This window comes from Microbacterium sp. BG28, assembly GCF_034044005.1.
Classification (GTDB): Bacteria; Actinomycetota; Actinomycetes; order Actinomycetales; family Microbacteriaceae; genus Microbacterium.
Genome location: NZ_JAXCHA010000002.1, coordinates 281650 through 393500, shown reverse-complemented (window position 1 = coordinate 393500; position 111851 = coordinate 281650). Strand labels below are relative to the sequence as shown.

General features: G+C 69.1%; 110 protein-coding genes, 4 tRNA genes and 1 other RNA gene (2 of these 115 only partly in view). 37 read left to right on the top strand and 78 right to left on the bottom strand.

The features are described 5' to 3' along the window. From SK224_RS07540 to SK224_RS07525, 4 genes are all read left to right on the top strand, one after another. A protein-coding gene (locus tag SK224_RS07540; RefSeq protein ID WP_320434117.1) for an anti-sigma factor crosses the window boundary here: on the top strand, positions 1-452 show its 3' portion. 295 nt of this gene lie to the left of the window's left edge; 452 of the gene's 747 nt are visible here — the last part of the coding sequence; its start codon lies off the left edge, out of view; it ends in the stop codon at positions 450-452. Positions 453-540: 88 nt separating this feature from the next. Continuing rightward, positions 541-1068 carry a hypothetical protein gene (locus SK224_RS07535; protein WP_320434116.1) on the top strand — a complete coding sequence of 176 codons (528 nt, stop codon included), beginning with the start codon at positions 541-543 and terminating at the stop codon, positions 1066-1068. Positions 1069-1215: 147 nt separating this feature from the next. Then, a complete protein-coding gene (locus SK224_RS07530) occupies positions 1216-1623 on the top strand; it encodes a DUF4383 domain-containing protein (RefSeq protein WP_320434115.1) in 408 nt (135 codons plus the stop codon). After that, positions 1620-2156, top strand: coding sequence for a hypothetical protein (locus SK224_RS07525; RefSeq protein WP_320434114.1), 537 nt, complete (start codon positions 1620-1622; stop codon positions 2154-2156). The genes SK224_RS07530 and SK224_RS07525 overlap by 4 nt, the downstream gene beginning before the upstream one ends. A gap of 4 nt (positions 2157-2160) precedes the next feature. On the opposite strand, the gene SK224_RS07520 is transcribed toward SK224_RS07525, so the two are convergent. Beyond that, positions 2161-2640, bottom strand: coding sequence for a CinA family protein (locus SK224_RS07520; protein ID WP_320434113.1), 480 nt, complete (start codon positions 2638-2640; stop codon positions 2161-2163). Positions 2641-2807: 167 nt separating this feature from the next. Then, positions 2808-2883: transfer RNA gene (locus SK224_RS07515), tRNA-Glu, on the bottom strand. 109 nt (positions 2884-2992) lie between these two features. Between SK224_RS07515 and SK224_RS07510 the strand changes: the two genes are divergently transcribed. Then, positions 2993-3631 carry an MBL fold metallo-hydrolase gene (locus SK224_RS07510; protein WP_320434112.1) on the top strand — a complete coding sequence of 213 codons (639 nt, stop codon included), beginning with the start codon at positions 2993-2995 and terminating at the stop codon, positions 3629-3631. A gap of 69 nt (positions 3632-3700) precedes the next feature. On the opposite strand, the gene SK224_RS07505 is transcribed toward SK224_RS07510, so the two are convergent. The 5 genes from SK224_RS07505 to SK224_RS07485 all read right to left on the bottom strand — a co-directional run bounded on the left by SK224_RS07505 (position 3701) and on the right by SK224_RS07485 (position 8778). Further along, positions 3701-3970 carry an HPr family phosphocarrier protein gene (locus SK224_RS07505; protein WP_309731235.1) on the bottom strand — a complete coding sequence of 90 codons (270 nt, stop codon included), beginning with the start codon at positions 3968-3970 and terminating at the stop codon, positions 3701-3703. Positions 3971-4003: 33 nt separating this feature from the next. Beyond that, on the bottom strand, positions 4004-6064 hold the full coding sequence (locus tag SK224_RS07500; RefSeq protein ID WP_320434111.1) for a fructose-specific PTS transporter subunit EIIC: 2061 nt from the start codon (positions 6062-6064) through the stop codon (positions 4004-4006). Positions 6065-6088: 24 nt separating this feature from the next. Then, complete coding sequence (locus tag SK224_RS07495) at positions 6089-7033, bottom strand: 1-phosphofructokinase (protein ID WP_320434110.1); 945 nt, start codon at positions 7031-7033, stop codon at positions 6089-6091. Beyond that, positions 7030-7815: a DeoR/GlpR family DNA-binding transcription regulator gene (locus SK224_RS07490; RefSeq protein ID WP_320434109.1), complete on the bottom strand. Its 786-nt coding sequence runs from the start codon at positions 7813-7815 to the stop codon at positions 7030-7032. Before SK224_RS07490 ends, SK224_RS07495 begins: the two co-directional genes overlap by 4 nt. Positions 7816-8004: 189 nt before the next feature. After that, positions 8005-8778, bottom strand: coding sequence for a hypothetical protein (locus SK224_RS07485; protein ID WP_137417202.1), 774 nt, complete (start codon positions 8776-8778; stop codon positions 8005-8007). A gap of 162 nt (positions 8779-8940) precedes the next feature. Between SK224_RS07485 and SK224_RS07480 the strand changes: the two genes are divergently transcribed. Continuing rightward, positions 8941-10953 carry a DUF262 domain-containing protein gene (locus tag SK224_RS07480; RefSeq protein ID WP_320434108.1) on the top strand — a complete coding sequence of 671 codons (2013 nt, stop codon included), beginning with the start codon at positions 8941-8943 and terminating at the stop codon, positions 10951-10953. Positions 10954-11006: 53 nt separating this feature from the next. On the opposite strand, the gene SK224_RS07475 is transcribed toward SK224_RS07480, so the two are convergent. The 3 genes from SK224_RS07475 to SK224_RS07465 form a co-directional block, all read right to left on the bottom strand. Then, a complete protein-coding gene (locus SK224_RS07475) occupies positions 11007-11660 on the bottom strand; it encodes a formylglycine-generating enzyme family protein (protein ID WP_320434107.1) in 654 nt (217 codons plus the stop codon). Between the two features lie 124 nt (positions 11661-11784). Further along, a complete protein-coding gene (locus SK224_RS07470; RefSeq protein ID WP_320434106.1) occupies positions 11785-12012 on the bottom strand; it encodes a hypothetical protein in 228 nt (75 codons plus the stop codon). Further along, positions 12005-12862, bottom strand: coding sequence for a type II CAAX endopeptidase family protein (locus tag SK224_RS07465; protein ID WP_320434105.1), 858 nt, complete (start codon positions 12860-12862; stop codon positions 12005-12007). The genes SK224_RS07470 and SK224_RS07465 overlap by 8 nt, the downstream gene beginning before the upstream one ends. Positions 12863-13079: 217 nt before the next feature. Between SK224_RS07465 and SK224_RS07460 the strand changes: the two genes are divergently transcribed. Continuing rightward, complete coding sequence (locus SK224_RS07460; protein WP_320434104.1) at positions 13080-14579, top strand: amino acid permease; 1500 nt, start codon at positions 13080-13082, stop codon at positions 14577-14579. 13 nt (positions 14580-14592) lie between these two features. Here the strand turns inward: SK224_RS07460 and SK224_RS07455 are convergent, their stop codons facing one another. From SK224_RS07455 to SK224_RS07435, 5 genes are all read right to left on the bottom strand, one after another. Continuing rightward, positions 14593-16062, bottom strand: a complete 1470-nt coding sequence (locus SK224_RS07455; RefSeq protein ID WP_320434103.1) for a glycoside hydrolase family 28 protein — start codon at positions 16060-16062, stop codon at positions 14593-14595. Between the two features lie 62 nt (positions 16063-16124). Next, a complete protein-coding gene (locus tag SK224_RS07450; protein ID WP_320434102.1) occupies positions 16125-16343 on the bottom strand; it encodes a hypothetical protein in 219 nt (72 codons plus the stop codon). Positions 16344-16398: 55 nt separating this feature from the next. Beyond that, positions 16399-17184: an SseB family protein gene (locus SK224_RS07445; RefSeq protein WP_320434101.1), complete on the bottom strand. Its 786-nt coding sequence runs from the start codon at positions 17182-17184 to the stop codon at positions 16399-16401. Between the two features lie 276 nt (positions 17185-17460). Then, the gene (locus SK224_RS07440; protein ID WP_320434100.1) at positions 17461-18255 is read right to left on the bottom strand and encodes a hypothetical protein; all 795 of its coding nucleotides are present in this window, start codon (positions 18253-18255) and stop codon (positions 17461-17463) included. Between the two features lie 180 nt (positions 18256-18435). Next, positions 18436-18507: transfer RNA gene (locus SK224_RS07435), tRNA-Gln, on the bottom strand. Between the two features lie 133 nt (positions 18508-18640). Between SK224_RS07435 and SK224_RS07430 the strand changes: the two genes are divergently transcribed. Then, a complete protein-coding gene (locus SK224_RS07430; RefSeq protein ID WP_320434099.1) occupies positions 18641-20548 on the top strand; it encodes an ArnT family glycosyltransferase in 1908 nt (635 codons plus the stop codon). Positions 20549-20557: 9 nt separating this feature from the next. Here the strand turns inward: SK224_RS07430 and gltX are convergent, their stop codons facing one another. Continuing rightward, the gene (gene gltX, locus SK224_RS07425) at positions 20558-22072 is read right to left on the bottom strand and encodes a glutamate--tRNA ligase (RefSeq protein ID WP_320434098.1); all 1515 of its coding nucleotides are present in this window, start codon (positions 22070-22072) and stop codon (positions 20558-20560) included. 20 nt (positions 22073-22092) lie between these two features. Continuing rightward, positions 22093-23049: a LysR family transcriptional regulator gene (locus tag SK224_RS07420; protein ID WP_320434097.1), complete on the bottom strand. Its 957-nt coding sequence runs from the start codon at positions 23047-23049 to the stop codon at positions 22093-22095. 84 nt (positions 23050-23133) lie between these two features. Between SK224_RS07420 and SK224_RS07415 the strand changes: the two genes are divergently transcribed. Next, positions 23134-24186, top strand: a complete 1053-nt coding sequence (locus SK224_RS07415) for an aminotransferase class V-fold PLP-dependent enzyme (RefSeq protein ID WP_320434096.1) — start codon at positions 23134-23136, stop codon at positions 24184-24186. On the opposite strand, the gene SK224_RS07410 is transcribed toward SK224_RS07415, so the two are convergent. The 5 genes from SK224_RS07410 to SK224_RS07390 form a co-directional block, all read right to left on the bottom strand. Further along, complete coding sequence (locus SK224_RS07410) at positions 24183-25430, bottom strand: MFS transporter (RefSeq protein ID WP_320434095.1); 1248 nt, start codon at positions 25428-25430, stop codon at positions 24183-24185. The two genes, SK224_RS07415 and SK224_RS07410, sit on opposite strands and share 4 nt — an antisense overlap. Further along, positions 25423-26190, bottom strand: a complete 768-nt coding sequence (locus SK224_RS07405; protein ID WP_274285546.1) for a fumarylacetoacetate hydrolase family protein — start codon at positions 26188-26190, stop codon at positions 25423-25425. Before SK224_RS07405 ends, SK224_RS07410 begins: the two co-directional genes overlap by 8 nt. Before the next feature lie 34 nt (positions 26191-26224). Beyond that, a complete protein-coding gene (locus tag SK224_RS07400) occupies positions 26225-27331 on the bottom strand; it encodes a branched-chain amino acid aminotransferase (RefSeq protein WP_320434094.1) in 1107 nt (368 codons plus the stop codon). Between the two features lie 61 nt (positions 27332-27392). Then, positions 27393-28445: a 3-isopropylmalate dehydrogenase gene (locus tag SK224_RS07395; RefSeq protein WP_320434093.1), complete on the bottom strand. Its 1053-nt coding sequence runs from the start codon at positions 28443-28445 to the stop codon at positions 27393-27395. Between the two features lie 29 nt (positions 28446-28474). Next, the gene (locus SK224_RS07390; protein WP_320434092.1) at positions 28475-30022 is read right to left on the bottom strand and encodes an MFS transporter; all 1548 of its coding nucleotides are present in this window, start codon (positions 30020-30022) and stop codon (positions 28475-28477) included. A gap of 68 nt (positions 30023-30090) precedes the next feature. On the opposite strand from SK224_RS07390, the gene SK224_RS07385 reads away from it, so the two are divergent. Beyond that, positions 30091-30636: a helix-turn-helix domain-containing protein gene (locus SK224_RS07385; RefSeq protein ID WP_320434091.1), complete on the top strand. Its 546-nt coding sequence runs from the start codon at positions 30091-30093 to the stop codon at positions 30634-30636. A 135-nt stretch (positions 30637-30771) separates the two neighbouring features. Here SK224_RS07385 and serA read toward each other — a convergent pair whose 3' ends face one another. The 10 genes from serA to SK224_RS07335 form a co-directional block, all read right to left on the bottom strand. Beyond that, the gene (gene serA, locus SK224_RS07380) at positions 30772-32376 is read right to left on the bottom strand and encodes a phosphoglycerate dehydrogenase (protein WP_320434090.1); all 1605 of its coding nucleotides are present in this window, start codon (positions 32374-32376) and stop codon (positions 30772-30774) included. A 156-nt stretch (positions 32377-32532) separates the two neighbouring features. Further along, positions 32533-32877: a bacitracin resistance protein gene (locus SK224_RS07375; protein WP_320434089.1), complete on the bottom strand. Its 345-nt coding sequence runs from the start codon at positions 32875-32877 to the stop codon at positions 32533-32535. After that, on the bottom strand, positions 32874-33353 hold the full coding sequence (locus tag SK224_RS07370) for a DNA polymerase III subunit gamma/tau (RefSeq protein WP_320434088.1): 480 nt from the start codon (positions 33351-33353) through the stop codon (positions 32874-32876). The genes SK224_RS07375 and SK224_RS07370 overlap by 4 nt, the downstream gene beginning before the upstream one ends. A gap of 77 nt (positions 33354-33430) precedes the next feature. Then, entirely contained in the window at positions 33431-36121 is a 2691-nt protein-coding gene (gene adhE, locus SK224_RS07365; RefSeq protein ID WP_137417261.1) for a bifunctional acetaldehyde-CoA/alcohol dehydrogenase, read from the bottom strand. Positions 36122-36312: 191 nt separating this feature from the next. Further along, positions 36313-37338 carry a ketol-acid reductoisomerase gene (gene ilvC / locus SK224_RS07360; RefSeq protein ID WP_320434087.1) on the bottom strand — a complete coding sequence of 342 codons (1026 nt, stop codon included), beginning with the start codon at positions 37336-37338 and terminating at the stop codon, positions 36313-36315. Between the two features lie 87 nt (positions 37339-37425). Beyond that, on the bottom strand, positions 37426-37935 hold the full coding sequence (ilvN, locus tag SK224_RS07355; RefSeq protein ID WP_274285555.1) for an acetolactate synthase small subunit: 510 nt from the start codon (positions 37933-37935) through the stop codon (positions 37426-37428). A 1-nt stretch (position 37936) separates the two neighbouring features. Further along, positions 37937-39739, bottom strand: a complete 1803-nt coding sequence (locus tag SK224_RS07350; RefSeq protein ID WP_320434086.1) for an acetolactate synthase large subunit — start codon at positions 39737-39739, stop codon at positions 37937-37939. Between the two features lie 43 nt (positions 39740-39782). Next, positions 39783-41489 carry a dihydroxy-acid dehydratase gene (gene ilvD, locus SK224_RS07345; RefSeq protein WP_137417270.1) on the bottom strand — a complete coding sequence of 569 codons (1707 nt, stop codon included), beginning with the start codon at positions 41487-41489 and terminating at the stop codon, positions 39783-39785. A gap of 46 nt (positions 41490-41535) precedes the next feature. After that, positions 41536-42300 carry a trehalose-phosphatase gene (otsB, locus tag SK224_RS07340; RefSeq protein WP_320434085.1) on the bottom strand — a complete coding sequence of 255 codons (765 nt, stop codon included), beginning with the start codon at positions 42298-42300 and terminating at the stop codon, positions 41536-41538. After that, positions 42297-43703, bottom strand: coding sequence for a trehalose-6-phosphate synthase (locus SK224_RS07335; RefSeq protein ID WP_320434084.1), 1407 nt, complete (start codon positions 43701-43703; stop codon positions 42297-42299). The genes otsB and SK224_RS07335 overlap by 4 nt, the downstream gene beginning before the upstream one ends. A 114-nt stretch (positions 43704-43817) precedes the next feature. On the opposite strand from SK224_RS07335, the gene SK224_RS07330 reads away from it, so the two are divergent. Further along, positions 43818-44075: a hypothetical protein gene (locus SK224_RS07330; RefSeq protein ID WP_137417275.1), complete on the top strand. Its 258-nt coding sequence runs from the start codon at positions 43818-43820 to the stop codon at positions 44073-44075. 20 nt (positions 44076-44095) lie between these two features. Here the strand turns inward: SK224_RS07330 and SK224_RS07325 are convergent, their stop codons facing one another. Next, entirely contained in the window at positions 44096-45280 is a 1185-nt protein-coding gene (locus tag SK224_RS07325) for an acetyl-CoA C-acetyltransferase (protein ID WP_320434083.1), read from the bottom strand. A gap of 81 nt (positions 45281-45361) precedes the next feature. Between SK224_RS07325 and SK224_RS07320 the strand changes: the two genes are divergently transcribed. Together SK224_RS07320 and SK224_RS07315 are read left to right on the top strand one after the other, a co-directional pair. Next, positions 45362-45796, top strand: coding sequence for a MarR family winged helix-turn-helix transcriptional regulator (locus tag SK224_RS07320; protein WP_320434082.1), 435 nt, complete (start codon positions 45362-45364; stop codon positions 45794-45796). Further along, positions 45793-47016 carry an MFS transporter gene (locus tag SK224_RS07315; protein ID WP_320434081.1) on the top strand — a complete coding sequence of 408 codons (1224 nt, stop codon included), beginning with the start codon at positions 45793-45795 and terminating at the stop codon, positions 47014-47016. The genes SK224_RS07320 and SK224_RS07315 overlap by 4 nt, the downstream gene beginning before the upstream one ends. 62 nt (positions 47017-47078) lie before the next feature. Here SK224_RS07315 and SK224_RS07310 read toward each other — a convergent pair whose 3' ends face one another. Next, positions 47079-49526, bottom strand: coding sequence for an MMPL family transporter (locus SK224_RS07310; RefSeq protein ID WP_320434080.1), 2448 nt, complete (start codon positions 49524-49526; stop codon positions 47079-47081). Between the two features lie 133 nt (positions 49527-49659). Between SK224_RS07310 and SK224_RS07305 the strand changes: the two genes are divergently transcribed. After that, complete coding sequence (locus SK224_RS07305) at positions 49660-50226, top strand: TetR/AcrR family transcriptional regulator (RefSeq protein ID WP_320434079.1); 567 nt, start codon at positions 49660-49662, stop codon at positions 50224-50226. Positions 50227-50241: 15 nt separating this feature from the next. Here the strand turns inward: SK224_RS07305 and SK224_RS07300 are convergent, their stop codons facing one another. The 4 genes from SK224_RS07300 to SK224_RS07285 form a co-directional block, all read right to left on the bottom strand. Then, positions 50242-50508: a hypothetical protein gene (locus SK224_RS07300; RefSeq protein WP_320434078.1), complete on the bottom strand. Its 267-nt coding sequence runs from the start codon at positions 50506-50508 to the stop codon at positions 50242-50244. A 135-nt stretch (positions 50509-50643) separates the two neighbouring features. Beyond that, complete coding sequence (locus SK224_RS07295) at positions 50644-51234, bottom strand: hypothetical protein (protein ID WP_320434077.1); 591 nt, start codon at positions 51232-51234, stop codon at positions 50644-50646. Positions 51235-51271: 37 nt separating this feature from the next. Next, entirely contained in the window at positions 51272-51679 is a 408-nt protein-coding gene (locus tag SK224_RS07290; RefSeq protein ID WP_320434076.1) for a DUF1622 domain-containing protein, read from the bottom strand. 70 nt (positions 51680-51749) lie between these two features. Then, positions 51750-51822: transfer RNA gene (locus tag SK224_RS07285), tRNA-Lys, on the bottom strand. Between the two features lie 104 nt (positions 51823-51926). Here SK224_RS07285 and SK224_RS07280 point away from each other — a divergent pair. The 4 genes from SK224_RS07280 to SK224_RS07265 all read left to right on the top strand — a co-directional run bounded on the left by SK224_RS07280 (position 51927) and on the right by SK224_RS07265 (position 54774). Continuing rightward, a complete protein-coding gene (locus SK224_RS07280; RefSeq protein WP_320434075.1) occupies positions 51927-52760 on the top strand; it encodes an inositol monophosphatase family protein in 834 nt (277 codons plus the stop codon). After that, positions 52757-53326 (top strand): hypothetical protein, encoded by a 570-nt coding sequence (locus SK224_RS07275; RefSeq protein ID WP_320434074.1) that lies wholly within the window; start codon positions 52757-52759, stop codon positions 53324-53326. The genes SK224_RS07280 and SK224_RS07275 overlap by 4 nt, the downstream gene beginning before the upstream one ends. Positions 53327-53415: 89 nt before the next feature. Next, a complete protein-coding gene (locus SK224_RS07270) occupies positions 53416-53862 on the top strand; it encodes a Cpe/LpqF family protein (protein WP_320434073.1) in 447 nt (148 codons plus the stop codon). 66 nt (positions 53863-53928) lie between these two features. Then, positions 53929-54774: a serine hydrolase gene (locus SK224_RS07265; protein WP_320434072.1), complete on the top strand. Its 846-nt coding sequence runs from the start codon at positions 53929-53931 to the stop codon at positions 54772-54774. On the opposite strand, the gene SK224_RS07260 is transcribed toward SK224_RS07265, so the two are convergent. From SK224_RS07260 to SK224_RS07240, 5 genes are all read right to left on the bottom strand, one after another. Continuing rightward, entirely contained in the window at positions 54765-55025 is a 261-nt protein-coding gene (locus SK224_RS07260) for a hypothetical protein (protein ID WP_320434071.1), read from the bottom strand. The genes SK224_RS07265 and SK224_RS07260 overlap by 10 nt on opposite strands. Positions 55026-55084: 59 nt before the next feature. Then, positions 55085-55393 (bottom strand): hypothetical protein, encoded by a 309-nt coding sequence (locus SK224_RS07255; protein WP_320434070.1) that lies wholly within the window; start codon positions 55391-55393, stop codon positions 55085-55087. 143 nt (positions 55394-55536) lie between these two features. Continuing rightward, positions 55537-56418 carry an SDR family oxidoreductase gene (locus tag SK224_RS07250; RefSeq protein ID WP_320434069.1) on the bottom strand — a complete coding sequence of 294 codons (882 nt, stop codon included), beginning with the start codon at positions 56416-56418 and terminating at the stop codon, positions 55537-55539. Positions 56419-56602: 184 nt separating this feature from the next. Continuing rightward, entirely contained in the window at positions 56603-56953 is a 351-nt protein-coding gene (locus SK224_RS07245; protein ID WP_320434068.1) for a hypothetical protein, read from the bottom strand. A 26-nt stretch (positions 56954-56979) separates the two neighbouring features. Beyond that, positions 56980-57147 carry a hypothetical protein gene (locus SK224_RS07240; protein ID WP_320434067.1) on the bottom strand — a complete coding sequence of 56 codons (168 nt, stop codon included), beginning with the start codon at positions 57145-57147 and terminating at the stop codon, positions 56980-56982. Positions 57148-57352: 205 nt separating this feature from the next. Here SK224_RS07240 and SK224_RS07235 point away from each other — a divergent pair, with 205 nt between their 5' ends. After that, positions 57353-57796 (top strand): helix-turn-helix domain-containing protein, encoded by a 444-nt coding sequence (locus SK224_RS07235; protein ID WP_320434066.1) that lies wholly within the window; start codon positions 57353-57355, stop codon positions 57794-57796. 1 nt (position 57797) lies between these two features. Here SK224_RS07235 and SK224_RS07230 read toward each other — a convergent pair whose 3' ends face one another. Both SK224_RS07230 and SK224_RS07225 read right to left on the bottom strand, forming a co-directional pair. Then, positions 57798-58142 carry a hypothetical protein gene (locus tag SK224_RS07230; RefSeq protein ID WP_320434065.1) on the bottom strand — a complete coding sequence of 115 codons (345 nt, stop codon included), beginning with the start codon at positions 58140-58142 and terminating at the stop codon, positions 57798-57800. 145 nt (positions 58143-58287) lie between these two features. After that, on the bottom strand, positions 58288-58491 hold the full coding sequence (locus tag SK224_RS07225) for a cold-shock protein (protein WP_137417306.1): 204 nt from the start codon (positions 58489-58491) through the stop codon (positions 58288-58290). Between the two features lie 544 nt (positions 58492-59035). On the opposite strand from SK224_RS07225, the gene SK224_RS07220 reads away from it, so the two are divergent. Beyond that, the gene (locus SK224_RS07220) at positions 59036-60241 is read left to right on the top strand and encodes a fatty acid desaturase family protein (RefSeq protein WP_413816765.1); all 1206 of its coding nucleotides are present in this window, start codon (positions 59036-59038) and stop codon (positions 60239-60241) included. A 27-nt stretch (positions 60242-60268) separates the two neighbouring features. Here SK224_RS07220 and SK224_RS07215 read toward each other — a convergent pair whose 3' ends face one another. Then, the gene (locus SK224_RS07215) at positions 60269-61231 is read right to left on the bottom strand and encodes an LLM class flavin-dependent oxidoreductase (protein ID WP_320434064.1); all 963 of its coding nucleotides are present in this window, start codon (positions 61229-61231) and stop codon (positions 60269-60271) included. A 177-nt stretch (positions 61232-61408) separates the two neighbouring features. Then, positions 61409-61778: a transfer-messenger RNA gene (gene ssrA / locus SK224_RS07210) on the bottom strand. Positions 61779-61926: 148 nt separating this feature from the next. Between ssrA and SK224_RS07205 the strand changes: the two genes are divergently transcribed. Further along, entirely contained in the window at positions 61927-62742 is an 816-nt protein-coding gene (locus SK224_RS07205) for a siderophore-interacting protein (protein WP_320434063.1), read from the top strand. A 20-nt stretch (positions 62743-62762) separates the two neighbouring features. Next, a complete protein-coding gene (locus tag SK224_RS07200; RefSeq protein ID WP_320434062.1) occupies positions 62763-63410 on the top strand; it encodes an SIMPL domain-containing protein in 648 nt (215 codons plus the stop codon). A gap of 98 nt (positions 63411-63508) precedes the next feature. Here the strand turns inward: SK224_RS07200 and smpB are convergent, their stop codons facing one another. The 4 genes from smpB to prfB form a co-directional block, all read right to left on the bottom strand. Beyond that, positions 63509-63985 (bottom strand): SsrA-binding protein SmpB, encoded by a 477-nt coding sequence (gene smpB / locus SK224_RS07195; protein WP_243227580.1) that lies wholly within the window; start codon positions 63983-63985, stop codon positions 63509-63511. A gap of 69 nt (positions 63986-64054) precedes the next feature. Then, positions 64055-64969, bottom strand: a complete 915-nt coding sequence (gene ftsX, locus SK224_RS07190; RefSeq protein WP_309736526.1) for a permease-like cell division protein FtsX — start codon at positions 64967-64969, stop codon at positions 64055-64057. Beyond that, the gene (gene ftsE / locus SK224_RS07185) at positions 64966-65985 is read right to left on the bottom strand and encodes a cell division ATP-binding protein FtsE (protein ID WP_320434061.1); all 1020 of its coding nucleotides are present in this window, start codon (positions 65983-65985) and stop codon (positions 64966-64968) included. Before ftsE ends, ftsX begins: the two co-directional genes overlap by 4 nt. A 60-nt stretch (positions 65986-66045) precedes the next feature. Then, positions 66046-67155 (bottom strand): peptide chain release factor 2, encoded by a 1110-nt coding sequence (gene prfB, locus SK224_RS07180; protein ID WP_234075202.1) that lies wholly within the window; start codon positions 67153-67155, stop codon positions 66046-66048. Between the two features lie 20 nt (positions 67156-67175). On the opposite strand from prfB, the gene SK224_RS07175 reads away from it, so the two are divergent. From SK224_RS07175 to SK224_RS07165, 3 genes are all read left to right on the top strand, one after another. Continuing rightward, positions 67176-68447: an MFS transporter gene (locus tag SK224_RS07175; protein ID WP_320434060.1), complete on the top strand. Its 1272-nt coding sequence runs from the start codon at positions 67176-67178 to the stop codon at positions 68445-68447. Then, positions 68447-69688 carry an FAD-binding protein gene (locus tag SK224_RS07170; RefSeq protein WP_320434059.1) on the top strand — a complete coding sequence of 414 codons (1242 nt, stop codon included), beginning with the start codon at positions 68447-68449 and terminating at the stop codon, positions 69686-69688. The genes SK224_RS07175 and SK224_RS07170 overlap by 1 nt, the downstream gene beginning before the upstream one ends. Before the next feature lie 99 nt (positions 69689-69787). Next, the gene (locus tag SK224_RS07165; protein ID WP_320434058.1) at positions 69788-70612 is read left to right on the top strand and encodes a formate/nitrite transporter family protein; all 825 of its coding nucleotides are present in this window, start codon (positions 69788-69790) and stop codon (positions 70610-70612) included. 13 nt (positions 70613-70625) lie between these two features. Here the strand turns inward: SK224_RS07165 and SK224_RS07160 are convergent, their stop codons facing one another. Further along, complete coding sequence (locus SK224_RS07160) at positions 70626-71216, bottom strand: helix-turn-helix transcriptional regulator (protein ID WP_320434057.1); 591 nt, start codon at positions 71214-71216, stop codon at positions 70626-70628. 28 nt (positions 71217-71244) lie between these two features. On the opposite strand from SK224_RS07160, the gene SK224_RS07155 reads away from it, so the two are divergent. Then, the gene (locus SK224_RS07155; protein ID WP_320434056.1) at positions 71245-72774 is read left to right on the top strand and encodes a bifunctional NAD(P)/FAD-dependent oxidoreductase/class I SAM-dependent methyltransferase; all 1530 of its coding nucleotides are present in this window, start codon (positions 71245-71247) and stop codon (positions 72772-72774) included. 169 nt (positions 72775-72943) lie between these two features. Here SK224_RS07155 and SK224_RS07150 read toward each other — a convergent pair whose 3' ends face one another. The 4 genes from SK224_RS07150 to SK224_RS07135 all read right to left on the bottom strand — a co-directional run bounded on the left by SK224_RS07150 (position 72944) and on the right by SK224_RS07135 (position 76285). Then, positions 72944-73687, bottom strand: coding sequence for a MerR family transcriptional regulator (locus tag SK224_RS07150; RefSeq protein ID WP_320434055.1), 744 nt, complete (start codon positions 73685-73687; stop codon positions 72944-72946). A gap of 6 nt (positions 73688-73693) precedes the next feature. Continuing rightward, the gene (locus SK224_RS07145) at positions 73694-74911 is read right to left on the bottom strand and encodes an MFS transporter (RefSeq protein ID WP_320434054.1); all 1218 of its coding nucleotides are present in this window, start codon (positions 74909-74911) and stop codon (positions 73694-73696) included. A gap of 61 nt (positions 74912-74972) precedes the next feature. Further along, positions 74973-75941, bottom strand: coding sequence for a hypothetical protein (locus SK224_RS07140; RefSeq protein ID WP_320434053.1), 969 nt, complete (start codon positions 75939-75941; stop codon positions 74973-74975). After that, positions 75938-76285 (bottom strand): GntR family transcriptional regulator, encoded by a 348-nt coding sequence (locus tag SK224_RS07135; RefSeq protein WP_320434052.1) that lies wholly within the window; start codon positions 76283-76285, stop codon positions 75938-75940. Before SK224_RS07135 ends, SK224_RS07140 begins: the two co-directional genes overlap by 4 nt. Before the next feature lie 39 nt (positions 76286-76324). Between SK224_RS07135 and SK224_RS07130 the strand changes: the two genes are divergently transcribed. Both SK224_RS07130 and SK224_RS07125 read left to right on the top strand, forming a co-directional pair. Beyond that, on the top strand, positions 76325-76666 hold the full coding sequence (locus tag SK224_RS07130) for an SdpI family protein (protein WP_320434051.1): 342 nt from the start codon (positions 76325-76327) through the stop codon (positions 76664-76666). Further along, a complete protein-coding gene (locus SK224_RS07125; protein ID WP_320434050.1) occupies positions 76663-77184 on the top strand; it encodes a cupin domain-containing protein in 522 nt (173 codons plus the stop codon). The genes SK224_RS07130 and SK224_RS07125 overlap by 4 nt, the downstream gene beginning before the upstream one ends. Before the next feature lie 141 nt (positions 77185-77325). Here SK224_RS07125 and SK224_RS07120 read toward each other — a convergent pair whose 3' ends face one another. From SK224_RS07120 to SK224_RS07080, 9 genes are all read right to left on the bottom strand, one after another. Then, the gene (locus SK224_RS07120; RefSeq protein WP_320434049.1) at positions 77326-77568 is read right to left on the bottom strand and encodes a PLD nuclease N-terminal domain-containing protein; all 243 of its coding nucleotides are present in this window, start codon (positions 77566-77568) and stop codon (positions 77326-77328) included. A gap of 320 nt (positions 77569-77888) precedes the next feature. Beyond that, positions 77889-78302: a pilus assembly protein TadG-related protein gene (locus SK224_RS07115; protein ID WP_320434048.1), complete on the bottom strand. Its 414-nt coding sequence runs from the start codon at positions 78300-78302 to the stop codon at positions 77889-77891. Next, complete coding sequence (locus tag SK224_RS07110) at positions 78299-78775, bottom strand: TadE family protein (RefSeq protein WP_320434047.1); 477 nt, start codon at positions 78773-78775, stop codon at positions 78299-78301. The genes SK224_RS07115 and SK224_RS07110 overlap by 4 nt, the downstream gene beginning before the upstream one ends. Continuing rightward, positions 78750-79145 carry a TadE family protein gene (locus SK224_RS07105; protein ID WP_320434046.1) on the bottom strand — a complete coding sequence of 132 codons (396 nt, stop codon included), beginning with the start codon at positions 79143-79145 and terminating at the stop codon, positions 78750-78752. The genes SK224_RS07110 and SK224_RS07105 overlap by 26 nt, the downstream gene beginning before the upstream one ends. Positions 79146-79148: 3 nt before the next feature. Continuing rightward, positions 79149-79343, bottom strand: a complete 195-nt coding sequence (locus tag SK224_RS07100; protein WP_320434755.1) for a hypothetical protein — start codon at positions 79341-79343, stop codon at positions 79149-79151. A 41-nt stretch (positions 79344-79384) separates the two neighbouring features. Continuing rightward, the gene (locus SK224_RS07095; protein ID WP_320434045.1) at positions 79385-80302 is read right to left on the bottom strand and encodes a type II secretion system F family protein; all 918 of its coding nucleotides are present in this window, start codon (positions 80300-80302) and stop codon (positions 79385-79387) included. Next, positions 80299-81159 carry a type II secretion system F family protein gene (locus tag SK224_RS07090; RefSeq protein WP_320434044.1) on the bottom strand — a complete coding sequence of 287 codons (861 nt, stop codon included), beginning with the start codon at positions 81157-81159 and terminating at the stop codon, positions 80299-80301. The genes SK224_RS07095 and SK224_RS07090 overlap by 4 nt, the downstream gene beginning before the upstream one ends. Beyond that, a complete protein-coding gene (locus SK224_RS07085; protein ID WP_320434043.1) occupies positions 81156-82319 on the bottom strand; it encodes a CpaF family protein in 1164 nt (387 codons plus the stop codon). The genes SK224_RS07090 and SK224_RS07085 overlap by 4 nt, the downstream gene beginning before the upstream one ends. Before the next feature lie 149 nt (positions 82320-82468). Beyond that, positions 82469-86839: a family 43 glycosylhydrolase gene (locus SK224_RS07080; protein ID WP_320434042.1), complete on the bottom strand. Its 4371-nt coding sequence runs from the start codon at positions 86837-86839 to the stop codon at positions 82469-82471. A 233-nt stretch (positions 86840-87072) separates the two neighbouring features. On the opposite strand from SK224_RS07080, the gene SK224_RS07075 reads away from it, so the two are divergent. The 3 genes from SK224_RS07075 (at position 87073) to SK224_RS07065 (ending at position 88704) form a co-directional block, all read left to right on the top strand. Next, complete coding sequence (locus tag SK224_RS07075; RefSeq protein WP_320434041.1) at positions 87073-87795, top strand: alpha/beta hydrolase; 723 nt, start codon at positions 87073-87075, stop codon at positions 87793-87795. A gap of 75 nt (positions 87796-87870) precedes the next feature. Beyond that, positions 87871-87952: transfer RNA gene (locus SK224_RS07070), tRNA-Leu, on the top strand. A 59-nt stretch (positions 87953-88011) separates the two neighbouring features. Beyond that, positions 88012-88704 carry a DedA family protein gene (locus SK224_RS07065; protein ID WP_320434040.1) on the top strand — a complete coding sequence of 231 codons (693 nt, stop codon included), beginning with the start codon at positions 88012-88014 and terminating at the stop codon, positions 88702-88704. A 16-nt stretch (positions 88705-88720) separates the two neighbouring features. On the opposite strand, the gene SK224_RS07060 is transcribed toward SK224_RS07065, so the two are convergent. Then, positions 88721-89581 carry a Ku protein gene (locus SK224_RS07060; protein ID WP_320434039.1) on the bottom strand — a complete coding sequence of 287 codons (861 nt, stop codon included), beginning with the start codon at positions 89579-89581 and terminating at the stop codon, positions 88721-88723. Positions 89582-89696: 115 nt separating this feature from the next. Between SK224_RS07060 and SK224_RS07055 the strand changes: the two genes are divergently transcribed. Further along, a complete protein-coding gene (locus tag SK224_RS07055) occupies positions 89697-92075 on the top strand; it encodes an ATP-dependent DNA ligase (protein ID WP_320434038.1) in 2379 nt (792 codons plus the stop codon). Here the strand turns inward: SK224_RS07055 and SK224_RS07050 are convergent, their stop codons facing one another. Then, positions 92076-92990, bottom strand: a complete 915-nt coding sequence (locus SK224_RS07050; RefSeq protein WP_320434037.1) for a cation diffusion facilitator family transporter — start codon at positions 92988-92990, stop codon at positions 92076-92078. Between the two features lie 402 nt (positions 92991-93392). After that, entirely contained in the window at positions 93393-95267 is a 1875-nt protein-coding gene (locus tag SK224_RS07045) for a hypothetical protein (RefSeq protein WP_320434036.1), read from the bottom strand. A 391-nt stretch (positions 95268-95658) separates the two neighbouring features. Here SK224_RS07045 and SK224_RS07040 point away from each other — a divergent pair, with 391 nt between their 5' ends. Then, entirely contained in the window at positions 95659-96693 is a 1035-nt protein-coding gene (locus SK224_RS07040) for a hypothetical protein (RefSeq protein WP_320434035.1), read from the top strand. Positions 96694-96955: 262 nt separating this feature from the next. Here the strand turns inward: SK224_RS07040 and rdgB are convergent, their stop codons facing one another. Genes rdgB through murI form a run of 3 tightly spaced genes read right to left on the bottom strand, consistent with a single transcriptional unit; the run spans position 96956 to position 99171 of the window. After that, positions 96956-97552 (bottom strand): RdgB/HAM1 family non-canonical purine NTP pyrophosphatase, encoded by a 597-nt coding sequence (gene rdgB / locus SK224_RS07035; protein WP_320434034.1) that lies wholly within the window; start codon positions 97550-97552, stop codon positions 96956-96958. Further along, positions 97549-98295, bottom strand: a complete 747-nt coding sequence (gene rph, locus SK224_RS07030) for a ribonuclease PH (protein ID WP_309736447.1) — start codon at positions 98293-98295, stop codon at positions 97549-97551. The genes rdgB and rph overlap by 4 nt, the downstream gene beginning before the upstream one ends. 45 nt (positions 98296-98340) lie before the next feature. Beyond that, positions 98341-99171 (bottom strand): glutamate racemase, encoded by an 831-nt coding sequence (gene murI, locus SK224_RS07025; protein WP_320434730.1) that lies wholly within the window; start codon positions 99169-99171, stop codon positions 98341-98343. 41 nt (positions 99172-99212) lie between these two features. Between murI and SK224_RS07020 the strand changes: the two genes are divergently transcribed. Then, complete coding sequence (locus SK224_RS07020) at positions 99213-100517, top strand: nicotinate phosphoribosyltransferase (protein ID WP_320434033.1); 1305 nt, start codon at positions 99213-99215, stop codon at positions 100515-100517. Positions 100518-100527: 10 nt separating this feature from the next. Here SK224_RS07020 and SK224_RS07015 read toward each other — a convergent pair whose 3' ends face one another. The 3 genes from SK224_RS07015 to SK224_RS07005 are packed head-to-tail and all read right to left on the bottom strand — an operon-like array spanning position 100528 to position 104094. Next, complete coding sequence (locus tag SK224_RS07015; protein ID WP_137417359.1) at positions 100528-100794, bottom strand: DUF3039 domain-containing protein; 267 nt, start codon at positions 100792-100794, stop codon at positions 100528-100530. 40 nt (positions 100795-100834) lie between these two features. After that, positions 100835-102406, bottom strand: a complete 1572-nt coding sequence (locus SK224_RS07010) for a hypothetical protein (RefSeq protein WP_320434032.1) — start codon at positions 102404-102406, stop codon at positions 100835-100837. Next, complete coding sequence (locus SK224_RS07005; RefSeq protein ID WP_320434031.1) at positions 102382-104094, bottom strand: ABC transporter ATP-binding protein; 1713 nt, start codon at positions 104092-104094, stop codon at positions 102382-102384. The genes SK224_RS07010 and SK224_RS07005 overlap by 25 nt, the downstream gene beginning before the upstream one ends. A 192-nt stretch (positions 104095-104286) precedes the next feature. On the opposite strand from SK224_RS07005, the gene SK224_RS07000 reads away from it, so the two are divergent. After that, complete coding sequence (locus SK224_RS07000; protein ID WP_320434030.1) at positions 104287-104979, top strand: NTP transferase domain-containing protein; 693 nt, start codon at positions 104287-104289, stop codon at positions 104977-104979. 47 nt (positions 104980-105026) lie between these two features. Further along, a complete protein-coding gene (locus SK224_RS06995) occupies positions 105027-105980 on the top strand; it encodes a hypothetical protein (protein ID WP_320434029.1) in 954 nt (317 codons plus the stop codon). Positions 105981-105993: 13 nt separating this feature from the next. Here SK224_RS06995 and SK224_RS06990 read toward each other — a convergent pair whose 3' ends face one another. Continuing rightward, on the bottom strand, positions 105994-107277 hold the full coding sequence (locus tag SK224_RS06990; protein ID WP_320434028.1) for a CDP-glycerol glycerophosphotransferase family protein: 1284 nt from the start codon (positions 107275-107277) through the stop codon (positions 105994-105996). 40 nt (positions 107278-107317) lie between these two features. Here SK224_RS06990 and SK224_RS06985 point away from each other — a divergent pair, with 40 nt between their 5' ends. Beyond that, entirely contained in the window at positions 107318-108412 is a 1095-nt protein-coding gene (locus tag SK224_RS06985) for a glycosyltransferase family 2 protein (protein WP_320434027.1), read from the top strand. A gap of 1 nt (position 108413) precedes the next feature. Here SK224_RS06985 and SK224_RS06980 read toward each other — a convergent pair whose 3' ends face one another. The 3 genes in view from SK224_RS06980 to SK224_RS06970 are tightly spaced (at most 48 nt apart) and all read right to left on the bottom strand, a layout consistent with a single transcriptional unit that may run on beyond the window. Continuing rightward, positions 108414-109862 carry a CDP-glycerol glycerophosphotransferase family protein gene (locus tag SK224_RS06980; RefSeq protein WP_320434026.1) on the bottom strand — a complete coding sequence of 483 codons (1449 nt, stop codon included), beginning with the start codon at positions 109860-109862 and terminating at the stop codon, positions 108414-108416. Next, complete coding sequence (locus tag SK224_RS06975; protein WP_320434025.1) at positions 109859-111115, bottom strand: CDP-glycerol glycerophosphotransferase family protein; 1257 nt, start codon at positions 111113-111115, stop codon at positions 109859-109861. The genes SK224_RS06980 and SK224_RS06975 overlap by 4 nt, the downstream gene beginning before the upstream one ends. Positions 111116-111163: 48 nt before the next feature. Further along, positions 111164-111851, bottom strand: the 3' portion of a protein-coding gene (locus SK224_RS06970; RefSeq protein WP_320434024.1) for a S1C family serine protease. It continues 812 nt past the right edge of the window; only the last 688 of its 1500 coding nucleotides appear in the window; the start codon falls outside the window, past its right edge; its stop codon occupies positions 111164-111166.

Here is a 111851-nt window from a genome sequence, read left to right as displayed (position 1 = left end):
GCGCCCGATCGCGGATGTGGTTCGCACTCGCCGCCTCGCTCGCCTTCATCCTCGCGCTCGGCATCGGCGGCCTGTCGCTCGGGCGCCTGCTGAACCCGGTAGACGGTGCTCAGGTCGCGCTGGAGCAGATCCAGGACGCCCCTGACGCGCAGTCCGCGAGCGTGACGCTCGATGACGGCGCCTCCGCGACGGCGCACTGGTCCGCATCCACGGGGCGGGCGGTGCTCGTCACGGACGGCATGCCGACGCTCGAGAGCGACAAGACGTTCGAGATGTGGTTCATCCGCGACGGCGCCCCTCTTCCAGCCGGCACCTTCTCGGCCGACGACGCCGTCTCCGAGCTCGACGGCACGTTCCAGCCGGGCGACGTGATCGCTGTCACCGTGGAGGCCGCGGGCGGCTCCCCCAGCGGCCTGCCCACGACCGACGCGATGTTCGCCATCACGACCTGAGATCTTTCCTCCCATCCGATCGAGCACCGGCTTCGGATGACCTGTGTGCGGCCGAAAGGTCGCAGACGGAAAACAAGGAGAGATATCGATGCGTACGAACACGAAGAACCGTCTGGCAATCATCACCGCTGCGGGAGCGGGCGCTGCAGCAATCGCTGTCGCCGGATTCGCACTGCCGGCCTCGGCAGACGAACCCCGCGGAGGCGACTGGTCGACCTTCACCACGACGCTCAGCGCCCCTGTCGAAGCCGCGCAGACCTGGCTGACGAGCGCGATCGAGGCCGGCAGTGCCTCCGTGTCCCCCGAGACGTCCGTGGCCCCCGACACCTCCGTCGGCGACGTGAGCGTGATCCAGGGCCCCATCGTGGGCGACGTTCTCTCGGGCAACCAGGCACCGGTGGCCTCGGGTAACGACGTGCAGGCACCGGTCGCCTCCGGCAACGATGTGCAGGCTCCTGTCGAGGCACCGGTCGGCTCCGGCAACGACACGGGCATCGAGACGCCTGTCTCCCCCGAGACGTCGGTCGACGGATCCGTCGGCGACATCGGCGCGCAGGTGGGCGACCTCGTGGACGGCCTCACGTCGAACCTGAGCCTGGGTGGTCTCCTCAACTGACCTCCGTTCGTATGGGGCGTCGTTCCTTCGGGAGCGGCGCCCCGTTCCTGTGAGCAGCCTGAAAACTCTCCCATCCGTTCTCGAGCCCGCCACGAACAAGTGATGGATGCGGCACACCGCCGCATCCTCCCTACACCGGAGGTCATCATGAGCTCGTCCCCGAACCGCATCGTCGCGACCGTCTTCGGCGCCGTCTATCTCCTCGTCGGTCTCCTCGGCTTCGCCGTGACCGGCGGCGTCGGCTTCCTCGCCACCGAGGGCGGGCTTCTTCTCGGCATCTTCGCCGTGAACCCGCTGCACAACGTCGCCCACCTGCTCATCGGTGCGGCACTTCTGGTCGCGGGCCTGGCGAACGTCCGTGCAGCCAAGACGGTGAACACCGTCGTCGGCGCCGCCTACCTGCTGCTCGGCGTTGCGGGGTTCTTCCTCGTGGGAACCGCCGCCAACATCCTCGCGCTGAACGTCCCCGACCACTTCCTGCACCTCGGCAGCGCGGTCGTGCTGCTGGCCATCGGCGTCGGCGCCGACCGCGACGCCCGCGTCGCCGCAGCATGAGCACGCCGCACCCGAATGCAGCCACGGGCCGCCGGGCAGTACTGCTCGCCGGCCCGTGGACTGCTGCCCTCGCCTGGGGCGCCGCACTCGTGCTCGCAGCGCTCGGTGCGGGCGCTGTCGTCCTCCCGGACGCGACGTCGGCGAACCGGATCCTCGGAATCGGTGCGGCGGCGCTCGGGATCGCCGGACTCGGATGGGGCGTCGCGGCACTCCGCGCCGGCCGCCTCCTCGCTCCTCGCTCCGTCACCGCGGGAGCCCTCCTCGCGGTGATCGTCGCGACGTGGCTGCTGGCGAGCGAACCTGCACACACGAGCATCGTGGGCGTCGCGGTGTGCCTCGCCCTCAGCGTGGCCCTCGGCGTCTGTGCAGCAGCCGCCGCGCGCCGCAAGGTTCCTGCGCAGCATCTGCGGGTCGGTCAGTTGCTCGCCGCTGCCGCGCTCATCGCGGTGTTGGTGACGCCGACCCTCGGTGCGGTGCAGGACGGGATCCTGCTGCGCGATGATGGCACCGTTCCGGTGGTGCCGCACCACTGACGCGTCAGCGGTCCTCGTCCTCCGACGCGCCCGAGAGGATCTCGGCGAGCATCTCGAGTGCCGCCCGCGTGGTCGCCTCGACGATCTGCTCCGGGTCGTCCCCATCGAAGGAGAACTCGCGCACGCCGACGTGCCGCCCCCGCGCCCAGCCGATGAAGACGGTCCCGGGCGCATGGCCGTCTTGCGGATCGGGCCCGCCGACACCTGTCGTGGCGACGGCCGCATCCACTTCCAGCGCGTCGCGCACCCCCACCGCCATCGTCCGCGCACACTCGGCGGAACAGGGGTCGATGTCCAGGGGAACCCCGAGCACGAGGTTCTTCGTCTCGATCGTGTACGCGACGACTCCCCCGGCGAACCAGTCGGATGCGCCCGACGTCGCGCCGAGAGCCGTGCACACCTGTCCGCCGGTCAGCGACTCCGCCGCCGCGACGCGGATGCCCGCCTCCGTCGCCAGCTCACCGATCTGCTCTGTCACGTCCACGTCCCGCTCCCTTCGTTCGTGTCGAACGTCGGCACCGTACGCTGCGACCGAACGCGACCCGAGGGGATTGCCCCGGCGTGGCGCGCGCACTACAGGCGAGCGGATTCTGCCGAAGCGCACGCCATGAGGGAACAAGAAAACCCCCGGATTGACCGGGGGTTTTCTGTTGGTGACCCCAGCGGGATTCGAACCCGCGTTACCGCCGTGAGAGGGCGGCGTACTAGGCCGCTATACGATGGGGCCGCTGCCGTGGCAACCGTTCAAGTATGCCATGCGGTCTTGCGTTGCGCCAAATCGGGGCCGGGATCCGTGTCGGGTTGCCTCGACGACCCCCGAAGAGTTGACTCGCGTCATGCGAATCACCAAGCACGAGCATGCCGCCCTCACCCTCGAGAAGCAGGGCCGCAAGCTCATCATCGACCCCGGTTCGTTCACGACTCCCCTGCCCGACACGTCGAACGTCGCAGCCCTCGTGATCACCCACGAGCATCCCGACCACTGGACGGCCGATCACATCGACCGACTCGTCGCAGCCAATCCCCGGCTGCCCATCTACGCACCCGAGGGCGTCAAGAACGCCGCGCCGGGGTATGACATCACCGTCGTCGCCCCGGGAGACACGGTCGAGGTGGAGCCGTTCCGGCTCCGCTTCTTCGGCGGCCACCATGCCGTCATCCACGAGAGCATCCCGGTGATCGACAACGTGGGTGTCCTGGTCGACGACACGCTCTACTACCCCGGCGACTCGTACGCGCTGCCCAAGGGCCACGATGTGACGGTGCTCGCCGCGCCCGTGGGTGCACCGTGGCTGAAGATCGGCGACGCCATGGACTTCGTCCTCGCCGTGAAGCCGCGCCAGGTGTTCGGAACGCACGACATGACGCTTTCTGTCGCCGGTAAGGAGATGGGCCGCGCCCGTCTGAAATGGGCCGCAGAGCAGCACGGCGGAGAGCTCGTCGTGCTCGAGCCGGGCGACACGCTCGAACTCTGAGCACGAACGACGAAGGCGGATGCGGCACCCGGAGGTGGCCGCATCCGCCTTCGTCGTCTGAAGGATGCCTTACTCGGCGTCGAGGTCCGTCTCGAGCAGTGCGACGAGCTCGTCGAGAGCCTGCTCGGCCCCCTCGCCCTCCGCTTTCAGGGTCACGACGCTGCCGTGCGAGGCGCCGAGACCGATGATCGACAGGATGCTCCCCGCGTTCAGGTCGGGGCCGCCCTCGAGGGCGATCGTGACGGGGAGCTTCTTCTCCTGCACCGCCTGCACGAAGAGCTTGGCGGGGCGCGCGTGAAGGCCCGAGCTGCTGGCGATTTTCGCCTGACGTTCTGCCATGGGTGATTCCTCTCGTCTTACCCTTCTATGCTCTCAGGCCGCGACGGGTGCTGCAGCCGCCTGCGCCTGAACGAGTTCCTTGCGTCCGACCCACTTCTTCAGCGCGACGACGGCCAGCGCGGTCACCAGCGTTCCCGCCACGAGCGCGATCAGGAAGCCCCAGATGGGATCGATCGCGAAGAACACGAAGATGCCTCCGTGGGGCGCCAGCGACGAGACACCGAGCGCCATGCTCAGCCCGCCGGTGACGGCGCCGCCGATGAGGTTGGCGGGGATGACGCGCAACGGGTCGGCCGCCGCGAACGGAATGGCGCCCTCGCTGATGAAGGCGGCACCCAGCAGCCAGGCCGCCTTGCCGTTCTCCTTCTCGACCGGGGTGAACAGGCCGCGAGCGAGGACGGTGGACGCCAGCGCCATCGCCAGCGGCGGGACCATGCCCGCGGCCATGACCGCCGCCATGATCAGGAACGGCACGGCGTGGATGTCGGCGGTCGATGCACTGGCGAGACCGGCGGTGGCGAAGGCGTAGGCCACCTTGTTGACCGGACCGCCGAGGTCGAAGCACATCATGAGGCCGAGGATGATGCCGACGACGACGATCGCGCCGGTGCCGGCGAGGTCGGTCAGGCCGACGTTGAGCGCGTCCATGAGAGCCGCGATCGGGCGACCCAGGAAGAGGATCATCAGACCCGAGGCGATGATCGAGCCGACCAACGGGATGATCACGACCGGCATCAGGCCCCGCAGCCAGCGCGGCGGGTTCAGGCGGCCGAGCCACCAGGCGATGAAACCGGCGAGCAGACCGCCGATGATGCCGCCGATGAAGCCGGCGTTCATGAGCACAGCCACGGCGCCCGCGACGAAACCGGGCGCGATGCCGGGCCGATCCGCGATCGCGAACGCGATGTAACCCGCCAGCGCCGACACGAGGAAGCCCATCGACGTCGCGCCGATCATGAACGCGACGGAGCCCAGGTACTGGCCGATCGGCCCCAGCGGCGACGTGATGTTCTCCGTCGGCAGGTTCCACAACGAGTTGTCGATGATGACCTTGCCGGCGTCGGCAGTCACCTGGTAGCCGCCCAGCAGGAAGCCCAGGGCGATGAGCAGACCACCGCCGGCGACGAACGGGATCATGTAGCTCACACCCGTGAGGAGGATCCGCTGGATCTTGGCGCCCCACCGCTCGTTCTGCGCGGGAGCGCTGCTCGCAGCGGAGGCGCCGCCGGATGCGGCCGGCACGCGTGCGCCGCTCGGATCCTTCGCCGCCGCGAGGGCCTCGGTGATGAGGGCGACGGGCTGCTCGATGCCGCGCTTCACGCCGGAGCGCACGACAGGCTTGCCGGCGAACCGCTGCGGCTCGCGCACATCCACGTCGACGGCGAAGATCACCGCGTCGGCGTCATCGATCACGCTCTGCGGAAGCGCCTTGTAGCCACTGGAGCCCTGGGGCTCCACGATGAGGTCGATGCCCTGCTCCTTGCCGGCCGCGGTCAGCGCGTCGGCCGCCATGAACGTGTGCGCGATACCGGTCGCACAGGCGGTGACGGCGACGATGCGCGCGGGGCGGCCGTCGACCTCGAGCGCGGGCGAGGCGGATGCGGCGGGCGCGGCCGGAGTCGCCGCGGGCGCTGCGACCTGCTCCTCGCCGATCGCCTGACGCACCGTGGACACCACGACCGCCGCATCGGGGGCCTGACGGAGCTCGCTCGTGAACGACTCCTGCATGAGGCTCCGCGCGAGGCGGGACAGCACGGCCAGGTGCTCCTCGGCGGCATCCGCGGGGGCCGCGATCAGGAAGACGAGATCCGCGGGGCCGTCGGCGGCGCCGAAGGCGACCGCGGGCTTCAGCCTGGCGAAGGCGAGAGACGCCTGCGAGACGGCGGGACTCTTCGCGTGCGGGATCGCGATGCCGCCGGGCAGGCCGGTCTCATCCTTCTCCTCGCGCGCCCAGGCGTCGGCGAACAGCGCCTCGGCATCCGTGGCCCGACCCGCGGCGACCACGCGCGCGGCAAGGGCCCGGATGACGGCTGCCTTGTCGGCGCCGAGATCCTCGTCGAGGACGACGAGCTCCGGTGTGATGGTGTCGGACACGATGACCTCCAGTGGTCGGGTTCGTCAGCGGATGATCCGCTGCACGGGAATCTCGGCGGTCACAAGATCCGCCGGGGTCGGGGGTTGGGTTCCTGGCAGGGATGCGGCGGCTGCGCCGTATCGCATCCCCATGCGCAGACGCTCGGCGGGTTCGGCGCCGGCAACGTCCGCCAGCAGGTACCCGGCGAGGGAGCTGTCGCCCGCACCCACCGTGCTGACCGCAGTGATGCGCGGCGCCGTTCCCACCCAGACGCCGTCCTCGGTGACCAGCAGGGCACCGGCGGCGCCGAGCGTCACCAGCGCGGCGCCGACGCGAGGTCCGACGAGATCCTGCGCGAGCGCGATGATGCCGTCGATGTCGCGGGTGTCGGCGGCTGCGCCGGTCAGTTCGGCGAGTTCATGCTCGTTGGGTTTGATGAGGTCGGGGCGGGCCCCCGCCACAGCGGCCGCGAGGGCGGCACCCGAGGTGTCGAGGGCGATGCGAGGCGTGGCGTCGCCGTGCGCGGCACGGACGGCGAGGATCGCGCGCACGTAGAAGTCGTCGCCCGCGCCCGGCGGGAGGGATCCCGCGAGGACCAGCCAGTCCGCGCCCGCGGTGGCCGCGACGATCGTGTCGATGAGCGCATCCGCATCCGCGGGGTCGAGCTCAGCACCGGGCAGGTTGATCTTCGTCGTCGCTCCCTGCGGATCGGCGAGCGTGAGATTCGCGCGGGCGTGGCCGCGGACGGGCACGGCTCTGACGGGGATGCCGGTCTGCGCGAGCGCCGCCGCGTACGGGTCCTGGTCGGCCAGCGGGAGAACTGCCAGTGTCGCGGTTCCCGCGGCGGCGACGACACGGGAGACGTTCACGCCCTTCCCGCCGGCGTCCTCGCGGACGCCGAGGGCGCTCTGCACCTCGCCGACCTCCAGCGGGGCGGCGAGCGAGACCGCCCTGTCGAGGGACGGGTTCGCGGTGACGGTGACGATCATGACTGCACCACCTCGATGTCGGCGCGCTCCAGTGCTTCCGCCAGCGCGGCGGGCGGAGTCGCATCCGTCACGAGCACGTCGAGCGCCGAGAGCGGAGCGAACGAGACGAGGAGCTCGAGGTCGAACTTCTGCGCGTCGCAGAGCACGACGACGCGCCGCGCGGCCGCGACCGCTGCACGCTTGACCGCGGCCTCCTCAGGGTCGGGGGTGCTGAGACCGAACGCGGCGGAGAGTCCGTTGGTGCCGAGGAAGGCGATGTCGGGGCGCAGGCCGTTGATGGCGGCGACGGTGGTCGCCCCGACGGCAGCGCCCGTCACGCGACGCACCCGTCCGCCCACGAGGGTGAGGTCGATCCCGTCCTGTTCGGCGAGCAGAGGGGCGTGGGCGAAGGAGTGGGTGACCACATCCGCTCGCCCTCCGCGCGTCGCCAGGTGCGATGGCAGCTCCTGCGCCAGTGCGCCGACCGTGGATCCGGCGTCGAGCAGCACGGATCCGTTGAAGCGGTCGCCGAGGAGATTCAACGCAGCACGGGCGATCCGCCCCTTCGCGTCGCTGCGCTCGTGGATGCGTTCGCTGATGGACGTCTCGCGGGTGCTGGAGCGGCCCTGAGCCACGGCGCCGCCGTGCACACGCTGCAGAACGCCGCGCTGCTCCAGAGCCGCGAGATCGCGTCGCACGGTCTCGGTCGTGACGTCGAAACGATCTGCGAGGTCGACGACGACCAGTCGTCCCTCGGCGTCCAAGATTCGCTCGATCGCCGCCTGGCGCTCCGTTGCGTACATGATCCTCCTCGAAGGATCAACACATTACAACACAAAGCCACACAAAGAAACGGTTGCGCCGGGTAAAACCAACACAGTGTTCACACGACGGCCTGCGCCCGAGCCTGTGCATCGCGACGCGCAGCGCCGGCACGCAGAACGGTGGCCCGATCCGCACTGCGGACCGGGCCACCGTCGTCGTCAGCAGTCTCAGGCCTCGCTCATGGCCTGGACGGCCGCCTGACCCTTCGCCGCGTAGTAGGCGGCGCGCGCCGCATCCTTGCGCGCCTGCTCGGCGTAGCCGTGCTCGAGCACGTCCTGCGGCACCTCAACGCTCTCGACGTGGTTCACACCGTGGTACTTCTCGATGTAGGCGTCGAGCTCCGGACCCGACGTCCACGAGGTGATGAGGCAGTAGCGCGGGTCGGTGCCGTTGTGCGTGGCCGCGTGCCAGAGGCGCTGCGTGTCGATGATCAGCTGCGCGCCGGCGGGAAGCGCGATGCGTACCTCACCGCGGGGGTCCGTGCGGTTCTCACGCAGGACGAAGTAGCTGTCCTTGTCATCCGTCAGGTTGAAGAACCCGCGCACCACCCAGCCGGTCCCGTCCGGGTTCAGGCGGTTGTTGTCGTCCTGGTGCAGGTTGTAGAGGCAGTCGCCGTAGGGCGTGGGCTGCAGTTCGATGACACGGCAGCGGCCGACGTTCGCGCCGGGCTCCTGCGCGCGGCGCACGAGGTTCGGGGCCTTGGCGACCTGCGAGTCGATCCAGACGCCGTCCTTGTCGGTGCGCGGTGGCTTGTGGTTCCAGAACCCGTTGCACTCGATCTCACCGAAGGCGCTGGCCAGAGGAGCGAACCGGGTGTCGCCCGAGGACTTCCAGTCGTTGTACTCGATGTCGAGCCACTCTTTGGGATCGAGCTCCTGGTTGTAGCTGTCGAGGACGACGTAGCCGGTCTCCTCGAGAGCGGCGGACTTGATGTAACCCATGACGAATCATGCCTTTCGGTGGGGGGTCAGCGCGTTTTTACTGGCCCAGGTAAGGTCAGCCTACTCGGGCTCCTCGGCAATACCCAGGAGGCCCGAGGCCCCGGCCTAGAGTGGTCTGGTCGCCCTGCGCGACCCGCTTCGCCCGCAACGAGATCGAGGATCATGGCCACCGCCACCAACGTCGATGCGACCGCCGTCAACACGATCGCCTGGCTCAGCGATCCCGACCTCGCCATCGTCGTGCCCGTCTATCAGCGGCAGTACCGCTGGGACATCGGCGGGTGCGAGCAGCTGTTGGCCGACGTCCGCCAGGTGGCCGATCTCCCGGAGGGGCACACGCACTTCCTGGCCTCCATCCTGTCGTCGCGCGGCGGAGACTCCGACGACGCCGAACTCGTGCTGATCGACGGCCAGCAGCGCATCACGACCCTCATGCTGCTGGTCGCCGCTCTCGAGCACACCGTGCGCGACTCCGACCCCGCACTGGCAGGGCGCCTGCACGACGTGCTCGTACGCGGCGGCGAGACCCACCGGACGAAGCTGCGCCCCCACCGGGCGTGGGCGGATGTCTTCGAGAGCGTGGTGCTCGACCGACGGGAGGCCGACGCCGCAGATCGCACATCGCGCTTCGACGACAACTATGCGTTCTTCCGCAGCCAGATCCGCCCGGAAGAGGCGTCGCGGATCTGGCGAGGGCTGCAGCGCCTCGAGCACGTCGCCATCGCACTCGGCGCCGATGCCAATGCGCAGCAGATCTTCGAGAGCCTGAACTCGACCGGTGAACCCCTGCGGGATCACGAACTCATCCACAACTACATCCTCATGGGTCTCACTCACGCGGAGCAGACCGCGATCGAGGAGCGCTTCTGGCTGCCGATCGAGCAGAACACGGGTGAGGCGATCGCGGACTTCTGGCGGCACTACCTGGTGATGCGCACCGGACGCGAACTCACGGGCGGCACGACGCGCGCCGTCTACGACGCGTTCCGCGGCGAGTTCCCGGTGCTCGAAGCCGAGACCCTGGAGCGGGATGCGGCCGAGTGGAAGGCGTACTCGGAGATCTACCGCGTGCTCCTCGAACCCGCGCATGCTCCCGACGAAGGTGTCGCCGCGCAGCTTCGCTTCCTCAGCACGTTCGGGCGCGGCACCTTCCCCCTGGTGATGGCCGCCTACCGCGACCACGAGCGGGGCGTCATCGACCGCGACGCACTGCTCGAGACACTGGAGGATCTGCAGGCACTTCTCCTGCGCCGGCTCGTCGCCGGTCTCACCAATGACCGGCTCGTCGCCCGTCTGTGTCGTGCACGAGCCGAAGGTCCCGAGGCGCTGAGCCACGCGTTCGGGCGCATCACGCCCTCCGACGAGCGGATGCGGATCGCCCTCAAATTCACTGCGCTGCCGCATCCTGCCTACGTGCTGGCACGCCTCGCCGGACGCGACTCCGCAGCTGATCTCGACGTCGAGCACATCGTTCCGCTCGCACCGGGCGACGGCTGGAGCGGCGACGGCGTTCGCACCTGGAGCGAGTTCTCGGAGGACGAGCAGAACAGCCACCGCGCGCTGGCGGCGACACTGGGCAACCTCGCGCTGCTCGAGGAGCCGCTCGCGGAGCGCGCGCTCGACCGTTCGTTCCCGGACAAGCGCGACCTGTACCGCCGCAGCGCCGTCGAGCTGACCGCATCCGTCGCCGACCTCGAGGCGTGGAACACGGCGGCGATCTCCCGGCGCACGGTCGAGCTCATCGAACGATTCCTCACGGTGTGGCGCCGCAGAGCCGATGTGCTCATCGACGACGACGATCTGACGCCCATCCTCGATGCGAAGAAGCGCCGCGGCTTCCCGCCGGGCTGGCAGCAGGAGTGGTCGTACGTGGAGTACCGCGGCGAGCACTGGGAGATCTACGACATCGCGTCCCTGTTCAACCGCATCTTCAAGCGGCTGTGGGCCGATGCCCGTGAGGACCTCCTGTCGTTCAGCGCGCGGCGCGGCGGGCCGGTGTACGAGACCCGGGCGTGGAACGGCCAGTGGGACGAGCTCGGCGACGGCGCCTTCCTCTACATGGGCTGGGACTCGCGTTACATGCTCGCTGCCGTGCAGGGCGTGCTCGAGGAGGCGGGGATCGCCGCGGAGGTCTTCGTGAAGTACTCCTACATCGGCAACGCGATGCGCGACTGAGCCGCGGGGCTCGCCGCTCATCGGACCCGACGCAAGGGGGCGCGGGAGGCGCGTTATGCCTCGTGCGGACCGCGGGCCAGGCGCATCCCGATGTCGTCTCCGCCCGCATCCGGGAGCGCGCCACGACGCGTGGATGCTCGGGCACTGAACGCGTCACTTGCGAAGCTTCCCCCACGGAACACCCGACGATCGTCATCTCCGGCGGGGTCCAGCAGATCCCAGCACCACTCCCACACGTTGCCGAGCGTGTCGAAGAGCCCGTTGAGATTCGGCATCTTCCCGCCCACGGGTTGCGCACGAGCCACGCCGTCCGCCGCCGTCCACGCGACCTCGGTCAGCGGACCATAGTGCGCGACAGTGGAACCGGCTCGGCAGGCGTATTCCCACTCCGCCTCGGTCGGAAGGCGGTAGCCGTCGGCGTCTCGATGCCAGGTGACCTCCGCGCCGTCGAATCCGTAGGCGGGATCGAATCCCTCCCACTCGGATGCGGCGTTGCACAAGCGAACCGCGCGCAGCCAGCTCAAGTGTGTGGCGGGCACGCGCGGGTGGCGCACCTCGATGCCGAGAAGCTCCGCCAGAACCTCTTCCGTCACGGGGTACACCCCGATCTCGAAGGCCTCGACCTCGACGGTCCGCCGGGATCGTCCGCGCGCGTCTGAGAGGTTCACCGTCCCGGCATCGAGCGCCCGCATCTCGATATCGACCATCCCGCCACTCTATGTCGCGCCCGGGCTGGTGCCTCCTCCGCGAGAACGCATCTCCCGCACGAGATCACGGGTAATGACAGTGATCTCGTGCGGGAGATGCAGTCTCGCGGTCAAGCAAGGTGGTTCAGACGATGCCGCCGATCATCGCGTCGCGGCGGAGCTGGTCGTGAGTCGCGTGGAAGGTGCCGTCCGGCGTCCACCATGCCTCGTGCCCCGCGGCATCCGGATGCTGCTCGACGACCGCGGGCCAATGCTCCTTGATGTTCTTCAGGTAGTAGCGGAGCTCCCCGCCTACCGTGCGCTTCTCGACCTTGTCGGATGCTTCGAGCTGTTCCTGCGTTGGCTCAGTCATGGGCTGAGCATAGGGCGGGCACTCGCCGGGCGCGAGCATCTCGCCACAGCAGCCACGCGCACACCAAGCCCTGCGCCATGACGACCGCGCTGATCGTAGACGCGATGACGCCGGCGGACTGATCGGCGGCCGTCAGCAGATCGAACCCGGCGTGCCAGATGAGCACCGGAACGATGCTCCAACCTGCCCCCTGCGCCATCCACGACAGGAGGAACGAGCCCGTCACGAGCGCGAGCATCCAGCCGATGATCCCCGCCCCCATGGCGGTGTAGGTGGGATTGAAGAGGAACGCGGGCGCATGCCACGCGATCCACACCGCGGCGACGATGAGCGTCGCCCAGAAGACCGGCATGCGGCGCGTCAGGGCGGGCAGGAGCCACCCGCGCCAGCCCGACTCCTCCCCCAGCCCGAACGTGACGACCCACACGAGAGCCACCAGCGGCCACGCCAGGCCGGGGAGCTTCCCGGTCGCGCCGAATCCGGCGGCATCCGGCCACGATCCGGAGACCGCGGCCGCGGCCCCATACCCGATGACGACGTAGGCCACAGGCATCCCGATCGCGGCGATCCACCACCGGGCGCGGAAGCGCACCGAGAACGCCCGCCGCGCCCACCGCGCCAGCTCCGCGGGTCCACCTTCCCAGAGGGATGCGGCCACGGCTCCGCAGGCAGGTCCGAGAGAGCCGAGGAAGAACGTCCACGGCACCGTGGCGAGCGCGCCCTCCTGCGCCTGGACGACCAACGGCGCCCACACGATCCACGTCACACCGAACGACACGCACAGGAACACCGCAACACCACCGCCGCCGCGGCGCACGGCTGCTTCCGGGATGCGGCCCGAACCGGTCATGTTTCCAGTGAACACCCGATCGCTTCGCCCCGCTTCGGCCACGAGCCGGAAAAATCCGCCGACCTGCAAGAGGGATGCGGCGCGCGCCCGCCCGTGGGATACCACTCCCGAGCGAGGTTGTACACACGGCGCGAGAGACGGTGCACACGCTCTCGACGGCGGCTATCCTCCCTGAGTGGCTCCGGACGCCACGGAATCCGTCGAAAGCGAGCACCACGTGAGTCTTCTCCGCACCAAGTCGGTCGAGCAGTCCATCGCCGACACCGAGGAACCGGAGTTCCGCCTCAAGAAATCGCTCAGCGCGCTCGATCTCACCGTGTTCGGCGTGGGAGTCGTGATCGGCGCCGGAATCTTCACGCTCACGGGGCGCGCCGCGCACGAGGTCGCCGGCCCGGCCATCGTCATCAGCTTCGTGATCGCCGCGATCGCCTGCGCCCTGGCGGCCATGTGTTACGCCGAGTTCGCCTCGACCGTGCCGGTGTCGGGTTCGGCGTACACGTTCTCCTACGCGTCGCTCGGCGAGTTCTTCGCGTGGATCATCGGATGGGACCTCATCCTCGAGATGTTCCTCGGCGCGAGCGTGGTCGCGCAGGGATGGAGCGCGTACCTCGGCGCCTTCCTCGAACAGCTCGGCATCGTGCTTCCGGAGCAGCTCTCGCACGGCGGCGTGGTGGACGTGCCGGCCATCCTGCTCGTCCTGGTCCTCGGCACCCTGATGACGATCGGCATTAAGGAGTCGCTACGCGTCAATCTCGTCCTGGTCGCGGTGAAGCTCTTCATCGTGCTCTTCGTCATCGTCGCGGGGCTCATGTTCGTCAATCCGGCCAACTACACGCCGTTCGTGCCTGCGGCCGAGAGCACCGCATCCACTTCCGGCCTCACGCAGCCGCTCCTGCAGTTCCTCTCCGGCATCGAGCCGGCCACGTTCGGCGTCGGCGGCATCCTCGCCGGCGCAGCGCTCGTGTTCTTCGCCTACATCGGGTTCGATGTCGTCGCGACCACGGCGGAGGAGACGCGGCGCCCGCAGCGCGACATGCCGATCGGCATCATCGCCTCGCTCATCATCTGCACGATCCTGTACTGCGCCGTGGCGCTCGTGGTCACCGGCATGGTCTCGTACCGCGACCTCGACCCGGACGCCGCCCTCGCCAACGCGTTCGCCTACCACGGCCAGTCGTGGATGGCGACGGTGATCTCGGCCGGCGCGGTCGCCGGTCTCACCACGGTCGTGCTGACGCTGCTGATCGGTGCGACGCGCATCATCTTCGCGATGTCGCGCGACGGCCTGCTCCCGCAGAAGCTGGCGCGCGTGCACCCACGCTGGCGCACCCCCTGGATCATCTCGATCGTGGTGACGATCATCGTCGCCGTCGTCGCGGGAGTCACCCCCGTGGGCGTGCTCGAGCAGATGGTCAACATCGGCACGCTCTCGGCGTTCGTACTGGTCTCGGTGGGGGTCGTGGTCCTTCGTCGCACGCGGCCCGATCTGAAGCGCGGTTTCCGTGTGCCGTGGAGTCCCGTGCTGCCCATGCTGTCGGCGCTGATCTGCACTTATCTCACGCTGAACCTCTCGGTCGAGACGTGGCTGCGCTTCCTCATCTGGCTCGCCCTGGGCGTCGCGATCTACTTCGCCTACTCCCGGCGGCACGCGCGGGTCGGCGCCGGAGACGTGCTGAATCCCGCGACGCCACGGGTCGTCGCGCCGCCCGAACAGTAGGTTCGTGCTCGCGTCACAGCGCGGGATAGGGGGGGAAGACACACGATGCCGCCTCCGTGGGGCTCGGCGCATCCACATCCGATACGTGCGCGTCGGACCCGTCCGAGTCCAGCGCCGCTCCCCCGAACGCCACGCCGGATGCGGTGATGTTCACGTTGGAGGTCTGCACGGCGGGTGCGTCCACATCGACGTTCTCGAGTCGCACGCGCAGCGGATGCGCGGCGTCCACCCCCTTCAGCACCGAGGTCGCGCCGTGCGGGGAGTTCGTCGCGCGCAGGTCCGACACGACGATGTCCTGGAACCGCGGGACGTTCGGACCGTTCGAGCCGCCGTAGAACGGATCGATGTCGATCGGCGACTTGACGGCATCGACGCAGATCCGGCGATAGGTCACCTGCCGCACGATGCCGCCCGCCTTGGGCGAGCTCTTGATCCGGATGCCGGTCGATGCCGCGCTGGCGTTGCCGTGCGCGTCGGTGCCGCTGACGGTGTCGTCGTCGACGAGCACGTCGCTGACGCCCGCCGTGGTCTCGCTGCCGATCGAGATGCCGTGGGTTCCGAAGAGATGATTCCCGATGATCGAGACATGTGTCGACGGTTGCGAGCCGGCCTTGATGGCGATGCCGTCATCGCCGTCCATGATCCATGAGTCGGCGATGGTGACATCGGTGGCACCGGCCGGGTCGATCCCATCGGTGTTCCGCGCCGTCGCGGGTGTCTGGATGCGCACACCCCAGATCGTGAGTCCGTCCGCGTTCTGAAAGGAGACGTGGATGCCGGCGGCATCGACGAGGTCGATGTCATGCAGCGTGACGTCATCCGCCTTCGTCGCCTGCACGAGCCGCGGGACGTTCTGAACCCCGTGGCCCTTCGCCGCCTGCGCGAGGTCCCACCAGCTCTGGGATGCGCCGAGCATTGTCTGTCCCCCGCGGCCGTCGATGCGCCCTTGGCGGCCTGCCGCGTCCGGTGTCGACGCCACCCCGGTGTGCGCGCCGGAGAGCGTCAGCAGCGGCGCGCACCCGCCGCCGCTCCTGCCCACCGTGCCGCAGCTCTCCCGACCCGCGACCTGGTAGTCGGCGGGGTTGCGCGAGGCGTAGAGCGTCACGGAGGAGTCGAGAACGAGCACCTCGCCCTGCCGAAGCGTGAGAGGTGCCGTGACGAAATCCGTCAGTGGTCCGGATGCGGCCAGGCGCACCGCCACGACGGAGTCCGCGGTTTGGGCACAACCGTCCAGCGCATGCTGGATGCGCGCCGTGTCGGGCGGGGCCGCCTCGTCGGCATCGTCAGCAGTGCCGTCGGTCAGGGCGAACTGGGCTGTGACGGTGGCGCACGTCTGAGCGGGAGCCGCGGGCTCTGAGACCGAGCGCCGGTCGCCCGACGCGAGCGCCGTCGACTCCTGCGTCGAGGTACCCCGCAGAGCGGCGCAACCACTGAGAAACACCAGGAGAAGCAGCGCGACCGAGACCACAGATCGAACCCGCACCGCGGGATGCTCGCAGCGCGATCTATGCGCGCACCGTAGATCTTCGATGCGACGGCTGGGCTTCAGCTGTCGCGGAAGTCCTCGTGCAGCCTCGCCTCGGTGAGCCGGTCTCCGGGATGCGGGGCGCGGAAGTCACTTGGCGTGTTCGGCTCGACCGCATCCGTCGACGGGTCGCCGTCTGCCAGGTCGATCACGTCGACGTCGTGATCGAGATCGACATCGCGTGGGTCGTCGGAGGGGTGGGGTTCGTGGGCGGGCATGAACGGCTCACTCATGGACACGGCACGATTCTGCCGTCCCGCCGGCGGGAGGGGAAGGGCCAGGAGGCCCCGTCGATCACCGCAGACCGTCTCCGATCCACTCCGGCGTCAACGCGAACGACGACGGATGCTGCGGGTCGAGCACCAGCACGTCGAACGCGGCGCCGATGAGTCGCAGAATCTCGCGACCGGAGCGCGGGACCGCGGTGATCTCCTTGCCCGCGTAGATCGCGTCGACCCGTCCCGAGTCGGTGAAGGCCAGGAGGATCCGCTCGCCGCGACCGTTGACGATGCTGGCGGGAGTGGAGCCGTCGCCTGCCGGATCCAAGACGACGAACAACTCGGAATTCGCGATCTCTCGGACAACCGCGGCGTAGGTCTCGTCGTCCTGCGCCGCCGTGTACGTGTCGGCGGCAGCCTGCACGCGGGGTGCGATGACGACGGCATCCGGCGAATCACGTTCCGCCGGAATCCATTGCCGGAAGAAGCGCAGGTTCGACAGCGACGTCCATGGTCCTGGCGAGTCCAGAACGATCCCGGCCACACCGTTCTGCGCGAAGGAGGCGAGCCAGTCGATCGCCTGCGGCAGCGGAACGGCCAGCAGCGTGGCCTCCACGCCCCCCACTTCCGCCGCGCGTTCCGCGGTGCTGTACACCCCGATGAGCGTGCCGATACCGTCGAACTGGAATCCGCCGGGCATGGGCTCTTCCGGCGTCCCGCGATTGACGATGAACCAGTCGGGGAGCTTCGCCGCCGCCTCCCAGACCGCTATCTCGGCCTCGGTGTTGCCCGACGCGGCCGGGAACGCCTCCTTACGGAGGTCGAGCTCGCGGACAAGGGCGTCACGTGTGTTCTCGCTCACCGTTCCATCCTGACCGGCGGCCCGCATCGGCTCACGCACCTTGCCTCGGTGCTCAGCGTTCGGGTAAGCGGTCGGCTATGGCGCGACAGACGCCATACCCGATGACCGCGTGGCGGGTCGCCCGACCGTCTACGCGTGGGGGCGCTCTAGGCCCGAACCACGGCACGTCCCGCCAGGGTCGCGGCGATGACCCGGATGTTGTCGGGCCCGACCGGAGCCGGATGGGCGACCGTGAACGGGGCTCGGGTGAAGAGCACCGTTACTCGCGGGCCGCCACTATGGGGCTTGCTTCCACCCATGGCCGTCATAGCCTTCGAGCCTCGGGATTCCTTCGATGCCGGCCACTTCGTAGCCGGCGCCGTCGTTGTCGAGTCGTGTCGTGCCCACTTCGACGCCGGATTGCCAATGCAGAACGACATCGAACGTCGAGTACAGCTTGTGGCCGCGATACTCCAGCAGCAGGTTCAGAGGATCGGACTTGGTGGCACTCAGACGAGGAACGACGCTGCGGACAGATTCGAAGGACTGCGGGACGCCATTCGGATAGGTGATGACGCTCTGAACGGGACTGCTGGACTCAACGTCGGAAAGGACCTGCATCATCGTGGATCCGCCGCCAGTTCCGAATGGACTGTAAGAGGCACTGCCGCTATTCGGCCTCGTCTCGCGAACGTCGATGGTCACGTCGGTGAGAACTACTGAATCGTCCCCCGTGGGCTCCACGATCACTTCGAGCACCAGCCTGTCGTGCACGCCGCGGACCCCTTCGATGGCGCTCTCGCATTTCGATTGCTCGCCTCCGGGTGCAGGAAGATCGCTCGTCTGTAGAGCGAGCTGGCTGGGATCCACCAGTCCGATACTCTCGACCGGCACGACGAAGTCGCAGCCCGTGTCACTCGAGAGCTGGACCGTGTAGTCGAGCTGAGAACCGAGCCGCTTGGTCCATTGCGACACCCACGGAGTGAGCGCGATGACCACCAAAGGTGCGACGACGAGGGTGACGACCGCCCCCAGAACAACGCGGCCCCAGCGACGTGCCGCGCGGTCGTCCTCGTCTTTCTTGCTGAACATGAAGGGCCCCCGGGTCCGACTTCAGGCTAGAGCGAAGGTATCGCTCGTTGTGTGTATATCGTGCCGCGCTCATCGGCGGCAAACTGATGAACTGCGTCGCATCGACGTGCGACCAGGCGCGGCACAAAGCAAAACCCCGGTGGTCCGCTCTGACGCGGATTTCCGGGGCTATCTGTTTTGCTGGGGTACCTGGACTCGAACCAAGAACAACTGAACCAGAATCAGCCGTGTTGCCAATTACACCATACCCCACCGGCTTCTACCGAAGTAGCGCCAAGAGAAGAGCTTAGCCCACGCCCGCGGCAATCCCAAACCGGCGCACGCTCACGGCGACGCCATCGACGGCTCATCCAGAATCCCTCACCGGGACTCGTACGGTCCTGCCATGACCGCCGTGTCCACTCCCTCCCCCGGCTCGTGGCGGGCCCGTGCCGCCTGGCCCGTGGGACTCGTCCTGATCGTGATCGCTGCCGCCGTCTTGACCGGATGGCAGGTGTCCGCCTCGATGAGCGACTACTACGGCGCCGTCGCGATGTCGATGAGCAAGAGCTGGTCGAACCTCTTCTTCGGCGCCTTCGATCCCGCCGGCACCGTCTCTCTCGACAAGATCCCCGGCTCCTTCTGGATCCCCGCCCTGGCCGTGCGCCTGTTCGGCTTCTCACCGGCGGCCGTCATCCTTCCGAACGCCATCGCCGCCACCGCGGCGGCCGCCGTGACCGCCTTCACCACGCGTCGGCTGGTCGGGACGACAGGCGGTCTGCTCGCCGGCGCCGTGGTCGCCACCACGCCGATCCTCGTCGCGGTGGCGCGATCCAATCAGCCGCAGACATTCTTCGTGCTCGCGCTCGCGCTGGTGGCATGGGCCGCCGTCCGGGCGATCCAGCAACGCAGCCTCGGCTGGTATCTCCTCGCCGGAGCACTGGTCGGGGTGGCGTTCCAGACCTACATGCTCGAGGCGTGGGCGGTCTGGCCGGCGCTCGCGGCGGCCTACCTGTGCGCGCGCCAGCGGTGGTGGCGTCGCATCTGGCACACCCTCCTCGCGGGGGCCGTGACTCTCGTGGTGTCGCTGACCTGGGTCGCCGTCGTCTGGCTCGTTCCGGCATCCGATCGGCCCTTCGTCGGCGGCACGAACAGCAACAACCCTTGGGAGATGGTGTTCGGCTACAACGGACTCGGGCGTTTCAGCGCCACGGCCGACTCCGACGCGTATCGCTCGTTCACGCCGTCCTTCGCTGGCGATCCCGGCCCCTTCCGCCTGTTCAACACCGAGCTCGCCGGCCAGATCGCGTGGCTGCTCCCCGCGACCGTCGCGGCGATCGTCGTCCTGTTCATCCTGCGGTGGCGCCCCGCAACCGTCGTGTTCCTCGGCGGCTGGTTCGCGACCGAGGCGGCGATGTTCTCGCTGGTCGCCGGGATGCACCAGTTCTACACGTCCGCTCTCGCGATCCCCGTCGCCCTGCTCGTGGCGGCGGCGTTCGCCGTCGCGCGCTCTCGACGCCTGCTCTGGCCGCAGATCCTGCTCGTGGCCGTCGCGGCGATCACAGCCGTCATGATCGCGGCGATGTACTCCGAGCCGAGCCCGGTCATCGCCTGGGTGCAGGCCGCGATCGCCGCGGTCGCGATTCTGCTTCTGGTTCTCGAACGGCGGGCGCAGGCGCTGCGCTCGGTGACCGCCGTGGCGGCGGTGATCGCCCTCCTGCTGACGCCGGCCGCCTGGTCGGCGCTGACGATCGGCGCGCCGAGCTCGATCAATCCCACCGCTGCGGGCGTTTCCCAGATGCCGGGTGGTGGCGGTGGCTTCGGTGGCTCCCGGCCCGGCGGCGCGACGTTCGGCGGATCGGCGGGCGGCGCACGACCGCATGCGCCGGACGGCGGCGCGCAGAACGGTGCCCGCGGCGGCACGCGCCCCACGGGTGCGGCGGGCGGCACGAGCTCCAACGCGGCACTGCTGCTCTACCTCACGGAGCGTCAGGGCGACGCGAAGTACCTCGTCGCCACGTTCGGCGCGCAGTCGGCGGCGCAGCTCATACTCGCCTCCCACGGAGGGTCGGTGCTGCCCATCGGCGGATTCGATGGCAGCGACGATGTGCCGACCCTGGCCGCGTTCCAGCAGATGGTCGCCGCCGGCGAGGTTACCTACGTGCTCGGCTCCGGCGCACCGGGAGCAGGAGCAGGAAGCACCCGCGCCGCATCGACCGCCACGAAGGACATCAGCGCATGGGTGACATCCGCCTGCACCCTCGTTGCAGATGCTCCCGCGGGCGCGACCCTCTACTCCTGCACCGCAGGATGAGCGGTCGCGTCAGCCGATCTTCTGCACCAGGGCGTCGAGACGGCGGATGCTCTCGGTCTTACCGAGCAGCTCCATCGACTCGAACAGCGGCGGAGACACCCGACGACCGCTGACGGCGACCCGGAGCGGACCGTACGCGACGCGCGGCTTCAGACCGAGCTCCTCGATCAGGGCCTTCTGCAACGCGTCCTGCACGGATGCGGCCGTGAACTCCGCATGCGGCACGAGCTCGAGCGCGTTCACCGAGGCGACGAGCACTTCGCCCGCGTTGGCCGGCAGCGATGCGAGGGCGTCGTCGGCGTACTCCACCTCGTCGCGGAAGAGGAAACCGAGCAGGCCCGGCACGTCGCCCAGCAGCTGCACGCGCTCCTGCACGAGCGGGGCCGCGGCGGCGATGAGCGCCCGCTCGCGATCGTCGAGGGTGTCGCCGATGATGCCGGCATCGCGCAGGTACGGCAGGATGCGGGTCGCGAAGTCCTCGGGCGCCAGCATCCGGATGTGATCGCCGTTGATGGACTCGGCCTTCTTCTGGTCGAAGCGGGCCGGGTTGGGGTTCACATCGGCGATGTCGAAGGCTTCGACGAGCTCTTCCAGCGAGAACACGTCGCGGTCGGGCGCCAGCGACCAGCCGAGGAGCGAGAGGTAGTTGAGCAGGCCCTCGTGGATGAAGCCCTTCTCGCGCTGCAGGAAGAGGTCTGCCTTCGGGTCGCGCTTGGAGAGCTTCTTGTTGCCCTCCTCCCCCAGCACCAGCGGCATGTGCCCGAAGCGCGGCACGAAGTCGGTGACGCCGGCCTCGATCAGCGCACGGTAGAGAGAGAGCTGACGCGCGGTCGAGGGCATGAGGTCCTCGCCGCGGATGACGTGCGTGATGCCCATGAGCGCGTCGTCGACGGGGTTCACGAACGTGTACAGCGGCACGCCGCCCGCACGCACGATGACGAAGTCGGGGAACGACCCGGCCGGGAACGTCACCTCGCCGCGGATGAGGTCGACGTAAGTGAGGTCTTCATCCGGCACGCGAAGGCGGTACGCGGGCTCACGGCCCTCGGCACGGAAGGCGGCCTTCTGCTCCTCGGTGAGCGTGCGGTCGTAGTTGTCGTAGCCGAGTTGCTTGGCGCGGCCGTTCGCCTCGTTGCGCGCGTCGATCTCCTCGGCCGTCGAGTAGCTCTCGTACGCGACGCCCGCGGCAACGAGCTTGTCGAGCACCTCGCGGTAGAGCTCGTGCCGCTGCGACTGCCGGTACGGCGCGTGGGGACCGCCGACCTCGACGCCCTCGTCCCAGTCGATCTCGAGCCAGCGCAGCGCCTCGAGAAGCTGCTGGTAGCTCTCCTCGCTGTCGCGGGCCGCATCCGTGTCTTCGATGCGGAAGACGAGCTTGCCGCCGTTGTGCCGGGCGTACGCCCAGTTGAACAGCGCGGTGCGGATCAGGCCGACGTGCGGCAGGCCCGTGGGCGAGGGGCAGAACCGCACCCGGATGTCGGAGCCGGTTGCGGTCGTGGTGCGGGGATCGGGTGCGGAAACCATAGGCTCCCAGCCTACCCGCGTCACCCCGCCCTGCCGCGGCCCACTCCCGCCGCCTCTGCCGCCTCGCCGACGGCTGCCAGCGCGAGCCGGAGGGCGGGCACCCGGTGCGCGTCGGCGGCCGTCACCACATGCAGCGTGCGCTGCTCCCCCGGCGGAAGAGGCACGGCTTGCACGCCCGGCAGCAGCGGGAACGAGTCGAGGGCGAGTCCCGGGAGGGTCGCCACCCCCGTGCCCCGAGCGACGAGGTTCTCGACGGCGACGATGTTGTCGGTCTCGAACGCGATCCGCGGCGTGAACCCCGCGCGGGCGCAGAGCTCCAGCAGGTGCCCTCGACACCGCGGGCAGCCCGCGATCCAGGATGCGTCGGCCAGCTCGCCCAGTTGGACGACGGAGGCGCCGCCGAGGTCATGGTTGTCGGGAACGACGACGAACATGCGATCCGCACCCAGCGTGCGCACGACAAGACCGCGCGCGCTCTCGCCGTGAGGGTCGTTCTCGTCACCCGGGTAGCTGAACGTGAGCGCGATGTCGGCGCGGTCCTCGCGCACCGCGGCCATCGCCTCGGGAGGTTCCGCCTCGACGTAGGTGACCGCGAGCCCCGGCGCCTTGTCCGAGAGCGCGGCGAGCACCCGCGGCACGAGCGTGGGCGACGCGGAGGGGAATCCTGTGAGCCGCACGCGGCCCGAGGCGAGCCCGCGCAGCTGTGCGAGCTCGTCGGAGGCCGCGTCGATGGAGCGTGCCACGGCATCCGCATGTCTGGCGAGCACGGCGCCGGCCTCCGTGAGGCGCACCCGACGCCCGACGCGCTCGACCACCGGCATCCCGACACGACTCTCGATCCGGCGCACCTGCTGGCTGACGGCGGGCTGGCTGTAGCCGAGCGACGCGGCGGCTGCGGTGATGGAGCCGGTCTCGGCGATCGCGCGCATGACGCGGAACGCCTGGACGGCGAGTTCGCCCTCATCCTGATCGGCCATGCGCCGAATATATAACGCGAGCTTATGGACGCGATGCCCGTTCTGCCGTAGACCGCGACCGCACGCATCCGGATCCTGGAGAACATGACCGCACCGTTGGACCTCACCGCCGTCCGCGCGGCCTTCGATGGCGGTCGGGACTACCTCGCCGCCTGCACGGGCGGCCTGCCGCCGCGCGCGAGTCGCGATGCCCTGATCGCCGACCTCGTGCGTTCGGTCACGCACGGTGCGGATGCGGGGGCCTACTCCGTCATCGTCGAGCAGACGCGCACGCACGCCGCCCGGCTTCTTCAGGTGAGCCGGGATCGTATCGCGATCGGGTCGCAGACCTCGGTCCTGGTGAGCCTCATCGCCGCATCCCTGCCAGAGGGCAGCGAGGTGCTCGTGCCGGACGGAGACTTCTCCTCCCTCGTCCTCCCGTTCGTGCACCGCGGCGGGCTCCGCGTGCGCTGCGCGCCGCTCGCCGAACTCGCCGATGCGGTTCGGTCCGACACGGCCCTCGTGGCGTTCTCGATCGTGCAGTCGGCCTCGGGCGAGGTCGCCGATCACGCGGCGATCACCGCCGCCGCCCGCGCGGTCGGAGCCCGTACGCTGTGCGACGGCACGCAGGCCGTCGGCTGGCTCCCGGTCGACGCCTCCGCGTTCGACGCGTTCGTCGTGCATGCGTACAAGTGGCTGTGCGCTCCGCGCGGCGTCGCCTTCCTCGCCCTCAGCGAGGAGTTTGCCGCGACCTTCACGCCGTTGCACGCGGGCTGGTACGCGGGCGCGGACCCCTGGCAATCCTGCTACGGCGACGCCGCCACACTGGCCTCGGACGCCCGCCGGTTCGATGTCTCCCCGGCGTGGCAGGCGTTCGTGGGGGCCGAACCCGCACTCGGGCTCTTCGCCAACGCCGACATGGCCGCGATCCACCGGCACACGACGGATCTTGCGACACGCTTCCTCACCGGGATGGGTCTGCCCTCACCCGCCACGCCGAGCGCCATCGTGACGTGGCCCGATCCGGATGCCTCCGACCTCGCACGGCTGCAGGCCGCGGGAATCACGGCGTCCGGACGCGCCGGTCGAGCCCGCCTCGCGTTCCACGTCTTCAACGACCAGGACGACGTCGACCGCGCGCTGCGCGCCCTGCGTTAAGCCGCGTCGCGCCTCGAGCGCGCGAGCGGAGACGCCGCCACGACCACGACGACGAGCACGAGGGTCACGAAAGCCAGACCGCCGAATCCGATCCAGCCGAGGATGAGCCCGGCCAGGATCGCGCCGGCCGCTCCCACCAGGTTCATCGCGAGGTCGCTGCGACCCTGCCGGCGGGTGCGCATCGCCTCACTGCTGGTCTCCACGAGCAACGCCGCACCCGCCACGGTCGACGCGCTCCAGCCGAGCCCCAGCAGCACGAGCCCGATGGTGACCGCGGTGTTCGAGTTCTGGCCCAGACCCGACACGAGCAGGGATGCGGCGAGCAGCCCCTGCCCCAGCAGAATCGTCGCGACGCGACCGATGCGGTCGGCGAGGATTCCGAACACGGGCGACAGGGCGTACATCCCCGCGATGTGCAGGCTGATCGTGAGCCCGACGATCGTGAGGCTCGCCCCATGGTGGACGAGGTGCACGGGGGTCATGGCCATGACCGCGACCATCGTGCCGTGAGAGGCGGCGATCGCGAGGATCGCATACCGCGCGGCCACGGGCCGATCGGCTCGGGCGATCCGAGGGCCGGCACCCGCCGCATCCCGGGCGACCAGGCGTTGCGCCAGTACGAGCGGATCGGGGCGGAGCGCGGCGACGTACAGGACGACCGCAAGCACCTGAGCCACGATCGTGAACAGGTACGGACCGGTCAGCGGGGGCATGCCGACGAGATCGCCGAGCGCCTGCCCGGGGCCCACCAGATTCGGCCCGAGGACGGCGCCCACCGTCGTCGCCCACACCACCACCGAGATGTCTCGACCGCGCGACGCGTCCGTCGCGAGGTCCGCCGCAGCGAAGCGCGACTGCAGGTTCGCCGCCTGCCCGGCACCGATCAGCACGACACCCGCCAGCAGCAGCGGGAAGGATGCGGCCGCCACCGCGCCGATGACCAGGAGGACGCCGATCAGCGCCACGGAGAGCCCGGCCGCGAGCGCGGGACGCCGCCCGCTCCGCCTGGCGAGAGCCGCGAGCGGGATGGCGAACGCCGCAGCTCCCAGCGTGACCGCCGCCGTCGCCCAGCCAGAGAACGCCTCGTCGCCGGACAGCTCGGTGGCGAGGATCGCGCCGAGCGAGATCGTCGCACCGAAGGCGATGCCGCCGAGGATCTGGCCGGACGAGAGCAGCCACAGCGTGCGGCGCCGGATGCGGGTCAGCTCCGACGCGTCCGGCAGCAGGTCGGTGGCCTCAGGCATCGCGCACGGTGTTGCGCAGAACGCCGATCCCCTCGACCTCGACCTCCACCTCGTCGCCGGCTACGAGCGGTCCGACACCGGCGGGGGTTCCGGTCATGATGACGTCGCCCGGCAGCAGCGTGAACACCGACGAGGCGTAGGCGATCAGCTCGGCGATCGGGAACATCAGATCGGTGAGCGGTGCCGACTGGCGCTCGTCGCCGTTGACACGCGTCACGACGCGCGCTGCGGACGCGGGATCGAACTCCGTCTCGATGACGGGTCCGAGCGGGCAGAAGGTGTCGAAGCCCTTGGCGCGTGACCACTGGCCGTCGCTGCGCTGAAGGTCGCGCGCGGTCACGTCGTTGCCGACCGTGTACCCGAACACGACATCGAGCGCCTTCTCCACCGGCACGTTCTTCGCGATGCGACCGATCACCACGACCAACTCGCCCTCGAAGTCGACCCGCTCGGACTGCGTGGGACGCACGATGACGTCGCCCGGACCGATCACCGCCGTGTTGGGCTTGAGGAACATCAGCGGCTCGGCGGGGACATCGTTGCCGAGCTCCTCCGCGTGCGCGCGGTAGTTGCGTCCGATCGCCACGACCTTGGATCGCGGGATCACCGGCGCCAGCAGCGCCACATCCGCGATCGGGATGCGCTTGCCCGTGGGCTCGAAGCCGGCGAACATCGGGTCCCCGGCGAGCTGCACCAGCTCGTCGTCGTCGACGATTCCGTAAGCGATGGCGTCCTGGTGGCTGAAACGAGCGATCTTCACCTGTTCAGCCTATCCAGGACGCCCCGCTGCGGGATCAGGCGTCGAGCCGGACGAGCCAGTTGTGCCTGTCTTCGCGACGTCCGTACTGGATGTCGGTCAGCTCCTCGCGCAGCGACAGCGCGAGCGAGCCGGTCGGCTGCTCGTCGAAGAAGTTCTTGCCCTTGAGCTGACCGATCGGTGTGACCACCGCGGCCGTGCCGCAGGCGAACACCTCGACGATGTCGCCCGAGGCGACGCCGTCGCGCCACTCGGCCAGCGACACGGCGCGCCCCTCGACCTTGTGGCCGCGGTCGATCGCGAGCTGCAGGATCGAGTCGCGCGTGATGCCCTCGAGGATCGAGTCGGACTGCGGGGTAACCAGCGTGCCGTCCTTCTTGACGAACACGATGTTCATGCCGCCGAGCTCCTCGACGTTGCCGTCCTGATCGAGGAACACGACCTGGTCGCACTCGTTCTCGTACGCCTCGGACTGCGGCAGGAGGCTGGCCGCGTAGTTGCCACCGGTCTTGGCCGCGCCCGTACCGCCCTTGCCGGCGCGGGAGTAGTCCTCGCTCAGCCAGATCGAGACCGGCTGCACGCCGCCCTTGAAGTAGGCGCCCGCGGGGCTTGCGATGAGGTAGTACGCGACCTTCTGCGCGGGACGCACGCCCAGGAACGCCTCCTTGGCGAACATGAACGGGCGCAGGTACAGGCTCTGATCGGCGCCGGCCGGCACCCAGGCCGCATCCACCTTGATCAACTCGCGCAGCGACTGCACGAAGTACGACACCGGCAGCTCCGGCAGCGCGAGGCGCCGCGCCGAACGCTGCAGACGACGGCCGTTCTGGTCGGGGCGGAACGTGTGGATCGAGCCGTCTGCGTGACGGTAGGCCTTGATGCCCTCGAAGATCTCCTGGCCGTAGTGCAGGACGGCAGCGGCGGGATCCAGCGAGATCGGACCGTAGGGCTGCACACGCGGACGGTGCCAGCCGCCGCGCATCGACCAGCAGATGTCGACCATGTGGTCGGTGAAGGCGGTGCCGAAGCCGGGGTTCTCGAGGATCTGCTCGCGCTCCGCGGTGCCGCGGGCGGCGAGGTTGCGGGTGACGGCGAACTCGAGCGGTGCGAGGCCCTGGTCGGGATCGGTGTCGAGGAGTGTCATGAGGATCTCGCTTCATCTGCGCCTGGCGGCGCGGTCACGGGCGACGGCTGCGGGCTCCAGATTACGCCTGGAGCCGCGCGATGATCGCGTCGCCGATCTGTGCTGTGGTGCGGACCGAATCGGACCGCTCGGCGATGTCGGCCTCGACCGCGCGGGTAAGGCGGTCGGCGTCATCGCGCAGTCCGAGATGGTTCAGCAGGAGAGCGACCGAGAGGATCGCGGCCGTGGGGTCGGCCTTCTGCTGGCCCGCGATGTCGGGAGCCGAACCGTGAACGGGCTCGAACATCGACGGGAAGTCGCCGTCGGGATTGATGTTCCCGGATGCGGCGAGGCCGATGCCACCGGTGACGGCACCTGCCAGGTCGGTCAGGATGTCACCGAAGAGGTTGTCGGTGACGATCACGTCGAAGCGGCTGGGGTTCGTGACCAGGAAGATCGTGGCCGCGTCGACGTGCAGATAGTCTACGGCGACGTCGGGGTGCTCGGTCGCCACTTCATCGACGATCCGCTTCCAGATGCCCCCGGCGTGCACGAGCACGTTGGTCTTGTGCACGAGGGTGAGCTTCTTGCGGCGACGCTCCGCCTCGGCGAACGCGAAACGCACCACGCGCTCGACGCCGAACGCCGTGTTCACCGAGGTCTCGTTCGCCACCTCGTGCGGGGTGCCCACGCGGATCGCGCCGCCGTTACCGACGTACGGCCCCTCGGTACCCTCGCGCACCACGACGAAGTCGATCTCTCCGGGGTCGGCGAGCGGCCCGCTCGCGCCGGGATACAGCTTGGACGGGCGCAGGTTCACGTAGTGATCGAGGGCGAATCGCAGCTTGAGCAGCAGGCCGCGCTCGATGTTCGCGTTCTTGAGGCGCGGGTCGCCGGGCACTCCCCCGACGGCGCCGAGCAGGATCGCGTCGTGCGCGGCGATCGCCGCCAGGTCGTCGTCGGTGAGGGTGTCGCCGGTCTCGAGATACCGCGCGGCACCGAGCGAGAACCAGGTGCGCTCGAACGTGACGTCGGTGCCAGCGGCCACCGCTTCGAGAACCTTGTCGGCTTCGGCGACGACCTCCGGACCGATTCCGTCACCGGGGATGACGGCGAGCTTCACGACGCGCGACATGGCACTCCTGTCTCAGGATGCCGCGGGCATCACCGCCGCGGCGAGTTGCGGGATGGTCCCAGCGTAGTGGGGGCGCTGTCCGCCCCCACGACGACGAGACCCGCGCCGATGAGCGAGGTGACGCCGACACCGGCGTCGAAGGCGTGCGCCGCCGCATCCCGAAGCGCGGCGCCGGTCTGGGGCGCGAGCTGGTTCGCGGCGCTCACGGCGCCCGCCAGCGTCTCGCGCGCAGCATCCGCGACATCCGCGGGCACACCCTGCGGCACGACGAGGTTCGCGCGGTAGAGCGCGGTGAGCAGCCCCCCGAGCAGCGACGTTCCCAGCACGGCGCCCACCTCGTACGCCGTCTCGGAGACGGCGCTGGCCGCTCCCGCCTTCGCGGGCGGGGCGCTGGCGAGCACGAGCTCGTTCGAGACGGTCTCGGCCGCGCCGATTCCGATGCCCAGCACCATGAAGGCGACCACGAGCAGCGCCACCGAGCCCGGGTCCGTGGACAGCGCGACCATGACGTATCCCGCGAACGAGAACACCAGGGCCACCGGGATCACCACGCGCGGCGAGACGCGCTTGGCGACCGGGACGACCGCGAGTCCCGCGACGATCATGAGCGCGAGACCGGGCACGAGCGCGAGCCCTGCGGTCATCGGCGAGAGGCCGACAATGAGCTGCAGGTGCTGCGAGACGAAGTAGATGAAGCCCACCAGCGCGAGCACGCTCAGCAGGTTGACGAGCAGCGCACCGCTGAACGCACCCCGCGCGAACAGACGGACATCCAGCATGGGCGTCTCGGAGCGCCGCTGGCGGCGCACGAACAGCACACCGAACCCGACGCCGGCCACGAGCAGTGCGGCGACCAGCGGGCTCGGGCCGTGTGCCGCCGCTTCCTTGATCGCGTAAACGATCGGCACCATGGTCGCCATGGAGAGCACGATGCTCACCGGGTCCACGCGGCCGGGATTCGGGTCGCGACTCTCCGGCACCAGGATCGGCGCGAGCACGAGCAGCGGAATGAGCACGGGCACCGCCATCAGGAACACGGAGCCCCAGGCGAAGTGCTCGAGGAGGAACCCGCCCACGACGGGACCGAGCGCCGCGCCCGCCGAGAACATGGCAGCCCAGACGGCGATCGCGAGACGCCGCTGGTTGCGGTCGGTGAAGATGCTCCGCAGCAGCGACAGCGTGGAGGGCATCAGCATCGCGCCGAAGACGCCCATGACGGCACGGGCGGCGATCAGCAGCTCGGCGCTGGGCGCGAACGCGCCGAGGGCAGAGACGGCGGCGAAGCCCGTGGCGCCGATCAGCAGCATCCGACGACGTCCGAAGCGGTCGCCGAGCGTGCCCATCGTCACGAGAGATCCCGCCAGCACGAGCGGATACACATCGATGATCCAGAGCTGCTGCGTACTGGTGGGCTGCAGTTGCAGCGCGATCTCCGGGAGCGCGAAGCTCAGCACGGTGTTGTCGACCGCGACCAGCAGCACGGGGAGCATGAGGACGACGAGCGCCGCCCAGCCGCGCCACCCGACGCGGCGCCCCTCGGCCTCGGCGATGGCGATGTCTTGAGTGAGTGTGTTCATAAGTTTCTATACCGTCCGGCTGGTATAGTAACAGAGATGAAACGTTCTCCGTCAGTACGATCGAGACCATGAGTCGCCCTCCGCGCGCCCGTGAGCTGGTGCTCGACGCCTTCGAGAGACTTCTCGTCACCGAGGGCGAACGGGCGGCGACGATGGATGCGACGGCCCGGGCGGCCGGGGTCTCGAAGGGTGGCCTTCTCTACCACTTCGGGTCGAAGGACGCCTTGGAGACCGGCCTGCTCGAACGCCTCCACGTACTCGTCGACGAGGACCTGGATCGCATGGCCGCGTCGGCGGAAGGCCCCGTCGCCTACTTCGTGCGCACGTCCGCGATGAGCGATGACGCACTGGATCGCGCGCTCGTCGCCGTCTCGCGGCTCGCCCAGGGCGGGCACACGGCAGCGGGCACGGCGCTGCGCACCATCCGGGACCGCTGGGCTGATGCACTGCGCGCGCACGTGGCGAGCGAGGCGGCCTTGGATCTCGTGATGCTCGTGAGCGATGGCCTGTACTTCAACAACGCCCTCGAGGGCGACGGCGTCGCCGGCCCCACCCCGACCGGTGCCGCGATGGACGCCCTGGTTGAGATCGTCACGCGCGCCGCGCGCGGCTGACCCGCCCGCGGCGGCACGCGCCGAACGCGCATCCGCAATTCAGGAGAGATCCCTCCCGCAGGGAGATCCGCGCCGAATCGTCCTGCTCAGTGGCGATCTCCTGAAGAAGGGATGCGGATGCCGCGGCGACGCGCCTCAGGACTCGGTGATCTCGATCTGGCGGAACAAGTCGGCCTGGATGGCGGAGCCCACCTCGGCGAGCAGTTCGTCGGGCACGGGCGAGTCGACGGTCAGCACGGACAGGGCCTGTCCCCCGGCCGCGCGGCGGGCGATCTGCATGCCGGCGATGTTGATGCCGGCCTCGCCGAACCGCTGACCGTAGACGGCGACGATTCCGGGGCGGTCGGTGTACTGCATCACGATGTGGTGCTTCTCGATCGGCAGCTCGAGGGCGTGGCCGTTGATGGCGACGATCTTCTCGATCTGCTTCGTGCCGGTGAGCGTGCCCGACACCGAGAGCTGCGAGCCGTCGGACAGGGCGCCCGCGACCGTGATGACGTTGCGGTACTCCTCGCTCACGCCGTCGACGATGAGGCGCACCTCGATGCCGCGCTGCTCGGCCAGTAGCGGCGCGTTCACGTACGACACCGACTCGCTGACGATGTTCGTGAACACCCCCTTGAGGGCGGCGAGCTTCAGCACGCTGACGTCGTAGTCCTTGAGCTCGCCGTGCACCTCGACGTCGATGCTTGTGACGGGCGAGACGGCCAGCGCGGAGAAGATCTGACCGAGCTTCTCGACGAGTGCGATGCCCGGACGGACATACGGGTCGATGACGCCGCCGGCGACGTTGACCGCATCCGGGACGAGCTCGCCAGACAGCGCCAGGCGCACGGACTTGGCCACCGAGACGCCGGCCTTCTCCTGCGCCTCGTCGGTCGATGCGCCGAGGTGCGGGGTGACGACCACGTTCGGCAGCGACAGCAGGCGGGCGGCGTCGCTGTCGGCAGCGGGCGGCTCGCTCGAGAACACGTCGAGACCGGCACCGGCGATCTCGCCGGAGATCAGAGCGTCGGCGAGAGCTGCCTCGTCGATCAGCCCGCCACGGGCGACGTTCACCACGAACGCGGTCGGCTTCATGCGACGTAGCTGCTCGGTGCTGATCATGCCCGTGGTCTCGGGCGTCTTGGGCATGTGGATGGTGATGAAGTCGCTCTGCTCGAGCAGTTCGTCGAGCGTGAGGAGCTCGACGCCCAGCTGCTGGGCACGGGCGCTCGTGACGTAGGGGTCGTAGGCGACGACACGCATGTCGAACGCCTGCAGGCGGGCGGCGATCAGCGCGCCGATGCGGCCGAGGCCGATGATGCCCACGGTCTTCTCGAAGAGCTCGGTACCGGTGAAAGAGCTGCGCTTCCAGGCGCCGGACGAGAGCGACGCGTGCGCGGCCGGGATGCGGCGCGCGAGGCTCAGGATGTGTCCGACCGTGAGCTCCGCCGCGGAGATGATGTTCGAGGTCGGCGCATTGACGACCATGACGCCGGCGGTCGTCGCCGCCTTGATGTCGACGTTGTCGAGACCGACGCCCGCGCGGGCGATGACCTTCAGCGCCGGTGCGGCGGCGATGGCCTCCGCATCCATCCGCGTCGCCGAGCGCACGAGCACCGCGTGCGCCTCCGCGAGGGCGGGCAGGAGCGCGGCACGGTCTGCTCCATCGACGTGGCGCACGTCGAAATCGGGCCCGAGGGCGTCGATCGTGGCGGGAGAGAGCTCTTCAGCGATGAGGACGACGGGCTTGGTCACAGCGGATGTCCTTTGACACATGCGGGACCGCGTGCAGAGCACGACGGCGCGAGGCGGGTGGAAGCGCGTCGCGGGCGGGCCGGCCGCGCACTTGCCAGCCTACTGCCCCGGCCGCGGTGCCCCCGACCGTGTGACAGGACGTTGGGCCTTCGGATCTCAGGCGTTGTAGAGCGCGGGGGTGACCGACGCGTAGGCGAAGATGTCGAGCCAGAAGACGGCGACCAGGCACAGGCCGAGCAGGAGCAGAAGCGCGAAGGGCCCCGCCTTGCGCCGCCAGCCGAGGGCGAAGCAGCCGGCGAACACGAGGATCGGGAACAGCACGGGCAGCAGCAGGACGAACCAGCCGTAGCCGGTGAGCCCGGCGTCTCCGCCGGCCTGCTGGAACAGGAACCCGAGCGCCGTCCAGAGCGCGAACGCGAAGAAGAGGGCAGCGAAGCCGGCGATCGTGACGATGAGCCAGACCGGCAGCGCGACGCGGCGCGCGGACGTCGTGGTGCTCATGCTCCCACTCCCGTCATGAGGAACGGCCACGGCAGCAGCACCACCGCACCGACGACCAGGGCCACGATCCGCAGCCACATCGGTCGGGAGCGCGTCAGCACCATCGTGGTCGCGAACCAGACGGCGGGGGCCACGATCGCCAGGATCCACGCCGCGATGTGCGCGGCGGGGTTGATGAACAGCTGTGCGACGAACTGCAGGCGCGATCCGCCGATGAACCACCCGACGGCGAGCAGCAGATAGATCCCACCGAACACGCCGAGCGTCACGAGCGCGACGTTGCTCATCGGCGCGGCCTCGGCGTCGGTGGAGGCGGATGCGGGAACCGCCTCCGTCTCGGCGTCCAGACGCGTCGCAGGCGTCACGTCCGCCCGCTCCTGCGGGGCGGATGCGGCCCGGCGGGGCGCCACCTGCGGGGCGAGCGTCGGGTCGTCGTCACCGTCCCAGCTGAGAGCGTCGTCGTCGCGCGAAACCATGCCTCGACCCTACCGCCTGGCACGGCGAAGGCCCCGGGATCACGAGGATCCCGGGGCCCGGACGCCGAGAAGGGGATTCAGGCGTCCTGCGTCGGACGGGCGGGCTCAGTCGCCGCATCCGCCGCAGCTTCGGCGTGCGCACGAGCAGCGCGCACTTCGTCGAACGAGGTGCCGTAGTAGGCGGCCTCCATGAGGGTCCGCATGTCCGCGAGCAGCGGCAGACGCGGGTTGGCCGGAGCGCACTGGTCGCCGTAGGCGGCCATGGCCAGCTCGTCGAGGCGGCCGATGAAGTCGCCCTCCGCAACACCCTGCGCCTGGAACGAGCGCTCGATGCCGACGGCGTCGCGCAGCTTCTCGACGGCGCGGGCGTAGCTCTCGACGCCCTGCTCCGGCGTGTCCGCCTTCAGCCCGAGGTGCTTGGCGATCTCCTGGTAGCGCTCCGGCGCGATGTAGCGCTCGTACTTCGGCCAGCTCGTGACCTTGCTGGGGACGCGGCCGTTGTAGCGGATCGCGTGCGGCAGGTAGATCGCGTTGGTGCGGCCGTGCACGAGGTGGAACTTCGAACCGGTGACGTGGGCCATGGCGTGCACGATCCCGAGGAACGCGTTGCCGAACGCCATGCCGGCGATGGATGCGGCGTTGTGCATCTTCTCGCGGGCCTGCAGGTCGGCGGCATCCTTGGAACCCGCCGGCGCCTGCGTGGAGCGCACGATGTTCTCGAAGATCAGCTTGATCGCGTGCAGCGCGAGACCGTCGGTGTAGTCGTTCGCGTAGACGGACACGTACGCCTCGGTCGCGTGGGTGAGGGCGTCGAAGCCCGCATCCGCCACGAGGAAGGCCGGCAGCGCCGCAGTCAGCGTCGGGTCGATGATGGCGACCGACGGGGTGAGCGCGTAGTCCGCGAGCGGGTACTTCATGCCCGTGGTCTCGTCGGTGATCACCGCGAACGGCGTCATCTCGCTTCCGGTGCCCGACGTCGTCGGCACGCAGACGAGCTTCGCCTTGGCGCCGAGCTCGGGGAACTTGAAGGCGCGCTTGCGCACATCGAAGAACTTCTCCCGCATGTCGGAGAACTGCACGTCGGGGTTCTCGTACAGCAGCCACATGACCTTCGCCGCGTCCATGGGCGAGCCGCCGCCGAGCGCGATGATCGTGTCGGGCTGGAACTCGCGCATCTGCGCGGCGCCGGCCTGCACGCTCGCCACGGTGGGCTCGGGCAGCACCCGGTCGATGATCTGCAGGTGCACAGGCGTCGCCCGGCGGTGCAGGATGTCGACGACCCGGTCGACGAAGCCCATCTTGGTCATCGTGGCGTCGGTGACGATCGTGACCCGATCGATGTGCTTCATGTCGATCAGATAGCGCAGCGCGTTCGGCTCGAAGTAGGTCTTCGCCGGGATCTTGAACCACTGCAGGTTGTTGTTGCGCCGACCGACGCGCTTGATGTTCAACAGATTCACCGCCGAGACGTTGTTCGAGACCGAGTTGTGACCGTAGGAGCCGCAGCCGAGGGTCAGCGACGGCATGAACGCGTTGTAGATGTCGCCGATGCCGCCGAGGGCTGACGGGGCGTTCTCGATGATCCGAACGGCCTTCACGCGGTCGGCGAAGTCGGCGATCACCGCGGGGTCGTTGCTGTGGATCGCGCCGGAGTGGCCGAGGCCGTCGAAGGCGACCATCTGCTCGGCGAGGTCGATGCCCTCCTGGGGGTTGCGGGCGTGGAGCACGGCCAGCACCGGCGCGAGCTTCTCGCGCGTCAGGGGCTCGTGCGGTCCGACGCCGGAGACCTCGGCGAGGATGATCGACGTGTCCGCGGGGACCTCGAAGCCGGCCTGCTGAGCGATCCACGCGGGCGACTGCCCGACGACGGATGCGTTGAGCTTCGCGTCGGCGCAGTTGGCGCTGTCGGCGGCCACACCGAAGATGAACTCCTCCAGCAGGCGCTTCTCGGCCGGCGTCGCCATGTAGGCGTGCAGGCGCGCGAACTCCGCGAGGGCTTCCTTCGCGATCGGAGCGTCGAGGATCACGGCCTGCTCCGAGGCGCAGACCATGCCGTTGTCGAACGACTTCGAGATCACGATGTCGTTGACCGCGCGACCGACCTTCGCGGTGCGCTCGATGAAGGCGGGCACGTTACCGGCGCCGACGCCGAGGGCGGGCTTGCCGCAGGAGTAGGCCGCACGCACCATGGCGTTGCCGCCGGTGGCGAGGATAAGCGCGACGCCGGGGTGGTTCATGAGCTCGCCCGACGCCTCCATCGACGGCTCCTCGATCCACTGGATGCAGTCGGCGGGCGCACCTGCGGCGACAGCCGCATCGCGCACGACCGTCGCAGCGGCCACGGACGAGCGCTGAGCGGACGGGTGGAACCCGAAGACGATGGGGTTGCGGGTCTTCAGCGCGATAAGCGACTTGAAGATCGTCGTCGACGTCGGGTTCGTCACCGGAGTGAGGGCGCACACGACGCCGACCGGGTCGGCGATCTCGGTGATGCCGGTGAGCTCGTCGGTCGAGATCACGCCGACCGTGCGCTGGTTGATGATCGAGTTCGTGACGTGTTCGCAGGCGAACATGTTCTTCACGGCCTTGTCCTCGAACGTGCCTCGGCGCGTCTCTTCGACGGCGAGCACGGCGAGGTCGGCGTGGTGGCTGAGGGCAGCGACCGACGCCTTGCGGACGATCTGGTCGATCTGCTCCTGGGTGAAGGATGCGTACGCGGCCAGAGCTTCTTGGGCCCGGTCGACGAGGGCATCGATGACGACAGACATCGGAAAACTCCCACTCTGCGCGGTCATTCGCCGCGCGTCATGGGACCAGATTATGAATTGGTCAGACCACTACCCAGGGCCCAAGGTCCCACGGAAAAGACCCGGCCACCGCATCCTGTGTTCGGGATGCGGTGGCCGGGCCAGGTCCGCCGCGTGGTGCACGGCGAGGTGTTCAGGCGCTCAGGCGCGGATCAACGAGCGGCAGAGCCCTCGGTGTAGTCCGAGTCCTGCTGCTGCCACGAGAAGAGCGAGCGCAGCTTCTTGCCGGTCGCCTCGATCGGGTGGCCCTGCTCCTTCTCGCGCAGCGCGAGGAACTCGGGAGCACCGGCGTCCTGGTCGTCGATGAAGCGCTTGGCGAACGCACCGGACTGGATGTCGGCGAGGACGGCCTGCATGTGCTCCTTGACCGCGGGGTCGATGACGCGCGGGCCGGAGACGTAGTCGCCGTACTCGGCGGTGTCGGAGATCGACCAGCGCTGCTTGGCGATGCCGCCCTCCCACATCAGGTCGACGATGAGCTTCAGCTCGTGGAGCACCTCGAAGTAGGCGATCTCGGGCTGGTAGCCGGCCTCGGTGAGCGTCTCGAAGCCGTACTGCACGAGGTGGCTCACGCCACCGCAGAGAACGGCCTGCTCGCCGAAGAGGTCGGTCTCGGTCTCCTCGGTGAAGGTCGTCTTGATGACGCCCGCGCGCGTGCCGCCGATGGCCTTGGCGTACGAGAGCGCCGTGGCCCACGCGGTGCCGGTCTCGTCGCGCTCGACGGCGATGATGTCCGGGATGCCGCGGCCCGCGACGAACTCGCGACGCACGGTGTGGCCCGGCGCCTTGGGGGCGACGAGGATCACGTCGACGCCCTCGGGCGTCTCGATGTAGCCGAAGCGGATGTTGAAGCCGTGCGCGAACGCGAGGGTCTTGCCCGCGGTCAGCTTGTCCTTGATGCTGTCGGCGTAGATGGAGCGCTGGTGCTGGTCGGGCGCGAGGATCATGATCAGATCCGCCCACTCGGCGGCGTCGGCGACCGACTTGACCTCGAAGCCGTCCTCCTGCGCCTTGGCGGCGGACTTGGAGCCGTCCTTGAGCGCGATGACGACCTCGACGCCGGAGTCGCGCAGGTTCTGCGCGTGGGCGTGACCCTGCGAGCCGTAGCCCACGATCGCGACCTTCTTGCTCTGGATGATCGAGAGGTCGGCGTCGGCGTCGTAGAAGATCTCAGCCATGGTGTGTGTTTTCTCCTTCGTGTGTCGGTCGTTGCGTTTCGACTCGCTGCGCTCGCTCAACGACCGGTGAACGGCTTGCGAAAGGGGTTATCCGCGCAGGACGCGCTCGGTGATGCTCTTGCCGCCGCGACCGATCGCGAGCAGCCCGGACTGCGCCATCTCCTTGACGCCGAAGGGCTCGAGGGCGCGCAGGAACGCGTCCACCTTGCCCTTGTCGCCGGTGATCTCGACCACGAGCGCGTCGGGCGCGTAGTCGACGACGGAACCGCGGAACAGGTTCACGACCTCGAGCACGTTGGAGCGGCTCGCGTTGTCGGCGCGCACCTTCACCAGTACATGCTGGCGCTGCACGGAGGCGGCCGCATCCAGCTCGACGATCTTGATGACGTTGATCAGCTTGTTCAGCTGCTTGGTCACCTGCTCGAGCGGGAGCTGATCGACGTCGACGACGACCGTGATGCGCGAGAGTCCGGGGACCTCGGTCACGCCCACGGCGAGCGACTCGATGTTGAAACCGCGTCGGGCGAACAGGCCCGCCACGCGGGTCAGCAGACCCGGCTTGTCCTCGACGAGGAGGCTCAGCACGTGTGAAGTCATGTCAGTCCTCCTTGTCGAACTCGGGTGCGTGATCGCGGGCGTACTGCACGAAGCTGTTGCTCACTCCCTGCGGCACCATGGGCCACACCATCGCGTCGGCCGAAACGACGAAGTCGATCACGACGGGGCGATCGTTCGTCTCGAGGGCGAGCGTGATGGCGGCGTCGATCTCGTCCTCGCGCTCGACGCGGATCGCGAGGCAGCCGTATGCATCGGCGAGCTTCACGAAGTCCGGGATGCGGGCGGTGCCGTGACCGGTGTTGAGGTCGGTGTTCGAGTGGCGGCCGTCGAAGAACAACGTCTGCCACTGGCGCACCATGCCCAGCGACGAGTTGTTGATGATCGCGACCTTGATCGGAATCTCGTTGATCACGCAGGTGGCGAGCTCCTGATTGGTCATCTGGAAGCAGCCGTCGCCGTCGATCGCCCACACCACACGGTCGGGCTCTGCGACCTTCGCGCCCATGGCGGCAGGGACCCCGTAGCCCATGGTGCCGGCGCCACCGGAGTTGAGCCAGGAGTTCGGACGCTCGTACTTGATGAACTGCGCGGCCCACATCTGGTGCTGGCCGACACCGGCCGCGTAGATCGCCTCGGGACCGCTCAGCTCGCCGATGCGCGAGATGACCTGCTGCGGCGAGAGCAGACCGTCGGTCGTGGGTGCGTAGCCCAGCGGGAACTCGTCGCGCAGGCCGTCGAGGTAGCTCCACCACTCGGTGATGTCCGGCTGCTGGTCGCCGATGGTCTGACGGAAGGCCCCGTCCAGGTCGACGAGCACCTCCTTGAGGTCACCCACGATCGGCACATCGGCGAAGCGGATCTTCGAGATCTCGGCGGGGTCGATGTCGACGTGCACGACCTTCGCGCCGGGGGCGAACAGCGAAGCCTTGCCCGTGACGCGGTCGTCGAAGCGGGCGCCGAGCGCCACGATGAGATCGGCCTCCTGCAGCGCGAGCACCGCGGGGACCGTGCCGTGCATACCGGGCATGCCCAGGTTCTGCGGATGCGAGTCCGGGAACGCGCCCCGGGCCATGAGCGTCGTCACGACCGGAGCGCCCGTCGACTCGGCCAGCACGCGCAGCTCCTCGGAGGAGCGCGAGCGGATCACGCCGCCCCCGACGTACAGCACGGGCTTGCGGGCCTCGGACAGCAGCTGGGCCGCGGCCTGGATCTGCTTGCCGTGGGCCTTCGTCACCGGCCGGTAGCCGGGCAGCTCGACCTTGGGAGGCCAGATGAAGGGTGCCGTGGCCTGCTGGGCGTCCTTCGTGATGTCCACGAGCACGGGGCCTGGGCGGCCCGTGCTCGCGATCTCGAACGCGGCCGCGATCGCGCCGGGGATCTCCTCGGCCGTCTTCACCAGGAACGAGTGCTTCGTGATCGGCATCGTGATGCCCACGATGTCGGCTTCCTGGAACGCGTCCGTGCCCATCAGCGTCGAGAAGACCTGACCGGTGATGCACACGAGCGGGACGGAGTCCATGTAGGCGTCGGCGATCGCGGTCACGAGGTTCGTCGCGCCCGGGCCGGATGTCGCGATGGCGACACCGGTGCGACCGGATGCGGCGGCATAACCCTCGGCGGCGTGGCCGGCGCCCTGCTCGTGGCGCACGAGGATGTGGCGTACGGCCTCATCGTCCATGAGCGGGTCGTAGACGGGCATGATCGCGCCGCCGGGCAGTCCGAACACGTCGGTGACGCCGACGAGTTCGAGCGAGCGGACGACGGCCTCCGCTCCCGTGATCACGGGTGCGGACTGCGCACGGGCGGGCGGCCGGGGAATAGCCGCAGAGATGTCTGAGGACATGGGAACTACCTCGGGTGGGGATGACGGGATGTCGGAGGCGAAGTTACCCGGTGACGGCGCCTTCGGCAGCCGAACGCACGAGCTTCGAGTACTTGGCCAGGACGCCACGGGTATAGCGCGGGGGGAGCGGCTCCCAGCCAGAGCGGCGGGAGCTCAGCTCGGCCTCATCGACGAGTAGGTCGAGAGAGCGAGCCGCGATATCGACCCGTATCAGATCACCATCGCGCACGAAAGCGATAGGACCTGCGTCCACCGCCTCCGGTGCTACGTGGCCGATGCACAGGCCGGTTGTGCCGCCCGAGAATCGTCCGTCCGTCAAGAGTAGTACATCTTTGCCGAGGCCGGCGCCCTTGATGGCGGCGGTCACCGCGAGCATCTCGCGCATGCCCGGACCGCCCTTCGGGCCCTCGTAGCGGATGACGACGACGTCGCCGGCGTGGATCTCCCCCGCCTCCAGCGCGTCCATCGCCGCGCGCTCGCGCTCGAACACGCGCGCGGGTCCTTCGAACACGGCGGCGTCGAAGCCGGCCGTCTTGACCACCGCGCCCTCGGGGGCCAGCGAGCCGTGCAGGATCGTGATGCCGCCGGTGGCGTGGATCGGGTTGTCGAAGGTGTGGATCACGGTGCCGTCGATGGGGTCCGGGTCGAGCTCGCGCAGGTTCTCGGCGAGCGTCTTGCCGGTGACGGTCAGGGCATCGCCGTGCAGCAGTCCCTCATCGAGCATCGCCTTCATGATGACCGGGATGCCGCCGTGGCGGTCGACGTCGTTCATGACGTACTGGCCGAACGGCTTCATGTCGGCGACGTGGGGCACCTTGTCGCCGATGCGGTTGAAGTCGTGGAGCGAGAGCTCGACGTCGGCCTCGCGGGCGATGGCGAGCAGGTGCAGCACGACGTTCGTCGAGCCGCCGAGCGCCATGGCGAGGGCGATCGCGTTCTCGAACGCCTCCTTGGTCAGGATGTCGCGCGTCGTGATGCCGAGCTTGAGCAGGTTGACGACGGCCTCGCCCGAACGGTGCGCGAAGTAGTCGCGCCGGCGGTCGGCGGAGGGCGGCGCCGCGCTGCCCGGGAGGCTGAGTCCGAGCGCCTCTGCGACCGAGGCCATGGTGTTGGCGGTGTACATGCCGCCGCACGCTCCCTCACCCGGCGCGATCGCGCACTCGATGCGCTTGAGGTCGGCCTCGCTCATCTTGCCCGCGAGGCACGCACCGACCGCCTCGAACGAGTCGATGATGGTGACGTCCTTCTCGGTCCCGTCGCTGAGCTTGACCCAGCCGGGCGCGATCGAACCCGCGTAGAGGAAGACGCTCGACAGGTCGAGACGCGCCGAGGCCATGAGCATGCCGGGGATGGACTTGTCGCAGCCGGCCAGCAGCACGCTGCCGTCCAGGCGCTCGGCCATCATGACCGTCTCGACGGAGTCGGCGATGACCTCACGGCTGACGAGCGAGAAGTGCATGCCCTCGTGCCCCATCGAGATACCGTCGGAGACCGAGATCGTGCCGAACTGCAGCGGGTATCCCCCGCCGGCGTGCACGCCCTCCTTGGCGCCCTGCGCGAGCCGGTCGAGGCTGAGGTTGCAGGGGGTGATCTCGTTCCAGCTGGAGGCGATGCCGATCTGGGGCTTGTCCCAGTCCTCGTCTCCCATGCCGACGGCACGCAGCATGCCTCGGGAGGTGGTGGCTTCAATGCCGTCCGTCACAGCTCGGCTGCGCGGCTTGATGTCGATCGCTTCGTCGGGGTGGCTCACCCGTGCAGTCTATTGCGGCCGGGCGCCTGTCACGGTCGCCGAGCCGTCAGCGCTGAGCGCGCATCCCGGCCAGCCGGTCCAGAAGCGCGGCCAGCGCGGCGGGGTCTTCGACGGTCACGGATGCGGCGCTGTCACCCGACCCGACGTGCACACCCAGATCGCCCTCTCCGAGCGAACGCAGCGCATCCTCGTCGGTCACGTCATCGCCGGCGAACAGCACAGCCGTCGCCTCCAAACGCTCGCGCAGGGCCGCCACCGCCTGGTCCTTGCCCTCGTGCCGGAACGCGAACTCGAGGATGTCTCGGCCGGTGCGCCGTCGCCAATCCGGTGCACACTCAGCCATGAGCGCGTCGAGCTCGCGCTGGGCCACCTGCGCCGCATCCGGATGGGCGAGGCGCGTGTGCAGACCGAGCCCGAAGGCCTTCGGCTCCACCCACGCGCCGTCGACGTGCGCGACGATCCGCTCGGCCTCCGGCACGAGCTCCGCCAGAAGCGCCCGATCCGCGGGAGCGTCCGCGTCGTCCTCCCCCGCCCGGGTGCCGGGGTGCCAGGTCTCGGCACCATGGGAGCCCGCGAGATGGAAGCGCGAGTCGTCGGTGTGCTCGCTGATCACGCGGAGATCGGCCAACGACCGCCCCGACACCAGCGCCACGTCGGTGGCGGGCAGCGCGGCCAAGGCGTCCAACGCACGGCGCGCCGTAGGGATCATCCGCGCCGACATCGGCTCGTCCACAAGCGGCGAGAGCGTGCCGTCGAAGTCGAGCGCGACGAGAAGACGCGGGGTGCGTGCCAGGCTCTCGAGATCGCTCACGCCGGGCCGCTTCCCCGGATCCCCGCGAGGGCGGCGAGGAACTCCCGCGACCAGTCCTCGACGTCGTGCTCGCGCACGCGGCGGCGCAGCGCCCGCATCCGGCGCCCCTGCTCACCCGGCGTCATCTCGATCGCCCGGACGATCGTGTCCTTCAGTCCCTGGATGTCATGAGGGTTGACGAGCAGCGAGCTGCCGAGTTCATCAGCGGCACCGGCGAATTCGCTCAGCACGAGCGCACCGCGGTTGTCGATGCGGCTCGCGACGTACTCCTTGGCGACGAGGTTCATGCCGTCGCGCAGCGCCGTGACGAGCATGACGTCGGCCGCCAGATACAGCGCGACCATCTCCTCCTTGGGGAAGGCCTGGTGGAGGTAGCGGATGGCCGTGTGGCCCATCGTGTCGTAGTCGCCGTTGATGCGCCCCACCGTGAGTTCGATCTCGTCGCGCAGCTGCTGGTACGTCTCCACGCGTTCGCGGCTCGGGCTCGCGACCTGGACGAGGGTCACGTCTTCGACGGAGAGCCGCTCGTCCTGCAGCAGCTCCCCGAAGGCCTTCATGCGGTGGCGGATGCCCTTGGTGTAGTCGAGGCGGTCGACGCCCAGCAGGATGTGGCGCGGGTTGCCGAGCTCTTCGCGGATCTCGGCGGCGCGCGCCTGGATCTCCGGCCGCTCGGCGAGTTCGACGTACGAGGCCACGTCGATCGAGATCGGGAACGCTTTGGCGAGAGCCATGCGCACGGAGCCGTCGGCCTGCGGGACCTTGATCCCCGTCGACTTCGTCTCGTAGCGCAGCTGACGACGCACCGCCCGGGCGAAGTTGCCCGCATCCGCCACCCGTTGGAAGCCGATCACATCGGCGCCGAGCAGTCCTTCGAGCACCTGACGACGCCACGGCAGCTGCGAGAACAGACCGTATGCGGGGAACGGAATGTGATGGAAGTAACCGATCGTGAGGTCGGGCCGCTGCTCCCGCAGGAACTGGGGCACGAGCTGAAGCTGGTAGTCCTGCACCCACACCGTGCCGCCCTCGGCGGCCACCTCCGCGGCGGCCTCGGCGAACCGGCGGTTGACGGCCACATACGCGTTCCACCATTCGCGGCGGTATCGGGGCGCGGCGATCACGTCGTGATAGAGCGGCCAGATGGTGTCGTTCGAGAAGCCCTCGTAGTACAGCTCGACCTCTTCGGCGCTGAGCGTGATCGGCACGAGGTGGGTGCCGTCGGCGTCGAAGGGCTCGAGCTCGAGGTCGGGCTTGCCTGCCCACCCGACCCAGGCCCCGTCACTCCCCTGCATCACGGGCTCGAGCGCCGTGACCAGCCCACCGGGGCTGCGACGCCATCCGCCGTCGGCGTCTCGGTCGACGGGAAGGCGATTGGCGACGACGACGAACTCTGCTTGCGGCACGCGAGCACTCCTGGTCTCTCGGGATGCCACTCAGGCTAACAGCGGCCTGCAGGGCCTCCAGGGGTTCGCGCAAGCCCCGAGCGAGGGGGTATCCTCCCGCGATAGCGTGGCCTCATGCGCTCCTACCTCTTCGGTTCCGGTCTGTTCAGCGCCCTGCTCGGGGGCGCGACCCTCTTTCGAGGGCTGCGCAACAACGAGGAGCCCTTCACCTGGCGGACGGCGCTGGCATGGGTCAGCTGGGGCATCACGCTCGCCCTCGCGATCGGCGCGATCGTCGACACCTTCCGCGCGAAGCGCGGGCACGTGGCGGCCGGCGACTCCCCCGTCTCGGGTGACGAGACGAAGCTGCTGCGCAAGCGTCTGCGCCGCTGAGGTCCTGGGCCGCGGGGTCGTCAGCGCACGAGGATGAGCGCGTCGCCCTGACCGCCGCCACCGCACAGCGCGACCGCAGCGGTGCCGGATCCGCGCCGCACGAGTTCGTGCACGGCGTGCACGACCAGTCGGTTGCCCGACGCACCGATCGGGTGTCCCAGCGCGATGCCGCCTCCCTGCGGGTTCACGACCTCGTCGGAGACCCCGAGTTCGCGCTGGGAGCGCACCACGACCGCGGCGAAGGCTTCGTTGATCTCCACGAGATCCAGGTCGGATGCGGCGAGCCCCTGGCGGTCGAGTGCGCGGGCGATGGCGCGCGCCGGCTGTGCGTGAAGCGAGTTGTCGGGACCGGCGACCTGCCCGCTCGCACCGAGCGCCGCCAGGACCTTCCATCCCTGCGCGTCGGCGTGACTGCGCGTCGTGAGCACGACGGCCGATGCGCCGTCGGAGATCTGAGACGAGTTGCCCGCGGTGATGGTCCCGCCATCGGCGAAGGCCGGTCGCAGCTTCGCGAGGATCTCAACGGAGGTGTCGGCCCGGATCCCCTCATCCCGGGTGATCACAACGGGCTCACCTCGGCGCTGCGGAACCTCGACCGGCACGATCTCGGCGTCGAAGAGACCGGCGGCGACGGCGGCGGCCGCGCGCTGGTGCGAACGCGCGGCGACCGCATCCTGCTCCTCGCGCGTGACCGCGTAGTCGGCGTTGCGGCGCTCGGTCGACTCCCCCATGCTCACGCGGTCGAACGCGTCGGTGAGCCCGTCGAAGGCCATGTGGTCGAGCACTTCGACGCTGCCGTACGCGTACCCGTCGCGTGAGCCGGCCAGCAGGTGCGGTGCACGGCTCATCGACTCCATACCGGCAGCGACGACCACCGATGCGTCGCCGACGCGGATCATCCGGGCGGCGTCGATGACGGCGGTGAGTCCCGACAGGCAGACCTTGTTCACGCCCGCGGCGTGCACGTCCCAGCCGAGCCCTGCGGCGATCGCCGCCTGTCGGGCGGGGTTCTGCCCGGTGCCGGCCGGCAGCACCTGTCCGACGAGCACGGCGTCGACGGCGGATGCGGGGATCCCGCCCTGCGCCAGGGCGCCGCGGATGGCGATCCCTCCCAGCTGGGGGGCCGGAACCGAAGCCAGCTGCCCCTTCAGCCTGCCCTGCGGCGTGCGGGCAGCGGCAACGATCACGATGTCGTCGGGAGTCATCCCCACAGCCTACGGCGGTCGGCTGCCCTCCACCCGTCTGTTCCGCCTCCGCATTACATATCGGGGGTATATACTTCGGATATGCGAAAAGCCGAAGCCATCGAGAGGATCGTCGTCGCCGCGCACGCGCTCACCCGCGTCGCCGCCGTCACGACACAGAACGATGCACCCGCCGCCCAGTGGCGCGCACTCAGCATCCTGCAGAAAGAAGGCCCTCAGCGCGTGGGCGACCTGGCGCGGCTGAGCCGCACCACCCAGCCCGGTATGACCCGCCTGGTCGGTCAGCTCGCCGACCTCCACCTCGTCGCACGCGAACGTGACGAGGAGGACTCCCGAGTGACGCTCGTCTCGATCACCCCCGCGGGGTCCGAGGCGATAGATGCGTGGCGCACACAGCTCGGCGAGACGCTCGAGCCGCTGTTCGTCGACCTCGACGAGGCGGAGTGGTCGGCGCTCGAGCACGCCTCCCGCATCCTGATGTCGCGCACGGGTGCTTTTGCGGGAGCGGCACGATGAGCGGGGCGACGACGTCCGTCTGGCGCCAGCCGGCACAGGTTTGGGCCGTCGCGTTCGCCTGCGTCGTGGCGTTCATGGGCATCGGCCTCGTGGATCCGATCCTTCCGGCCATCGCGGAGTCACTCGAGGCCACCCCGGTCGAGACCGAGCTCCTCTTCACGAGCTACCTGCTCGTCACGGGCCTCGCGATGCTGGTCACGAGCTGGATCTCGAGTCGCATCGGCGCCAAGGCGACACTGCTGGCGGGTCTCGCACTCATCGTCGTCTTCTCGCTCTTCAGCGCGCTGTCGGGCAGCGTCGACGCCATCATCGGCTTCCGCGCCGGGTGGGGCCTGGGCAACGCCCTGTTCATCTCAACCGCTCTCGCCACGATCGTGGGGGCGGCCAGCGGGGGCAGTTCCGCGGCGATCGTGCTGTACGAGGCGGCTTTGGGTGTCGGCATCGCGGTCGGCCCGCTGCTGGGCGGTCTGCTCGGCGAGGTGAGCTGGCGCGGCCCGTTCTTCGGCGTCGTCGCGCTCATGGCGATCGCCTTCATCGCCGTCGCCGTGCTGCTGCGCGGCCCGAAGGAGAAGCGCTCGCCCGTGCCGCTCTCAGCACCGTTCCGAGCACTCGGAAAGCCCGCCCTCGCCGTGCTCGCCGTGGCGGCACTGTTCTACAACATCGGATTCTTCACCCTGCTGGCCTTCTCGCCCTTCCCGCTCGGCTTCGGCGCGATGGGCATCGGCTTCACCTTCTTCGGATGGGGCGTCGCTCTCGCGATCACGAGCGTGTGGGTCGCGCCGCTGCTCCTTCGCCGATTCACCCGCTCAGGCGTCATGCTGGCCGTGCTTCCGCTGCTCGCCATCGATCTCGTCGTCGGCGGCATCCTCGTGGCGAGCTCCGCCGCGCTGGTGACGTGCATCGTCGTGGGCGGCCTGCTTCTCGGCGTGATGAACACGGTGTTGACCGAGGCGGTCATGGAGGCCACGGATCTGCCCCGGGCGGTCGCATCGTCGGCTTACTCCGCGGTCCGCTTCCTCGGCGGAGCAGCCGCTCCCCCGCTCGCCGCGTGGCTGTGGCACGCCTCGAACGCGACGGTGCCGTACCTCGTGGCTGCGGCATCGATCGTGATCGCCGCGCTGACGATCGCGCTCGGCCGCCGCGCCCTGCGTCGCATCGATGAGCGCCCGGCGGATGCAGCCGAAGAGGGCGCCGCGGTCCTCATCGGCGACGCGGCCTGATACGAACAGACAAGAAGGGTGCCCACCAGACGGTGGGCACCCTTCTTGTCTGTCGCGCAGAGTCAGTGCTGCACAGGGTGGGCACGTTCGAGCGCCGCGCCCTCCACGTCTACGTCGGGCAGGATGCGGTCGAGCCAGCGCGGCAGCCACCACGCCGCGCGCCCGAACAGGTGCATGAGCGCCGGGACGATCACCATGCGCACGATGAACGCGTCGAAGAGCACACCGATCGCCATCCCGAAGCCGATCGGACGCACCATCGCCAGGTGGCTGAAGATGAATCCGCCGAAGACGGAGATCATGATGATCGCGGCGGCCGTCACGACCGCGCGTCCGCCGCGCAGACCCGCAACGACGGCAGCGCGCGCCGGCGCACCGTGGACGTACGCCTCGCGCATTCCCGAGACGAGGAACAGCTGGTAGTCCATGGCGAGGCCGAAGAGCACGCCCATCAGGATGATCGGCCCGAAGCTCAGCACCGGGCCGGGGTCGTGCACGCCGAAGACCTCGCTCAGCCAGCCCCACTGGTAGATCGCCGTGACCGCGCCGAGCGCCGCGAACAGCGACAGCACGTAGCCCGCGGTCGCGATGATCGGCACCAGGATCGACCGGAACACCAGCACCATGATGACGAGCGAGAGTCCCACCACCACCGCGAGGTAGACGGGCAACGCGTCGGCGAGCTTCTGCGACACGTCGATGTTGGCCGACGCCTGGCCCGCGACGCCGAGTTCGATGTCGCCATCGAGAGGCGAGAGGGCGCGCAGGTCGTGCACGAGCGTCTCGGTCGACTCGCTGGCAGGACCGTCGTGCGGAACCACCTGGAACGCGAAGGTCCTGCCGTCATCCGAGACGGCGATCGGAGCAACCGCATCCACGTCGTCCTGCGCCATGAGAGTGCGGACGATGTCGGCCTGCGTCGTGACGCGGTCAGCCTCGCCCACCGCCTGCGGCGTCTCCGCCACGACGAGAAGCGGGCCGTTGATGCCGGCGCCGAAGGCCTCGGTCGCCGCCGTGTAGGCGCGGTACTGGGTCGTGTCGGTGGCCTCCGAGGATCCGTCGGGCAGACCCAGACGCATCGAGAGGGCGGGGATCGCGATGACGAGCAGGGCGATGATCGCCACGGCACCCGCCGCGACCACACGACCGGTGCGCATGGGGCGAAGCTCCGCCGGCGCATGGTCGGGATGCCCGACCTTCGCACGGAGCCCGCGACGCAACACCCGCAACTTCATGAGGCCGAGCAGCGCGGGCGTGACTGTGATCGCGACGAGAACCGCGACGAACACGCAGGCCGCACCCACGACGCCCATGACGCCGAGGAACGGCACGCCCGTGACGAGAAGGGCGACAAGGGCGATGATCACGGTCGTGCCGGCGAACACCACGGCGTTGCCGGCTGTGCCGTTGGCGAGACCGATCGACTCGCCGACCTCCATGCCCGCGAGCACCTGTTTGCGATGGCGGTTGACGATGAACAGCGAGTAGTCGATGCCGACGGCGAGGCCGAGCATGACACCGAGGATCGGCGTCACGGAAGCCATGTCCACGACGTCGGAGAACGCGAGGGATCCGGCGACACCGACGCCGACGCCGATGAGCGAGCCGATGAGGGGCGTGATTGCGGGAAGCAGCGCCCGCATCATGATCGCGAGCACGAGCGCCGCGATGAGCACGCCGACGAGCTCGCCCACGCCGATGAGGCCGTCGGTCGACTGGGCGATCGTCGAGGAGTAGTCGATGCTGACCCCGGGGATGTCGGCGCTCTTGAGGCGGTCGGCGACCGCGGTCTTCGTCTCCTGCGGCAGCGAGAACATGTCTTCGGTGAAGGCCACGTTGCCGATCGCCGTGGCACCGTCGGTCGACACGGTACGGATCCCGGATGCGGCATCGAGCAGCTCCTGACCCGCCTCGAGCTGCGGCTTCTGCGCCTCGAGCTGAGCGCGTGACGCGTCGAGCTGCTCCTGCCCTGCGGCGATCTGCGCCTGCTGGGCCGTGAACTGCGCCTCGGCCTGGGCGTAGACGCCCGCTGCCTGAGCCTGCGCGATGGCGGCGTCCAGCTGCGCCTTGCCCGCGTCGAGCTGCTGCTGCGCCGCATCCAGCTGGGTCTCGCCCTGCGCGAGCTGGGCGGCGCCGGACTCGAGCTGTGCAGCCTGGTCGGCGCGCTGGGCCTGGGTCTGGAACGGGTCCACGGTGCCCGCGACGCCGTCGAGACCGGCGACGTCCTTCAGGAGCGAGGAGATGTCGGCCTTCTGCTCGTCGGTGAACGACGGGCCATCGGTCTGGAACACGACGGGTGCGCTGGCCCCGGTGAGATCGGGGAGAGCGTCGGCGAGGCGATCGTTGACGCGCTCCGTCTCGGTGCCGGGGATGCTGAAGGAGGTGGCGAGCGTACCGCCGAAGGCGACGAACGAGCCGCCCGCAACGCCCAGGGCGATCACCCAGGCGGCGAGGACGATCCAGGCGCGGCGCGCCGAGAAGCGCCCCAGCCGGTAGAGGAGTTGGGCCACGACGTGCCTTTCCGGGAGGAGGTGGGATGCGGCGCACCATCGAGCCTCGTCGAGGATATCCGACACGTGTTGCAAAACCATCACGTGTGGGAGAACTCTCAGCAGCGGGCTGGTGCTCTGCCAAGATGGCGGGATGGATCCCCGCGTGGCACGCACGAGAGCGAGTCTGCAGAGCGCACTGCTCGCGCTCGCTCGCGACCGTCCGCTCGATGCCATCACGGTGGCCGACGTCGCTGCCGAGGCCGGAGTGAACCGCAGCAGCTTCTACCAGCACTACGCCGACAAGGATCAGCTCCTCGCCGACGCGTTGGAAGCGGCCGTCGACGACGTCTCGAGCCGCATCATCCGCTCGGCCGACCCGCGGGACATCAGCGCGCCGCCCGCCGAGCTCACGACCTACCTGCAGCACATCGCCGACAACGCTGACCTCTATCGGCTCGTGCTCGGCGAGCACGGCTCGCTCGCCGTCGCGGCGCAGCTGCGCACCCGCGTCCAGGGCATCGTGGGCGATGCGGTGCGCCAGGAAGCACCGCCCGTGTTCGACGGCCTGCCCGTCGACGTCGTCGCGGCGAGCGTGACCGGGAGCGCCCTCGGCGTCATCACCGCCTGGCTCGCGCGCGACCCGCTTCCCTCGATCGAGACGGCGACGCAGTGGCTCTGGCAGGCCCTGTTCGGCCCCCTCGACCGCCCCTCGGCCTGAACGCCGACGAGCGAGTCAACGACGCACGCGAACGACTCCGTCGCGAACACGGACGATCCGAGCACCGAACTTCTCGCCGACTTCGCGGTCGAGAACGAGCCACGCGCGCTTCACGCTGCGGCCCAGGATGATCCCGGCGATCAGCAGGCTCAGCATGACGCAGAAGATCCCCCCGAGGACCACGATGTAGGCGGGTGTTCGCCACAACTGCGGCCAGAAGAGCACCAGGCACAGCACGATCGCGAGATTCAGCAGGGGCGGCAACAGAAGGAGCGCGTTCACCCGTCCGCTTCTCCCCGCGATTCTGAGGAGGTCGGGGTGTGTCGTGGCGAGGTGGTTCGTCACCTCGGTATCGAGTCGGGGGTCAGGCATGTGTCGTGGGCTGGTCATCCGAGCTCGCTCCTCCTGCCTGATCCCTCAGCCGTGGATGACGACGTACAGGTCCGGGTCGTCCTGTTGGGCGAGCCAGTCGTTCACGACGGCGGTCATCTCCTCGCGCGAGCGCGAAACTCCGTCCGGAGCGGGGCCGGCCCCGTTGACCATCCAGAACGTCGTCGGCGCCTCCGCCTCGGCAGTCTCGTACGCGGTCATCTTCAAGATGAGGATGGGGCGTTTACCCGTGCCCCACGACGCATCCGCGATGACCTTCTCGCGGGCGCGCAACGAAGCCGACGTCGCCGCCGCCTGCGCGTCACTGCCCCATTCCTCGGAGAACGCGACGGCCTTCGCGTCGATGTCCGCCTGTACCGCCGCGGGCAACGGCTCTCCCCTGTCCACGACGATGAAGCTGCCGTCGGCCATGGGATACGCGCGCTGGGTGCCGCGCGTGCCGATCTCCTGCGCGGTCGTCGCATCGACGACGGCCCCCACCACCAACGTCGGATCGGCAGAAGCCGTCGAGGTCAGGGAAGGCGTTGCCGTGGTGCTCGAGGCGGGCGCCGTACAGGCCGTCAGGCCGAACGCGGCCACGAGTACCGCCGCAGCGGCGACGGGAGAGAACAAACGCATGACCCGACACTATCGACCGAGCGCCACCCCTCCGACGTCATCGGGATGACGCGCGCCGGTCGCGCGCGACGGCCTCCCCGATCAGTTGACCGCCGCTCGTCAACAACGCCCGCCGCCACGGAAGCACCCCGTCGATCTCGATCTGGATCGACATCGACAGCACCGTTCGGATGAGCACGATCAGGCCGAGGATGAGCGCATCCTCCAAAGAGGGCTTGGACGTGATCGTGCGGATGAGATCGGCGGCGACGAGCACCTCCAGGCCGAGGAGGATCGCGGACCCGAGCGTCGTCCGCAGCACCATGAACGCCGCCCGTCCGCCCTCCCGGCGTGCGACGGCGCGCGCCGCGAGGATGACGGCGATCACCGCTCCCGCGACCATCGCCGTCGCTCCGACGACTTCGAAACCCACGGCGACCGCGGTGAAAACCGGCTCGAGCTGCACGGCGCCAGCCTATCGCCGCCCCCAAAAGCAGAAAGCCCCGGCAGATGGCGAGATCTGTCGAGGCAATCCGTGCACCCCCAGGGACTTGAACCCTGAACCCACTGATTAAGAGTCAGTTGCTCTGCCGATTGAGCTAGAGGTGCGTGATCCGGAGCGAGAAACTCACTTTCCGAACCGAGGGACAACGCTAGCACCCGGCGAAGCGGAGCGCCAATCGAGCCGGTGTCGGCCCGCTAGGCTGACGGTCATGTCCCCCACTTCGTCCTCCGGCGCGCTCGCGGGCAGCTTCTCCGACGACCTCGCGCTCGCCCTCAGAATGGCGGATGCGGCGGACGCCGTCGCCATGTCGCGCTTCGACGCCGCCGATCTCAGCATCGAGGTCAAGCCTGACGCGTCCTACGTGACCGAGGCGGATATCGCGACCGAGAAGGCGATTCGCGACATCCTCTCCGCGGAACGGCCGGACGACGCAGTCCTGGGCGAGGAGTTCGGATCGGCCGGAGACAGCGCACGCCAGTGGATCATCGACCCGATCGACGGCACCCACAACTATCTGAAGGGCATCCCGATCTGGGCGACGCTCATCGCGCTCGCCGTCGACGGCGTGCCCCGCGTCGGCGTCGTGAGCCAGCCCTCGATCGGACGCCGGTGGTGGGCGGCCGAGGGTGAGGGCGCCTGGACGAACGGTGGCGCCCAGCCGCGCCGGCTCGCCGTGTCGAACGTCGACACCCTCGATCGCTCGAGCGTGAGCTTCCAGAGCATCGCGCAGTGGGATGACGCAGGTCATCTGGACGACGTCATCCGACTCTCGCGCACCGTCTGGCGCGACCGCGGGTACGGAGACGCCTGGCCCTACATGCTCCTCGCCGAGGGGCGGCTCGAGATGGTCGCCGAGTTCGACGTCAAGGAGTACGACATCGCCGCCCTCGGACCGATCATCTCCGAAGCCGGCGGGCGGATGACCGCCTTCGACGGCACCGACTCGCTCTCCACGCGGTCAGTGCTGGCCACCAATGGCGCGCTCCATCAGACCTTCCTCGACTTCTTCACCCCTGCTACCGTCTCGGAGGCCTCGGCATGACGCGCCGCATCCGCTCCTCGCTCGGCGCCGCCCTGCTCCTCACCGGTGCCCTCTCGCTCGCCGCCTGCGCGGGCCAGGCCGCTCCGGAGCCCGCTGCATCCACTCCCGCGTCTGCGCCCGACGCCGCCACGCCCACGCCGGTCGCCACCAGCGAGCCCACACCCGGGACGATCGACGCAGCCACGTGCGAATCGCTCCTCCCGGACGACGTGATCGCGGACTTCGCGAAGGCGAAATGGACCGCGAAGGAAGACGTGTTCCGCGTCGGCAGCCTGACCTTCCCCGAAGGCATTCAGTGCGTCTGGGGCGACTACTCGGTCGCCAGCGATCACGTGCAGGTGTTCGGCTGGGCGCCCGTGAGCGACACCGAAGCCCAGACGGCCCGGAGCGAACTGCTCGCAGGCGGCTGGACGAGCATCGGCGACGAGTACATCACCGAGAACAAGGCGAACGTGCTCAACCCGGACTCGGACGGCTACGGCATGACCTATCAATTCGGCGACGGCTGGATGACGCTCGCCGACACCAAGCAGGGCCTGCTGCTGATCGAGCGTCCCGGCTCCTGACGAGCGCTCGAGAACTCCCCCGCCAGGCGGAGGCGCCCGAGCCGCACCGTGCATAGCGTGGATGGGATCCCCCACGAAAGGACCCCGCCATGCCCCGCCGGCTGAGCCCGCACTCGTCCCTCGCCCTCGTCACCGCCGCGACGCTCGCCCTGACGGCGTGCGCGCCCGCCGCCGACGCACCCGACGCGCCGGTTACGGCACCCTCATCCGTGGAGATCGCCGATACCCCCGTGGGAGAGAAGACGTCGTGGATCATCGACGTCCTCGGCGCCGCGCAGGACACCACTGCCGCCGAGTGGGAGCCCCACCTCGACGCCGTCTTCACGGCAGAGGTGTCCGCGACCGAGGTCGCCGACCTGCTCAACACGCAGATCCGGCCCGCGGCACCCTTCACCGTCACGGCCTATCAGGGCGACGAACGTTCCGCCGTGACGACGATCCGAGGCACGGTCGGCGAACCCTTCGACATGACCGTCGCCATCAACGACGATGACAAGATCATCGCCTTCCTTCTCGGGCCGGCATCCGAGCCATGAAGAGCATCCTCCTCGCTCGACGAGGTCGCTGATCGCCTCGATCAACTGCCCGGGGAACTCGGGGTCTTGATCACCCGCGACGATGAGGAACTCATCGACAATCGAGCGGAGGATCCTGCCCCTCTCGGTTCCGTGTTCAAGCTGTTCGTGCTCCTAGCGACCGCCGAAGCAGTCCGCTCGTCGGAGCTCCGTTGGGACGAGACGCTCGTGCTCACCGACGCGGACCGGAGCCTGCCCTCCGGGCGCCTCCAGGATCAGCCCACCGGCACCGAGGTCTCCGTGCGCGATGCGGCCCAGGAGATGATCGCGATCAGCGACAACACCGCGACCGATCTGCTCATCCGGCGACTCGGGCGGGAGCGTGTCGAGACGGCCTTCGCGAGCGTCGGTGGCGAGGGAAATGCACCCTGGCTGACGACGAAGGACTTCTTCACTCTCGGCTGGGGCGACTCGGCACTGTCCGCTCAGTGGCATGACGCCGATGAGGTGGAGCGTCGACGCCTTCTGGACGGCATCGACGCCGCGCCGTTGTCGGTGGATGCGGCGACTGTCACTCACCCGGTCTGGATATATGGCGTCGACTGGTTCGCCACCCCCGCGACCGTGGCGGCGGTGCATCGGGCGCTGCTCGACACGGGCGACGAGACCGTGCGCGCCATCCTTTCGAAGAACCCGGGAATCGGCGCAGATCTCGACCGGACACTCCTGCCCTACCTGGGATTCAAGGGCGGTTCGGCACCGGGGGTTCTCGCTGCATCCTGGTCGGGTGAGACGGCGAAGGGCGAGCGTGTCACCGTGGTGATCCAGCTACGAGGCGACGACGCGGCGGCGATCGCCGGCGCGCAGCGCGAGGTGTTCAGCCTCGGTGCAGATGCGTTGCGTATCGCGGCCGAGGGTGGCGGTCAGCGATAGGGATTCGCTGTGTCGTCGCTCTGCGCAGCGTGGCCTGCGGCGAAGCCCTCGTCCCAGGCGTCGCCGCGTCCCTCCCGTTCGCGCGACAGGGCGTCGACCTCGAGGATCCGCTGCGCCAGACGCACCCAGTGTCCCCAGTTCGCTTCGGGGGCACCCTCACCTGTCCCCGTGAGCCGCCAACGCTCCGGAGCCTCGGCGGGCTCCAGCGTCAGCGCTCCGGTACCGAGAGGGCGGCGGCGCGGATCGGGCATGGCGAGCTCCTTCGGGTCTGCGACGTCGACATGCTCTCACGGCACTGGTCAGCGGGCATCTACGACGGAGTGTGTCCCGTCATCAGCTCCTGCACGTCGAGTCCGTCAGGGCTATTGGCCGCATCCATCAGCGCTTCGACCAGCTCCCGCCTGATCTGCACGGTACCGCGTCGAGAGGAGGTGAACGACAGCGGCACCGCCGGAGACATCCACAGGCTCCGCCGTCCGCCCGTACCATCCGCGGTGGGCACGGTCAGCATGAAGGCCTCGCCCCGACGGAGCTTGTTCATCGTGACGACACGCAGGTGCGCGATCAGATCGTCCTCAACCACGAAATACTCGTCGCGTCCGTACCAGAGTCGTCCCATACTGCTTCTGCGCTCCTGCCTGTCGGCCGCTCGGTCACGACCCTGATTCGATGATCGACCGCCTGGACGCACCGATGCCGGTCGTCGTCCGCGATGCGTATGCAAGGGTCCGCAGACGAACGACCGGCAGGGGTTGTCCAGGATCAGAGGGGCTTGCCACCTGTGACCGGCAGGACGGCGGCGCTGACGTAGCGCGCCGCATCCGAGGCGAGGTACACGTACGCTCCCGCGAGTTCGGCCGGTTGCCCGGCGCGACCCAGCGGCGTATCCGTGCCGAAGGTCTCGATCCGCTCCTCGTCCCAGCCGGTACCGGGGATCAGCGGCGTCCACACCGGTCCCGGCGCGACGGCGTTGACCCGGATGCCGCGCGGCCCGAGCTCCTCAGCGAGAGCCTTCACGAAGGCGACCTGCGCCGCCTTCGTCATGGCGTAGTCGATCAGCGACGGCGAGGGCGAGAACGCCTGCACCGAACTCGTGACGATGATCGAAGCACCCTCCTGCAGATGGGGCACCGCAGCGCGCGCACCGGCGATCATGCCGACCAGATTGGTGTCGAAGACCCGGTTCACGTCATCCAGCGGGATGGCGTCGATGCTCTGGCGATCGCGCTGGTAGCCAGCGTTGAGCACCAGCAGGTCGAGACCTCCCAGCTGCTCGTACGCCTGCTCGACCATCTGCGTGGCGGCGTCCGTATCGCGGATGTCTGCGGCGAGGGCGACGCCGCGTTTTCCGGCCTCCTCGATCCATCGCACCGTCTCGGCGGCGTCGTCGGCTTCCTCCGGGAGATGGCCGATCGCGACGTCGGCGCCCTCACGGGCGAAGGCGATCGCCACCGCTCGCCCGATTCCGGAGTCGCCGCCGGTGATGAGCGCGCGTCGGCCAGTTAGCCGGCCGGATCCGCGGTAGCTCTGCTCGCCGTGGTCCGGTTGCGGATGCATCGGCGCGGTCTTGCCGGGTTGCGACTGCTCCTGCCCGGGGAAACCCTCGGCTCCTTCACCCTCGCGCGGGTCGGCGGTCGTGTTCATGATCGTCCTCTCGTCGTGGTCGGATACCTGACGGCCATGCTGCGCGCGATAAACCCCCACACCGAGGGCCTTGACATCGGACGGAGGCCGGGTCCGACGGTCGCGGGTTCGTGAGCGGCCACGGGGCGAGAGAAACGAAGCCCCGAACCGCAGAGAGCGGTTCGGGGCTTCGTGAGATGTCGGATCAGGCGACGGAGGCGAGCTTTCGCTCGGCGGTGCTCTTCGAGATGCCGAAATCGTCCTTCGTCAAGTCGACGTGCATGCCGGCACTCGACGCGGCCTGGTCGGCCAGGGTACGAAGCGTCGCCGGGTCCAGCTGTTCCGGTTCGACGGAGTCGAAGACGAATCGCATCGGAATGGAGGGCTGTAGCCAGAGCGTGGAGCGTCCCGCGGGCTCCCCAGGTGCGTGCACCCAGGAGAGAGTGAACGACTCGCTGCGGCGCAGTTTGGTGGCCGCCACCACCTTGATGTGGCTCAACAGGCGGTCGGGAATGACGACGGCCTCCGTGTCAGCCCCGTAGTACAACTTTCCCATGGTGTCCCTTCCCCTGAGTCGGTATGTCAGATGAGCGCGAGAGCGCCGAGCGCAACGGATGCGGACGCGGCGACCACGCACGACGCGACCAGCGCGACCTGCGTCGCCGAACACAACCCCCCGCGCTGAAGCGGCACGTACGTCGAGCGTCGGCGCGCGGCGTCGGAAGCCCACGCGGGTGATGCAACAGTCATGTCTCCCCCAAGCCGAAATTCGCGACGACCCGGACTTTCGTCCGCTCCTCGGCGTCCATGTCGTTCTGGAGAAGACAGTAACAGTTAGTTCGCGATTTTAGCTACATAGATGAGATATCCCTCATTTTAGTTACATAGCTAAATAATCCTCGAAGCCTGGCTAAGCTGTGCAGCGGTACTACCCGACCGACGGAGGACTATGCGGATGCCCAGCGAAGCCGCTTCGACCTCGAGACTCTCGCGCGCCCTGACTGCGTACTCGGCTGCCCGCAACGACGCGCTCGTCGCCGCGCGCAAAGAGCTCCGCATCAGCGAAGTGGACGCGCGCGCACTTCTCTTCGTCGTCGACAATCCCGGCGTGCGCCCCTCCGCGCTCCGGGACTATCTCGGCATCACATCGGCTGGGGTCACGTCACTCGTCGATCGCCTCGTCGAGCGCGGACTTGCACGTCGAGAGTCGGATGCCGAGGACCGCCGCGGCAACCACATCACTGCGACAGTGGACCTCACGACCGAACCGTGGTCGGCCTTGACCGAATTCGACCGTCGATTCGAACGGGCGGTCGAGACGAACCTCGGCGCGCGATCTGACGAACTCGCCGCACTGCTGACCCGCCTCACCGAGGAGAGCGTCGCGCGGAGCGCGTGAGTCAGGTGGCGAGATTGGCCATGTAGGCCTTCGACTTCGTTTGAAGGAAGGTGCACAGGGCCGAAACCATGGCGAGTTCCATGGACAGACGGAAGGCGCCGGCCGCATCCAGCTGGAGGTCCGTGTCACGCGCCTCGAACGTCACGACCCATCTCGTCGAGCCGGGTTCGGCAGGCTGGATGTAGGTCACGGTCTGGGCATTCATCAGGCGCACACCCACCAGGCCGGTGTCACTACCGAACTCGCTGTCCTGCGGGATGACCTTCACCGTGCCGGCGATCGGGTATCCGAGCTCACGGAACTCACCGAGCCAGGACTCGAGCATCTCGAGGCTTCGAAACGGCATGGCAACTTCCTCCCGCGCATCCTCATGCACGTCGTGCGTCATCGGGCGGACCCCGAAGGTCATGCTCTCACGGATCCGAGCCCGCGGAGTGCAAGACGAAGGCCCCCGCGGCAGTGCTGCGGGGGCCTTCTGGGACGACGAATCGTCAGAGCGCGCGGATGTTCGCGGCCTGCATGCCCTTGGGGCCCTGCTCGGCGTCGAACTCGACCTTCTGGTCTTCGCGGAGCTCCTTGAAGCCGTTGCCAGCGATCGCGCTGAAGTGTGCGAAGAGATCGGCCGAGCCGTCATCGGGAGCGATGAAGCCGTAGCCCTTCTCGGAGTTGAACCATTTCACGGTGCCAGTGGCCATCGTGTCTTTCCTTCTGTTGTTTTGGCCGCCGGGGCGACCGGGTGTGCCGTTCCTATGTCTACGGAACGGACGATGTGGGACGCGGAACTTGTCCGCGTGTTCGCGAGCGTATGCGGAAAACGTCCGTGCCGCTACCACGGCGACGAAAGCATCTTCCTGCTCGGCGAAGACACCGACGCGCTCGCCGAGAGCGCTGTGCGCGATATGGGTGTCGTCGACCGACTCCACGAAGCCCGCGTACTCGCCGGCGATGGTCGCCACGAAAACGGCGTCGTCGGCCTGGCGCCACACAGGCGCCGTCGCGGTCTCAGGACCGGTGGGGATGGGGATAAACACAAGAACTTTCAGGACTCGCGGACACTGCACACGAGAAGGATCAGAGGCACCCGAGGTGCGGTTGCTTCGGTGGCGAACAATATCGCTCTTCAATGAGCTGACATCTGTTACTCACCTGCTGCCCCGGTTGCGGGGTTCTGTCTAGTCTAGCACCCACCTCGGTTGTGCGCATCGGCAGACGATGCACCGGCTACATACAGCTGGCGGCATGTGGGCACGGTTAGCGTGGGCCGCAGGCCTCGGCATTCGTCGAGGGCTCGCACCGGCGGCCGATGGCGGCCGGCTCACAGGACGGAAATCCCTCATCTCCGCCACGCTCGTCTCCCCCCACGCAACGCTCGGTCCGGTTCGCCAGACCTACGCCCGAAAAGAAGACTTCCCCCCGATCGCCCGCGCGTACAGCCAGGTTTCGGAGGTGGTGCGAGAGACCGGACTGCTGCGACGCGCCCCCTGGTTCTACGCCCTCGTCGGCGTCACGCTCGCCCTCGCTTTCGGTGGTGCCGTCACCGGCTTCGTTCTCCTCGGCGACAGCTGGTTCCAGTTACTGATCGCGGCGTCGCTCGGTGTGATCTTCACCCAGGTGGCCTTCCTCGGCCACGAAGCAGCGCACCGTCAGATCCTCGCAACGGGTCCCGCCAACGACAGGCTCGCCCGAGTTCTCATCGGCATCGTCGGCACCAGCTACTCGTGGTGGGACTCCAAGCACAGCCGTCACCACGCGAACCCCAACCGGGTGGGCAAGGACCCGGACATCGAGGTCGACACGATCTCGTTCCTCGACGAGGATGCGGCCTCGGCCCGTGGTCTGCGACGACTCATCACACGCAAGCAGGGGTGGTTCTTCTTCCCGCTGCTGACGCTCGAAGGCCTGAACCTGCACTTCCTGAGCGTGAAGCACCTGCTCTCGCGTGACCCCGTCAAGGGTCGCGGCACCGAGCTCGCCCTGATCGGCGCACGTTTCGCGGTCATCTTCGCTGCCGTCTTCCTCGTGCTGCCCGTAGGTATGGCGTTCGCCTTCCTGGGCGTCATGTTCGCCGTCTTCGGCGTGTACATGGGTGCGTCGTTCGCTCCGAACCACAAGGGCATGCCGGTCATCGCACCGGACGCAAAGCTCGACTTCTTCTCCAAGCAGGTGCGTACGTCACGCAACATCCGCGGCGGATGGTGGGCCACCGCCCTCATGGGCGGACTCAACTACCAGGTCGAACACCATCTCTTCCCGAGCATGGCGCGCCCTCACCTGGCGAAGACGCGCGAGATCGTGCGGGACTTCTGCAGCGCAAACGACGTGCCCTACACGGAGACCTCGCTCGTACGCTCGTACGCGATCGTCATCGAGTACCTCAACCGGGTCGGCCTCGCAGCCAGCGACCCGTTCGGCTGCCCCGTGACGGCCCAGTACCGACGGGTCTGAGCGCCGTCGAGGCGGCGCCGCTCCCCGTCAGCGACGCGCGGGAAGCGCTTCGGCGAGGGCGCGAATCGCCGCGCTCGGGTTCTGCCCCACCGGGATGAAGACGACCGTGGTCGCGCCGGCGTCGTGACGCCGTCGGATGCCGGCGCGCACCTCGTCGACCGTGCCCGACAGGGTCAGCTGCGCCACCCACTCCGCGGGTAGTGTCCGGGTGAAGGTGTCGACGGGAAGCTCCGCAGCGCGCTGCAAGAGTTCTTCCGCGTACGGCAGCGGCAGGAGGTGGGGGCGCCAGTCGCTCTCGGCCAGAACGCCCAGTGCCGGCCGCACGATCGCCTGCGCCGCATCCGTCGTATCGGCAACGACCGCCAGATCGTACGTGATCACGCGCGTCTCGACGTCGCCGATCCGTTCCAGGGCGTGAGCGATGTACTCGGGCGCGGCCGGTTCGGCGAGCACGACGCCGTCGGCGACCTCACCGACGGTCGCGAGCGACTTCGGTCCGCGCACGCCGAGCACGATCGGAGGAACGATATCCGGCGTCTCACTCAGACGCAGTCCTTCGACATCCACGTACGCGCCGCGCTCGGGCCCCTGAGCGCCCTCGAGGAGTGTACGAAGAGCGACGACGTACTCGCGGAGGAAGGTCAGCGGCTTCTGCGGCCACGCACCGACCGACGTCAGCCAGCCCGGCATGCCGTGACCGACCCCGACGACGAGGCGCCCCGGATGCAGCTGCGCGAGCGTCGCGATCTCCATCGCGGCGAAAGCGACGTTCCGCACGGCGGCAGGCAGGATGCCCACACCGACCGTCACTCGAGACGTCACCGCGAGTACCGACGCCGCCTGCGCGATCCCGCCGCGGTAGCCGAGGTCTTCGACGACCCAGATCTCGTCGAACCCCGATTCCTCGGCGTTCCGCGCGAAGTCCAGAACCTCCGCGACGGGCAGATCACGAGGCAGCATGATCCCGACGTTCTTCGTTGCTGACGGCATGAATCTCTCCAGTCAGACCGCCATCACCCCAGCGGCGCGGTCTTCTCCACCCTAGGACACCGCTCAGCCGAGCATTCCGAGCTCCTGGAAGCTCCGAGCCACTTCCTGCGCGCCGGCACAGACGCTGAGAGGCCGCCCCGAAGGACGGCCTCTCGCACTCGCATGAGCGACAACGGTTGGTGGAGATGGGGGGAATCGAACCCCCGTCCATCGCTGTGATACGGCGGCTTCTCCGGGCGCAGTCTGTGGAGACGTTCTGCTCGGCTCCGACTTTTAGCACAGACACATAAGTCGACGAGCCCAGTCTGGGAAGAGTCCCACGCACCGTCCAGACGCCGGTACGTAGCAAGATCCCTAGATGACGCCAGGGTCCGTGGCGGGATCACACACGGTCTGACGGACTATCGGGCTCGCTTAGGCAGCGAGGGCGAAGTCAGTGCGCTTGGATTCGGCACTTATTGGTGTACAGGGAGCGTTTACGAGATAACCCTGCATCCTCGGCCCGCTTCTCGGCGATTCGCAGGCGATGTCGAAACCGATCATCCCCGTGAATCCTTCGGTGGAAGGAACCATTGTCGCTCTGTGGAGTTGTCACCTCGCGGGACGAACCCGCGAGCATCACAGACTACAACGGATGCGGCTCGGTCGCCATTCCCGCGCACCGTCGAGCACAGTGCCGTGGCTAGCATCGAGGGATGACCGCTCCTCGCCGCCCTCCTCGCCCGCAGGTGACGCTGGAGGTGGTCCGCACCACGTCGCTGACCCCCGGGATGGTGCGCGTGACCCTCGGCGGAAGCGGCTTCGACTCCTTCATCGACCGCGACGAGACGGACAAGTACGTGAAGCTCCACATTCCCCCGGCAGGGAGCGACCTCACGCCGCCGTACGACCTGGCCGAGCTGCGCGCGCGCCTTCCGTTCGACGCCTTGCCGAGCGTGCGTACCTACACCGTGCGCAGCGTGGACCACGTAGCGCGCACACTCGACATCGACATCGTCACCCACGGCGACACGGGCGTCGCCGGCCGATGGGCGACGCAAGCACGCCCCGGCGACCTGCTCACCTTCGCGGGCCCGGGCGGCGGGTACCGACCCGATGTCACCGCCGACCACCGGCTGCTCGTCGGCGACGAGTCCGCGCTCCCCGCGATCGCTGCGACACTCGAGACTCTGCCCGAGGGGGTGCGCGCCACTGTCATCGCCGAGACCCGTTCGGCGGCCCACCGCATCGCCCTGCCCGCATCCGCAGACGTCATCTGGGTCGACGAAGCCCATGGTGCTCCCGGCTCGCGCCTCGTCGAGGCCGTGGCCGGCGCTGCGTGGCCAGCCGGTCGCGTCCAGGTCTTCGCGCACGGCGAACGGGAGGCGATGAAACAGCTGCGGGCCGTCTTCGCGGGGAGGGGCGTTGTGCGCGCCGACCTCTCACTGTCGGCCTATTGGGCGGCGGGCCGTAACGAGGACACTTTCCAGGCCGAGAAGCGACTCCCCGTCGGCCAGATCTTTCCCGCCTGAACCTCCGTAGGCTGTCCGGCATGAGCGAGGACGTCACGATCACGGTCCGCGGTTCCCACGAGGAGCGCATCTCCGCCGAGGAGGGCGTCGCCCGGATCACCGTGCGCGTCGAGCATCCCGACCGCGGCGAGGCGATGTCCCAGCTCGCGGCATCCGGTCAGCGGCTGCGCGATCAGCTCGACGCACAAGCGGACTCCGACGGACTCGTGTCGTGGATCAGTTCGCGCGCCCAGGTCTTCACCGATCGCCCGTGGGGACCCGACGGCATCCGCCTGGATCCCGTTCACCACGCTTCGCTCGAGTTCCGAGCCGTGTTCGACGATGTGGATGCCCTGTCCGTGTGGATCGACGCTGCCACTGCCGACGCCGCTGTCCAATTGGACGGCATCGACTGGCGGCTGCGAGAAGCGACCGCGCTGGATGCACGCGACCGGGTCGCCCGCGCAGCGGTGCAGGATGCGGTCGCTCGCGCGCGCTCCTACGCGGCGTCGCTCGGGCTGCACCATGTCACGGCCGTCGAGATCGCCGATGCGGGACTCCTGTCATCCAGCCCTGCCCCCGCCGGACCGATGACGATGAGGTCCGTGGCCGCGGACCCTGCCGTGGCGGTGCGTCCGGACGAAGTCGTCGTCGCGGTGGGGGTCGAGGCCCGGTTCAGCGCTCGCTGAGAGGATCTTCCGATGCTCCCGAGCGTCTGCGCACCTCGCGAGCGAACACGTCAGCGTTCACGCGATGGAGAGCCGACGCTGGAGCGGAGACACCGTGGTCATTCCCCGACGCGGTTGCGCAGGCGCATCGCCCGCTCCGCCTCGCGGGTGTCCTGTCGCTCACGCAGAGTCTGGCGCTTGTCGTACTCCCGCTTGCCCTTCGCGACACCGAGCTCGATCTTCGCGCGCCCATCGGAGAAGTACAGGCGCAGCGGTACGAGTGTGTAGCCCCCGGCCGACACAGCGTGCGAGAGCTTCACGATCTCGTCCTTGTGCAGGAGGAGCTTGCGCGTGCGCTTGGCGGCATGGTTGGTCCAGTGCCCCTGCGAGTACTCGGGGATGTGGACGGCGTCGAGGAACGCCTCTCCGCCCTGGATGTAGGCGTAGCCGTCGGTGAGGTTGGCGCGCCCCTGACGCAGCGACTTCACCTCAGTGCCGGTGAGCACGAGGCCGGCCTCGTACGTCTTCTCGACGGTGTAGTCATGGCGCGCGCGGCGGTTGGTCGCGACGACCTTCTCTCCGCGTTCCCTGGGCATGCTCTCTCCTTCGTGCGACCGCACGGCGCGCGGCAGCCCATCAGTCTAGCAAGCGCAGCGCCCCTGGTATCAGGCGCGCAACCACCGACGTATGGCGAATCCGGCCGACAGCGCGGCCAGCAGAACGCCGATCACGACGATGACCGGGATCACGAGGGCGAGATCGGAGTAGCCCACCCAGGTGGTGACGAATCCGACGCGTTCGCGCAGGTACCCGTTGATCCCGAACTCCACCGTCGCCCACACCCCGACGCTCGCGAGCGCCGAACCGATCAGAGCGGCGAACACGCCCTCGAGGATGAAGGGTGTCTGGATGAACCTGTTCGAGGCGCCCACGAGACGCATGATCCCGAGCTCTTTGCGTCTCGCGAACGCCGACAACCGGATGGTGGTCGCGATCAGCAGCACGGCGGCCACCAGCATGAGGCCGGCGATCCCGACCGCGATGTACGTGGCGATCGTGAGGGCCGAGAACAGCGGCTCGAGGTACTGCATCTGGTCCTTGACCTCTTCGACGCCCTTGCTGCCTCCGAACGCCTCCGCGATCACATCCGACTGCGATTGGTCGACGAGGTTGATCGAGAACGTCGCGTTGAACTGGTCGGGCGTGACGATGTTCTCGTACTCGGAGCCCAGCTGCTGGATCGCCTTCTCGTACACCTGCTCGTTGGTCTCGAAGGTGAACTCCTTGATGAGCGGCGACAGGGCGGGCCCGTTGAGCTCCGCGGTGACCTGGTCGATCTCGTCCTGGGTGGCGACGCCGTCCGAGCAGGTGCCGGCCGTGGAGACGCTGGTGCACATGTAGACGGCGACCTGGGCGCGATCCACCCAGAAGTCCTTCATCTTGCCGATCTGCATCTGCATGAGCACGGCCGCGCCCACGAAGGTCAGCGACACGAAGGTCACCAGCACGACGGAGATCACCATCGAGGCGTTCCGACGGAGACCGCTGAGGGCCTCCCCCATGATCAGTCCGAATCTCATCGCGTGGGTCCCACCTCGTCGTCGGACGTACCCAGACCGAGTCGGTCGGCGAGTCCCAGTTCTGCGGGCAGCTCGGTTTCGGGGCGCTTCGCACGCTCCTCCTCGGCCAGACGAGCCGCCAGTGCTTCTGCGGCCTTCGCCTCGGCCACCGCCGCCGCGTGCGCCGGTTCGGCGCGTGCGGCCTGCTCGGTGGCGGCGACGGCCGCATCCAATGTCAAGGGCGCGATCTGACCGGTCTCGGATATCTCGCGGTGCACGTCGAGCACGGCCGTGAGAGCGGCGACAGCCGCCGCGCCCTTCTCGACCTCCGGTGCGAGACGCGGGATGGCGGACGTGTCGCCGTACCCGCCGTGTCGCTCGTCGCGCACGATCTCGCCGCCCTTCAGTTCGATGACGCGGCGCTGCATCTGATCGACGAAGCCCGCCTCGTGCGTCGCCATGACGACCGTGGTGCCACCGGCGTTGATGCGCGCGAGCAGCTGCATGATGTCGACCGACGTCGCCGGGTCGAGGTTTCCGGTGGGCTCGTCGGCGAGGAGGATCTGCGGACGATTGACGAGCGCGCGCGCGATTGCGACGCGCTGCTGCTCACCACCGGACAGCTCGTGCGGCAGGCGCTTCTCCTTGCCGTCGAGACCGACGAGTGCGAGCGCCTCGGGCACCGCCTGCTGGATGAACCCACGGGAGGATCCGATCACCTGCAGCGTGAAGGCGACGTTCTGGAAGACGGTCTTGGTCGGCAGGAGCCGGAAGTCCTGGAAGACGGCGCCGATCTGACGGCGGAAGTAGGGGACCTTGCGGTTGGGCACCGAGCGCAGGTCGCGACCGAGCACGATGACACGGCCCTCGCTGGGCGAGTCCTCGCGCAGGATGAGGCGCAGACAGGACGACTTGCCGGAGCCGGACGCCCCCACAAGAAAGACGAACTCTCCGCGTTGCACCTCGAAGTCCACGCTCTGCAGCGCAGGTCGGGAGGTGCCGCGATACCGCTTGGTGACGTTCTCGAACCGGATCATGGCTGTGACAGCCTAAGCGCGCTTCTTACGGATGTCGGGCGCGACACCCGGCGCGCCGGATCAGTCCTCGTCTTTGCGCTTACGCCAGCGGATGCCGGCCGCGATGAAGCCGTCGAGGTCGCCGTCGAACACGGTGGCGGGGTTGCCCACCTCGTGCCCCGTGCGCAGATCCTTCACCAGCTGCTGGCCGTAGAGGAAGTAGGAGCGCATCTGATCGCCCCAGCTCGCGGTGATGGTGCCGGCGAGCTCCTTCTTCTTCGCGGCCTCCTCTTCGCGCTGCAGCAGCATGAGGCGCGTCTGCAGCACCCGCATGGCGGCGGCGCGGTTCTGGATCTGGGACTTCTCGTTCTGCATCGAGACGACGATGCCGGTGGGGATGTGCGTGATGCGCACCGCCGAGTCGGTCGTGTTGACCGACTGGCCCCCCGGGCCCGAGGAGCGGAAGACGTCGACGCGGATGTCGTTCTCGGGGACCTCGACCTCCTGCGCCTCCTCCATGACGGGGATGACCTCGACGGCGGCGAAGCTCGTCTGCCGCTTGTCGGCGGAGCCGAACGGGCTGATGCGGGCGAGGCGATGGGTGCCGGCCTCGACGGAGAGGGTTCCGTAGGCGTAGGGGGCGTCGACCTCGAAGGTCGCGGACTTGATGCCCGCGCCCTCGGCGTAGGAGGTGTCCATGACCTTCACGGGGTACTTGTGACGCTCGGCCCAGCGCAGATACATGCGCATGAGCATCTCGGCGAAGTCGGTGGCGTCGTCGCCGCCCGCGCCGGAGCGGATGGTGACGACCGCCGACCGTGAGTCGTATTCACCGTCGAGGAGGGTCTGCACCTCGAGCTGGCCGACGACGTCCTCGAGCTCGGCGATCTCGCGACGCGCCTCCTCGGCGGAGTCCTCGTCGTCCATCTCGTTGGCGAGCTCGACGAGCACGTCGAGGTCGTCGAGACGCTGCTCGACCTCGGTGACGCGCTTGAGTTCGGCCTGACGGTGGCTGAGGGCGCTGGTGACCTTCTGCGCCTTCTCGACGTCATCCCAGAGGTCGGGGGCGCCGGCCTCCTCGGAGAGCCGATCGATCTCTGCCCGGAGGGCGTCGACGTCGACGACGGCTTTGATGTCGCTGAAGGTGGAGCGGAGGGCCTGGATGTCGGCTGACGGATCGAATTCGAGCATGGCACCCCAGAGTATCGTGGATGCACGTGTCCGACCGCGTCAGCTCTCTGCTCTGGCGGTTCGCGCCGATGATCTACGGCCCCACGATCCTCTTCGCCCTCGGCGAAGGGGCCGTGATCCCCCTCATCCCGATCCTCGCGGCGGAGCGCGGAGCGGATGTCGCGGAGGCCGCATTCATCGCCTCCTTCCTCGTCGTGGGGCAGCTCTGTGGCAACATCCCGGCGGGCTGGTCGGTGGCACGGCTCGGCGAACGCCTCACGATGGCGATCGGCGGTGTCCTCGCGATCGCCGGTTCCGTGACGATGCTGCTGTCACCGAACACGGCCATCCTCGCCGTCGCCGTGTTCGTGATCGGGTTCTGCGCGGCCGCGTTCGGTCTCGCCCGCCATTCGTTCATGACGACGCGCGTTCCTATCGCGTTCCGGGCGCGCGCACTCTCGCTGCTCGGCGGCTCGTTCCGCTTCGGCACGTTCGTCGGCCCCTTCATCGCGGCCGGCCTCCTGGTCGCCGTCGGCGACGAGCTCTCGGCGGTGTGGTTCTTCATCGTCTGCCTCGTGGCCACCGTCCTGCTGGTGCTGCTGGGGCCCGACCCCGAGAAGACCTCCGAGGCCCCCGACCGGTCGCCCGCACCCGAGGACGACAGCGGCGAGCCCGTCACCGGGTCGATCCCGGTCGACGAGCGGGCGGGCGTGTTCCGCACGATGTGGCAGCACCGGCGGGTGCTCTCTCGCCTCGGCGTCGCCGCAGCATCCCTGTCGGCCGTCCGGTCGGCGCGTCAGGTCGTGCTGCCGTTGTGGGGCCTCTCCCTGGGTCTCGACGCCCCCACCATCGCCCTCGTCGTCGGCATCTCCGGAGCGATCGACTTCGCACTCTTCTATGCGAGCGGCCAGGTCATGGATCGCTTCGGCCGGCTCTGGGCGGCCCTTCCCGCCATGATCCTCATGGGCACCGGCTTCCTCGCACTGTCGCTCACGCACGATCTCAGCTCGGCGAACATGTGGTTCGCGATGTTCGCCGCCGTGCTCGGCGTCGGAAACGGACTCTCCAGCGGCATTCTGCTGACCCTCGGCGCTGACGTCGCGCCGAAGAACGAGCCTGCAGCGTTCCTCGGCTCATGGCGCACCCTCACGGATGCGGGCGGTGCCGTCGCCCCGCTTCTGCTCACCGCCCTGACAGCCCTCGCGTCGCTGTCGGTGGCGACCGGCGCGATGGGCGTGGTGGGATTGCTGGGCGCGGCGGCGTTCATCCGGTGGGTGCCCCGCTTCGTGCCGCGACGACGCGAGGAGAGCTGATGACACTGCAGAACTGGGCCGGGAATCTGACCTACCAGGGCACGCTCGTTGCGCCGACCACCCGCGAGGAGGCGGCTCGCACCGTGCGGGATGCGGATGCGGTGCGCGCGCTCGGCACCCGGCACTCCTTCTCGGCGATCGCCGACACCCCCGGCATCCTGCTGTCCACGGCGGCCCTGCCGGCGCGGGTCCAGATCGATCCGGCGGCCCGCATCGCGCGGGTGTCCGGCGGTCTGCGCTACGGCGACATCGCCGAGCGTCTGCAGGCCGAGGGCTGGGCGCTCGCAAACCTCGCGTCCCTGCCGCACATCTCGGTCGCCGGGGCGATCGCGACCGGAACGCACGGGTCGGGCGACCGCAACCGGTCGCTCGCGGGCTCCGTCGCGGGCGTGGAGCTGCTTCTCGCCGACGGCACCATCCGGTGGTTCCGGCGCGGCGACCCCGAGTTCTCGGGCGTCGTGGTGTCGCTGGGAGCGCTCGGCGTCGTGCTGGACGTCGAGCTCGACATCGAGCCGACCTATGACATCGCTCAGACCGTCTACGAGCGCGTGCCGTGGGATGCGGCGCTGGAGGACCTGTCGGCGGTGACCTCGCTCGGTCACAGCGTGAGCCTGTTCAGCACCTGGTCGGATCCCGACGTCGCCGATCAGCTCTGGCTCAAGGCATGCGTGGGAGAGGCTCCCGCACCCGCTTCCGTGCTGGGGGCTGCGCCCGCATCCGAACCCCGTCATCCGCTGCCGGGTGTCTCCGCCGAGAACTGCACCGTGCAGGGAGGGGTCGCGGGTCGATGGCTCGAGCGCCTGCCGCACTTCCGTCTCGGCTTCACGCCATCGCAGGGCGACGAGCTGCAGAGCGAGTACTTCGTCGACCGCCGTGACGCCCCTGCCGCCATCAGGGCGCTGCGCGAGCTGTCACCACGGTTCGTCCCGCTGCTCCTCGTGAACGAAGTGCGCACCATCGCCGCCGACGACCTGTGGCTCAGCGGCGCCTACGGTCGCGACTCGGTCGGACTGCACTTCACCTGGCGGCGCGATGAAGAGGCCGTACGCGCCGTGCTCCCCCGCATCGAAGATGCTCTGGCCCCGTACGCCGCCCGACCGCACTGGGGCAAGGTGTTCACGATGGCAGCCGCCGACATCCGCGCACGTCATCCGCGCTTCGACGACGCGATCGCGCTGCGCGAACGGCTGGATCCGGGCGGGACCTTCCGCAACGCGTTCCTCGCCGCGCTCGGGCTCTGATCCGGTTTATGCACGGCTGACCGGGCGCGGCGCGCGCCCGCATCCGGAGGACGATCGACGCAGGAGGCGGACGCGCCCACCACTCGCGTCCGATCGGACATGCTGACTATCGAACGCGCGCTCGTCGACGTGCAGGCACCGGCGGCGGAGCACAAGGTGCACGGCCTGCGGCATCCCGGACGCTTTCTCGCGTCGGGGATGATGGCCGGTGCGTACATCGGGGTCGGCGTGGTGCTGATGGTCAGCGCCGCCGGGCCGCTGACGGCGGCCGGCAGCGGATGGGGCAAGTTCGTCAGCGGGCTCGTGTTCGGCGTGGCGCTGACGCTGGTCGTGTTCGCGGGCGGCGAGCTCGTGACCTCGTCGATGATGACGCTCGCCCAGGGCACGTACCTGCGTGCGATACGTCCGGGACCGGCGGTCGGTGCGCTGTTCGCCACCTTCGGCGCCAACCTGGCCGGCTCGATCGTGTTCGGTGTGCTCGTGGCGACCTCGGGTGTGCTGCACAGCAACGCCGCGGCCGGCACGATGCTCGCGGACATGCTGGCAGCGAAGGCGCACGAGGGACCGGTGGAGCTCATCGTCCGCGGCGCGCTGTGCAATCTGCTCGTCTGCCTGGCGATCTGGATGTGCGCCCGGCTCAGCTCCGACGGCGCGAAGCTGGCCGTGATCTTCTGCGCCATCCTCGCCTTCATCACCTCGGGTTTCGAGCACGTCGTCGCGAACATGACCACCTACACGATCGGCCTCGCCACCGGCGTACCGGATGCCACCTGGGGACACTTCGGCACGAACCTGCTGTGGGTCGGACTCGGCAACCTGTTCGGCGGCGCCGTGCTCGTGGGTCTCGTGTACTGGTTCATCGGCGGATCCCCCCGGCTCACCGAAGCCGCCGTGCCTCAGGAATCCGCGCTCAGCGAGCACTGAATGCGCGGCCGGGTCATACGGACTCGGAGTGTGTGTGGATGCGGTCGCCGTCGCCGTGGAAGATGCTGATCACCTGTACCGGCTTGCCGCGCGCAGCGGACATCGCGTGCGGGGTGCGGGTATCGAACTCGGCCGCTTCGCCACGCACGAGCACGAGGTCCTGCTCCCCCAGACGCAGTCGTAACCGCCCGGAGAGCACGTAGAACCAGGCGAACCCGTCGTGCACCCGCTGCTCGGGCTCCGCACCCGGGAGATAGGTGATCTTGAACGCGTTCGTCGGCGACCCCTCCGGGGCCAGCGGGAGGACGAGGTGGCCTTCGCGGTGGATGAGGGTGCGCCGCACCCGGGGATCCTGGTCACGCGGCTGCAGGAGGTCGTCGATGCGGATCCCGAGCTCTCGCACCAGCGGCAGCAACAGCTCGAGGCTCGCCTGACGCTTGCCCGACTCGAGCCGTGAGAGCGTGCTCGAGGAGAGGCCCGCGCGCGCCGCGAGGTCGTCGAGCGTCCAGCCCTTGGTACGACGGACGGTGCGCAGCCGCATCCCGAGTTCGTCGAGCTCGGCACGAATCGAGGGGCTTGCTGTTTCTGCAAGATCGCTTGCCATAGTTGCAGAGTAGCCGTGTGATGGGCTCATGCAGAACTCTACGGACGTCCTCGTCGTCGGCGCCGGCCCCGCCGGTCTCTCCGCGGCCCTCATGCTCGTGCGCGCTCGTCGCGCCGTCACGGTCGTCGACGCCGGGTCGGGCCGCAACCGCTTCGCCGAGCACATGCACGGGGTGCTCGGCCACGAGGGTCTGGCGCCGGGCGAGCTGCGCTCCCGCGGCCGTGCCGAGGTCGAGGGGTACGGCGGTCGTTTCGTCGACGGAAGGGTGTCGCACCTCGACGCCGACGACGACGGCGTCACCGTCACGCTCATCGACGGCGCCACGCACCGCGCTCGCGCGCTCATCCTCGCCACCGGACTGAGCGACGAGCTCCCCGACATCCCCGGTCTCGCCGAACGGTGGGGCCGGACGGTGCTCCACTGCCCCTACTGCCACGGCTGGGAGGTGCGCGGCGAGACCATCGGCGTGCTGACGACCTCGCCGCTCGGTGCACACCAGGCGCAGCTGCTCACGCAGTGGAGCGATGACGTGGTGGTCTTCACCGCGGGCCTCGGCGAGCTCGATCCCGGGCTCCGCCACCGGCTGCTCGCACGCGGAGTGCGGCTGGTGAGCTCGCCGGTCGTCGAGGTGCTCGGTGACGGCGACCGGATCGACGCGGTGCGCACCGCTGATGGGCGCGAGGTCGCCGTGTCGGCGATCTTCACCGCGGGTCGCCCCGTTCCGCTAGACGGCTTCCTCGACTCTCTCGACCTCGTGCGCGCGGAGGGTCCGATGGGCGCGATGATCCAGGTCGACCGTCTCGGGCGCACGAGTCACCCGCGCATCTGGGCCGCCGGCAACGTCGTCGACCCGAGCGCCAACGTGCCGCTGTCCATGGGGACCGCATCCTTCGTGGGGGCGGGCGTGAACGCCGTGCTCGTCGAGGAGGATCTCGACCGCCTGGCGGCACCCGCCGTGTACTGGGAAGGCCGGTACGCGGGAGACGAGCGGATGTGGTCGGGCCGCGTCAATCACACGGTCGCCGATGTGGCGGCATCCCTGTCGCCGGGCACGGCGCTCGATCTGGGCTGCGGCGAGGGAGGCGACGCCCTGTGGCTCGCGGAGCAGGGCTGGAAGGTCACGGGAGCGGACATCAGCGAGACGGCCATCGCTCGGGCCACCGCGGCGGCGGCGAGCGCCGACCTCGGCGAGCGCGCGCGCTTCGTGCGAGCGGAGCTTCCGGACGGGATGCCGGAGGGCTCCTTCGATCTTGTGACCGCGTCGTTCCTGCACTCCCCCGTGACGCTGGACCGCATCGACGTCTTGCGCGCCGCCGCGTCCCGGGTCGCGGCGGGCGGACACCTGCTCGTGGTGTCGCACGCGTCCGTCCCGCCGTGGTCGCACGCCGATGCGCAGCACGCCGACTTACCCGACCTGCACGAAGAGCTCGCCGCACTGGCCCTGGACGCTTCCGCGTGGCAGACCGTCGTCGCCGAAACCCGCCCGCGCCCCGTCACAACCCCCGACGGCACCGCGTCCACGATCGACGACGGCGTTCTCCTCCTTCGGCGGCTGTGACCCCCGCGGCCGGCCCTCCTTCCCCTCACCTCCCCCTTCCCCGCGAGACTGCATTTTCGTCACGAGATCACGGGTAAACACAGTGATCTCGTGCTCGAAATGCAGTCTCGCGGCCAGGGCGGTGGGTTGAATGAGCGGCCGCGGGCGTGGACGAGGTGCGCCGGCAGGGTCAGGACAGACGGCGTTCGATCTCGCGCAGCACGCGACGCTGCGCGGGCGTGAACTGGATGCGGACGAGGTCGTCGATCATCCCGGCGCCCGGCCCCAGGTCGACGGCGCCGCCGGCATCCGTCACCTCGGCGACGACCGGACCGAAAGCTGTCACCACGGTCTCGATGAACCCGTCGAGCTCGGAGGATGCGGTGTCGGAGTCGATCTCGGCGAAGCGTGCCGAGATCTCGGCGATGATCGGGCTGAGGGCGGGGGCGCTGAGGATCTCATAGAGGCGCGTGAGTCGCGGCATCCCTTCCTCTCCAGCCAGGTGGGCAAGGAGCACGGACTGATCGCGATCCATGTTCGCCAGGCCGGCGGGGCCACCGGCCGCGGCGAGCACCGCGAGATGAGGGGCGAGCTCGGGAGGAACGTCGGGCGCTGCGTCGGTCGCGCGCAGCCGCGCGATCAGCGAACGCTGTGCCGCCAGCCGATCGATCTGCGCCGCGAGCTCCGCGTCGAGAGAGTCGAGGAGGGCACCCGCATCCGCCGTCTCCCCGTCGAGCAGCGCGGTCATCTCGTCGAGCGGGACGCCCACCGCCGACAGACGACGGATGCGCAGCACCCGCACCAGATCGCTCACGCGATACTCGCGGTAGCCGTTGCTCCCGCGCTCGGGCTCGGGAAGGACGCCTTCCTGGTGGTAGTGCCGGAGGGCGCGCACCGTGACGCCGGCGAGGCGCGCGAGTTCACCGCTGCGCATGGCGGCTCACCCCGCCTCCGTGTCGGTCACGGGTTCCAGGCTACGCAGTGACCTCGCGGCGATCCCGACGACGAGGGCGATCAGCCACACGCTCGCGAGCAGCACGGCAGCCGTGTCGACGCCCGCGTACTCGGTGAGCACGGCGGCGAGCACGATCCCCAGGGGCGGCGCCGCTGTCAGCACCGCGTTCTGCGTACCGAGGATGCGGCCGCGCAGCGCCTCCGGGATGCGCTCGATCATGAGCACGCCGATGAGACTGTTGAACACGCCCGCGGCGAGGCCCACCACCGCGGCGCCCGCGAGCACGACCCACACCGACGGCAGGGCGCCGATCAGTGCGAAGCCCGCCGTGCTCCCGAGGAGTCCGGTGAGGAACCACCCCCGGCGCGACCCGCGCATACCCGCGACGGCGTAGAGCGCCCCGCCGACCAGCATCCCGGCGGCGAGCGCCGAGAGCACGAGGCCGAGGAGACCGGGTTCTCCCTCGAGGGTGAAGTAGACCGGGAGGATCAGGGCCTGCATCGAGGCGAGCACGAGCACCGAGAGCAGGCTGAGCGAGGTCGTCGCGACGAGGAACCGACTGCCCGCGAGCACGCGCCATCCTTCCCGCAGCTGTGACCACCCGTTCGTGTGCGAGACCGTGCTGTCGGCGAGCGCACCGATTCGCCGCGGCAATAGCAGGGTGATGAGCGCGGCGGCGAAGGAGGTGACCGCCGTCACCCACAGCACGCCGGCACCGTCGAGCATCACCAGCAGCACGCCGGCGAGGGCGGGGCCGAGGAGGATCGCGATCGCTCCGAGCGCTTCCCGCACCCCGATGAGACGTTCGGCGCCCCAGCGGCCGTGGCGCACGATCGCGGGCAGGAGCGTCTCGCGTGCCGTCATGCCGGGCACGTCGCCGAGGGCACCGACGATCCCGAGGATCACGAACCACCCGAGGTTCAGCCCCCAGACGAGGTCCACCACGGGGAGGGCTGCGACGGCGAGCGCGGAGATGACGTCGGAGGCGATCGAGGCGGTACGCCGGTTGACGCGGTCGATGATCACGCCCGCGAACAGTCCCGCGAGGATGGCGGGAACCGCGGTGGCTGCGGCGACGGCACCGGCACCGAGGGCGCTGCCGGTGACCTGCAGCACGATGAGCGGCAGGGCGACGGCGGCGATCGAGTTTCCGAGCAGGGAGAGGAAAGTGGAGGCCAGGTAGGCCACGGGTATGACGGTCATGCACCCAGTCACGACGATGACGTTGCGGCGGGGTCAAGCCATGAACGGTGCGGCGACCGGGCTAAGCCGATGAGTCCACACCGACCTGCTGCCCGCGCAGCGTATTCAGCAGCCGGGCGGGGTTGTCGGCATCCGCGAGACTGATCGCGAACTGCGTGCCGTCCGTGCTCGTGACGACGAGCCCCGGACCGCTGCGCAGCACCAGCGCGGAGCGACCGGCCATGATGCGATAGCCCCACCCTCCCCACTCGCCGGGCGTCAGGTGTGCCGCTTCAGCGCGGCGGATGCGGTCCAGCGGGATGCGCTTCAGCGGAATGCGCAGCAGAAGCGACACGACGCGCAGGCCGCGCCAGTCCGCGCTCACGCGGATGCGGGTGAAGGAGGCGAGCACCACGGTGGCGCCGAGCAGAATGACCGGTGCGAACCAGGCCGAGCCGAGCGACCCCGAGGACACCAGCGGGACGATGACGACGACGGCGATGGTCGCGACCACGAGCGTGGCGTAGACGAAGATGTTCGCCGTGAGGGTGCGGCTCCACGCGCCGACCTCGCTCGGTGCGAGAGGCATCGTCTGCGCGACCGGCGCCTCGATCGCCCCTGGCCGCGGCGCCAGCGCATAGGGAACGACGCCGTACAGGATGCAGAGCAGCAGCGGGATGATCCAGATGCCGAGCACGGCGTCCTCGGCCGATCCCGCGCGCAGGGTCAGCCAGGCGGGCACGAGCCAGCACGCGGCCGCGAGCGCGGCGGGCACGCCGAGCCAGAACATGCTCATGTGCGTGGTGCGCGCGGTCCGCCGTCCGAGGGTCACGATCGCGGTGGCGGCGATCGCGACGCCGCCCGCAACGATGAGTGCGACGACGAGCACCACCACAGTGGGCGCGTCGCCGTCCGCCGCCCCCAGGTCGGACCAGTGCGAGGCGATGCGCTCGGGCAGCACGTCGCGCCACAGGAGACCCGTGGCGGCGATCGCCACCGCGGGGATCCACATCGCGGTGAGCGCGACCGTCCAGCGAAGCCGCGCCGTCATGACGACTCCATGAGCCGGAGGATCTCCTGCGGGCTCAGACCGATCTTGCGCGCCTCTGCGGCGAGCTGCCCGGCGAGCTCGGTGATCCGCACGAGCGCCTGGCTCGCCTCCGGGCGCACCCACGCGCCGCGGCCCTGACGCATCTCGATGATGCCCTCCTCGCGGAGGCGCCCGTACGCGCGCAGCACCGTGTGCATGTTCACGTGCAGGGCGGTCGCCAGGTCACGTGCCGCGGGCAGGCGCTCCCCCGGTGTCAGCTCGCCCGAGACGATGCCGGCCCGCACTTGCAGGGCGATCTGATCGGAGAGCGACACCGAGGAGGCGTGATCGACGCGGAACAACATGTTCGCAATGTTAGTGGAACAATTCGCTAGGCTGAGGGCATGACCGGCGTGATCGTGTTCCCCGCCCTCCTCCTCGTCTCGGCCGTGCTCACCCAGCTCGCCGCCCGTGGCGTGCTGGGCAAGAACCGCCTCGCCGGCATCCGCACCCGGTCCACGCTGCGCTCGTCCGCCGCCTGGACTGCGGGGCACCGCGCCGCCGCGCGCTGGGCATGGGTGGGTTTCGCGGCGAGCGCTGCGGCGAGCGCGGGCGCGCTCCTGCTCAGCGGTGTGACAGCCGTCGTGTTCGCCGTCATCGTGGTGGCCGTGTTCGTCGCGACGATCGTCGTGTCACTGACAGCGGCGACCCGTGCCGCGCGGGCATCTGCCATCCTCGAGGGATGACGCCCGACGCCCCCTCCCGCGCCGAGTACTGGCGACGCGCGCTGCAGCTCGAGCCGCTGCCCGTGGAGTCCGGATGGTGGGCACCGCGCTCCCGCTCCGACCTCCCGGTGGCGGAGGGCAAGGACACACTGGCCGCGCACAACTCGATCTACTACCTGCTCGATGCCGAGCGCCCGGTCAACTACTGGCACCGGCTCGCATCCGACGACATTCACGTGCTCATCGAGGGCGGACCGGTCGAGTATCTCCTGGCCACGGACGCGGGAGTCATCGAGCGGCAGGTGCTCGGCACGGATGTGGATGCGGGCGAACAGCCGATGGTGGTGTGCCCCGCCGGCACCACGAAGGCGCTCCGGCTCGTCGATCCGCGGGGCTATGCGCTGATCGGGAGCGTCGTGACACCGGGGTGGGCTCCGGAGCGTGTGAGATTCGTGGCGCCGACGATCCCGGGCGACCGGCACCCGTCATGGCTTGAGCCCGGCACGGTCATCGCACTCACCTCCCCCGACGCGGTCTGAGATGCGACTGCATCCGCGTCAACGTACTCGCTTCGAGCGCGTCATCCTCGCCTCGGAACTATGAACGAGGCGCGACGTCGCGCGCGTTCCGCTTCGGAAGCCGCGGTCATCGAGGCGATGAGGGCCCAGCCGGGAACCCACCTACGAGGCGGACGGAGGCGCCGGGGGCTGCGCTTTTCGGCCCGCGTTGTTTCCCACGAAGAACCAAATGAGTGGGCCGGCGACCGGGAACAAGAGGGTGATCAGAATCCAGACCGCTTTCTCGGTGCCGGTCGTCTGCGACTTTGCGATGCTGAGAAGCGCGGACACAAACAGTGTGATCACCGCGGCCGCCACAACAAGAACGATGAGCAGCACGACGAGGTGACTGAAGTTCAGGCTCATGCCCGAATGATGGCGGAGAAGATGCACCCGCGCCAACTCTGGGCTGAGATCTCGTGTGAGTCAGCACGACAGCCCCGCCGGATATGTCACGGCCCTCGTGCGCATGCGGGTTGCGGATGGACTCCTCGCGCGGGAACCCCGACAGCACCCGCAGTGCCGTGAGTTCCCCGGACCCGGCCCGGCTCGAACGGGCGGCCACCCTCACCGGACTGCGGGCTGGGCGCACCCTTACCGGGTAGATACGCCTTGGGCGGGCTCGATCGCACCGTATCAGGCGAGAGCTCGCCGCGCTCACCTCCCCCGACGCGGTGTGAGCAGCGCTACCGCAGCGCCGTGCGACTCGTGGCGGTCGCCTCGAGCGCGACACCCTCGGGGACGAACATCGACACGAGCGGCGGATGCCAGACACCCACCACCGTCACCTGCGCCGAGACACCGTCGGGCGTCGTCGCCGACACCAGCGTCGCGTCACCCGAGAACGCCACCAGCGCCTCCGCCTGCTCGCGCACGCCGTCCGCACTCAGCTCGGCGCGCGGTGAGCCGTCGAGCACCAACAGCGTGAAGCCATCAGCTCCGGCGAGGGCTGCCGCATCCGCCACTCCATCCAGGCGCTTCTGCGCGAGATAGAGACTCGTCGCTGACACGCACACGAACACCGCGGCGAGCGCGAGCACGGCGTAGCCGATCACGAGGGGCAGGATGCTGCCCTCGTCGTCGAGCACGGTGCGCTTCACGGCGTCGTCCCCCAGAGTCGCGACACCTTCTGTGCTGCGCTCGCCTCGACTGGCACGGATGCGAGCTGGTCGAGGCCGAGCACCGGCGGCACCAAGGGAAGGGGTACGTCCGCGCTGACGCTCAGGAGCAGCGTCGCTCCCGCGGACGGGCACGCCACGCCGGCCGGCGCGCACTCCCAGCGAAGGGTGACCGCATCCGGATCGATGCCGTACTCGTCCGCGACGGCCGCCAGCACCAGGTCGGCGCGGGCGGCCGCATCCTCCGCGTTCGCCGCGGTCGAGACAGCACGAGCGACATGGCGGGCTGCCGCCTCCACTCCGAGCGCCTGCGACTGGATGGCGCCGAGCGCGACGATCAGGTAGACGAGCGGCGCGAGCAGGATGAGGCCGGCCACGATGAACTCGAGCGATGCGTTGCCCTCGTCATCCTCCAGGAGCGACCTGGGCTCAGTCGAAGCTCTCGTTCGGCGCATGAGCGGTCACCTCCAATGCCTCAGGCACGCCCCACAGGCCCGCGACCGGCAACGTCGCCCGCACCGTGATCTCCGTCGCGGGATAACCGAAGCGGTCGGTCTCCGCGGCCTCGACGTCGACAGGATAGGCATCCCCCACAACCCGAGAGACGACGGCTTCGGTGCGCGCGACCCCATCCGCCAGGCTCGTATCCGCCAGTGCCGCGTGATACGCCCCCTCGACCGCCGCATCGTGCACGACGTTCCGGATGTAGACGGCGAAGCCCAACTGGAGCACGGCGAGGGTCAGGAAGGTCAGGATGGCACCGACCAGCACGAACTCGACCGGGGCGGAACCCTCGTCGTCGAGCAGCGGATGCCGGCCGGCCATCGCTCAGAACCCGCTGACGCGGTCGATCGCCTGGGTGAACAGATCCGCGAGCGCCGGACCGGCGAGCGCCCAGATCACGACCACGAGCCCGGCGGTCATCAACGTGATGAGAACCCAGCCGGGAACGTCGCCGCGTTCGTCGGCGAGGAGGTTTCCCCAGGCGGTGCGCAGGCGGCGCATGGGTGATCTGTCGAACATGGTGCCCTCCTTCATGAGCACGAGGGGCCGGACGGGGGTCATCACAACCCCAGCCGCAGCAGGACGATGCCGGGAAAGACAGCGATGAGCACGCTGAGCGGCAGGATGAGGAAAACGAGCGGCAGCAGCATGTAGATCTCTTTGCGGCCGGCCTTCTCGATGAGCACGCGCTTTGCGTCCTCGCGCGCGTCGGCCGCCTGAGCCTGGAGAACCTGCGCGAGCGGTGCCCCTCGGTCGATGGCCGCGACGATCTGGTCGATGCTGCGGGCGACGGCAGGTGTGTCGATCGCGCGCCCGACGGAGGCGAGTGCGTCGCTCAGCGACGACCCCGTGCCGACATCCAGCACCGCGCGGCGCAACTCCGTCACGATCTCGCCGGAGCCGACCGCTGAGACGCGTCGGATCGCGTCGAACGCGCTCTCTCCGGCGGCCAGACACAGGGCGAGGAACTCCAGGATGGTGGGCAGCTCCTCCGCTGCCCGCGCCGCACGCGCCCGGACGGCCGCGCCGAGACGCAGGTCGTACCCGATCGCTCCGGCGGCGGCTCCCAGCAGCGGGAGCACGCCGACCGCGGGGGCGAAGGATCCGGCGACGACGAGGGCGACGACCAGGACCGCGCCGGCGAAGAGTCCCACGACCGCCCAGGTGAGTTGGCGCGCGCGGAAGGCCGCCGCATCCATCCCCCAACCCGCGCGGCGGAGCCGTACCTCGAGATCGGCCGCGCCACCCACGCGAGCTCCCAGCCGGCGCACCAGCTTCTCCCCTGCGTCGCGCACGGGCGCGTGGAGCGGTGTCAATCCGCGCGGATCGGCGACGTCGCGCAGGTACGGTGCGATGCGGCGCCCGAGCGAGACCGCGCGCCACCGCGGCGTCGCCCAGAGAATCAGGGAGATTCCGGCACCCAGCGCTCCGCCGAGAAGCACCGCGAGAGCGACCTGGGTGACACCGGCAGGGGTCATCCGAACCACCTCCGCGGCTCGGGCAGTCGGCCGACCGCCAGCATCATCCGGAACGCGGCGACAGAGACGAACGCGCCGACGACGATCAGCACGACGCCCTCGGGGCTCGAATAGGCGGCGGAGCCTTCCGGCCGGAGCGCCAGCAGCACCAGGATCACCCACGGTGCGACGAGCCCCAGTACCGCCGCGCCCCGCACCCACGACTGCCGCGCGTCCACTTCGGCGCGCACCGCCGCATCCGCGCGCACAGCGCTCGACAATGACCGCAGGACGGGCACCAGCTCGGTTCCACCCACCTGGCGCGCCATCCGCAGGGTCTCCAGGATGCGGTCGGCCACCGGATCGGACAGCGCCACCTTCAAGCGATCGAGGCTCGTCTCGAAGTGACCGGATGCCGCGAGGTCGCGCGCGAAGCCCGCGAAGGCGGGTCGCAGGTGCGTGGGTGCGGAGGTCTGCAGCGAGGCGAGCGCGTCCGGCAGCGCGAAGCCAGCCCGCACGGACGCGATGAGCAGGTCGCAGACATCGGGCCAGAGCCCCCGTCTGATCTTGAGGAGCCGACGCGCTCGGCCGCGGAGCCACAACACGGGCGCCGCCGCCCCCGCGAGCGCGGCGAGCAGGGCGAACGCCGGCACCTGGGTGAGCAGCCAGGCGACCGCTGCCGCGAGGACCGCGCCGGCGGCAGAGGCGAGAATCAGAACGCTGAGGGGCAGGTGCGCGAAGCCCGCTTCCGCCAGGAGTACCGCGCCCCGAGATCTCCGCGGCGCGGGGTGGTCCGTCCTCGCGCTCGCGGGCCACAAGCGAGGCGCGAGCATCAGGAGGATTCCGGCGCCGAGGAGCGCACCGAGCAGGATCGTCATCGGACCGCCTCGTACACGGGGACGACATCGACCACGCCATCCATGACGTCGCCCGTCGTCTGCATCACTTCGACGACATGCCGCGCGCCCCGGGCATCCTGGGCGCAGTGCACGACGAGGTCGATGCTGGACGCGATGGCCGGCACGACGAAGTCGCGATCGATGTTGCGTCCCGCCAGCAGCGGAAGTGACGCGAGCTTCACGAGCGCGTCTCGCGCCGAGTTCGCATGGATGGTGGCGGCACCCGGGACGCCCGTGTTCAGTGCGAGCAGCAGATCGAGCGCCTCCGCGTCGCGCACCTCACCGATGATGAGGCGATCCGGCCGCATCCGGAGCGCTTCCTTCACGAGCCGGCGCAGCGTGACCTCGCCCGTGCCCTCGAGACTCGGCTGCCGTCCCTGCAGCGCCACGATGTCGTGCGCGTCGACGGCGAGCTCGAACGTCTCCTCGACCGTGATGATGCGCTGCTGGGGCGCGCATTCGGCGATCAGCGCCGCCAACATCGTCGTCTTGCCCGCGTGCGTCGCACCCGACACCAGGATGCTGTCGCCCTGGCGCATCGCCCGGCTCAGCCGCTCGGCCACGTGAGGCGGCAAGGTGCCCGTGGCGACGAGCTGAGCCAGCCTCCGGTAGCGCGGCAGAAACTTACGGATGTTGACGGCCCAGTGCTTGCGAGTGATGCCGCCGATCACGACGTGCAGCCGGCTGCCGTCGGGCAGCGACGCGTCGACGAACGGCTGACTCAGATCGACACGCCGCCCGGTCGCGTGCAACATGCGCTCGACGAGCTCCCTCACCTGCGCCTCGGTGAGCACGACACCGGTCCGCTCGGAGCGACCCTCGCGAGCGACGAACACCCGGTCGGGTGCGTTGATCCAGACCTCTTCAACCTCCGGGTCGTCGAGCAGCGGCTGCAGGGGCCCGTAACCCGCGACGGTTGCGAGCACACCGCGAACGGATGCGTCCTCATCGTCGAGCGTCGCCGCGCCCCGAGCGAGCGCCGCATCGTTGTGCCGACGCACCTCCGCCCGAGCCAGCCGCTCCCCCGCCTCGGGGTCCCGCGTCGGGTCGATCCCGTCGGCACGCAGCCGCGCACGCACCCGTTCGGCCAGCGTGGCCTCGGCGGGCATCGCATCGCGGAGAGCGGACGACGGTGACATGCGCAGCATCCTGAACGGGACACGCCCCCGCGCGCTGGAGTTATCCACAGCCGCCGCACAGAAACGGTCGACTGTCGGACCAAACACCGAGGCCGGCACGATATGCCTCGAAAGGCATACCGTGCCGGCCTCGATGGTTCAGCGAACGATCAGACCACCCGGCGACGCGGACGGCGCAGGAACCACGCCATGCCGCCGGCCACGATCAGCAGCGCACCGATGAGCGCGGCACCCAAGGGCCCCTGCGCGCCGGTGACGGCGAGCTGCCCGGCCGGAACCACCGTGATCAACTGACGAGCGATCTCCGACCCGTCGGCACCGAACACCACGATCGTGTGGATGCCGGCGGGCAGATCCGCGGGGATCTGCACGTCGAACACCACTGTGCCGGTCGAGTCGGCCGCGGGGATGCCCGCGATCCGGATGGGATCGCTGCGCAGCTCCGCCGTGACCTGCTCGCCGGGAGCGAGACCGGTCACGGTGACCTTCACGATGCCTCCGCGCTCGACGGTCGACGTCGATACCGAGACACCGGGAGCGCTCGGCTCCGGCGACGCGGATCCGCTGGGCTGCGGCGACGGGGAACCGCTCGGCTCCGGCGACGGCGAGCCGCTGGGGTCGGGCGACGGCGAACCGCTGGGGTCGGGCGAGGCCGAGCCGCTCGGCTCCGGCGACGGCGACTCGCTGGGCTCCGGGTCAGGCCCCGTGCCGGGCACCATGCGCGGCTCCACACCGGTGAGGGTCGGAACCACCGGCTGGAACAGCCCGTCGGAACCGATCTGGATGCGGTCGATCGTCGTCTCACGGTGCGTGCCGTCACCGCCGGGGATCGCGAACCGGTGGTACGCGATGTACCAGTCGTCCGTGCCCGGAACGTTGATGATCGAGCTGTGCGCCGGGCCGAGGATGCCCTGCGTGGTGTCCTTCTGCAGCAGGATGCCGCGGTAGGTCCACGGTCCGTCCACACTCGTCGACGTGGCGTAGCCGACGCGATAGTTCGGCGAACCCGTGTCATCGATCGAGTACGTCAGGTGGTACAGCCCGTCGCGGTAGTTCATGAACAGGCCCTCGCGGAACTCCGGCAGGCCCGAGATCCGCTTGATCGTGCCGGGCACGATGCTGGTCATGTCGTCCGATAGCTCGCCGTAGAGCGGGCTGCCGTTGCCCCAGAACAGGTAGTACTTGCCCGAGACCGGGTCGTGGAACGCGGCCGGGTCGATGGCCTGCCCGCTCGTGACGCTCTCGTCGTTGCGGATCATCGGCAGATCCTGGGCCGTGAACGGGCCCTCGGGGCTGTCGGCGACCGCGACGCCGATCATCTTGCGGTTGGCGTTCGGCTCGTGACCACTGAAGTAGAAGTAGTACTTGCCGCCCTTCTCGATGATCGTCGGCGCCCACGCGTTGCCCGTCGCCCACGGCACGTTTCCGTTCGCGCCGTCGAGCGTCAGGAAGGGCTCGGCCGCCCGCGTCCAGTCCACGAGGTTCTTGGACTTCCAGACGTAGAACGTGTTGCCGCCCCATCCGGGAACGCCGTCGCTCGTCGCGTAGATGTAGTACGTGTCGCCGAACACCGCGATGTTCGGATCGGCGTACAGGCCCGGCAGCACGGGGGTCTTCACCTCGACCGCCTTGAGCGTCCACACGACGTTGTCCGCACCCTCCCGCGACAGCGTCACGGTCACCGGTGCGGTGAGGTTGCGCACCGACCCGGATGCGGGCGAGGTGGTCACACCCTCCGCCGTCGCGTAGACGGGGCGGAGCTTGGTGAGGTCCGTGCCGCGGTTGACCGGGAAGGTCACCGTGCGGTTGGCCACATCCACGATCGGCGCCATCTTCAGCACCGACGGGTCGGCGAGGCTCACGCCGCCGAGCACCTCGGTGTTGCCCGAGCGCTCCACGACCTCACCCGGCGACAGCGCCCGGTTGTAGAGCACGAAGTCGCTCACCTGTCCGCGGAAGAGGTTGTCGTCGTTGTAGACCGACTTGCCGATGTAGTTGGCGAGCGTGCGGCCTCCCCCGATGTCGCCGGGGTCCACCGTCACGTCGTCGTTCTGGGCGACCTGCACACCGTTGAGGTACAGCCGCGCGGTGTTGCCGCTCAGCGTGTACACGAGGTGCGCCCATTCACCGCGCGGCAGGGCGGATGCGGATGTGGCGTTGCGCTCGCCCGTCCAGTTGCCGGTCGTCAGGGCGGCACGATACGTGTCGTTGCCGGTCGAGAACAGATAGCCGTTGCCCTTGCCGTCGCCGCCCGTGTTGCCGAAGGCGTACAGGAAGTAAGGGTTGCGCTGCGCCGCATCGATCTTGACGCGCGTCTCGACGGTGATGTCCGTGAGCCCAGCCAGCAGGTTGTCGGGCAGGTCGACGTAATCGTTCGAGCCGTCGAAGGTCAGGGCTCCGTTCGAGAACGTCGCTCCGCCCTGGATGGTGGCGTCGCGCCCGGCACCCGAACGGTCGTGCAGCGTGGTGCCCGAGCCGTCGGTGAAGTCGTAACGCACGACCTCGCCGTCCTCGTTGGCCGTGATCGGCTGCGGCAGGTTGGCGCGCAGGGCCGTGAGCTCCGCCGCCGTCACCGGCACCACCGTGCCGTGGCGAGGGCTGGCGGGCAGACGGTAGTTCGCCGGCACCTTCCAGTCCGGGTTCGCGATGTCGTCGGTGGCGAGCGGGATGTACCCGCGGCCGCCGTACTCGTCGACGAACAGGTAGTACTTCTCGCCGTTCACGTCGCCCGGGTTCGCCTTGAACACCGACGGTCCTTCGACCGCACCGGTTCCGGCGTCGCGGCCGATGCACGAGTCCTCCATCGTCCAGCCCGACAGCGGCGCGCGCAGGTCGGTCGAACGCTCCTGGATGATGTCGCTGCAGCCCGTGCCGCCGGCGCCCTCATCCTTCGTGAAGCGGTGGTAGACACCATCCGCCTTGATGACGGTCGAGTCGATGCGCGAGAGGCCGTCGTCCTGCCAGATCTTGGTGTCGCTGAAGGTGACGAAGTCGCGCGTGGTGGCGTACAGCATCCGGTTGTAGGTGTTGCCGGTGTGGTTGACGTCGTTCTCCGCGTAGAGCTTGGAGGCCCAGAACACGACGTACTCGCCGATCGACTCGTCGTAGTACGCCTCGGGCGCCCACGTGTTGCCGGCGGTGTCGGGCGAGACCTTCACGTGGCGCTGCTCGCTCCAGGTGATGAGGTCGTGCGACTCCCACACCTCGATGTACTTCGAGCCGGTGCGCTGCGAGCGGTCCCAGTTGCCGTCGCGGCCGATCGAGAGGTCGGTCGCGATCAGATAGAACGTGTCGCCCTCGGGCGAGCGGATGAGGAACGGATCGCGCAGACCCTTCTCGCCGTAGTTCGAGGTGAGCGTGTAGTTGCCGTTGTTGAGCTCGGTCCACGACAGCGCGTTGTTGCCGTTGCTGGCCGCGAAGTAGATGTTTTCGCCCTGCACCGAGTTGCCGGTGAAGTAGGCGAACGTGTATCCCTCGAACGGCGCCAGCTCGACCGCGGCGCGCACCGTCAGCGCGATGTCGCGCGTGAGGGTGGTGTTGCCCTTGGTGACGCTGGCGGTGACGGTCACCGCCTGATCGCTCGAGCCGCGGGTGACGACGCCGTCCGTTCCGACGACGCCTGGGTTCGATGACGACCACGAGACGTCGAGGCCCTTCGAGAAGCCAGGGAGCGTGATGTTGCCGCGGATGTCGTCGGCGTTGGGCACGGAGAGGGCGGCGAGCGCCGCATCCACGGCCTCGGACTCACCCGGCACGGGCGGGACGTAGACCAGGTCGCCCACCTCGTTCGCGCTCAGCGCGCGGTCGTACAGTCGGAAGTCGCGGACGCTGCCGGCGAGCAGGCGGTCGGCGTTGTACGCGGAGCGGCCGATGTAGTTGGCCGTCGTCGTTCCCTGGCCGATGTCGCCCGGCTTCGTCGTCGTCTGCGTGTTGACGGCGACCTGCACGCCGTCCAGGTAGATGCGCGACGTGTCGGTCGCGTCGTCCAGCGTGTAGGTGAGCGTCTTCCACACGTCACGAGGTACGTTGCTGCCGCTGTTGGGACCCTGCTCCGTGCTCCAGTTGCCGATACCGACGGCGGCACGGTACGGCGTCGAGGTGGCGAACAGGTAGCCGTCGCCGATGCCGTTCGTCGTGTTGCCGAAGTTCCACACGAAGTGGTTGCCGCTCATCTCCGAGCGCACGAGCACCTGGGCGCTGACCGTCACCGAGGACAGCCCTCGCAGCAGGTCGTTGGGTAGCTTCACGTAGTCGTCGGAGCCGTCCAGGCGCACACCATCCGCGCCCGTCAGCGTCGGCGAGCCCACATAGGCGGCGTTGCGCGCGTTGCCCGACGAGTCCACCGCCACCGTGCCGCTCGTCTCGTTCAGCGCGTAGTGCGCGATGAGACCGGTGGGGGTGTCGGCGTGAGCGATCAACGGGCTGACGAGTGGTGCGGCGACCAGTGCCGCGAGGACGGGAACGGCGAGCGTCCGGATTGATCGGCGGCGTGGGGGGGCCGCCTGGTGCAACGTGGGCACGGGCTACGGTCCTTTCGGGGAGCGTCTTTGCTGTGACCGACGGCGACGTCGGCTCTCCGAATGTTAGCGCTCACTCCCGCCAGATGTCAGCTTCGATTTCCGGGAGCGCTCCCGCCGGGCGCCGGCGTGTGCCGAGTTTGTCGAACGGCATTGCTCGCGGACGAGCAAGATGCGGCGGTCGCGGCGCCGTAGCGTCGGCCGCACCATCCACCCCAGAAGCAAGGAGTTGTCCCGTGGCCACACCCACCATCGTCCTGGTGCACGGCGCGTTCGCCGACGCCGCCAGCTGGGCGCCCGTCACCCGTGAGCTGCTCGACCGCGGCTACGACGTGCGCGTTCCCCCCGTCTACAACCGCAGCCTCGGCGAAGACGCCGCATCCATCAAGGCGTTCGTCGAGACCATCGACGGCGACGTCGTGCTCGCCGGGCACTCGTACGGCGGAGCGGTCATCACCGTCGCCGGCGAGGCTTCGAACGTCGTCGCACTCGTCTACGTCTCGGGCTACGTGCTCGAGGTCGGCGAGAGCCTCGGGCAGCTGCAGGGCGGGTTCCCCGACTCCGAACTCGCCGCGAACCTGGTCTACACGCCGTACCCGGTGCCCGGCAGCGACGAGCCCGGCACCGACGTCTCCGTGGCGATCGACGCGTTCCCCGAGGTCTTCGCCGCCGGTGTGGACCTCGCGCGCACTCAGGTGCTCGCCGTGTCGCAGCGGCCGCTGTCGGCGGCGGCGTTCTCCGAGCCCGCCACCTTCGCCGCATGGAAGACGAAGCCGGCATGGGGCATCGTCTCCAGCGAGGACCACACGATCAATCCCGAGGTCGAGCGCTTCGGCTACACGCGTGCCGACCTTCGCGGCATCGTGGAGCTTCCCGCACCCCACCTCGCCATGCAGAGCCACCCCACCGAGGTGGCGGATCTCATCGAGACGGCGGTCAGCGAGGTCTCCGCGTCCTGACGCGACCTGTACGTCGCCGTCATCCGCGGCGACGCACAGGTGATCCGAAGCGCGCTGGATAGACTGTCCCCACCCGCGGGAGTGGTGAAATTGGCAGACACGCAGGATTTAGGTTCCTGTGCTTTCGAGCGTGTGGGTTCAAGTCCCACCTTCCGCACGGGGACGGGGGCGTGTCACCCGCGCCCCGCATCCTGACATCCGATCGACGGGACGCCCGTGCACTCCATCGCCCTCATCCCCTGGCTCTCCCCCGAGACGATCATCGCGGCGGCCGGCCCGTGGGCTCTCGCCGTGGTCTGCTTCATCGTGTTCGCAGAGACGGGACTGCTCATCGGCTTCCTGCTGCCCGGCGACACGCTGCTCATCATCTCGGGACTGCTCTCGCACTCTTCGGATGTGGCACCCAACGGCGTCTTCGGCATCAACGTCTGGATCGTGGCCCTGCTGATCGGTCTCGCGGCCTTCGTCGGCGGCGAGGTGGGCTACCTCATCGGCCACAAGGGCGGGCCCGCGATCTTCGAGCGCAAAGAGTCGGGTCTGTTCAGCAAGAAGAACGTGGAGCGCACCAATGCGTTCTTCGAGCGCTTCGGCGGGCTGACCGTCATCGTCGCCCGGTTCGTGCCGATCGTGCGCACCTTCGCACCCGTGGCTGCCGGCGTCGGTCACATGCCGTGGCGCAAGTACAGCCTCTACAACCTGATCGGCGCGATCCTCTGGGGCTTCGGCCTCACGATGATCGGTTACGTCGTGGGCTACATCCCCTGGGTCGCGCACATCGTGACCGAGTACATCGACGTGATCCTCATCGGCGTCGTGGCGCTCACGGCCGCCGTCACGCTGTGGCATTACTTCCGCGAGCGCGCGAAGGTCAAGAAGGAGCAGCGCGACGAGGCCGCGTCGGGCGAGTAAGCCCCGCCGCATCCGGTCACGAGGCCTTCGAGCTCTTCTTCCGCTTGGCCGCGGGTTTTTCGTCGCTCGTGGATGACGCGTCCTTCTTGGACGCCCGGCTGCGCTCGACGCTGGCTCGCAGCGCCGCCATGAGGTCGATGACCTCGCCGCCGTCCTTCTCGTCGCTCTCCTCGCCGAAGGTGGCCGAGGTGTCGACGCTCTCACCCTTCTCGAGCTTGGCCTCGATCAGGGTGCGCAGCTGCTCCTGATACTCGTCGCGGAACTCGGTGGGATCGAAGTCGGACGAGAAGCTGTCGACCAGCGCCGCCGAGAGCTCGAGCTCCTTGGCGGAGATCTTCACGTCCTCGTCGAGCGACGGGAAGGATGCCTCCCGTACCTCGTCCGCCCAGAGCAGCGTCTGCAGCACCAGGACGTCACCGCGTACGCGCAGCGCGGCCAGCCGCGTCTTCTGGCGCAGCGAGAACTGCACGATGGCGGTGCGGTCGGTCTGCTCCAGCGTGCGCCGCAGCAGCACATATGCCTTGGGCGACGACGAATCCGGCTCGAGGTAGTAGGCCTTGTCAAGGGTGAGCAGATCGACCTGGTCGCTGGGCACGAACTCGACCACCGAGATCTCGCGCGACTTCTCCGCCGGCAGCGACTCCAGGTCTTCCTTCGTGAGCACGACCGTGCGGTCGCCGTCGTCGTACGCCCGGTCGATGTCGGCATACGGCACGACCTCGCCGTCGAGTTCGCACACTCGCTGATACCGGATGCGGCCGCCGTCGGCCGCGTGCACCTGGTGCAGCGACACGTCGTGGTCCTCGGTCGCCGAGTACACCTTCACCGGCACGTTCACGAGCCCGAACGCGACCGCGCCCTTCCAGATCGACCTCATAGGCCTAGTAGACATCCGCGCGGCGTGCCGGGGCTAGGGGTTGCGCACCCGTTGCATCCGATGCGAGCGGGCGCAACGGGTGCGCGTCGGACGCACCGGGCGGCAGGATGGGCCCATGTCCGCACGCGAGCAGACCGTCGAGGTGGAGGGCCGCCGCATCCGCGTCAGCCATCTCGACAAGGTGCTCTATCCCGCCACCGGCACCACCAAAGCCGAGGTCATCGACTACTACGCGCGCATCGCCCCCGTGCTGCTCCCCCACCTCGAGGGCCGACCCGTGACTCGCAAGCGCTGGCCCGACGGCGTGGACGCCGAACCCTTCTTCGCGAAGAACCTCGAGCGCGGCGCGCCCGTCTGGCTGCGTCGTCAGAGCATCGAGCACTCCACCGGCACGAAGGACTACGTGCTCGTCGATGACGTTCCGACCCTGGTCTGGCTCGCGCAGACCGCAAGCCTCGAGCTGCATACGCCGCAGTGGCGCTTCGACGCCGACGGGCGCCCCTCGGATCCGGACCGGCTCGTCCTCGACCTCGACCCGGGCGACGACATCGACCTGCCCACGGTGGCCGAGGTGGCGCGATGGGCGCGCGCGATCCTCAAGGATGCGGGCCTCGCACCCTTCCCGGTCACGAGCGGCAGCAAGGGCATCCACCTGTACTGTGCGCTCCCCGCGGGCCAGACGAGCGAGGCTGCCTCGGCACTGGCGAAGGAGCTCGCCCGGTCGCTCGAAGCCGATCACCCCGATCTCGTGGTCAGCAGCATGTCGCGGGCCCTGCGTCCCGGCAAGGTCTTCGTCGACTGGTCGCAGAACAACGGCAAGAAGACGACCATCGCCCCGTACTCGCTGCGCGGACGCGCGCGGCCGACGGTGGCGGCACCGCGTACCTGGGAGGAGCTCGACGACCCCGGCCTCGCGCAGCTCGATCTGACGCAGGTGCTCGCACGCGCCGAGACAGACGGCGACCTCCTCGCGCCGCTTCGCCCCCGGCGCGGCGTGGCCGAACCGCTCCGCACCTACATCTCCAAGCGATCCGCCGACCGCACGCCCGAACCGGTTCCCTCCGATCCCGCCGCCGATCCGGCATCCGCGGGCGCGCTCCGCTTCGTCATCCAGGAGCACCACGCCCGGCGCCTGCACTACGACCTGCGCCTCGAGCGCGACGGTGTGTACGTGAGTTGGGCCGTGCCCAAGGGCGTGCCGGAGACGACGAAGCGCAATCACCTCGCCGTCATGACCGAGGACCACCCGCTCTCGTACGGCACCTTCGAGGGAACGATCCCGGCGGGCGAGTACGGCGCGGGTGAGGTGACGATCTGGGACACCGGAACCTACGAGGCGGAGAAGTGGCGACCGGACGAGATCATCTTCACCGTCACGGGGCGGGCGGACGGGCCCCTGGGTACCGTACGACTCGCCCTCATCCGCACCGACGGCGACGGCGAGAAGTCGACGTGGCTCCTGCACCGGATGAAGGACGACGCGGCACCGGCCGACGTGTCCGATGCGCCGTGGCCGGACGCGCTCTCGCCGGCGCGGCTGCGTCCGATGCTCGCCGAGAACTCCACGCCCGGCCTGGCAGCGGCGGCCGCCCGACGATGGGGCGAGCCCTGGGCGGAGATGAAGTGGGACGGCGTGCGCGCCCTCGCATTCTGGGACGGCGAGCGGATGCTGCTGCGCGCCCGCAGCGGAACCGACATCACCGACAGGTATCCCGAGCTCACCGCTGACCCGGGTCTCGGGCGCGCCGCCTGCATCCTCGACGGCGAGATCGTCGCCCTGGATGAGCGCGGACGGCCGAGCTTTCCCCTTCTGCAGTCCCGCATGCATCTGACGAAGGCCGCGGAGATCCGACGCGAGGCGGAGCGAGTCCCCGTGCACCTGCACGTGTTCGACGTGCTCGCGCTCGACGGCGAGGACCTCACCGCCCTCCCGCTGCGCGAGCGCCGCACGCACCTCGCGGGCCTCTCCCGTGACCTGACGACGCCCTGGGTCGTGCCGCCGGTCTTTGACGACCTGGATGCGGCACTCGATGCGAGCACCGCATTTTCGCTCGAAGGGGTCATGGTGAAGAATCCGGCGTCCGCGTACCGGCCGGGCCGGCGCAGCGATCAGTGGCTGAAGATCAAGCACGTCGCCGCACAGGAAGTGGTGATCGGCGCGATCCGGCCGGGTCGCAACGGCCGCGGCGGCATCGGATCGCTGCTCATGGGGGTTCCCTCACCGGAGGGCCTGCGCTACGTCGGCCGGGTGGGAACGGGCTTCAGCGAGCGGGAGCTGCGCCGGCTCGACGAAGTGCTGCGGCCGTTGCGGACCGATGCGTCCCCGTTCCTCGATGTGCCGCGCGCGGATGCCTCGGATGCGCTGTGGGTGCTCCCAGAGGTCGTGGCGGAGGTCGGCTATGCCGAGGTCACGCCCGACGGCAGGCTGCGACAGGCGCGCTGGCGTGGGCTCCGACCGGACAAGCGCCCCGACGAGGTGCGCGACGAGACGTGATCAGGCGTGCGCCTCGTGCTCGACGTGATCGGCGGGCTCGAGCTGGAAGGTCGAGTGCTCCACGTCGAAGTGCTTCGCGAGGCATCCCTGCAGATCGCTGAGGATGCGGGCGGCGCCGCCCGTGGCGTAGGCCTCCTCGTCGACCACCACGTGCGCCGTGAACACGGGCGCCCCGCGGGTGAGCTGCCACACATGCAGATCGTGCACGGCGACGACACCGGGCGTACCCAGGATGTGGGCGCGGATCGTGTCGACCTCCACGCCCTTCGGGGTCGCCTCGCTCAGCACCGAGACCACCTCGCGCAGCAGGCCGATGGCGCGCGGCACGATCATCGCGGCGATGAGCAGCGACGCGATCGCGTCGGCCGGCAGCCAACCCGTCAGCAGGATGACTAAGGCGGCGACGATCACCGCGACCGAGCCGAGCAGGTCGCCGAGCACTTCGAGGTACGCGCCGCGCACGTTGATGCTCGTGCGCTGCGCCGCACCCAGCAGCCACATCGCGACGGCGTTCGCAATGAGACCGACCGCGGCCACGCCGAGCATCAGCCCGCCGGCGACCTCCGCCTCCGCCGGATTGATGAGCCGCGTCACGGCTTCGACACCGACCCACAGCGAGAGCCCGAGCAGAATCACGCCGTTGGCGAGCGCCCCGAACACCTCGGCGCGCTGATAGCCGAAGGTGCGGCGGTCGTTGGCGGGGCGCGCCGCCACGGCGCTGGCGATCAGTGCGATGACCAGGGCGGCCGCATCCGTCAGCATGTGCGCGGCGTCCGCGAGCAGCGCCAGCGACCCGGAGAGGATCGCACCGACCACCTGCACGACGAAGACCGTCGACGTGATCCCGAGCGAGATCGCGAGCAGGCGGCGGTTGCTGCCGCCGCGGACTCCGGATGCGGGCGCGTGATCGTGCATGGCACCAGGCTAGGCGCCGTGTCATACCTTCAGACGGTTTGCGCGCAATCGGGAACGAGAGTGATTCTCGCTCCCCGGTGTGCCCATGGGATCGCGGGTCACGCATGCACGTGTGCCCCGTGTTGTGCCCAGGGAGTTGCACGATGCATTGGCGGTCGATGATCCGGCGTGCGCGGAAGATGCGAGGTACACCGCCGAGAGCGCCGAACACGACGCCGACCTACTCGCGATCTGCCATCGGCGTCCGCTTATCGACCTGTGCTCGCACGACGCCCGGAGCGCGAACATCATGCAGGTCTACGGTCACCTCGGCGGCGTCGTCCGGCTCGGATCGCACCGACAGCGGGGCGAAACGAAGCACACGCGCAGCGCACCTGAACGTGCTCGATCGGAAGTCAGCAGTCACTGCGCCGATTGAGCAATCAAGATGGCCACGTATGCGAGGTATGCGGCAATCCCCGAACTGGCGAGAGACAGCAGCGCCACTGCAAGCGACCAGCGCTGCGAACGAATGGAGTCTATAGACGCTGACAGGGAAGCCGACAGCCCCAGAATCTCAGTCAGGCTGGCGTCTTGTTGTCGCAGCTCACGTGCCCAGGATCGCTGTCGTTTCGCCCACCCGCGGACCACGTTCTTGTTTGGACGGCTATCTGCACGACCTTCGCCGGTCTTATGGATCTCGATGGCAGGAAGCGTCCAGCCGTATCTGTAGGAGGATGCGCTGAGTGCCTCAATGTCATCGGCGATAGTGGCCAGGTCGAGACCACCCTTAAGGACGGCCCTCCGCAGTGCTGAAGCGCTCGCAACCGGGCGCTTTGCATGGAGCCGGTGTGCCGCATCTCGTGCTCGGGCAGCCTGAACCTGCTTCTCGTCGAGGAGCGCGAACAGACCAAGTCGAGTGATCAGACCGGGCACCACGTGATTCAACGATCCGATCAAGGTCGTGCCACCGCCGCCCCCGTCTGATCGCTCGTCGGGCCTGCTAACCAGTTGCCATCCCTCGTCTCTGCGCTCGTGGCCATCGTGTTCGCTCCAATAGTCGTCCAGTCGCATTCCTTCGTATTCGGGGAGCACGGTTCGACGGAAAGGACTGTTGTCCAGCCCGAGCGCGCGGGGATAGTTCGAGAACTCCCTACTGCGCTCCGGCGCCATCGGGTCATAGTGATTCATCCACAGCAGGTCGAGCGCTGGGTGCTGCGGCTTGTCTCGTTCGGCAAACGCGCCCGGCAACTCGCGAGCAAGCCACGATCGCCCGGCATCGTGCAAACGCTCACGTTCGGCCTGTACGCGTCGGATGCCGACGAACATGCGTTCCCTCACCTGCAAGGTTCCCTTACTCCAGTGAAGCTGCGGGTCGTGCGGTTCGCGAAGCGCCGAGTCGAGTGCGTGCTCAGCGGTCGTGTTCAGCGTGAATGCTGCCACCACCGCGGTCAGGGACGAGCCAATAGGAATCAGTTGAAGGTCCACCCTCGCGAAGTCCGACGGCAACTTGGTTCGCGTGCCTGCAAAGGAGGGCAGTTGGCTAGTCAGGGGAACGAACGTTGCGATATGTTCCCAGCTCGCTGGATTCCTCGCGTCTCGCCCCCGGCGAAACGACTTATGCGGCAGATCACCTGGACGCGAGATGTCTCGACGCCACTTGCCCTGTGACAGCCGCTTCAGCAGCTCCGCGGCGTGACTCGGCGAGTAGTACTCCACCAACCAGAAGACCGGCAACCGCACCTTCTCCGTATCAGGCAGACGAAGAGTATAGAGCGGGTCGTCTAGATGTGAGATTCGTTCCCGTTGGAGGTAGTTGAAAGCCTCTAGCAAGTTCATCAACCTGTTCGCTCCGCGACGAACATAGCTTGGCCAGAGGCGACGAACATGCCTTCCGAAAATGACTACCGTGAGCAAGCGGTACGGCCAGTCATACCAGCGCCATCGTTCCCCAATCCATGGAACCAGCTCGAACTCCCGTCGGACCTCAGCCTCGGCCTGGTCTGCGGTTCCCGCATCTCCCTGCAGAGCGCCGTGGTGCATGATCGGCGGACCCTCTAGTGCAGGTAATTCTCTCGCTCGCGCCGGCGGCTCGTCCTGCGCAGGCTCGTCCGCCGACTGATCATCTGTGTCCACTTTGGCCGGTTGGGGGTTCTCCACCGGGCGCTCAATGCCCGGCAGATTCTGGGGGCTTGGAGGTGTGGTATGGCTGAGTGGCTCGCCCAGCTCCACCTTTGGCGCATCGTTCGCAGCCGTCGGCGGTGGCGAGGGAATCGGCTGATCGAGAGGGTCTGACACGGTCAAAGGATAGGCGGCGAGAAGCTGATCGTCCGGGACTGGTCATGCCGCGGTCGCCAGGATCAGCGATCCTAGTGCTGCCGCTCATACCCTCAGCACGTCGAGACCGGACCTTTAGTGCTCTGGTGTACGGAAACGATGGTTTGAGGACGATGTGTGTTCGAGCGCGACACGCCGGGCCAAAAGTAACAAAGGCACGAGACGACGCGCCCGGTCCGGGATCAGGTGAAGACGATCCTCGAGGACCCGGTTCGAGTGGTAAAAGTTCCGCAGGGGTGCTTGCGAGATGGCGGAAAGCTGACCGGGTTGCACCCGTGACGGCGCAGCTCGCATAACTGCGAGGCGGCGCCATTCTAGGGTTACTTCGTGCGTAAAGGGGCATGGACCGAACATGCAGCGGGAATCCGACATCTCTGCGGGGACCGGCCACACTCGCGCCCCGGTGTGCCACGATGCACGTGTGAAAAGGCGCTCCCTCCAGGACATCCCCGACTGGGACCGCGTCTACCGACCCGGCGTGGACATCCGCGCCTACCCCATCTTGAAGTGGGAGAGAGCCTGGGAACTCGCGCAGCAGATCATTACGGAGTACGGCACCTACCGCGACTCCCTTGGCGAGGAGACCGAGGCGGAGATCTCGACCGACCGGCGCACTGTGAACTTCCGGGCACACCTTCGCTTCGACCCGCCGATTGGGCGTTGGTCCCTGTTGTTCGGGGAGGTGCTGCATAACTATCGAAGCGCGCTCGATGGGTTGGCCTGGGAGCTTGCCCATCTAAACGGTAGCGCCGTCCCCTCAGAGCATGAACGAAACCTCTACTTCCCGCTGGCTGAGTCGGAGGCCAAATGGGAGAGGTTGAAGCGAACAACGCTCGCCAGCATGCCCGTGGCGGTCCATGATCGGCTGTGCCGCGTACAGCCTTACCGCTTCGAGCCGGTCGAGGAGGGCATCGGCCTTTTGCTCAACAAGATGAGCAATCTTGATAAGCATCGCGCCGGGCTCGTATTGGAGCAGCGAGTTCTCGACAAGACCCCGTTCACCATCTTGGCCACACCGGAAGAGCCTGAATCGGACAGAGGGAGCGTTGGCGGGGACGGATCACGCTACGAGTTCTTGGCTCCCGACCGCGCCATCCGAAGCGGTGATCGAGTCTTCACATTCACTGAACCCTGGACCATCAAAACCGCGTCGGTTGAGAAACTTCCGATGCGGCTCACCACGACCATCGAGGGGCGACTGCACGAAGTTTGGGGCCTACTCAGCATGATCGAGCGGCAGGTTGCTGGCACGTTCATCAACGCGTGTGTCGGCTTCACTCATCCGGAATGGGCGAGCTTCATTCAGGGCGAATCTGGCCGTCCGGAGAGTAACTGGTGTCCCAACACTGCCCGTTACACGGCTGACATGCGCAGACAGTTGCCTTGATCCGCTCTCGACGGGCAAAGAAGATCCTGGGACCGGGCGGACGCCGACTCGGGCGGCGTCCGCCATGCGCAGCGCTGAGGGCGGGTAGCCTTACGCCCGGTGCGTCAAGATTCGACAAACCGGGGTCACCTACTCCGTGTTCATCGCGTGTCCAAATCGATGGACACGAGCTGACCTGGCTACGTAGGAAGCCGGTCATCTTTCGTGAAAGTGCGACCGTCGACACTGACATCGGGAACGAGAGTGATTCTCGCTCCCCCGTTCAGAGCTCGCTGAGCAGCGGTCCGAGCTCTGCGAACGCGCGAGCGCGGTGCGACGCGGCGTTCTTCTCGGCGGCCGAGAACTGGCCGACCGTGCGCTCCGCACCCGACTGGCCGTCGGGGATGAAGATCGGGTCGTAACCGAATCCACCGGCGCCGTCGGCGGCGAGTGCGAGCCGCCCCGGCCAGACGCCCTCGACGACGTGCTCGGCACCGCCGGGCATGACGAGGGCGATCGTGGCGACGAACTGCGCGGTGCGGTGCGGGTCGGCGATGTCCGAGAGCTGATCGAGCAGCAGCTCGAGGTTGGCTGCGGCATCCTTACGGTGTCCGGCCCAATAGGCGGAGAACACCCCCGGCGCTCCCCCGAGCACGTCGACGCAGATGCCCGAGTCGTCGGCCAGCGCGGGAAGCCCGGTGTAGGCGGCTGCCGCGCGGGCCTTGATCAGCGCGTTGGCCGCGAAGGTCACGCCGTCCTCGACGGGTTCCGGCCCGTCGTAGCCGATGACGGTGAGGTCGGGACGGGTCGCCTGCACGATGTGGCGGAACTCCTCGACCTTGTGCGGGTTGTGCGTGGCGAGCACCACGCGGTCGGTCACGCCTCGTCTCCCGCCGCGAGCGCCGCCGCCTGCGCCTGACCCAGCTCGCCGCATCCGGCGACCGCCAGCTCCAGCAGGGCGTCGAGCTCTCGCTTGTCGAACGGCGCCCCCTCGGCGGTGCCCTGAACCTCGACGAACAGACCGCGACCGGTCACGACGACGTTCATGTCGGTCTCGGCGCGCACGTCTTCGACGTACGCGAGGTCGAGCATGGGCTCACCGTCGATGATGCCGACCGAGACGGCTGAGACGGAGTCGAAGAGCACCTGCGCCTTCTGCCCGATGAACTTCTTGCGACGTCCCCACTCGATCGCGTCGGCGAGGGCGACGTAAGCTCCGGTGATCGCCGCGGTGCGCGTGCCGCCGTCGGCCTGCAGCACGTCGCAGTCGATGACGATCGTGTTCTCACCGAGCGCCTTCGTGTCGACGACCGCTCGAAGCGCCCGGCCGATGAGGCGCGAGATCTCGTGCGTGCGACCGCCGATCTTGCCCTTGACGCTCTCGCGGTCGTTGCGATCGTTCGTGGCGCGCGGCAGCATCGCGTACTCCGCCGTGATCCAGCCCTTGCCCTTGCCCGTGAGCCAGCGCGGCACGCCGTTGGTGAACGACGCCGTGCACAGCACCTTGGTGTTGCCGAACGAGATGAGAGCCGAGCCCTCGGCCTGGCTCGACCAGCCGCGCTCGATCGTCACAGGGCGCAGCTGCGAGACGGTGCGCCCATCGGCGCGGGTGATGTCGGTCATCGTTCTCCTCGGGTAGGGCGGATGCGGAAAGGTCGGGATGCGGCGTCAGGACGCCGTGGTGCGGGGCAGATCGATCGTGCCGGTCTGCACGAGCTGCACCTGACGCACCTCGCGCCCCATGAGGCGGTGCGCGAGCTGGATGAAGTCGTCTGCCGACGCACCCGTCGCCTCGTAGACGTGCTGGGCCACGGCGTCGGGCCCTGCCAGCAGATCACGGGAGACGAGCTGACGGTAGACGTCCTTCGCCGTCTCGGTGTCGCTCGAGACGAGACTCACGCCCTCACCCATGACGTAGCTGATAGCGCCCTCGAGGAAGGGGTAGTGCGTGCAGCCGAGCACGAGGGTGTCGACACCGGCGTGACGCAGGGGCGCCAGGTACTCCTCGGCGACGTGCAGCACCTCGGGCGAGCCGGTGACGCCGGCCTCGACGAAGTCGACGAACCGCGGGCATGCCTGCGCGAACACGGTGACGTTCGGGTTCACCTCGAGCATGTCCTGGTACGCGCCGGAGCTGATCGTGCCGGTCGTGCCGATGACGCCGATGCGACTGTTGCGGGTCGTCGCGAGCGCCGTGCGCACGGCGGGGCCGATGACCTCGACCACGGGCACGTCGTAGCGCTCGCGCGCATCCCGGAGCACCGCGGCCGACGCCGTGTTGCAGGCGATGACGAGCATCTTCACGCCCTGCTCGACCAGTGTGTCGAGGATCTCCAGCGAGTAGCGGCGCACATCCGCGATCGGCTTCGGGCCGTAGGGCGAGCGCGCGGTGTCGCCGATGTAGAGCAGCGATTCGCGCGGTAGCAGCTGCGAGATCGCGCGAGCGACGGTCAGACCACCCACTCCGGAGTCGAAGATCCCGATCGGCGCGTCGTCCACCACGATCACCCACCCTACCCGCGCTCGATAGAGTGACCGCCATGCCCGAGACGACCTCGCTGCTCACCGACCGCTACGAACTGACCATGATCGAGGCGGCGCTGCGCGACGGCACCGCCTCCAGGCCCACGGTCTTCGAGCTGTTCGCCCGGCGTCTGGCGGGAGGGCGACGTTTCGGCGTGGTCGCGGGAACCGGTCGCCTGCTGTCCCTGCTGCGCGAGTTCCGCTTCGGCGACGAGGAGCTGCGGTACCTGCGCGACAACCGCGTGGTGGATGCGGACACGCTCGCGACCCTCGCGGATTTCCGCTTCACCGGGTCGATCACCGGCTACCGCGAGGGCGAGCTGTACTTCCCCGGCTCTCCGGTGCTGACCGTCGAGGGCAGCTTCCTCGAGGCCGTGATCCTCGAGACCCTGGCCCTCAGCGTGCTCAACCATGACTCCGCCGTCGCCACGGCGGCCGCGCGGATGTCGCTGGCCGCCGGCGACCGGCCGCTGGCCGAGATGGGCTCGCGGCGGGCCGGAGAGCGCTCGGCCGTCGCCGCCGCGCGAGCCGCCTACATCGCGGGCTTCGGCGCCACGAGCAACCTGGAGGCGGGACGCACCTGGGGCATCCCCACGATGGGCACCGCCGCACACGCCTGGACACTGCTGCACGAGCGCGAAGAGGACGCCTTCCGCGCGCAGATCGCCGCTCAGGGACTCGGCACGACACTGCTGGTCGACACCTATGACATCGAGCGAGGAGTAGAGACCGCCATCCGCGTCGCGGGGACCCGCCTCGGCGGGGTGCGCATCGACTCGGGCGATCTGCCGGTCGTCGCGGCGCGTGTGCGGGAGCAGCTCGACGCGCTCGGCGCCACCGACACGCGCATCACCGTCACGAGCGACCTGGACGAGTACGCGTTGGCAGCGCTGGCCGCCTCACCCGTCGATGCCTACGGCGTCGGCACCTCCGTCGTCACGGGTTCGGGTACGCCCACCGCGGGGATGGTCTACAAGCTGGTCGCACGCCAGGATGTCGACGGAACCTGGGTGAGCGTCGCCAAGGCGTCCGCCGAGAAGACCTCCACGGGCGGACGCAAGACGGCCTTCCGGAGCCTGCGAGGCGGAACCGCCGAGGCGGAACTCATCCGCATCGACGCGGCCGACTCACCGGCCGAACCCACGGACGCCCGCGCGCTGCAGGTACCACTCGTCGAGCACGGTGAGATCGACGCCGCTCACGAAGGGCCCGAGGGTGTCCGCGCCGCACGCGCTCACCACCTGATGGTCCGCGACGAACTCCCTCTCGCGGCGCACGGTCTCAGCCGGTCGGATCCAGCCATTCCCACCCGCTACCTGTGAGCGCTGCGCGTCACTGCTGCAGCGACTCGTAGATCTCCTTGCACGACGGGCAGACCGGGAACTTCTCCGGGTCTCGTCCCGGCGTCCACTTCTTGCCGCACAGCGCGCGCACGGGCTTGCCCGTGATGGCCGACTCGAGGATCTTCTCCTTCTTCACATAGTGCGAGAAGCGCTCGTGATCGCCGGGCTCGATGGTCTCTTCGCGGATGAGCTCTTCGAGCTCGCGGTCGAGGGTGGCGAGGCCGCCCTGGTCGGGGCTGTCGGCAGGGGTGCTCATGGTCAGCAAGTGTAGCCGCGAGGGGTGTGCGCGGCTCGGGTCAGGAACTCGTGGCGGCGAACTCCATGAGCTCGCTCTCCCGCCGCTCGAACACCTGCGCGCCGATCGCGAGCCCCGCCCCGAGCACGACGACGCCCGTCACCGCTCCGCCCACGAGGGCCGCGAGCCCGAAGGACTGGTCGCCGGAGACCGCCTGCCACGCCCACCAGAGCGTCGGCACGCTCACCGCGAGCGCCCCCAGCATCACGAGCGCCTGCGAGAGGATGCCGGCAGATCCCGTGCGCTGAGGCTGCTGGAAGGGGCTGTCGCCCGGACGCGACACCGCATAGGGCGCCGCCGCCGAAGCGATGGAGGAGAGTCCCAGACCCGACAGGAACAGGCTGATGGTCACACCCGCGAGAGCCGGCAGGTGCGCCCAGCGCCCGTGGATCGCAACGGCCACAGGCACGGCGACGGCGAACGTCGGCAACGCGATGAGCAGGATCGGTACGAGGCGTCCGACGCGGTCCGAGATGCCGCGCACGCCCGATGCCACGTGCATCCACACCGCGGTGGAGTCGTAGGCGACGTCGTTGTGGGGCAACCAGCCGAAGAAGAGCGCGATGATCGGCACGGGCACCAGCGCCACGTACTCGGCGGGTACGCCCGCGACCAGCAGCGGGATGGTCGTCAGCAGCGCCGCGACCGGGACCACGAGCACGTTCACGCCGTAGCGACGATCGCGCAACCAATAGGTGAGGCTGCGGGCGGCGATCGCGCCTCCGGCCGTGCCGGGCAGCACCGAGAACCATCCCATGCCGCCGCGCTCACGCGCGGCGAGGGGACGCTCGATCGTCGTGAGCGCGCGGCGCACGATCGCGTACCACGCCCACCCGAGCAGGGCGATCGTGACCACCGCGACGATCGCGGCGAGCCAGAGCCCGCCGACATCGCCGATCGCGGCAAGGCCCGGCAGCGCCCACGCCGCGCCGATCGGCGTGAACGCGAGCACGTGCGCCGCCGCGTCGAGCTGGCTCGGAACCGCGTCGCCCCAGTCGAGCGAGGCGAAGAACACCCCGACCGGCACGAAGACGACGAGCAGGGCGAGGATGAACAGCCCGGTCAGCTCACGTGATCGACGCGGGAGCGTCCACATCGAGGCGAGGCCCGCGGCGACGCGGGTCAGCAGCACCGCTGTCAGCAGGCCGAGCAGGGGGCCGATCGCAGCGAGCGCTCCGGCGTCCTGCGAGAACCACATCACGGCCGTCGCCACAGCGACCGCAGCCAGCGCCAGGACGGGAACGCTGACGACGCTCGCGAGCAGAATCGCGCCGGCCAGCGGCTTGGGTTCCAGACCGAAGGTCTGGAACCGGCGCGGGTCCAGCTGGTCGGGGCTGCCGGAGATGGGCGGCGCGAGCGCGTAACCGACCGCGACGGCGCTGCCCCCGAGGACCGTCACCACGAAAGCGGATTGCGCGGTGACCGCCTGCAGTGCGATCTGCGCGACGCAGGCAGCGACGACACCGCCCACCACCAGTACACTCGCGATGATCGCGCGCCAGCGCTCCGCGGCGTCGCCGCGCAGCGCTCCGATCAGGAGAGCGGCCCTCAGTCGGAGAACGTGTGCAGCCATTCGAGGCCCTCCACCTCGTTCGAGCCGCCGACGAGCTCGAGGAACCGCGCCTCGAGCGTCTGCTCGCCGCGGACCTCGGCCACCGTGCCGTCGACCAGTACCTGACCGGAGACGATCACCGCCACACGGTCGCACACGCGCTCGACCAGGTCCATCCCGTGGCTGGAGAGCAGAACCGTTCCTCCGTGCGACACGTAGGTGCCCAGGATGTCGAGGATGACCGAGCTCGAAACCGGGTCGACGGCCTCGAAGGGCTCATCGAGCACGAGCAGCCGGGGCGAATGGATGAGGGCTGCGGCCAGCATGACCTTCTTCGTCATGCCCGCCGAGTAATCCGATACGGACCGCCCCAGCGCCGCGGTCAGGTCGAAGGCTCGTCCCAGGTCGGAGGCGCGGCGCTCGACGGTGTTCGCATCGAGGCCCCGCAACAGCCCCGCGTAGGAGAGGAGCTGGCGACCGGTCAGGCGATCAAAGGTGCGCAGCCGATCCGGCAGCACGCCGATCAGCCTCTTGGCCTCACGTGACCGGGTGCGCGCATCGACGCCCGCCACGCGGATGGTGCCCGCGTCCGGCTTCAGGAGCCCGGCGATCATCGAGAGCGTGGTGGTCTTGCCCGCGCCGTTCGGGCCGACGAGTCCGTAGAAGGTGCCGGCGGGGACCGAGAGGTCGACGCCCGCGACCGCGACGGTCGCGCCGTAGGACTTCGCGAGGCCCCTCACCTCGAGCGCCAGAGGGGTCTCGTCCGCCGCAGCCGCCGTCTCGGCGACCTCGGTGAACAACCGATCGGACGCCTCATCCTCCGCACGTTCGGTCACGACGACGACCTCTGCCTCCGCCGGTGTCGGCACGTCGGGGGTCTCGTCGCCGGCATCGGCGACGGCGGGAGGCCCGACGACGGGCTCGGGCACCTCGTCGACGATCTCTTCGACCACGACATCGTCCAGCGTCTCGACCGGCTCGGGCGACGACACATCGGCGGGCTCAGGTCTGCTCTCCTGCTCGGCGACCGCATCGGTCGCCGTCACGACCGGCACCTCGTCGAGCACCTCCGGCGATGCGGCCTCGACCGGCGCCTCGTCCGGGACGATGACCTCGTCGACGGCGGCGGGCCGTTCCGCATCCGCCGGCGCGGGGCGCGACGGCAGCGGCGGTTTGGGCGGAATGACGAAGTCCACCGCAACCGGCGCGTCGATCCGCGCCACGGGCGGCGTCTTGGCTGCTGTCGTGCGCGGCGCCTTCGCTCCTCCCTGCGCCGACTTCGTCCGCGGCGACGCGGTCCGCGGCGCGGTCTCAGCGGTACGGGCGGTCGTCGTGCGGGCGGCTGGCTTGCGGGGCGCAGCCGGCTTCTTCGCGGCAGCCGGCTTCTTCGCCGCAGCGGCCGGCGCCGCCGGATCCTCCGCGGCGGAACCCGCGGGACGCTTGGCTGCCGTCGGCCGCTTCGCCGCGGGCTTCTTCGGAGCTGCGGGCGCCGCAGCCTCCTTCTCGGCGGGCGCGGGCGCTGCCGCCGACGACGTCGCCGGCTTCTTCGCGGCGGGCTTGCGACCCGCTGCCGGACGGGTGGTCGTGGAGCGCGGAGTGCGCGGCGTCGAAGGGCGCGCGGATGCCGGCTTCTTCGGTGCGGCGGAGACCTCCTCGGCGGAGCCGTCGTCGGGCGTGGGCGCGTCGGAACCGGAAGGAGTGGAGGTCACTTCTCCAACGTATCAATCGCCCCTGACGATCCCGTCGGTGGGATGCGGCCCTGTCACCGATTGTCACGAATCCACAACGGGAGCGGGGTGATCTGCGGGCTTCCAGGTGGCCCGGATACCATGGGCCCGGCACAAAGGAGTGTTTCGTCGGTGAACCGACCGTGAACTTCGACTCCAGGAGCGATGAATCTTATGAGACTTCAGACAGTGATCCTTGCCGCCGGCATGGGCTCGCGCCTTGGCCGCAGCCTGCCGAAGCCCCTGACCCAGCTGAACGACGGGCGCAGCATCATGCGCCAGCAGCACGACAACATCCGCGCAGCCTTCGGCACCGACGCCAAGCTCACGACGGTCGTCGGCTACCGGGCGGAGACCATCGTCGAGGCCTTCCCCGAGGCGGACTACGTCTACAACGAGCGCTACGACCAGACCAACACGTCGAAGAGCCTCCTGCGCGCACTCTCCGCCACCGGTAAGGCGGGTGTGCTCTGGATGAACGGCGACGTCGTGTTCGACCCGCGCGTGCTGGGCCGTGCGGTGGCGCTCATCGAGCGCGAGCAGTCCTTCGTCACCGTCAACACCGCAAAGGTGAGCGACGAAGAGGTCAAGTACACCGTCACGAGCGAGGGCTTCATCAAGGAGCTCTCCAAGACCGTTCGCGGCGGAATCGGCGAGGCCGTAGGAATCAACTACATCTCGCGCGCCGACAAGCGCTCGTTCATGCACCACCTCGCGCGCGTGGACGATCAGGACTACTTCGAGCGCGGACTCGAACTCGCCATCCAGCACGACGGCCTCCTCCTCGAGCCGATGGACATCTCTGACCTCTACGCGGTCGAGGTCGACTTCGCCGAAGACCTGGAGCGCGCGAACCAGTTCGTCTGATCCGCAATCCCCCGGCACCGTTCAGCCGGGCCACTTAGCATCGCAGGATGCCGGAGAAGGTCCACCGCATCCACAGCCTGCCGGACGAGTCGCCGTGGCAGGGAGGGATCCCACCCGTCGGGTCGAGCGAGCACCCGTTCACGGTGCGCGCCCTCGATCGTGTGCTCGCCGTCCAGCGTCCCGTCGTGCTGGCTCATCTTCGCAGCATCCGGGTACGTCACCCGCGCGCTACGACGCTCGAGATCGTGCGGATGCTGGAGCGCCGATACCTCGCGGCGGTGACCACCGGCGGAGCAGCCGTCGGTGCGACCGCCGTGGTCCCCGGCATCGGCACCGGCGTCACGTTGGCGCTGAGCGGCGTGGAGACTCTCGGCTTCCTGGAGACGACGACATTGTTCGCGCAGTCGGTCGCCGAGGTGCACGGGATCCCGGTCGAGAACCCCGACCGCGCCCGCGCGCTCGTGCTGACGCTGCTCCTCGGCCAGGAGGGGATCGACCTCGTCACCCAGCTCGCACGGCAGGCCGGCGGCAAGGGCCCGTCGCGCAGCACGTACTGGGGAGAGCTGATCACCACGACGCTGCCCCGCGCGGCGCTCGGTCCGCTCGTCGACCGTCTGAAGACCTCGTTCCTCCACCGCTTCGCCGCGCGCGGCGGCGCCTCGTTCGTCGGCAAGGCGCTGCCCTTCGGCGTGGGCGCGGCGGTCGGCGGCGCCGGGAACCATCTGCTCGGGCGACGCGTGATCACCACGTCGCGACGCGCGTTCGGGATGCCGCCCCTCGATCTGCCCGCCGAGCTCGAGCCTCGCCCGGGAGCCGCGCCGATCGAGCGACTCGCCGGGCGCGGCCTCGCCCGCGCCGGTGGGCTCGTCGCGCAGGCGGCGGGATCCGCTACCCGGCGCACGCGGGATGCCACGAAGGCGCTGGGCTCCGCTCGCCGCAAGCAGCGAGCTTCCGACACGTCCGTCGATCCCTCGACCACCGAAGAACTACCGGGGCGCTGAGCGGGCGATCGACTCAGGAGGCTTCTTCGCGGCCGACGTTCGAGTCGAGCTCGGCCTGCGCCGCGGCGTCGTCCGCGTCACCGCCCGCTCTCGCGTGCCACTCGTCCCACTCGTCCATCAGACGCCCGATCGCCGCGTGGAAGCGTGCCGTCGGGGCCCCCGGGGACGTGTCGCCGAAGTAGTGATCGACCCAGTACGCCAGGCGGGCGACGGCGTCGGGATCGCCGACCAGGCGATCGACCTCGTCCAGGATGCGAGGGGCGTCGGCAGCATCCAGCCACTCGCATGCCGAGAGATAACCGCTCGTGTCGACCGCGGCGCGCTCATCGACGGGCCGCGTGATGAGCAGCGGCCTGTCGGCCGCGAGGCGGTCGTAGACCATGGCGGAGATGTCCACCACCGCGACGTCGGCGGCCGCCAGCTGCCAGCCGAGTTCCGGTCCGTCGTCGAAGACATGCTGCGCGGTGGGGTCGGCGGCGTTCGCCGCGGCGATCGCGGCGACGATGCGTCGATGCGCGGCGAGGTACTCGCGATCGACCACGCCGCTGCGGGGATGCGGCCGGTAGATGAGGCGGTGGCGTGCCGAGCCGAGGATGGCTGAGGCCAGCGCCTCTCCGTGAGTCGCGATGGATCCGTAGAACGCCGAGGGCCGATCGCCCTCCCAGGTCGGCGCGTACAGAACGACCGTGCGATCGTCCGGCGTGTAGGGAAGCACGCCGGAGTAATGGTCCGCCTGCGGCCGACCGATCTCGATCGTGCGCGCATCGAGATCGTAGTTCCAGAGCACGCGTCCCAGACGCTCGCGAGCCGCGTCCCCCGCGATCAGGGCGTAGTCATACGCCTTGAACTGATTCGTCGTCATGTACATCTTGTCGGACTCGCCGTGGTTGATGAACACGTGCCAGCGGTGCCCATAGCGGAACATCTGGAAGTTCCGCGTGTTCTGGTTCACGTACAGCACGACGCGCAGCCCCTGCGCGGCCACGACCCTCTCGAGATCGCGCACGGTCGGCACGAAGGCGACCGGCAACTCGCTCTCGGTCATGATCGCCGCCGCCGAGGTGGCGTTGCGGCTCAGCACCAGCACGGGCCAGGTCTCGGCGAGCTTCTGGAGCGGCTTGTACCACTGACGCATCTGGTAGAGGTTCACGGCACCGTCGGCGAAGTAGACGCCCACCCGGAAGCGACCGACCGGCAGCGGGGTGCGCATCGTGCGCACCTGGTGGACGGCGGAACGGTTGTCGAGGACCTTCCGGAGAAGTCCCCGCGCCTTGCGGATGTCTGATGCCAGGCCCATCCTTCCAGCCTAACCAGCGCGCACATGGGATGATCGTCGGATGCACGTCGACGCGGGGGGCCATCGTGACGCCCCGGTTCCCAGCGCCGAGGCAGGGGTGTCGTTCGTCATGCCGGTGCTCAACGAGGCGGGATATCTGGAACGCGCCGTGCAGAGCGTGCTCGCCCAGCAGACCCCCGGCCCCATGGAGCTCGTGCTGGCGCTGGGCCCCTCCTCCGACACCACCGACGAGATCGCCGAACGTCTCGCAGCCGACGACGAGCGCATCCTGCTCGTCCGCAATCCCGACGCCGACATCCCGACGGGCTTGAACCTGGCGATCGCCCGCAGCACGCTGCCGACCATCGTGCGCGTCGATGCCCATTCGGAGCTCGCTGCCGGCTACACGCTGAGGGCTCTCGAGACGCTCGCGCGTGTGCGCGCCGCGAACGTCGGCGGGGTGATGCAGGCCGACGGCCGCACGCCCTTCCAGCGTGCCGTCGCCCGCGCGTACAACTCCCCTTTCGGCCTCGGCGGCGGGGCCTATCACGGCGGCCGGCGCGAGAGCGCCGCCGAGTCCGCCTACCTCGGCGTCATGCGCCGCGTGGTCATCGACGAGGTCGGCGGATTCGACGAGTCCCTGCGTCGCGGCGAGGACTGGGAGCTGAACCTCCGCATACGCCGAGCGGGCTATCGCGTCTGGTTCGATCCGGCACTGCGCGTGACCTACTGGCCGCGCGAGAGCTGGCAGCGACTCGTGCGGCAGTTCCGCGCCACCGGCGCGTGGCGCGGCGAGCTGGTGCGGCGCTACGGTCGCCGCAACTCCCTGCGCTTCTTCGCGCCGCCCGTGCTCGTGGCCTGCGTGGCGCTCGCCTTCGTGGCCGCGGTGCTGCAGCTCACCGGAGTCCTGTCGGGCGCCGCAGCGCTCTTCGCGAACGCGATCTACCTGCCCCTGGTCGTGTACACGGTCCTCGTCGTCGCCGTCGCCCTGGGCCCCGGCGGCGGGAACGGATGGCGCGACAAGCTGTGGACGGCGGGAGTCCTCCCCTCGATGCACCTCGCGTGGGGTGCCGGCTTCATCCAGGGACTCGTGCGCGGCGCCCGCGACACCGTCGACACCTCGCGGCTCGGATCGCGCAACACGCCGCTGCCGTGAGTCAGCCGCCGATCAGACCCTGATCCAGGATGCGGGCGACGACGCGCTCGGCCGCGTGGCCGTCCTCGCGCGCGTTGAAGGCGCGCTGCCAAGCGGCGTACCGGTCGGCGTAGGCCGCGGTGTCCTGCGCCACAGCCCGGGTCAGCTCCTCCTGTGTGCGCACGAGCGGTCCGGGGGCGCGCTGCGCGAGATCGAAGTAGAACCCGCGCAGGCGTCCTCGGTAGTCCTCGAGGTCGGGCACGAAGAAGTAGACCGGCTTGCCCGTGACCGTGAAGTCGAACATCACCGACGAATAGTCGGTCACGAGCGCGTCGGCGGCAAGAAGTAGCTGTGCGGTGTCGGGGAAGCCCGTCACATCGACGACCCGCGCCCCCTCGGCGTCCCTGCCCGGCAGCAGCGTGCGCGAGTGACCTCGCACCAGCACCACCGCGCCGGTATCCGCGGCGAGCCTCTCCGCATCGAGGAAGTCGACGATCTGCTCGCGATCGTCGCGCCAGGTCGGCGCGTAGAGGATGACGCGTTCGTCCTCGCCGATGCCGAGGCGCGCGCGGACACCCGCCGCATCCCCGGTGCGCAGCACGTCGTTGCGCGGGTACCCCTCGACCCAGATCGGTCGGCGACCGAACGCATAGGCGCGACGCAGGATGGATGCCGCGTACTGGTTCTGGGCCAGCAGCACGTTCCACCGGCGCGATTCGCGCACCACGGCGACGGCCCGCCGCGGATCGAAGCCCGGCCGATGAAGAGCCAGCCGTTTGAGGGGCGTGCCGTGCCAGGTCTGGACCACGTGCTGTCCCGGCCGGCGCACGTAGCGCCGACGCATCCAGTCGTTGACCACCAGCAGGCGCGAGACCGCGCGGGCCCGCCACCAGTCCGGACTGCCCTCGACGACGGGGATCGCGCCCTCGGGAACGTCGACGGAGAGGTCGACGACGCTCCAGTACCGCACGAGTCCGGGGATCCGTTCGCGCAGCACGCGGTCGATCGCGAGCGGATTGCAGCTGGCGTTGCGCCCGTAGAAGCTCTCGAAGAAGACGGCTTCCTCCAGCGGCTCCCGCCCAGTCGCATAGCGCCGCTCGAGGGCCCCCTGCGCTTCGCCGGCGTCGTACGCCGGATCGACGGGGGGTCCGATCTCGAGCTCCCACCCGGTCAACGCCGCGCGCAGCGACCCGAGCTGCGAGAGGGCGAGAGGGTCGGGGGCCTCCGGGGTCTCCGTTGAGCCGGCGCTCTCGACGTGCAGCCGGTAACGCCCGCTCGGCAACGGAAGAAGCGGTCCGCCCCAGCGGGAGGCGGAGAGCATCAGAGTCGCCGTCCACGTCTTGCCCCGGCCGGTCAGCGTCGCCGCGACACGCGCCCGGGCGCCGACCAGCTCGACGCGTTCGGGGCGCGCACCCGTTCCCCGCAGGACGAGCGCCGGGGCACTCCCGGTGGTCCACTCCGCCGTGGTCATGCGGTCTCCTCCCGAGGGTCGCCGCCGATGGCGGCCGTGATGGCCCGATAGACCCGTTCCGCGTTGCGGCCGTCGCGGTGCGCGTGCACGAGCGCATCCAGGCGCCTGGCACGTTCCAGCCGCGCATCGCGCGCTTTGCCGTCCGAGAGCACGGCAGCGATCTGCGTGAGCGCCCCCTCCCAGTCCACGGCGATATCCTTGCCCGCGACGTCGGCGTAGGTGCCGTAGAAGCCCCGACGTCGGGCGTAGGTGTCGACATCCGGCGCGAAGTACACGACCGGCAGCGGGACCAGCGAGGAGTCGTAGGCCAGCGAAGAGTAGTCGGTGACGAGCAGATCGATGCCCGGGAGCACCGGCGTGACGTCGGCCACGCGGTCGCTGCCGAGCAGGTGGACACGCGGGCTGTCCTCGGGCGGGGCGTACTCTCCGGCTCCCAAGGGATGCGGGCGCACGATCAGCCGCGCGCCGTGTTCGTCCAGCAGGGCGGTGATCCGCGCCCAGTCGCCGGCCGTCGGGATCGCCGGATCATCGTCGCCGTCGCGCCACGTCGGGGCGTACAGCACCAGCCGGTCGTCGCCGAGCGGGCCGAGCACCGCTTCGAGCCGGTGACGAGCGCTCTCCCGTCGCTCGGCCGCACTCCCCCGCGACAACACGTCGACGCGAGGCTCTCCTACGACCGGCACGCGCGAATCGTCGAGCGAGAACGCCGACTCGAGGCGGCCGCGCACGAGGTGGGACGCGGCCGGCAGGAGGCGTATCCGGCGCGTGGCGCTGCGGTACATGAGGGCCAGCAGACGTCGCACGAGACGAGAGGAGGGGAGGAGGGAACTGCGCAGCGTCTCCGGCGAGTCGATGCCGATGCGCTTGAGCGGGATCCCGTGCCAGAGCTGCACGAGGTACGACCCCGCCACGGCGTAGCGGTTGACGTCGCCGAAGCCGTGCGTGACGACGACGACCTCGGCGCGTGCCGTGAGCCAGAGTCCGCGCAATGAGTCGGCTCGCACGTGCGGGATCCCGCGCGACGCCGCATCCCGCGCCTGCGCGTCGGTGCGGATCAGCCAGACGGCACGGTGACCGTGCGCGGCCGTCTCGTGCCACAGCGCGAGGGCGCCGTCGGCGATGCCCGCGGCCGATCCGAAGACCCACCTCCCGCGCGCTCGCGGCACGAGCAACGTGAGAGCCCGCCCTGCCGCGTAGAACGGTATGGCGAGGAGCTTCTTCGCGTTGCCGTCGCCGAACGAGAAGGACGCCACCTCGCGAGCCTATCGCGAGGTGGCGTCCGAACCGTCGGAGCGGTGTGGCTACTGCAGCGTGCCCAGCGTGAGCTTCGCCGTCTCGGTCTTGCCGTCGCGGACGTAGCTCAACGTCGCGTCGGAGCCGCCCGCCGCCGCACGCACCTGCGCGGTGAGGTCGATCGCGTTGGTGACGGGAACGCCGTTGAACTCGGTGACGATGTCGCCGGAGCGCAGTCCCGCAGCGGCGGCCGCGCCACCCGAGGACACGTCCTGGATGTAGGCGCCCTGGATCGTGGCGTTCTTCTGCGAGGCCGCATCCGCGACCGTCGCACCGAGCAGACCGTGCGTGGCGCTGCCGTCCTTGATGATCTCGTCCGCCACGCGCTGGGCAATGTTGGCGGGGATCGAAAAACCGACACCGATGTTGCCGGACTGACCGCCCGACGAGCTGCCGCCGGAGGACGCGATGGCAACGTTGATGCCGATCAGCTTGCCGTCGGAGTCCACCAGCGCACCGCCCGAGTTGCCGGGGTTGATCGCTGCATCCGTCTGGATCACCGCGATCTTGATCGTGGCGTTCGCGGACTGCTGCTGTTGCTGCTGCTGGCCCTGGCCGAAGTCGAACTGGAATGGGCTCTCCTGCTGGCCCTGACCGCCGTCATCCTTGGTGGAGGAGTCATCGGGCGCCGCCGAGGAGGCGATCTCGATGGAACGGTTCAGGGCGCTGACGATGCCCGTGGTGACCGTGTTATCC

Coding starts and splice junctions, on each gene's coding strand:
- ftsE (WP_320434061.1), bottom strand. CDS start 65,985: ATGATCCGGTTCGAGAACGTCACCAAGCGGTATCGCGGCACCTCCCGA.
- SK224_RS07010 (WP_320434032.1), bottom strand. CDS start 102,406: ATGGCTGCACACGTTCTCCGACTGAGGGCCGCTCTCCTGATCGGAGCG.
- SK224_RS07040 (WP_320434035.1), top strand. CDS start 95,659: ATGCAGCGGGAATCCGACATCTCTGCGGGGACCGGCCACACTCGCGCC.
- SK224_RS06995 (WP_320434029.1), top strand. CDS start 105,027: ATGCCGGAGAAGGTCCACCGCATCCACAGCCTGCCGGACGAGTCGCCG.
- SK224_RS07430 (WP_320434099.1), top strand. CDS start 18,641: ATGACCGCCGTGTCCACTCCCTCCCCCGGCTCGTGGCGGGCCCGTGCC.
- SK224_RS07535 (WP_320434116.1), top strand. CDS start 541: ATGCGTACGAACACGAAGAACCGTCTGGCAATCATCACCGCTGCGGGA.
- SK224_RS07220 (WP_413816765.1), top strand. CDS start 59,036: ATGTGGGCACGGTTAGCGTGGGCCGCAGGCCTCGGCATTCGTCGAGGG.
- SK224_RS07330 (WP_137417275.1), top strand. CDS start 43,818: ATGCGCTCCTACCTCTTCGGTTCCGGTCTGTTCAGCGCCCTGCTCGGG.
- SK224_RS07155 (WP_320434056.1), top strand. CDS start 71,245: ATGCAGAACTCTACGGACGTCCTCGTCGTCGGCGCCGGCCCCGCCGGT.
- SK224_RS07510 (WP_320434112.1), top strand. CDS start 2,993: ATGCGAATCACCAAGCACGAGCATGCCGCCCTCACCCTCGAGAAGCAG.
- SK224_RS07420 (WP_320434097.1), bottom strand. CDS start 23,049: ATGGCCGATCAGGATGAGGGCGAACTCGCCGTCCAGGCGTTCCGCGTC.
- SK224_RS07280 (WP_320434075.1), top strand. CDS start 51,927: ATGTCCCCCACTTCGTCCTCCGGCGCGCTCGCGGGCAGCTTCTCCGAC.
- smpB (WP_243227580.1), bottom strand. CDS start 63,985: ATGCCCAGGGAACGCGGAGAGAAGGTCGTCGCGACCAACCGCCGCGCG.
- ilvC (WP_320434087.1), bottom strand. CDS start 37,338: ATGGCTGAGATCTTCTACGACGCCGACGCCGACCTCTCGATCATCCAG.
- SK224_RS07400 (WP_320434094.1), bottom strand. CDS start 27,331: ATGACACTCCTCGACACCGATCCCGACCAGGGCCTCGCACCGCTCGAG.
- SK224_RS07475 (WP_320434107.1), bottom strand. CDS start 11,660: ATGGTCGATATCGAGATGCGGGCGCTCGATGCCGGGACGGTGAACCTC.
- SK224_RS07485 (WP_137417202.1), bottom strand. CDS start 8,778: ATGGGTTACATCAAGTCCGCCGCTCTCGAGGAGACCGGCTACGTCGTC.
- SK224_RS07350 (WP_320434086.1), bottom strand. CDS start 39,739: ATGTCCTCAGACATCTCTGCGGCTATTCCCCGGCCGCCCGCCCGTGCG.
- SK224_RS07395 (WP_320434093.1), bottom strand. CDS start 28,445: ATGTCGCGCGTCGTGAAGCTCGCCGTCATCCCCGGTGACGGAATCGGT.
- SK224_RS07440 (WP_320434100.1), bottom strand. CDS start 18,255: ATGTTCAGCAAGAAAGACGAGGACGACCGCGCGGCACGTCGCTGGGGC.
- SK224_RS07385 (WP_320434091.1), top strand. CDS start 30,091: ATGAGTCGCCCTCCGCGCGCCCGTGAGCTGGTGCTCGACGCCTTCGAG.
- SK224_RS07270 (WP_320434073.1), top strand. CDS start 53,416: ATGCCCCGCCGGCTGAGCCCGCACTCGTCCCTCGCCCTCGTCACCGCC.
- SK224_RS07055 (WP_320434038.1), top strand. CDS start 89,697: ATGTCCGCACGCGAGCAGACCGTCGAGGTGGAGGGCCGCCGCATCCGC.
- SK224_RS07245 (WP_320434068.1), bottom strand. CDS start 56,953: ATGGGAAAGTTGTACTACGGGGCTGACACGGAGGCCGTCGTCATTCCC.
- SK224_RS07255 (WP_320434070.1), bottom strand. CDS start 55,393: ATGGGACGACTCTGGTACGGACGCGACGAGTATTTCGTGGTTGAGGAC.
- SK224_RS07315 (WP_320434081.1), top strand. CDS start 45,793: ATGAGCGGGGCGACGACGTCCGTCTGGCGCCAGCCGGCACAGGTTTGG.
- SK224_RS07250 (WP_320434069.1), bottom strand. CDS start 56,418: ATGAACACGACCGCCGACCCGCGCGAGGGTGAAGGAGCCGAGGGTTTC.
- SK224_RS07275 (WP_320434074.1), top strand. CDS start 52,757: ATGACGCGCCGCATCCGCTCCTCGCTCGGCGCCGCCCTGCTCCTCACC.
- SK224_RS07145 (WP_320434054.1), bottom strand. CDS start 74,911: ATGACCGTCATACCCGTGGCCTACCTGGCCTCCACTTTCCTCTCCCTG.
- SK224_RS07370 (WP_320434088.1), bottom strand. CDS start 33,353: ATGGTTTCGCGCGACGACGACGCTCTCAGCTGGGACGGTGACGACGAC.
- SK224_RS07230 (WP_320434065.1), bottom strand. CDS start 58,142: ATGCCGTTTCGAAGCCTCGAGATGCTCGAGTCCTGGCTCGGTGAGTTC.
- SK224_RS07175 (WP_320434060.1), top strand. CDS start 67,176: ATGCACGTGTCCGACCGCGTCAGCTCTCTGCTCTGGCGGTTCGCGCCG.
- SK224_RS07215 (WP_320434064.1), bottom strand. CDS start 61,231: ATGCCGTCAGCAACGAAGAACGTCGGGATCATGCTGCCTCGTGATCTG.
- SK224_RS07150 (WP_320434055.1), bottom strand. CDS start 73,687: ATGCGCAGCGGTGAACTCGCGCGCCTCGCCGGCGTCACGGTGCGCGCC.
- SK224_RS07240 (WP_320434067.1), bottom strand. CDS start 57,147: ATGACTGTTGCATCACCCGCGTGGGCTTCCGACGCCGCGCGCCGACGC.
- SK224_RS07090 (WP_320434044.1), bottom strand. CDS start 81,159: ATGACGATCCTGCTCGGTGCGCTCCTCGGCGCCGGAATCCTCCTGATG.
- SK224_RS07225 (WP_137417306.1), bottom strand. CDS start 58,491: ATGGCCACTGGCACCGTGAAATGGTTCAACTCCGAGAAGGGCTACGGC.
- SK224_RS07390 (WP_320434092.1), bottom strand. CDS start 30,022: ATGAACACACTCACTCAAGACATCGCCATCGCCGAGGCCGAGGGGCGC.
- SK224_RS07160 (WP_320434057.1), bottom strand. CDS start 71,216: ATGGCAAGCGATCTTGCAGAAACAGCAAGCCCCTCGATTCGTGCCGAG.
- SK224_RS07295 (WP_320434077.1), bottom strand. CDS start 51,234: ATGCGTTTGTTCTCTCCCGTCGCCGCTGCGGCGGTACTCGTGGCCGCG.
- SK224_RS07320 (WP_320434082.1), top strand. CDS start 45,362: ATGCGAAAAGCCGAAGCCATCGAGAGGATCGTCGTCGCCGCGCACGCG.
- SK224_RS06985 (WP_320434027.1), top strand. CDS start 107,318: ATGCACGTCGACGCGGGGGGCCATCGTGACGCCCCGGTTCCCAGCGCC.
- SK224_RS07235 (WP_320434066.1), top strand. CDS start 57,353: ATGCCCAGCGAAGCCGCTTCGACCTCGAGACTCTCGCGCGCCCTGACT.
- SK224_RS07105 (WP_320434046.1), bottom strand. CDS start 79,145: ATGGCCGGCCGGCATCCGCTGCTCGACGACGAGGGTTCCGCCCCGGTC.
- SK224_RS07480 (WP_320434108.1), top strand. CDS start 8,941: ATGGCCACCGCCACCAACGTCGATGCGACCGCCGTCAACACGATCGCC.
- SK224_RS07125 (WP_320434050.1), top strand. CDS start 76,663: ATGACGCCCGACGCCCCCTCCCGCGCCGAGTACTGGCGACGCGCGCTG.
- SK224_RS07530 (WP_320434115.1), top strand. CDS start 1,216: ATGAGCTCGTCCCCGAACCGCATCGTCGCGACCGTCTTCGGCGCCGTC.
- adhE (WP_137417261.1), bottom strand. CDS start 36,121: ATGTCTGTCGTCATCGATGCCCTCGTCGACCGGGCCCAAGAAGCTCTG.
- SK224_RS07260 (WP_320434071.1), bottom strand. CDS start 55,025: ATGCCCGATCCGCGCCGCCGCCCTCTCGGTACCGGAGCGCTGACGCTG.
- SK224_RS07060 (WP_320434039.1), bottom strand. CDS start 89,581: ATGAGGTCGATCTGGAAGGGCGCGGTCGCGTTCGGGCTCGTGAACGTG.
- SK224_RS07170 (WP_320434059.1), top strand. CDS start 68,447: ATGACACTGCAGAACTGGGCCGGGAATCTGACCTACCAGGGCACGCTC.
- SK224_RS07490 (WP_320434109.1), bottom strand. CDS start 7,815: ATGTACGCAACGGAGCGCCAGGCGGCGATCGAGCGAATCTTGGACGCC.
- ftsX (WP_309736526.1), bottom strand. CDS start 64,969: ATGAGATTCGGACTGATCATGGGGGAGGCCCTCAGCGGTCTCCGTCGG.
- SK224_RS07050 (WP_320434037.1), bottom strand. CDS start 92,990: ATGCACGATCACGCGCCCGCATCCGGAGTCCGCGGCGGCAGCAACCGC.
- gltX (WP_320434098.1), bottom strand. CDS start 22,072: ATGGTTTCCGCACCCGATCCCCGCACCACGACCGCAACCGGCTCCGAC.
- SK224_RS07020 (WP_320434033.1), top strand. CDS start 99,213: ATGCCCGAGACGACCTCGCTGCTCACCGACCGCTACGAACTGACCATG.
- SK224_RS07120 (WP_320434049.1), bottom strand. CDS start 77,568: ATGAGCCTGAACTTCAGTCACCTCGTCGTGCTGCTCATCGTTCTTGTT.
- SK224_RS07410 (WP_320434095.1), bottom strand. CDS start 25,430: ATGCCTGAGGCCACCGACCTGCTGCCGGACGCGTCGGAGCTGACCCGC.
- SK224_RS07470 (WP_320434106.1), bottom strand. CDS start 12,012: ATGACTGAGCCAACGCAGGAACAGCTCGAAGCATCCGACAAGGTCGAG.
- prfB (WP_234075202.1), bottom strand. CDS start 67,155: ATGCTCGAATTCGATCCGTCAGCCGACATCCAGGCCCTCCGCTCCACC.
- SK224_RS07000 (WP_320434030.1), top strand. CDS start 104,287: ATGAGACTTCAGACAGTGATCCTTGCCGCCGGCATGGGCTCGCGCCTT.
- SK224_RS07465 (WP_320434105.1), bottom strand. CDS start 12,862: ATGACCGGTTCGGGCCGCATCCCGGAAGCAGCCGTGCGCCGCGGCGGC.
- SK224_RS07505 (WP_309731235.1), bottom strand. CDS start 3,970: ATGGCAGAACGTCAGGCGAAAATCGCCAGCAGCTCGGGCCTTCACGCG.
- SK224_RS06980 (WP_320434026.1), bottom strand. CDS start 109,862: ATGACCACGGCGGAGTGGACCACCGGGAGTGCCCCGGCGCTCGTCCTG.
- SK224_RS07305 (WP_320434079.1), top strand. CDS start 49,660: ATGGATCCCCGCGTGGCACGCACGAGAGCGAGTCTGCAGAGCGCACTG.
- SK224_RS07130 (WP_320434051.1), top strand. CDS start 76,325: ATGACCGGCGTGATCGTGTTCCCCGCCCTCCTCCTCGTCTCGGCCGTG.
- SK224_RS07100 (WP_320434755.1), bottom strand. CDS start 79,343: ATGTTCGACAGATCACCCATGCGCCGCCTGCGCACCGCCTGGGGAAAC.
- SK224_RS07495 (WP_320434110.1), bottom strand. CDS start 7,033: ATGATCGTCACCGTCACCGCGAACCCGTCCCTCGACAGGGCGGTCTCG.
- SK224_RS07015 (WP_137417359.1), bottom strand. CDS start 100,794: ATGAGCACCCCTGCCGACAGCCCCGACCAGGGCGGCCTCGCCACCCTC.
- SK224_RS07165 (WP_320434058.1), top strand. CDS start 69,788: ATGCTGACTATCGAACGCGCGCTCGTCGACGTGCAGGCACCGGCGGCG.
- SK224_RS07325 (WP_320434083.1), bottom strand. CDS start 45,280: ATGACTCCCGACGACATCGTGATCGTTGCCGCTGCCCGCACGCCGCAG.
- SK224_RS07140 (WP_320434053.1), bottom strand. CDS start 75,941: ATGACGGCGCGGCTTCGCTGGACGGTCGCGCTCACCGCGATGTGGATC.
- SK224_RS07200 (WP_320434062.1), top strand. CDS start 62,763: ATGAGCGAGGACGTCACGATCACGGTCCGCGGTTCCCACGAGGAGCGC.
- SK224_RS07525 (WP_320434114.1), top strand. CDS start 1,620: ATGAGCACGCCGCACCCGAATGCAGCCACGGGCCGCCGGGCAGTACTG.
- SK224_RS06990 (WP_320434028.1), bottom strand. CDS start 107,277: ATGGGCCTGGCATCAGACATCCGCAAGGCGCGGGGACTTCTCCGGAAG.
- SK224_RS07205 (WP_320434063.1), top strand. CDS start 61,927: ATGACCGCTCCTCGCCGCCCTCCTCGCCCGCAGGTGACGCTGGAGGTG.
- SK224_RS07135 (WP_320434052.1), bottom strand. CDS start 76,285: ATGTTGTTCCGCGTCGATCACGCCTCCTCGGTGTCGCTCTCCGATCAG.
- SK224_RS07085 (WP_320434043.1), bottom strand. CDS start 82,319: ATGTCACCGTCGTCCGCTCTCCGCGATGCGATGCCCGCCGAGGCCACG.
- ilvN (WP_274285555.1), bottom strand. CDS start 37,935: ATGACTTCACACGTGCTGAGCCTCCTCGTCGAGGACAAGCCGGGTCTG.
- SK224_RS07110 (WP_320434047.1), bottom strand. CDS start 78,775: ATGCGCCGAACGAGAGCTTCGACTGAGCCCAGGTCGCTCCTGGAGGAT.
- rph (WP_309736447.1), bottom strand. CDS start 98,295: ATGACCGACATCACCCGCGCCGATGGGCGCACCGTCTCGCAGCTGCGC.
- SK224_RS07095 (WP_320434045.1), bottom strand. CDS start 80,302: ATGACCCCTGCCGGTGTCACCCAGGTCGCTCTCGCGGTGCTTCTCGGC.
- SK224_RS07415 (WP_320434096.1), top strand. CDS start 23,134: ATGACCGCACCGTTGGACCTCACCGCCGTCCGCGCGGCCTTCGATGGC.
- SK224_RS07375 (WP_320434089.1), bottom strand. CDS start 32,877: ATGAGCACCACGACGTCCGCGCGCCGCGTCGCGCTGCCGGTCTGGCTC.